The sequence below is a fragment of the Paenibacillus sp. FSL W8-1187 genome (assembly GCF_037965485.1).
In the GTDB taxonomy this organism is placed as follows: domain Bacteria; phylum Bacillota; class Bacilli; order Paenibacillales; family Paenibacillaceae; genus Paenibacillus_O; species Paenibacillus_O pasadenensis.
The window spans coordinates 179,679-282,500 of sequence record NZ_CP150181.1 but is presented as its reverse complement, the minus strand read 5'-3'; the positions used below and the strand labels follow the sequence as shown (position 1 = coordinate 282,500).

The following is a 102,822-nucleotide window of genomic DNA, read 5'->3' as shown; positions in this document are numbered from 1 at the left end:
CATAGCGCTTCTGCGCCGCCTCGATCGCGAAGACGGCATAATCGATCTGATCTTGGCCGGTCGCCTGCTCGAAATGATACTGCGCGTTCACCCAGTCCCGATGCGCCTCCCGGATCTCGTCAAGCAGCCTGTCCAAGCTGATCTCCGCCGGCTGCTCGGACTCGACGCTCAGCGCCAGAGCCTCGACTCGCCTGCCTTGAAATAGCCTCGCACCCATTCCGCACCTACCCCTTTCGGCTTGTCCTCGCCGCCTGCTTGCCTGCCTGTATTCATTCTATAAACGGGATTCGCCGTTTAGAACGCCGCAGAGGCGATTCGACGGCCGCTCGCGGGACAGCAGGGCCGAAAGCAAAAAGCGACCGGCCGGAAGACCGGCCGATCGCTCTCATTCAAAAACTCAAAGCTCGCGCCGTCCTTCCAGCGCCTTGGACAGCGTCACCTCGTCCGCATACTCCAGATCCCCGCCCACCGGCAAGCCGTGCGCGATGCGGGTGACCTTGATGCCGAACGGCCGAACGAGCCGCGACAGGTACATCGCCGTCGCCTCTCCCTCGATATTAGGATTGGTCGCCAGAATCAGCTCCTGCACCCGCTCGTCCTCCAGGCGCCGCAGCAGCTCCGCGATCCGGATCTCCTCCGGTCCGATGCCTTCGATCGGCGAGATCGCTCCCTGCAGGACGTGGTAGTGGCCGTTGAACTCCTTGGTCCGCTCCATGGCGACGAGATCCCGTGACTCCTGCACGACGCAGATCGAGGAAGGGTCTCGGGACTTGTCCTGGCAAATGCGGCAAGGATCCGTATCGGTAATGTTGCAGCAGATCGAGCAGAAGTGAAGATTGCGCTTGACGCTGACGAGCGCCTTGGCGAAATCGATCACATCGTCTTCCTTCATCTTGAGCACATGGAAGGCCAGCCTCGCGGCCGTCTTGGGACCGATGCCCGGAAGCCGGGTAAAGGAATCGATGAGCTTCGCGATCGGTTCGGGATAATACAAAAGCCCAGCTCCTTCCATAAAAATCGGTACGGCCCCCCGCGAATCGGGAGGCCGTACCGCCACCGCGCGCATCTCGCGCGGCCCAGGGGGCGCCTTATGAGGCGCCTAGGCGTTGATCGGGACTAGAACAGGCCCGGAATCTTCATGCCGCCGGTGAACTTGCTCATGTCCTTGTTGGCGAGCTCGTCGGCTTTGGTGATCGCATCGTTGACCGCGGTCAGAACGAGATCCTGCAGCATCTCGACATCGTCCGGATCGACCGCTTCCGGCTTGATCGCGATGCTGACGAGCTTCTTGTGTCCATTGACGACCGCAGTCACGACGCCGCCTCCGGCCGTGCCTTCGACCTGCTTCGTCTCGAGCTCCTCCTGCGCCTTCATCATCTGCTCCTGCATCTTCTTCACTTGCTTCATCATTTGGTTCATGTTGTTCATATCGGTCACCTCTATTCCGGAATTGGACTTGCACGTACGGATCTGGCTTCTCCCTCTGGAGTTCGCGGCTCGGGCGTCTTACTCCTTCTTGAGCTCAACCAGGTCCTCGCCGAACATCTTGAACGCTTCCTCCACCCATTCCGGCCGTGCCGGAGGGGCGATCGGATCATCATGGGAGAGCTCGAACGGCTCGGCTCCGCTCTCCGCAGCCGGCTCCGAAGCCGCCTGCTGCCAATCCTTCTGCATGACGGTCGCCAGCTGCAGCGGCTTGCCGAACGCCTCCTGCAGCACGCGCTCGATCAGCTCGCGGTTGGCCTGCTTCTCCGTCGTCTCGCGGTGGATCGTATTTTTGAACGCGATGAGCGCCGTGTCGCCCGCCCAGGAGACCGGCTCGCCGTCGACGAGCCAGGCGTGGACGGTGACGCGCGCATCCTTGACGCGCGCGAGCACTTCCGCCCACTTGGCGCGCAGCTGGGCGGTGTCGGGGCTGCCCGCGGCGGAGACGAAGGGGTCGAGCTTGACGGTCCGGAGGCTGCCTCCGGACCGCGGGCCGAACCCGTTGCCGCCGCGGGCGGGTGCGCCGCGCGGCGGCGCGGCGGCGGCCGGAGCCGCCGCGGCTGCGGCGCCTCCGCTGCGCTGAAGCTGCTCGAGCTTGCGCTCGAGCTGGTCGATCCGCTGCTGCAGCGCGGCGACTTCATGGCCGGAGGCGCCGGGGGCCGCTGCCCCCCGCCGCTCCGCCACAGGCTGCGCTCCCGCGGCGGGAGCTCCGCTCTCCGGCAGGGTGCAGATCTTGAGCAGCGCGACCTCGAACAGCGTCTGCGGGTGGGCGGCGTGGCGCATTTCGTTTTGGTAGCGGTTGAGCTCGTCGATCATGCGGAAGATGCGCTCCGCGCTGAACCCCTCCGCCATGTCGCGGAAGACGGCGGGATCGGCGAGCCGCCCCATGCCCTGGGCGCTGTCCGGTGCGAGCTTGAGCACGAGCAGGTCGCGGAAGTAGTAGATCAGGTTCTCGAGGCACTTGTCCGGGCTCTTGCCGGCCTGCATGAGGCCCTCGACGAGCGGCAACACCGCCGCCGCGTCGGAGTCGCGCACCGCGACGGCGATGCCCGCGAACTGGCGGGCGGCGAGGCCGCCGGTGACGTCGACCGCGCCCTCGAGCGTGATCTTCTCCGCGCCGAAGGCGGCCGCCTGCTCCAGCAGGCTGATCGCGTCGCGCATGCCGCCGTCCGACAGGCGGGCGATGTAGTCGAGCGCCTCCGGCTCGGCCTCGATGCCCTCCTCCTGCGTGATCTCGCGCAGCCGCTCGATCTGCTCCTCCAGCGACACCTGGCGGAAGTCGAAGCGCTGGCAGCGCGAGACGATCGTCGCCGGCAGCTTGTGCGGCTCGGTCGTCGCGAGGATGAAGATGACATGGCTCGGCGGCTCCTCGAGCGTCTTCAGAAGCGCGTTGAACGCTTCCGTCGTGAGCATGTGGACCTCGTCGATGATATAGACCTTGTAGCGCACCTCGGACGGCGCGTAGCGCACGCTGTCGCGGATCTCCCGAATCTCGTCGATGCCCCGGTTGGAGGCGGCGTCGATCTCCACGACGTCCATCACCGTGCCGGAGGTAATGCCTCGGCAGGCCGCGCATTCGTTGCAGGGCTCGGGCGCAGGTCCGCGCTCGCAGTTGACGGCTTTGGCGAAAACTTTGGCCGCCGTCGTCTTGCCCGTTCCCCTCGGCCCGTTGAACAAGTAAGCATGCGCGATGCGCTGCTCGCGGATCGCGTTCTGCAGCGTCTGCCGAATATGCTGTTGTCCCACCATGTCCTGGAACGTCTGCGGACGCCAGGCACGGTACAAGGCGATATGAGTCAAAGGTCGGCTTCCTTTCGCGCCGCCGGATGGCGGCCGTTATCGTTCTTCCATTATACATGACCGGGCGGCCGGGCAAAAGGGAAACGCTCTCTGCCGAAGGAATCCGCAAAAGGCGCGGCAAGGACGGAAGGCGGGCCGGCAGATGAGCGCGCGAGCAATGGAAAACAGGCTGCGGGGCTCGGCTCCCGGCTCGCGGTCCTACGACTCCATCGCCAGCGTGATCTGTCCCTGGACGGCATGAAAAAACGCCGGGCGACGTCTGGAATCAGACAATCGCCCGGCGTGCGGGATTGATCGAGTAGAACCGTGCACCTGCCCTCGATCCATGCGTCCCAGCCGGCACTCCTGCTCCCAGCTCGGGCCAGGCGTCCCTCCGGCACATGAACGGACTTGCTTACGGCTGCTTCCTTCCGGACCTGACCGGGTTCACAAGCGTCCATTGCGGAGGACCCGTCCGTCAACACTGTTCCTAGGCGCCAAACGCTGCAACGCATAACCTACGGCAGGAATTCAACCTCGCTATAGCGGATTGCGAGTTACAGGGCACCGCTACCTCCCCGTCTAGCACGGCAGGGTTTCAGTATAGCCGATTTGCGGGGCTTGCGCAACCGGACGAGATGAGCCTGAAACGCGCGGCGCCGAGCCGAAAGAGCGAGCGGCCAGCCGCTGCGGAGCTTGCGCTGCGGCGAAGGGGCTTCTGCGGCGGCGGAGCCGCCGTTACGGCGCCAGCTCCGTCACGACATCGTAGCGAGGCATGTTGTAGGCGAGCTGGGACTGGACGCGGGCGCGCATCTCCTCGCGCTGAGCGGAGTTCATGCCGGGGCGCGGCTTCACATAGGCGCGCATCGTCGCGCCGTCGATGACGAGCCGGACGGAGCCGACGCCCTTGACCTCCTTCGCCTTCTGCTCGGCGAAGTTCGCGTCCTGCTGGATGTTCTGCGCATGCGGCGTATTGATAAGATGCGGATTCGTATTGGTCAGGCCGAGCTGGCCGTCGCGGCCGTAGCTCTTGCCTTTCATGGAGTTCGGGCTGCCTCCGCAGCCGGACAGCAAGGCGGCGCCAAGCAGAAGGGCGCCGGCGGACAGCGCGATGCGGCGGGCAAGCGGACGGATCGTAACCATGTGGTGCATGCAAAAAACCTCCCTTTGGCCATAGGATGGCGAAGGGAGGTTTTTCTATACTGCCAATGGCTGGCAGCTGAAGTCGATTAGATGCCGTATTTCTTTTTGAAACGGTCTACGCGGCCGCCGGCGTCCAGGAACTTCTGCTTGCCCGTGAAGAACGGGTGGCAAGCGGAGCAGATCTCCACGCGCAGGTTCGGTTTTACGGAACCGGTCTCGAACGTGTTGCCGCAAGCGCAAGTAGCCGTTGTCACGTGGTATTTCGGATGAATAGCCTCTTTCATCGTCTTTCACCTCTTTTGCCCTGAGCTTCATGCGAGCCCAGAGTTATCGCAATACTTGAATACTATATCATGCATGCCCGTACCGCGCAATGCCCTTCGGCCGCTCTCAGCGGCGGCGGGCCAGCTCGGCCGGAGGCACATGCGTGTACGAGCCGATGACGACATCCGGCAGCTCCTCGCGGAAGATTTCCAGCATCTGCTTCATGCCGTAAATCTCTCCGCGCGCCTTGGGGATGAGGTTCAGGTAGCTCTCCGGGTCGATGTTGAGGTTGCGCATCTGGATGAGCCGCAGGCCGGTCCGGCGCACGAACTCGATCATCGCCTCCATCTCCTCCTCGCGGTCAGTGACGCCCGGGAAGATGAGGTAGTTGATGGACGTGTAGACGCCTTGGTCGGCGGCGTAGCGGAGCGATCTCTCGACATTTTTCAGCGTGTAGGCCCGAGGCTTGTAGTAGGCGTTGTAATGGTCGTCGAGCGCGCTGATCGTGCTGACGCGCATCAGATCGAGGCCCGAGTCGACGATTGCCCGCATGAAGTCGGTCAGGCCGGCGTTGGTGTTGATGTTGATGTAGCCCATCGAGGTCTGCTCGCGCACGCGGCGGATCGCCTCGACGATGATCTTGACCTGCGTAGACGGCTCGCCCTCGCAGCCCTGCCCGAAGCTGATGATCGACTCCGGCGTGCGCAGCTGCTCCAGCATGATCTGCACGACCTCGTCGACGGTCGGCTTGAAGTTCATGCGCGTCTGCGGAGCCGGGAACGCGCTGTCCTCCGGCTGCTCGGAGATGCAGCCGAAGCAGCCGGCGTTGCAGGAATAGGAGACGGGAACCGCTCCTTCCCAGCGCTGCAGGAACGTATTGGAAGCGGTCAGGCATTCGTAGCCGAGCGCGCAATGGGACAGATGCTCGTACAGCCGGTTGTCCGGATACTTGGCCAGCAGCTCCTCCACCTTGACGTTCAGCTCGGTCCGGTCGCAGTTCAGCGGGTTCCATCGCTCGGGATCGTCGCACTGCTCGGCGGCGGCCCAGAAGCGGCCGTCCTTCCAGACGACGGCGGTATAGCCGAACAGCGGCAGCACGGCCGTCTTGTCCGACTTGGCGTAGCCCGGCAGCGCGAGGCGGGTGAAGCCCTGCGGCAGCAGCGCCCCGACCGCCTGATACGGCCCCGGCAGCAGCTCCATCTTGCCGCTCGGGCCGATGCCGATCGGACGCGTGCCCGGCAGCCCCACCAGCGTGGCGCCCTCCGGCAGAGGAATCAGCTCCTCCTCCATCAGCTCGATGACGATGTCCCCGCCGCGGCCGAGGCCGGTCCAGTCGGGATGGTCGAACAATTGGCCTTGTTCGTCGGCATATACAAGATTCATGATGTCCTCCTAAAGTCTGTGCGAAGCGCCGGCGGTCATTCGGCCGGCGGCGTATCGGTCGGCGCGGCTTTGGCGCGCGTCGTGCGGCGGGCCGGCGCGGCCGGCTTGTCGCCGGCCGCCGGTGCGGCTGCGCTCGCGGCGGATGCGGCGCGCGTGCGCTTCGCCGGCGCGGCTTCGGCCGCCGGCGCATCGGGAGCGGCCGCGGCTGCGGCGGCCGCCTTGCTGCCGCGCGGCGAGCGCGGCGCGGCGCTGGCGCCGGCATCCGCGGCGGCTGCGCGCGTGCGCTTCGCCGGCGCGGCCGGCGCCTCCGCCGCTGCGCCGGCATCCGGCGCGGCGGCGGCGACGCGCCGCCGCCGTACGCGCCGAGGCGGCGCGCACGCGCGGCTGCGGCGCTGCGGCAGCCGGCTCGGCCGCCGCCGGCGTGCCGGCGCTGGCCGCGACGCGCGGCGCCTCCGCCGCAGGCGCTGCCTGCGGCGCGGCTGCGCTCGCCCGCGGCTGCGCGGCAGCCGGCTCCGCCGCGGCGTTGCCGGCCTCGGCGGCACGCGCCGCCGGGCGCTCGCCGCCTGCCGGCTGCTCCGGCTGCGGAGCGGCGCCTGCGCCCGGACGCTGCGCCGGGCTGTACCCGCCCGCGCGCGCGCCGGCTGCCGATGCGGCCGGACGAGCGCCGGGCGCGCCCGGACGCGATGCTGCGCCCGGACGAGCGCCCGTGCCGCTGCGGCCCGCGTAGGAGCCGCCGGCGGAAGCGCTCGGCCGCGATGCGCCGTAGCTGCCGGTCTCGCCCCGGCTGGCGTAGCCGCTCTCGGAGCGGGCCGAGCTGCCGGAGAAGCCGCCGGCGGAAGGGCTGGCCGCGCCATTGCCGCCGCCAGCAGCCGTTCCGCCGCTCCCGGAAGCGTAGCTGCGGTAGCCTTGTCCCGTCGCGCCATGGTTGCGGTAAGCGGACGTGTTGGAAACGATCGGGCTGCCGCCGGCCGGCGTGCCCGGAGCTTGTCCGCCGGAGCCGCTGCCGGAGCTGCTGCCGCCTGCGGAAGACTGGCTCGGCCGTTGGCCGTTCTTGGACTCCAGCGTCGTCAGGAATTCCGCGTTCGTCTTGGACTCGCCGAGCTTCTTGAGGAAGTTGTCGACGAACTCCATCGAGTCGTTCATGTTCTTGCGGATGACCCAGATCTTGTCCAGCTCCTCCTTGCTCAGCAGCAGATCCTCGCGGCGCGTGCCGGAGCGGCGGATGTCGAGAGCCGGGAAGATCCGGCGCTCGGCGAGCTTGCGGTCCAGGTGCAGCTCCATGTTGCCGGTCCCTTTGAACTCCTCGTAGATGATGTCGTCCATGCGCGAGCCGGTGTCGATCAGCGCCGTGGCGAGGATCGTCAGGCTGCCGCCCTCCTCGATGTTGCGCGCCGAGCCGAAGAAGCGCTTCGGCCGGTGGAACGCCGCCGGATCGATGCCGCCGCTGAGCGTCCGCCCGGACGGCGGAATGACGAGGTTGTAGGCGCGCGCCAGGCGGGTGATGCTGTCGAGCAGGATGACGACATCCTTTTTATGCTCGACCATGCGCAGCGCCCGCTCCAGCACGAGCTCGGCCACCTTGATATGGTTTTCCGGCAGCTCGTCGAACGTCGACGCCACGACCTCGCCCCGCACGGAGCGCTGCATGTCGGTCACTTCCTCCGGACGCTCGTCGATGAGCAGCACGAACAGCTCGATCTCCGGGTTGTTCTCGGAGATGCTGTTGGCGATCTCCTTGAGCAGCAGCGTCTTGCCCGCCTTCGGCGGCGCGACGATCAGCCCCCGCTGGCCGAGGCCGACGGGCGCGAGCAGATCCATGATGCGGGCCGACAAGCGATGCGGGGTCGTTTCCAGGACGAGCTTCTTTTGCGGGAAAAGGGGGGTCAGCGCCGGGAAATGCAGGCGGTCGGCTGCCGTTTCCGGACTCATGCCGTTGACGGCGTTCACTTGCAGCAAGCCGAAATAACGTTCGTTTTCTTTTGGAGGACGGCATTTGCCGGAGACGAGGTCGCCGCTGCGCAGGTCGAACCGGCGGATCTGGGACGACGAGATGTAGATGTCCTCGTTGCTCGGCAAATAGTTGATCGGACGGAGGAAGCCGAAGCCTTCCGGCAGGATGTCCAACACGCCCTGCATGAACAGCAGCCCTCCGCGCTCCGCCTGCGCCCGCAGGACGGCGAAGACCAGCTCTTTCTTCTTCATCTGGTTGAAGCTCGGCACCTCGAACTGCTTGGCGAGCTTGTACAGATCATTCAATGACATTGCTTCCAGATCGGCGATCTGAAATTCGCTCATGATCTCACCACTTTATTCAGTTTTCGCACCTTAATCTTTACCTCATGTCGGGACGATCCGAATCTATGACTTCGATTCTCTTATTGTGTCCGGGCGGGCTTCGCCCTAACCTTCGAATCAGGATGGCAGAGGAATCGCATTAGCTCTAGGAAGGTCTGGAAGAGGGCTTGAAGGCGGGTGCAGGGGAAAAGAAAGCGCCCTGGCCCGCGGGAGCGGGCCAGTCGACGTCTGGATAGAGATAGGCAAGCCGAAGGCAGGCGCGGCTCGCGGCCGCCGCCTCGGGCGGTTCAAGCAAAAGGCCTCATCCGCAGCCGGTGCCGGCGCGGATAGAGGGCAGGCGGCTTACTCCTGCTCCCGCCATACGTCGGCGCCGAGCCGCCGCAGGTTCTCGACCAAATTGTCGTAGCCGCGGTCGATATACTCGACGCCGGTAATTTCGGTGACGCCCTCGGGCACGGTCAGGCCGGCGACGACAAGCGCCGCTCCGGCGCGCAGATCGGCGGCGCGCACCTTGGCCGCGTTGAGCGGGCCGCCCTCGATGATCGCCGAGCGCCCCTCCACGCGGATGCCCGCGCCCATGCGCACGAGCTCCGGCACATGCTTGAACCGGTTGCTGTAGACGTAATCCGTCAGGATGCTGACGCCGGAAGCTTGCGTGAGCAGGCTCGTCATCGGCGACTGCAGGTCTGTCGCGAAGCCGGGATAGACGAGCGCCCGCACGTCGATCGGCTCATAGGCCGGCGCGCCGACGATGCGGATGGATTCGTCCATCTCGATCACCTGCACGCCCATCTCCACGAGCTTGGCGCTCATCGCTTCCATATGCTTGGGGATGACGCCGTCGATGACGACGTCGCCGCGGGTCGCGGCGGCCGCGATCATGTAGGTCCCAGCCTGGATGCGGTCCGGGATGATGGAGTGGCGGCAGCCGTGCATCGCCTCCACGCCCTCGATCCGGATCGTCTCCGTGCCGGCGCCCTTGATGCGGGCTCCCATGGCGTTGAGCAGCGTCGCTACATCTATGATTTCAGGCTCCTTGGCCGCGTTCTCGATCGTCGTGACGCCCTTGGCCCTGGAGGCGGCCAGCATGATGTTGATCGTCGCTCCGACGCTGACGACGTCCAGGTAGATCTTGGCGCCGCGCAGCTCGCGGGCGAAGATGCGGATCGAGCCGTGCTCGTTGGACACTTCCGCGCCGAGCGCCTCGAAGCCCTTGATATGCTGGTCGATCGGACGAGGCTCGAAGTTGCATCCGCCGGGCAGGCCGATGACCGCTTCGCCGAAGCGGCCGAGCAGCGCTCCCATCAGATAATAGGAAGCCCGCAGCAGCTTCACCTTGCCGTCCGGCATCGGCGCCGACCGCAGGCGGGAAGGATCGATCCGCATCGTGTCGCCGCTCCAGGACACGCCGGCCCCGAGCTGCTCCAGGATCTCCCCGTACACCGCCACGTCGCTCAGCTGCGGCAGGTTGTCCAGAACGACTTCAGATTCCGCCAGAATGGCGGCAGGCAGCAGCGCGACCGCGCTGTTCTTGGCACCGCTGATCTGCACCGTGCCTCGCAGCGGACGTCCGCCGCGAACCATTAGTTTCTCCATTAATGCTGTATCCTCCCCGGGAAGAAGCAGGCCGCGCCGCGCGGCTGGCGCGCGACGCCCTGCAGCTGAAAACAACGCAGCGCGCGCCGGCAATGCAGCTGCAAGGGCGCGCGCTCATCGTTTGTGGTTGGTTCAGTCCAATGAAGCGGGTCATTCTGGGCTATTATATCATACTTGTCCGGGCATAAAAACAGGCCCTGCTGCTCAGGACCCGATCGCGTATTTGCTGTTGTTCTCGTCGTCGCGGCGCAGCTGCATGTTGACCGCGAGCCTCATCTCGTCGATGTCGAACGGCTTGGTGAAGTGCATGACCGCGCCGAGATCGGTCGCTTCCTTGATCATGTCCAGCTCGCCGTAAGCCGTCATCATGATCACCTTGATGCTGCGGTCGATCGTCTTGACATGCTTGAGGATCTCCAGTCCGTCCATGCCGGGAATCTTCATGTCCAGCAGGACCAGATCCGGACTTTCGTTGCGGACGATCTCCAGGGCCAGCTTGCCGTTGGAAGCCTGAAAGGTCGTATATCCCTCGCTCGTAAATACCTCCATTAGCAGCACGCGGATTCCGTTCTGGTCATCCACGATGAGTACCTTCTTCTTGTCCAACTTCTCTACCTCCCGTTAGGTTCTCTCTTCGACAGATCTAGCTGCTCTATGTGTCGGATCGTTGGCGTCTGCGGCGATGAGACGGTAAGGCAACGGCTTTCGGATTTTGCCCACCCCCTATATTCGCCCTGCCCCTTCTATCTCCTTCTCTAAATTGGAAAAAAGCCGCCAGCATCGCGAAAGGCGATGCCAGACGGCCAAATAAGAGGGAGCCGGGCTCCTGCGCCGACTACTCGGACAGCTGGAGGGAGGCGTTGACGAAGCCGCGGAACAGCGCCTGCGGGCGGTTCGGGCGAGAGGTGAATTCCGGATGGAACTGGACGGCCAGGAACCACGGGTGCTCCGGCAGCTCGACCATTTCGACGAGGCGTCCGTCCGGCGAGGTGCCGGAGATGCGCAGGCCTGCCTGCTCCACTTGCTCGCGGTACTCGTTGTTGAACTCATACCGGTGACGATGGCGCTCGTAGACGAGCTCGTCGTCGTACTCGCGCGCGGCGAGCGAGCCTTCGGCCAGCTTGCACGGATAGAGGCCAAGGCGCATCGTGCCGCCGAGATCCTCGATATCCTTTTGCTCCGGCAGCAGGTCGATGACCGGATACGGCGTCGTCGGGTTGATCTCGGAGCTGTTGGCCCCGGTCAGGCCGAGCACGTTGCGCGCATACTCGATGACCGCTACCTGCATGCCGAGGCAAATGCCGAAGAACGGCGTGCGGCTCTCGCGGGCGTAGCGGATCGCCGCCACCTTGCCCTCGATGCCGCGGTCGCCGAAGCCGCCCGGCACGAGGATGCCGTTCACGCCGGCGAGCGTCTCGGCCGCGTTGGCGTCGGAGAGCTCCTCGGCGTCGACCCAGCGGATGCTCACTTCGGAGTCGGCCTCGATGCCCGCATGAGCGAGCGACTCGACGATGCTGAGGTAGGCGTCATGCAGCGCCACGTACTTGCCGACGATGGCGATCTCGGTCTTGCGCTTCAGGTTCTTGACGCGGTCGACCAGCTTCGTCCACTCGGCCATGTCGGCTTGCGGAGCCTGCAGCTTGAGATGGTCGACGACGTACTGGTCGAGGCCCTGCTCCTGGAGCATGAGCGGCACCTCGTACAGCGTGGACGCGTCGCGGCATTCGACGACGGCGTTCGGATCGATGTCGCAGAACAGCGCCAGCTTGTTTTTCAGGTCCTCGGAGATCGCTTTCTCGGTCCGGCAGACGATGACGTTCGGCTGGATGCCGATGCTGCGCAGCTCCTTGACGCTATGCTGGGTCGGCTTGGTCTTCACCTCGCCGGCGGCCTTGATGTACGGGATCAGCGTCACATGCACGTACATGACGTTGTCGCGGCCGATGTCGCTCTTGATCTGGCGGATCGCCTCGAGGAACGGCAGGCTCTCGATGTCGCCGACCGTGCCGCCGATCTCCGTGATGACGACGTCGGAGCCGGCTTCGCGGCCGGCGCGGAAGACGCGTTCCTTGATCTCGTTCGTAATATGCGGGATGACCTGGACCGTGCCGCCGAGGTATTCGCCGCGGCGCTCCTTGGTGATGACGGACGAATAGATCTTGCCGGTCGTCACATTGCTGTTTTTGGACAGGTTGATGTCGATGAAGCGCTCATAGTGGCCGAGGTCGAGATCCGTCTCCGCCCCGTCGTCCGTGACAAAAACTTCTCCGTGCTGGTACGGGCTCATCGTCCCCGGATCCACGTTGATGTACGGATCGAACTTCTGGATCGTAACCTTCAGGCCGCGGTTCTTGAGCAGCCTGCCGAGCGAAGCCGCGGTGATGCCTTTGCCGAGAGACGACACCACACCGCCCGTTACAAAGATATATTTCGTCACTGTTGAATACCCTCCATGCTCCTATGGTTAGTTAAAGGTTGCCCAGGCCGGCCCTGAAACATGGCGCGGACCCCATATAAAAACAAAAAAAGTGTCACCCATATAAAGGGGGCACTTTCTACGATCACCCATGCAAATATGCAGGCAGAACGCTCCGCTGCTTCCTGTCGGAATCGGCGCGAAGCAGCCTTGAGCTGATGATGGTTTCACTAAAAGCTTCAAAAAGCCCATGCAATAGTTTATCTCACCGCAATCCGCCCTGTCAAGGACAAGCCGGACCTTTGCGAAAGGCGCCTCGAATGGAAAAAGGCCCCGAAAACGGGGCCTCGAAGCGGCCCGCCGCCAGCCGGCGGGAGCCGAAGATACTTTACTTGCCGCCTTGCTCTTCGTCGGAGTCCTCGTCCTCGAAGTCTTCCTCGTCCTCGTCGTCGGATTCCTCGGCCTCGGCGTCGTCCTCGTCGATCGTCTCGTCGACCGCTTCGGCGTCGTCCTCTTCGCTCTCGTCGAACTCGCGGTCCTCGTCGAACAGGTCGAAGTCCTCCTCGCTCTCGGCGTAGGTGTCTTCCTCCTCCGCCTCGAACGGCTCCTCGTCCTCGAGATCGTCATCGTCGTTGATGATGCGCGGACGCTTGGCGTTCGTGATTGGATCCTCGTTCTTCTCGACCGGATACCAGCGCTTCAGGCCCCAGGTGTTGGAGCCGACGCAGGCGAAGCGGCCGTCGATGTTGATCTCCGTGTAGACCTGGGCGATGACGTTGTTGACTTCCTCTTCCGTCAGGCCGCGGTACTTGGCGATCTCTTTCATCAAGTCGCGATAATAGTAGGGCGTATTGGCCGCTTTCAGCACTTCGAAGGCCAGATCGACCATCGGCATCTCGCGCAGCCGCTCCGCATCGAATTTTTGGGACAGGTTCGTGCTCATCTAATCCAGACACATCCTCTCGGATAATCGTACGCAGCTCATTACGGTTCCATCTTGTCCACAGTCAACCTTTAGTAAAACCTATTTGCCTCAAAAAATCAAGGCGCTTCCTCGAGCGGCTTGTCCGCTTCCAAAAGGGACGCGCGGCCTCATAAAGGAAGAACGAAGGGCTCCCCCTTCGCTCCTGACTGTATCCTTCCGCCTGGAGCGCCTTTCCGAAAAGGAGCGGCGGATTCCCGGCTGCAAGAGTCCGACGACTCTTACTTGCATTGTATGAAGAGCGGAGGGCGATTGACACGAGCCGCGGCCCAAATTGCCGCAAAACGGGCCGATGGCTCTATCGGGCGGAGGGCGGCCCCTCATACACTATCCAAGCATTGTCCGTCAGGAGGGACTTCATCTTGGATCATCTGCTCCGCTGGCTGCGCGACCTCCCCGCCTCCGCCGGCTCTCCGGCAAAACGGCTCATGCTTACCTTCCGCCATCCCGACGACTACCGGGTCTTCCTGCATGCGTGCGGCGAAGCCCTTCTTCCGTCTGAACGGCTCGTTCCCTTGCCCCTCGTCCAGGCGGTCAGCGTGGCGCTGCCCGCCCGGCAGCCGCTTCCCCCTCCGACCGCCGGCGTCATGGCCGAGGAGGACCGCCGGATTACGATGAAAGCGTCCGGCCTGCCCAAGACGATGCCCGAAAAGGGCCTGCCCTGGGGCGTGCAGCAGATCCGCGCCCCGCTCGCCTGGAACCGGACGACGGGCCACCGGATCAAGATCGGCGTCATCGACACCGGCGTCGACCACAGCCATCCCGATCTCAAAGCCTCGCTCGGCCGCGGCATCAACCTGATCGACCGCGGCCAGCTGCCCCATGACGACAACGGGCACGGCACCCATATCGCGGGCACGATCGCCGCGGCCAACCAGCCGGGCGGCATGATCGGCGTCGCCCCGCGCTCCATCGTCTATCCCGTCAAGGCGTTCGACCAGAACGGCAGCGCCTATGTGTCGGACATCATCCTCGGCATCGAGTGGTGCGTCCGCAGCGGCATGAACATCATCAACATGAGCTTCGGCATGAAGTCGCGCAGCAAGTCGCTGCACAACGCCGTCATCAACGCGACGAACGCCGGCGTCGTCATCATCGCTTCCTCGGGCAACGACGGCCGCCGACGCTCGGTCGACTACCCGGCCCGCTATCCGCAGACGATCTCGGTCGGCGCGACGAACCGGCTGCGCCGCATCGCGGCGTTCAGCAACCGCGGCCCCTACATCGACATCTATGCCCCGGGCGACCGGATCCATTCGGCCTGGCTGAAGGGCAAATACCACGAGATGAGCGGCACGTCGATGGCCACCTCGCATGTGAGCGGCGCGGTGGCGCTGCTGCTGGCCCATCAGCCCGGGCTCGATCCGGGCGAGATCCGCGCGATCCTCAAGCGCTCGATGGTGCCGCTTCGCGGAGCGAAGGAAGGGCGCACCCCGGGCGAGCTCGACGTCCTGAAAATGATGAAAGCCGCCGAGGCCTGATGGCTTCGGCGGCTTTCCTTTTGGCGGGGAAGAAACGCTAGCGGCTACATGCGCTCCGGCGCGGATACGCCGATGAGGCGCAGCGCGCTGGCGATGACGGCGCGGACGGCGGCCAGCAGGGCGAGGCGCGCCTGCGTCTGCGCCGCATCCTCGGTGATGGCGCGCTCCGCGCGATAGTAGCTGTGCAGCTGCGAGGCCAGCTCGTACACATAGCGCACGAGGCGATGCGGCGCATGCTGCTCGGCCGCCTGGCGGATCTCCTGCGGATATTCGGCGAGCTTGAGCAGCAGGTCGTATTCATGCTCGCTCGTCAGGCGCGAGAGCTCGACCTGCTCCAGCGGCAGCCGGCTGACGCCCTGCTCCTCGGCCTGGCGCAGGATGCTGCAGATGCGCGCGTGGGCGTACTGCACGTAGTAGACCGGGTTCTCGTTGGAGGTGGAGACGGCCAGGTCCATGTCGAAGTCCAGATGCGAGTCCATGCTGCGCATCGTGAAGAAGTAGCGGATCGCATCGACGCCGACTTCGTCCATCAGATCCTCCATCGTGACGGCTTTGCCGGTGCGCTTGGACATCTTGACCTTCTCGCCGTTCTGGAACAGGCTGACCATCTGGGCGATCAGCACGACAAGCTTGTCCGGATCGTTGCCGAGCGCCTCCATGGCGGCCTTCATGCGCGGGATGTAGCCGTGATGGTCCGCGCCCCAGATGTTGATCATCGTATCGTAGCCGCGGCCGTACTTGTCGCGGTGATAGGCGATGTCCGGCGTCAGGTACGTATAGGAGCCGTCGTTCTTGATGAGGACGCGGTTCTTGTCGTCGCCGTAGGCGGTCGTGTTCAGCCACGTCGCGCCTTCTTCCTCGTACACCTGGCCCTTCTCGCGCAGCGCGTCGAGCGCCTGGACGACGAGTCCCTTTTCGTAAAGGGACGTCTCGCTGTACCACAGGTCGAACGGCACGCGGAAGCGCTCGAGGTCGCGCTTGATCTTGCCGAGCTCGCGCTCGAGGCCGTACGCCTTGAAGAACGCGAAGCGCTCTTCGTCCGTCAGCGAGAGCAGGCCGTCGCCTTTCTCCGCGGCCAGCTCCTTGGCGAAGCCGACGATGTCCTCGCCGTGGTAGCCGTCCTCCGGCAGCTCCGCCTGCTGGCCGAGCTGCTGGCGGTAGCGCGCCTCGATCGACCTCGCGAGGTTGTTCACCTGCGCGCCGGCGTCGTTGATGTAGTACTCGCGCGTCACTTCGTTGCCCGCGAAGTCGAGCACGTTGCACAGCGCGTCGCCGACGGCCGCGCCGCGGGCATGGCCCAGGTGCAGGCTGCCGGTCGGGTTGGCGCTGACGAACTCGACCTCCACGCGCTTGCCGGTGGCTGCGCCGCGTCCGTAATTCTCGCCGGCGGCCTCGACCTGGCCGACGACCGGATACAGATACGCGCGGTCCAGGCGGAAGTTGATGAAGCCCGGGCCGGCGATTTCCGCCGACAGGATGGACGCCTTGCCTTTGTCCAGATGCTCCAGGATCGCCTCGGCGATCTGGCGCGGGTTTTTGCGGGCGAGCTTGGTCAGCTGCATCGCGGCGTTCGTCGCGAGGTCGCCGTGCGACTTGTCGCGGGGCACCTCCAGCACGAATACCGGCAGCTCCTCGCGGGGCGCCAGGCCGGCGGCGACGACGGCATCGGCGATGCCCTCGCGGATGGCGGTATAGACTTGCTCCAGCACGTTCTGACTCATGGTTGATTAGCCTCCTGTATCGTAAGCCGCAGTTGGAAGCGGCCGCTTGACTCGTCTTCGATGCGCAGCCGGTACGTCCACGACAGCGTCAGCGGCAGCAGCCCCTCGCCGGGGGAAGATGCCGCCAGCTCCTCGGTCTCGGTGACGAGCGGGAACGACAGATGCGGCGACGCATAGCGCCCGCCGCGAGACTGCCCGGCCGCGAACGTCTGGTCGGACTCCAGACCGCCGCGCCGCGTGAGCGTCAGCTCCTCGCCGTTCCAGCGAAGCGTCGTGCGCACGACGCCGTGCAGCTCGTCCCGCTCCTCGTACCGCAGGTAAAGGGAACGCCCCTTGGGGATGAGCTCGCCGCGATGGCGCGCGGCGGGCTCGCGCTTGCCGTCCTGCATGCTGCTGACGGCGATGTCGACGGCAAGCCTGGCGGGACTAGGCCGGGCGACCGGCCCCCCCTCGGCAGAGCCGCCGGCCCGGCCGGCCGATCCAGCGGGGCCGGCGCTGTCCGCGGGGCGATCCGGCTTGGCGGGGGCTCGATCGTTCCGTTCCATGGCGTTCTCCTCCTTTGGCGCTTCCTGTCGATTGTTCCTATTTACTATATACATGGCGGGCGAAAGTTTCAATGATTGTCCGCCGCGAAAGCTCCAGCGGGCCGGCCGCTCCTCGGGCAGCCGGCCAGCGGGCCGGCCGCTCGCCGCGCGCGGCGAAGCAGCAATTCTCGAAAGGGCGCCGCTAGGGGAGGAAACCCGGCAAGAGGCGACATGGCCAAGCCCGAATAACCGGCTCGACCAGGGAACTTTGAGTTCCCTCGTGCGTCCGATTCGCGCCTGTTGGCTCGACCAGGGAAGTTTGAGTTCCCTCATGCGTCTGAATCGCGCTCGTCGGCTCGATCAGGGAACTTTGAGTTCCCTCATGCGTCTGAATCGCGCTCGTCGGCTCGACCAGGGAACTTTGAGTTCCCTCATGCGTCCGATTCGCGCTCGTTGGCTCGACCAGGGAACTTTAAGTTCCCTCATTCGTCCGATTCGCGCTCGTTGGCTCGGCCAGGGAAGTTTGAGTTCCCTCGTGCGTCTGAATCGCGCTCGCTGGCTCGATCAGGGAACTTTGAGTCCCCTCATGTGTCCGTATCGCGCTCGTGGCCCGATCAGGGCGCGCCTGGCTCCCTCGTTCGTACTCCCCTCCCGGCAAGGCCATGCAGCGCCGTGCGCGACTTGACGAACGAATGCCAAAAAGCCGCCCTAGCTGCAAAGACAGCAAGGCGGCTTGGAGGGCAGCCTCCTGGGAGGCTGGCTGCCGGAGGGCAGCCTCCTCGGGAAGGCTAGCTCCCGGCGGGAATCCGCAAGTACGGCTTCAGCCCCTCCCACACCTGCAGCCGGTCCTCCAGCGTGCGCATCGCCGGAGTCGGCACGGGGCTCGTCGACGGCATCCGCAGCAGATCGAGGCCCGCCAGAGCCGGATGGTCCTTGAAATGCTTCACATAGATCGAATGCGACTTCGTGCCGTTGAAGGCGAGCGCCCGCAGCGTCGGATGCGCCTCGACCAGTCCCGGCAGATCGTTCGGCTCCGCGTCGCGGATGTTCATGTCGAGGCTGCCCGGCCGGACGCATGAGCCGATCATGTCCCACATGCCGACGCCGATGCGGGCGGCGTAGCGGACGCGCTCCTCGTACGTCTCGTCCGGCTCGCGGCCGGACAGGGCGTACAGGATGCGCCATAGAAAATTGCGGTCGTTCGCATAGTAGCGCTGCGCCTGCAGCGACTTGACGCCGGGCATGCTGCCCAGCACGAGCACGGTCGCCCCCGGCTCGATGAGCGGCGGGAACGAGTAGACTTTGGTCGGCTCCGACAAGCGGATCCCTCCTCGGGACGGCAAGTCGAGACGGGCCGGCGCCAGCTCTACATCTGGCCGTTCTTGCCCCGGAAGGCCGGCGGCGTGCCGTCGAGCTTCTCGATCTTGCCGCAGATTTCGTGATGCCACTCCGTATCGTCGGTCATCGACGCCAGCAGCGACATATTGTACAGATTGGCCAGACGCCGGCAATGCGAGGCGTTCACCGCCAGGCAATGCTCGAAGTCCGCTTGCTCCTCGTCCGTCAGCGCGCGGCGCTCGCGGATCGTCCACAGCTCCGCCAGATGCTCATGAATCGGCAGCAGTCCCATGTTTCAAGCACCTCCTTGGATTCTATCAGCCAGTATGGCCAAAGAAGAAGAGGTTCAAGCAGCCGGCGCCGCCGAAAGCGAAAAATCCCCGCCCTTCCAAAGGAAGCGGCGGGGAACGAAAAAGCCCTTTACTTGATGAAGCCGAGCAGCATCTCGCGAATGACCTTGGAAGCGACGATCTGCGTCTGCTCCGTCGGGTCGTAGGCCGGCGCGACCTCCACGAGATCGCAGCCGACGACGTTCACGCCGGAGCGCGCGATCGCGTGCACCGCTTCGAGCAGCTCCTTGCTCGTGATGCCGCCCGCCTCGGCAGTGCCGGTGCCCGGCGCGGCCGACGGATCCAGCACGTCGATGTCGATCGTCAGATAGACCGGACGTCCTTCCAGCTCCGGCAGCGCCTTCTTGAGCGGCTCAAGCACCTCGAACGGGTGGAAGTTGATGTTCTCGCGGGCGAACTGCCACTCCTCGCGGGAGCCGGAGCGGATGCCGAACTGGTAGACGTTCTGGCCGCCGATCAGGCCGGCCGCCTTGCGCAGCGGCGTCGAGTGGGACAGCGGCTCGCCTTCGTACGATTCGCGCAGGTCCGCGTGGGCGTCGAAGTGGATGATCGCGAGGTCCGGGTACTTCTTGTAGACCTCCTGGAAGATCGGCCAGCTGACGAGATGCTCGCCGCCGATGCCGACCGGCATCTTGCCGTCCGCCAGCACGCCGGCGACGAACTCGCCGATGATGTCGAGCGAGCGGGCCGCGTTGCCGAACGGCAGCAGCAGGTCGCCGGCGTCGAAGTACTCGATGTCCTCGAGGCTGCGGTCGAGGTACGGGCTGTACTCCTCGAGGCCGATCGACACCTCGCGGACGCGGGCCGGGCCGAAGCGGGAGCCGGGACGGAAGCTCACGGTGAAGTCCATCGGCATGCCGTAGATGACGGCGCGCGACGCTTCATAGTTCTCGGAGCTCAGGATGAAGACGTTGCCGGAGTATTTCTGGTCGATTTTCATTTATTTCACCAGATCCTCGACGAACTTCGGCAGCACGAACGCGGCCTTGTGCAGGCGCGGCGTGTAGTACTTCGTCTCGCGCTCCGGAATCGCCGTCTCGTCGACCGCGAGCGGATCATGCTGCTTGGAGCCCATCGTGAACGTCCAGAGGCCGGACGGATACGTCGGCACGTTGGCCCAGAACACGCGCACGACCGGGAACACTTCCTTGACGTCGCGGTTGACGCTCTGGATGAGGTCGGCCTTGAACCAAGGGTTGTCCGTCTGCGCCACGAACAGGCCGTCTTCCTTGAGCGCCTCGTAGATGCCCTGGTAGAAGCCGCGCGTGAACAGGTTGGCCGCCGGGCCGACCGGCTCGGTGGAGTCGACCATGATGACGTCGTATTCGTTCTTGTGGTCGTGGATATGCATGAAGCCGTCGTTCACATGCACCTCGACGCGCGCGTCGTCCAGGCCGGATGCGATGTTCGGCAGATACTTCTTGGAGTATTCGATGACCTTGCCGTCGATGTCGACGAGCACGACGCGCTTGACCTTCTCATGCTTGAGGATCTCGCGCACGACGCCGCCGTCTCCGCCGCCGACGACGAGCACCTGCTCCGGGTTCGGATGCGTGTTGAGCGCCGGGTGGGCGACCATCTCATGATAGACAAACTCGTCCTTGTCGGTCGTCATGACCATGCCGTCGAGCACGAGCATCGTGCCGAACTCCTCCGTCTCGATCATGGCGAGCTGCTGGAAGTCCGTCTGCTCGTGGACGTAGGTTTCCTTTACTTTGGCGGTGATGCCGTACGACTCGGTCTGTTTCTCGGTATACCACAATTCCATGGTAAGAGTCCCTTCTTTCTTCTTCAGGTTTGGGGACGGGAAACCCGTCCATCGGAAGACCGCCCCGGCCTGCCGGCTGGCCCAAGCGGCACGCTCCTTCGTCCTCGGACGAAGGCGTGCGCGGCGGAGCGGCCAGAATCTATATCGGATACCAGATATATTCAGGCGCGAGAACTCGAAGCGCAGGGATGCCCCCGAAGGCTCTTACGCATACATTTCTCCCATTCGAAAGACTGCGGCAAAAGCATATCCTGCCGAATCAGCCCCCTTAAGGTCGACGGTTCAACCTGTATTATAGTCAAAAGCCCCCCTCAATACAAACCCTTTCCGCATGGCTTTACAGCGGTTTTAAAGAGCGGAACGCCCCTCTCGCCGGGCTCGTATATTCCCGCCTCCCGATATCCATACTATGGAAAACCATGTCGAATCCTCGGGAGGAACCGCTCGTGACCAAACGTCCCGCCTGGCGCCGGAAAAAGAAGGCCGAAAGCTCGCCAAAGGCCGGCCGGCCGCCTCTCGCCGAAGGCCGCTCCGGCCATCGCTCGCGCAGCCCGCTGCGCTGGCTGGCGCTGCTCGCCGGCACCGGCTTCTCGCTCGCGCTGCTGCTGCTCGCGGCCGTGCTGCTGACGCTGCGCCTGCAGTCGCTGCCCGTCTCGTCCGCGTCGGAGGTGACGCAGATCTACGACGCCTCCGGCAATCTGCTCGACTCCTTCCACGCCGGACAGACGCGGGAAAGCGTGCCCCTCTCCCGCATCTCTCCCGATCTGGTCGAGGCGACGATCGCCATCGAGGACCGCCGCTTCTACAGCCACGGCGGCTTCGACCTGCGCGGCATGGCCCGCGCCGCGCTCGTCAACCTCGAGAGCGGCCGCGCCCGCCAAGGGGCGAGCACGATCACGCAGCAGCTCGCCCGCAACCTCTATCTCACCCATGAGCGCACGTGGAAGCGCAAGCTCAAGGAAGCGGCGTACACCGCCCAGCTGGAGATGAACCTGTCCAAGGAGCAGATCCTCGGCCAGTATTTCAACCAGATCTACTACGGGCACGGCGCGTACGGCATCGAGCGGGCGTCCAAGATGTACTACGGCAAGCACGCTTCCGAGCTGACGCTGGCGGAGGCCGCGATGCTCGCCGGCGTGCCGAAGGGGCCGAAATACTACTCGCCCTATCTGAACGAAGCGAACGCCTACCGCCGGCAGAAGCTCGTGCTCGCCGCGATGGTCGAGACCGGCGCGATCACCGCCGAGCAGGCGGCTGCCGCCCGCGCGGAAAAGCTGGAGCTGAAGCCGCTGCAGCCGGCCGGCAGCGGGGGCGGCGCGCCGTACTTCCGCGACTATGTGCGGCAGACGGCAGTCGACCAGCTCGGCCTCGACGAAGGGCTGATCAGCGAGGGCGGCGCGCGCATCTATACGACGCTCGATCCGGCCATGCAGCAAGCGGCGGAAGCCGCCGTCAAGGACGGGCTGCCCGCCAGCTCGCAGCAGCAGGCGGCGCTCGTCGCGATCGAGCCGTCGACCGGCTACATCCGCGCGATGGTCGGCGGCCGCGACTACCGCACCGGTCCGTTCAACCGGGCGCTGTCGCGCCGCCAGCCCGGCTCGTCGTTCAAGCCGATCCTGTACCTGGCCGCTCTCCAGAACGGGCTGACCCCGGTGACGCCGTTCACGAGCGCGCCGACGATCTTCAGCTACGACGGCGGCCGCAAGACGTACGCGCCGCACAACTACCATGACCGCTACGCCGGCGGCGACATCACGATGCGCGAGGCGATCGCGAGCTCCGACAACACGTACGCGGTCAACACGATCCTGCGCATCGGCGCCGACAAGGTCGTCTCCGTCGCCCGGCAGCTCGGGCTTGCCGGCGACATGCAGCCGCTGCCCTCGCTCGCGCTCGGCACGTACCCGGCGAGCCCGCTGGAGATGGCATCGGCGTTCGGCGCGCTTGCCGCGGGAGGCGTGCGCGCCGAGCCGACGGCGATCCTGCGCGTCGAGGACAGCAAGGGCGAGGTGCTGTACCGCGCCGAGCCGCGCTTGTCGAGGGTGTCCGACCCCGCTCATGCGTACGTGCTCACCAGCCTGATGGAGAGCGTATTCGAGACCGGCGGCACCGGCAGCCGCGTCTCCGCGATGATCCGCCGTCCGGTCGCCGGCAAGACCGGCACGACGGCCGACGACGCCTGGCTCGTCGGCTATACGCCCGACCTGGCCGCAGCCGTCTGGACCGGCTATGACAAGGGCCGCAGCCTGACGGCATCGGAAGCCCACCGCGCGGCGCCGATTTTCGCCTCCTTCACCGAGAACGCGCTGAGAGGCCGGCCCGCGCGGCCGTTCCAAGTGCCGGACGGCGTCGTCAGCGTCGCCGTCGATCCGGCGAGCGGCCTGCGCTACGGCCCCGGCTGCTCCGGCTGGCGGATGGAGCTGTTCGTCGCCGGCACAGAGCCGGTCGGCGCCTGCGACGGCAGCTCGGCCTCCGGCGCAGAGGCCGCCGCGGACTCCGATGCCGCCGATCCGGCCGCCAAGCCGGCCCGGGCGGACCAGGAGCGCGGCTGGCTCGGCGGCCTCTCCCGCTGGTGGCGCAAGCGCTAGGGCGTGCTTGCAATCTCCGAAGGAAGCAGATAGGCCCGAATTTTTGATCCCTGGGAGGAACGTAGACGAAGGCGTACCGGGAGTACGTCGAGTCTGCGTGACGAAGCAGGGGGCAAAAAGGCGGCGATAGATGCCCCTGAGCGGGTTTGCAAACACGCCCTAGCTTCATCGGCCGGGCCTCGGGCCTGCCGCCTGGTGCCGAAGCGGGTGATTAACCCCGATGCGTCGAGTATAATGAAGAAGCAAGGATGGGAAATGTTGACGATAGACTCGAAAAGAAGGCAGGTGTCGATTCATGAAAGACCTCTTGAACAAAGCATTCTCGCTGGGGCTCGGCCTCGCCGCTTCGACGAAGGAGCAGGCGGAGAAGCTGGCGCAGGAGCTGTCGGCCCGAAGCGACATGAGCAAGGCCGACTCGCAGCAGTTTGTCAGCAGCATGATCTCGCGCGGACAGGAAGCCCGCAGCGGCTTGGAGACGTTCATCCGCGAGCGGGTCAAGGACGTCACGGATGAGCTGGAGCTCGTTCATCGCAGCGAGCTGGCGCGGCTCGAGGCTCGCGTCGCGGAGCTGGAAGCGCGGCTCGGCGCCGCCTCTGGCCATGCGCCGTCCGCGCCCGCGGGCGATGCGCCGGCGGCGCTTCCCCATGGAGCGGCCGGCGAAGACGGCGCCTATGAGGGGACCGGCAAGGCCGGCCCCGACGTGCCGCCGGCCGTCCAGCCGTCCGCAGACGCAGGCGCCGGCCCGGAGCCGGGCGGAGAGCCGGACGGCCACGGCCGATGACGGCCATCCGCCGGCTGCGCCATCTGCAGCGCTATCGCGAGATCGCGCTCGCCTTTGCCCGCAACGGCTTCGGCTATTTCGTCCGGGAGCTCGGCCTCACCCGGCTCATCCCGCATTGGCGCAGCGTCGAGAGCCAGCATCATCAGCCTACCCGCACGACCGGAGAACGCCTCCGGTCTTTTTTGCAGGAGCTCGGCCCGACGTTCGTCAAGATGGGCCAGATCGCCAGCACCCGGCATGACATGTTTCCGCCGGACATCATCGAGGAGCTGCAGCGGCTGCAGGACAAGGTGCCTCCGTTTCCGTTCGAGGAAGTCCGCCGCGTCGTCGAGGAGGAGCTCGGCTCGCCGCTGGATTCCGTCTATCGCAGCTTCGAGCCGGAGCCCGTAGCCGCCGCCTCGATCGGGCAGGTGCACCGCGCACGACTGCGCTCCGGCGAGGAGGTCGCCGTCAAGGTGCAGCGCCCCGGCATCCTTAAGACGGTCGAGACCGACCTCGACATCCTGCGCCATCTCGCGCGGATGGCCGAGCACCGGCTGCAGTGGGCGCGGCAGTACGGCGCCTCCGAGCTCGTCGAGGAGCTGGCCGCCTCGCTCGGCGCGGAGCTCGACTACACGCACGAAGGCCGCAGCTCCGAGCGGATCGCCGCGCACTTCGAGGGCCGCAAGGACATCCGCATCCCGCGCATCTGGTGGGATCTGAGCAGCCGCCGCGTGCTGACGATGGAATTCATCCCCGGCATCCAGCTCCATGACGCCGCCGCGCTCGAGCAGGCGGGCTTCGACCGCACCGAGATCGCCGAGGCGGTATGCCGCGTCATTCTGGAGCAGGTGTTCCTGTCCGGGCATTTCCACGCCGATCCGCATCCCGGCAACGTGCTCATCCTCCCGGCGGCGGAAGGCAAGCGGACCGGACCTCGGTCCGCCTCCGCCGCGGAGGGCGGAGCGGACGATTCGGACCCGAGACCGCGGCCGGTCATCGGGCTGCTCGACTTCGGCATGACCGGACGGCTGACCCCGGGCATGAAGGAGCATTTTGCCTCGCTCATCATCGCCCTGCGCCGCCAGAGCACCGACGGCGTCATCCAGGCGATCGAGGCGATGGGGCTCATCCCGGAGAGCGCCGACTGGCAGGAGCTGCGGCGCGACGTGGACCGGCTGCGGGAAAAGTATTACCTGATCTCCTTCGCCGACATCAGTCTCGGCGAAGCGGTCACCGACCTGTTCCAGGTGTCGTACCGCCACCGCATCCGCATGCCCGCCGACTTCATGCTGCTCGGCAAGACGCTGCTGACGCTCGAAGGCGTCATCTCCTCGCTCGATCCCGACTTCAGCGTCGTCACCGTAGCCGAGCCGTTCGGCAAAAAGCTGCTGCTCGACCGGCTGAAGCCGGCCCGCCTCGCCGAGGCGGCCGCCGGCTACGCCGCGGAATACGTCGACCTGCTGGGCGAGCTTCCCTCGCGCCTGCGCAGCCTCGGACGATTCGTCGCGCGCGGCAAGCTGCCGCTCGAGCTGTCGGTGAAGGACGTCGACCGCATGATGAAAAAGCTGGACCGCATCAGCGGACGGCTCAGCTTCAGCATCGTGCTGCTCAGCTTCAGCATCATCATGGCCGGACTCGTCGTCGGCTCCTCGATCGGCCGCCAGCCGGGCCTGCTCTCGCGCTTCCCGGTGCTGGAGATCGGCTTCACGATCGCCGCCGTCATGTTCCTTTATATGCTCGTCTCGATTTTCCGATCCGGTCGAAAATGAATCGGCCCGGCCTCCCCCACCGCGCGGGATGCCGGGCTTTTCCATGCTCCGCCCTGCCGGATCGCTCCGGCAGGATTTTTTTGCTTCCCGTCCGTCATCTCCGGGGCGACGCCGCCATCAGCTTCTTCAGCATGCCGCCGAACCGCTTGGCGTACGCCTCCTTGGAAAATGTCGCCCGGATATGCGCCTGGCCGCGCTCGCGCATCCGCTCCCGCCGCTGCCGGTCGTTCATCAGCTCCAGCGCCTTGCGGACCGCGATGTCGACCTGACCGACCGGGTACAGCATGCCGGTGGCCTCCGGCTGCACGAAGCGGCGGATGCCGTCCGAATCGCTGGACAGCACCGGGCAGCGGCACAGCATCGCCTCGGCGACCGCGTAGCCGAAGCCCTCGAGATGGGACGTCGAGCAGAGCAGGCCGCCCGAATCCCCGATCAGGCTCAAATAATCGGCCATCTGCCCGTGCGGCACGTTGGAATGGCGGATGAGCCGCTCCGCATAAGGCGAGGAGGCGAGCCAGAGCTCGAACGCCTCCTGCTCCAGCGGCTCGAACAGCGTCGCGTCGCCGAACATCCACAAATAAATCGACGGATTCGCCGCCAGCAGCCGCTCGCCGATGGCGATGAACTCCCGCCAGTTCTTGTTGGCGGTAATCCGTCCGATCCAGCCGACGATCGGGTACGGCTTGGGCGGATAGGCGACATAGCCGAAGCCGGACGTGTCGAGCGGATTGTCGAAGCAGAACTGCGGCACATCGGGCAGATGCTGCTTCATCAAGGCGACGAGATGATCCGTGCGGGGGAACAGCAGCCCGTCGGCATGGCGGCGGATGTGCCCGCTGAACTCCGCCATCACCGCCCGCGCCTCCTCGATCCGCCCGAGTCCCTGCACTTCGAAGACGATGCGGCCGCGGTACCCGGCCTCTCGAATATGCTCCATCGTCCAGATGTCCGTGCAGACGACGATGGCGTCGTAGCCTCCGGCGAGGACATGCTGCCCGATCGCCGCGGGATCGGACAGGATATGGACGGGCAGGTCGGTGATGTTCTTCCTCCCTTCCCCGCCGCTCGTATAGAGCAGATGCACCTCATGCCCCGCCTCCGTCAGCGCCTGGCCGCGAATCCGGTTCAACGTCTCCATGCCTCCGCTCGGGTTGAAAAACGTGAACAGCAGCTTCACGGCGGCCCCTCCGTTCCGAGAATCGCGCCGAGCAGGCGGACGAGGCCGTCCGTGCGGAACAGCTCGTGGAACAGGTTCGGCTTGCCCGGCGGCTCGGCCGCATCCGTGCCGCGCCGGATCGAGATCGGCGCCGGCGCAGGGCCGTCTCCGTAGAACCAGGACAGCTCGCCCGGCTTGCCGTTCGCATCCGCGTAGTCGATCAGCTGCTGGAGATCGACCACCTCGCGGAACCGGCCCGGACCGAGCACCAGCACATAAGGCGTCGTCACATGCTGCGCCGCGTACAGAATCGCGGGCGACACCCCCATGCCGGGACACCATTTGAAGCTCGTCGTCGGGTGGGAGATGGCGCCGAGCGCCGACGTCGGCTGCTGAGACTCGGACAGATCGAGCACGATGCAGCTGTAGTTGCTGAACGACTGCTCGTAAAGATCCTCCAGCACCTCGATCTCGTTGTCCAAAGCAAGCCCGAGCGGGAACAGCACGGTCAGCTGGGCCGGAATTCCCCGCCGCAGCCGGGCCTGGTGGCGGACGAGATGATAGGCATAGCGCCATCGCCGATGCTCCTGCGGGCCGCGCAGCTGGGCGGAGATGCTGTGCGCCGAGTCGACCCGGTAGTCCATCAGCTCCACCGGCAGATGCTTCATGCGGCAGGTCTCGCTCAGGCGGAGCCAGTAGTCGTAATCCTCGACTGGCTGCATGCCGTAGCCGGCGATCTGGCGGGCGTACTGCGCTTTGTACATGAACGAGACGCCGACCATGGAATAATCGAGCAGCCGCTCCTCCGGCTGGGCCTGATAGACGCGCAGCGCCGCCAGCTCGGCCTCCGAGCGCAGCTGCCGCCCCTCGTCGTCGATGCTGCGGAACGAGCTGAAGACGAGGCCGAGCTCCGGCGGGCCTTGGACGAGCGCCGAGCGCAGCACGCCGACATAGTCGGGGCCGTACACATTGTCCGTCGAGACCCAGGTCAGGTACAGGATCGCCGGATCGGCGAGCAGCGCCTCGAAGCCCGTATTCAATGCGGCTGCGACGCCTCTGTTGTCCGGATAGGCGATGATCTCCGCCCGCGGATCTCCCGCCGTCAGCTCCTGGACGAGCGGCTCCATCTCCGGCGCTCCGTCGATGACGAGCACGAAGCGGAAGCCGCGATGCGTCTGCGCGAGCACCGACTGTACGGCCGCCGTCAGGAACTCTCTTTTCTGCCTGTAGACCGGCATGACGATTCCAACATCGGTCAATGCTGTCCCTCCTCGCCCGAATTGCCTTCCCTTCTTGCCTCTCCTTCTTTCATCTATATGTAAGGCGCCTCTGCTTGATGAAGAGGCGCCCCGGCCTTTCAGCTGCTGTAGCCGGTAAAGTTGAAGCTTTCCGGTCCGACGCGCAGGATGCCCGCCACGCTGGAGGTGACGAAGACCGAATAGGGAGCGGACGATGCGTTCGGCGCTCCGGAATCGGAGCCGGTGAAGCTGATCGCGCGCGGACCGACCTCCGTCGCGAGCAGATCCTGATCCAGCGTGTAGACGACGGTGCCGACGAACGGAGTCAGCCCGCGAATGACGTAGAACGAGATGACCGCATCGGCGGCAGCGGTCGGCTGCTGGACCGTGACGGTGCCTGAAAACTCCACTACCGTACCGCCCGCCGTTCCAAGAGACAGATCGAGCGTCTGCTGGGCGACCAGCTGCAGGGAGCCTCCCGATGCAAGCGGAATCGAGATCGAGCTGCCGTAGCTCGCATTCTGCGAGGCTTTGGCATCAAGCCATTGAGACATGAGAATCCCTCCTCGTGCGGTTGATGCCGTAGTATATGCCGGACAAGCGGGGCGGCAACGGACAAGCGCCGAGGGACCGAGGGGCGCTCCGCCTCTGCCGTGAAGCGCCTCTCGGTCCGCACGGCATAGAAACGCACCTGATCCTCGTAGGAACGCATCTTCAAGGCTCGTCCATGGCTGGCTTAAAATGACAGCAGGACCGGCCGGAACGGTCCGGAGGGAGGCGAAGACAGACAAGGCGGGGCATGACCGGAAATGATGAAAGCGTTTTATATCATTGAAGCACTCCAATTGAACGAGGAGGTACATGATGTCCACGAACCTTCAAGCGAAACGAAAGGCTCCGGTTCGAAATCGCTATGTCTCCTGGCTGCTCGCGTGCATGGTGCTGCTCTCGCAGCTGTCGCTGGCGCCTGCGCCGGCGGATGCCGCGGGAGGCCCGAACCTTGCGCTCGGCAAGGCGGCGACCGCGAGCGGCTACGCCGACGTCTACGGCGCCGGCAACGTCAACGACGGCAATGCGGGCACGTACTGGGAGAGCGTCAACAACGCCTTTCCGCAATGGATCCAGATCGACCTCGGAGCGAGCGCCAGCATCGACCAGATCGTGCTGAAGCTGCCGTCCGGCTGGGAAACGCGCTCGCAGACGCTGTCCGTGCAGGGCAGCGCGAACGGCAGCACGTTCTCGACGCTCGTCGGCTCGGCGAGCTATACGTTCAATCCGACCGGCGGCAACGCCGTGACGATCGGATTCTCGGCCGCCTCGGCGCGTTATGTCCGCCTTAGCTTCACCGCCAATACGGGCTGGCCGGCGGGCCAGCTGTCGGAATTCGAGATCTACGGCGCTTCCGCGCCGACTCCGACTCCGACTCCGACCGCGACGCCGACGGCCACGCCAACCGTGACGCCGACTCCGACTCCAACCGCGACGCCGACTCCGACTCCGACGGCCACGCCGACGGCAACGCCTACCCCGACCCCGACGGCGCCTCCGACGGGGAGCAACGTCGCGCTGAACAAGCCGATCACGGCCTCGTCCGTCGTCCATACGTTCGTCGCGACGAACGCCAATGACGGCAGCGCGACGACGTACTGGGAAGGCGGCGGCAATCCAAGCCAGCTGACCGTCGATCTCGGCACGAACCACAGCCTGAGCTCGATCGTCCTGAAGCTTGACCCGTCGAGCGCGTGGGGCACGCGCACGCAGACGATTCAGGTGCTGGGCAATACGCAGGCCAGCTCCTCGTTCACGAGCCTCGTCTCCTCCCAGTCCTACACGTTCAACCCCGCCACCGGCAACAAGATCACGATTCCGGTGACGGCGACGGCCAAGCAGGTGCAGCTGAACATCACCGCCAACTCCGGCGCTCCGGCCGGCCAAGTGGCGGAGTTCGAAGTGTACGGCATGCCGGCGGCCAATCCCGACCTGAAGGTGACGGGCATGTCCTGGACGCCGTCCTCGCCGGTCGAGAACAACGCCATCACGCTGAGCGCCACGGTGCAGAACAGCGGCACGCTCGCCTCCGGCGCGACGACGGTCGCTTTCCTGCTCGGGACCGAGCAGGTCGGCACCGCCGCGGTCGGCGCGCTTGCAGCCGGCGCATCGACGACCGTCTCGCTGAACATCGGCGCCCGCAACGCCGGCACGTACGCGCCCGGCGCCAACGTCGATCCGAACAATACGGTCGTCGAGCAGAACGAGTCGAACAACAGCTACACGCACTCCTCCTCCCTCGTCGTCGCGCCGGTGACGAGCTCCGACCTGATCGCCACGACGTCGTGGACGCCGGGCAATCCGAGCGCGGGCAACACCGTCACCTTCTCCGTCAACCTGAAGAACCAGGGCAACGCGGCCTCCGCCGCAGGCGCCCATCCGATTACGGTCGTGCTGAAAAACGCCGCCGGAGCGACCGTGCAGACGTGGAACGCGTCCTACACCGGCTCGCTCGCCGCCGGCGCTTCCGCGAACGTCACGGCCGGCACCTGGACCGCCGTCAACGGCAGCTACAGCGTCACGACGACCGTAGCGGCCGACGGCAACGAGGTCGCGGTCAAGCAGCAGAACAATACGAGCACCTCCAGCCTCTATTCCGGCCGCGGCGCCAACATGCCGTTCACGATCCTCGAGGCCGAGGCGGCGGGCAACGCCACGAACGGCACGCGCCTGGCGCCGAACTTCAAGCCCGGCGACTATGCCGGCGAAGCGTCGGGACGCTCTGCCGTCCAGCTGGATGCCAGCGGCGAATACGTCGAGTTCACGCTGACCTCGCCGGCCAACGCCTTCGTGCTGCGTAGCTCCGTCGCCGAAAGCACGAGCGGCACGATCACGCTGTACGCGAACGGCGTCTCCAAGGGCAAGTTCAACGTCACGTCCAAGTTCTCGCATGTGTACGCCACGCCGAGCACGCTCGGACGGCTCGGCTATGACAACGCGCCGGGCTCCGGCCTGACCGCCTACTGGCTGTACGAGGACGCGCAGCTGCTGCTCGACACCGTCTACCCGGCGGGAACGAAGATCAAGATCCAGAAGGATGCCGGCGACGTGCCGTGGATCTACGTGGACATGCTCGAGACGGAGCAGGTCGCTCCGGCCGCCTCCAACCCCGATCCGAGCAAGTACGTGCAGGTGTCCGCCTCCAGGTCGATCGAGCAGGCGCTGAACGAGTTCCGCCAGGACGCGACCAAGAAGGGCATCTTCATCCCGGCAGGCCAGTGGGAGCTCGGCAGCAAGATCTATCTGTACGGACGCGCGACGGAAATTATCGGCGCCGGCCCATGGCACACGAAGCTCGTCGCTCCGGCTTCCCAGACCAACACGGATATCGGCTTCAACATCAGCTCGACGGCCAACGGCTCGACGATCCGCGACCTGTCGGCATGGGGCAACTACGTCTACCGCACCGACGGCCCGGGCAAGTTCATCGACGGCAACGGCATGCAGAACGTGACCGTCCAGAACATCTGGGTCGAGCATTTCATCTGCCTGTACTGGGGCGTGAACTCCTCGAACAACACGTTCAAGGACAACCGGATCAAAAACACGTTCGCCGACGGCATCAACATGACGAACGGCTCGTCGTACAACGTCATCGACAACAACTACTCCCGCGGAGCGGGCGACGACGCGTTCGCGCTGTTCAGCGCCGTCGACGCCGGCGGCTCCTACAACGTCGGCAACAAGTACAGTAACCTGACCGCGACCTGCGTGCGCCGCGCCGCCGCGTTCGCCGTGTACGGCGGCTCGGACAACCTGTACCAGAACCTGTACGGCGCGGACACGCTCACCTATCCGGGCCTGACGATCAGCAGCCTGAGCTTCGGCTACAACACGCTCGGCTTCGGCGACAAGGATACGGTCATCGACGGCGTCACGCTCGACCGCACCGGCGGCGACTTCTGGACGAGCGTCGGCGCGGACGACAAGATCAACGACTACCAGAACTTCGGCGCCATCTGGTTCTTCGGCGGCGACCGCACGTTCAAGAACATCCTCGTGAAAAACGTCGACATCAACAACCCGGTCTACTTCGGCCTGATGTTCCAGTCCAAGTCTCCGGAAAATCTGCCGATGCAGAACGTTCGCGTCGAAAACGTCACGATCAACAACCCGTCCCGCTACGGCATCAAGCTCGTCGCCAGCGCGGAGCAGGGCCAAGGGCCGGTCTACGGCCAAGCCAGCTTCACCAACGTGAAGGTGAACAACCCGGGCGTGCAGGCCATCTACGGCGAGAGCAAGAGCCCGAGCTTCACCGTGACGCGCGTAAGCGGCAACAACTGGTAGGGTAGAACAAGAAGAGGCTGCCTCGACTCCCGCAAGCGGAGTCGAGGCAGCCCCTTTTTCATGTCGTGGTCCTATGCCGGGCGTACGGGCACGGCTGCTTCGACGTCGGCCGGCACAGGCAAACCATCCGCTGGCCTGCACCGGTCGTCAGCTCAGCCCCGGCGGCTTGCAGCCGCTCGCCTCACTGCGCTCCGGCGTAGTAGGAACGCAGCGCGTCGGCGATGCCGAGCGGGTTGCGCCGCAAATCCTTGGCGCTGAAGAACAGCTCGCCCGTCACGGAGCCGGCCAGCTGGTTGTAGTCGAGCTGGCGGACGATCTCCGACGACGACTGCCAGCCGGCCTCGGTCGTGCCGAGCTTGTACGGCGAGTGGCCGATGTACAGGTCGACGCCGGTGCCGCGCACCGTGCGCTGCCACCAGTCCGCCACCTTGCCGTACGGCACGGTCGGGTGGGCGAAGCTCCAGTAGATCTGCGGCGCGACGTAGTCGAGCCAGCCTTTCTGCACCCACAGGCGGACGTCGGCGTACATGCTGTCGTAGGCGGTCACGCCCGCCTTCGTCTCGGAGCCGGATGGATCGGTCGACTGGTTGCGCCAGACGCCGAACGGGCTGATGCCGAATCGGATCGAGGGCTTCGCCGCGTGGACCGCCCGGTCGAGCTGCTCGACAAAGGCGTTGATGTTGCCGCGCCGCCAGTCGCCCTTGGACAGGAGCGTACCGGCGCTGTACAGCTTGTACGTTCCTTCGTCGTCGAACGCCGAGCCGGACGGGTAGAAGTAGTCGTCCAGATGGATTCCGTCCACGTCATATCGCGCCGCCACCTCCACGATCGCGTCGATGACCGCCTGGCGCGCCGCCGGGATGCCCGGGTTGACGTACAGCTTGCCGCCGGAGTTCACGATCCACTCCGGATGCTGGCGCACGATGCTGCCCGCATCGAGCTGGGCCGGATCGGCCGTGCTGGCCGCGCGGAACGGATTGAACCAGGCATGCAGCTCCATCCCGCGCCGGTGCGCCTCGTCGATCATGAACGCCAGCGGATCGTAGTCCGCCTTGAGCCCCTGCTTGCCGGTGAGGAACGCGGACCACGGGCTGAGCAGCGTCGGATACAAGGCGTCGCCCGCCGGACGCACCTGCACGAACGCCGCGTTCATGCCCATCGCCTGCAGCTCGTCGAGCAGCGCCGTGAACTCAAGCTTCTGCTTGGCGCTGTCGTTGCTCTTGGCGGAGGCGGCGCTCGGCCAGTCGAGGTTGTAGACGGTCGACACCCATGTCCCGCGCAGCTTGGCCGGGGCGCCCGGGCCCGGCACGACCTGGCCGGGGGTCGGCGACGGCGTCGCGCTCGGGACGGGATTCGTTCCCGGCGTCGCGCTCGGCGCCGGCGTGGCGCTCGGATTCGGACTGGGGCTCGGCGTGGCGCCCGGGCCCGGCGTCGTGCCGGGGGTCGCTCCAGGCTCGCCGCCGGGCGAGGTCAGCTTGACGGTCCGGTCGGCGCTGCTCCAGGCGACGCCGAGCCCGAGCTGCTCGCCGACGAAGCGCAGCGGCACCATCGTGCGGCTCTGCTTCATCTGCACGGAAGCGTCCAGCTTCACGCGGGCTCCGTTCACGGTCGCGTAGCTTTGTCCCATGACGAGCGAAATTTCGCTGCCGGACATCGCGATGTCCGCCCGGCGCTCCTTGGCCGACCAGCTTACGGATGCGCCGAGCCCTTCGCTGACGACGCGCAGCGGCACCATCGTCACGTCCGCCTTGGGTACGATATAAGGAGGCGCCTCCGAGACAAGCGCCTGCCCGTCCAGGTACAGCCGGATCTGCGCCGCCGCTTCGGCCTGGCCGGGCACGGCCGCCGCGCCCGTTCCGAGCAGAGCCGCCAGCGACAGCGCGAGCCGCCTGCGGGCGGCGCCGGACGTCCGGTCCGGTTTCCTTGCTTGCTTCACATTCTCATTCCTTCCCCGATAGCATGCTGAATCTTGCGTCATGGCAACGCTTAGTTAGACGCCGTCTCCGAAGAGGAAGTTGCTGGATAAGCCCCGATAGACGCGAGCGGAAGAGAAACCGCTTAATTTCGCAAGAAGATGCGGAAAGGCGGCGCCTGATGCCGAAGAAGGCGGAATCCGCCCGATTTCTGATCTTTTCATAATATTCTGATTATTTAATCAATTGTAAAGATGAGCTATAATGAAGGCACTCCTCACAGGAAGGGGATAGTCCATTGGAGACGGTAAGCGAAGCATGTCCCCGGCTGGAAGGCAACACATTCCGGTCGGTGAAGCTGGCTCCCCGTGCAGGGCCGAGCGGACATGCGGGTACAGAAGTTGAAATCTGTTGCGCACACGAACCTGTGGTACATTCTGTATGGAGGAAACGAAATCTGAGACGGAAGCAAGCGTTAGGCTACGCAAGCTGCTGGGAATGGAGTGTCAGTGTCTAATTGAATAGGAACCGGTTTTGCAGGAGATAGGGCTTCTGGTTGTCAGCCGACAAGCAGAGGCCCTATTAGCGTTTTCAGGGCCTTCCGGGAAGGGTATACTGAGGGCACGAAAAGGAGGCTCTCCGCATGCCGCTGCACATTCTCGACCGTCTCAACCATCCTCTCTGGCCCGCCGCGCGGGCCATCTACGAACGCTCCTTCCCGCCTCACGGGCGCAAGCCGGAGGCGCTGCTGCGCCGCATGCTGGAGCGCGGCCAGGCGTATGTGTTCGTGCTGGCAAACGAGGACTCGCAGGCGCGCCTTCACCCGGCAGCCGCGATGGCGCTAGCCGGCCCGGGCGGGAGCGGGCTTATCGTCGACTACCTCGCCGTCGACCCGGCGCTGCGCGGGCAGGGACTCGGCAGCCGTCTGCTGGACGAGCTGGAGCGCTGGGCGCTGGAGCGGACGACCGCGAGCGCGCTCGTCATCGAGACGGAGGCCGGAGCAGGCAAAGAGAACGAGGGTCGACGCGTATTTTGGGAGCGAGCCGGCTTTGTTGCCCCGGACGGGTATGTGCATCGCTACATCTGGGTGCCGGAGCCGTATGCGGCGATGTACCGGCCGCTGCCCGGACGCGAAGGCGGCCTGCTGCCTCCTCCCAGCGGCAGGCAGCTGTTCCGCTGGATCGAGGGATTTCATGCTCGGGCCTACCGCGGGTTCCGCGAGGAGGAGTAGACGGGGCTTTAGCCGGCGGGCTGGGCAGCCGAGCTGGGCAAGTCGAGTCGGGGCAGCCGAGTCGGGGCATTTCGGCTGGGCCGTCGGGCTGGGGCAGTCGGGCTGGGGCAGTCGGGCTGGGGCAGTCCGGCTGGGGCCGTCGGGCTGGGGCAGTCCGGCTGGGACGGTCCGGCTGGGGCCGTCGGGCTGGGGCAGTCGGGCTGCTCAGAGGCCTCGGCAAAGAGCCGCTCTTTGGCCTGGAGCGGGACCTCGCCGGCAGGCTTGTCAGGCATCCGCTTCACCGTGAATTCTAACGACGCGTCATCTCGTTAGACGCCATAAAATAGACCTACGAAAAACGTAACGACTCCTCAACTTGTTAAAATCGAATTCGGGCCCAGAATCAGAGCGAAATAGACCTGACTTGGCGTCTAACGAGCTGATTCGTCGCAAGAAATCGCGAAACCCTCTCAAACCTCTTCTTACGATCTGATTCGTCGTTAGGCAAACTCATGCTTGACGCCGCCCCTACCCGGAATGAAAGCTAGCAGCCGTCTAATCTCGTTTCAGCTGACCTGCTCCAGCGAGCTTGCAGCCGCCAGCCGGATGGTCCTGACCACGCATGCCGTTGGCCAGGCGGTCCAGATTGGCCCTGAGCCCCTGTCGCCCGCCTTCTGGCACGACAACAAAAAGAGGCTGACCGGAGACATCCACCTCGGTGGACGTTCCGGCCAGCCTCTTTGCATGCGGTGCAGCAGCGCCATGCTCGACACTGGCGGGCAATCCGTCAGCTGCCAGCTGCTCAGGCAGCGCAAGCTGAGCCGCAGCTCCCGAGCTTGCGTTGCATCGGCGGCACTTGCGATACATCAGCAACGCCCGCGCTTGCGTGGCATCGGCAGCACTTGCGATACATCAGCAACGCCCGCGCTCCGCGCTTGCGTTGCATCCGCAGCGCCTGCCGCTTCCCCTGGCTTCGCCGCTCTACCCGTTATCCCGGCTCCCGCCGGTCATGCCGCTCCATCATCCGGCCGCCGGCCGGTCGCCCTGGTCCGTCAGCCGACGCGCCTCCGGCCGGTCCTGCTACTCCGCCAGATGATCCTTGAGCGCCTGCGGCGAATGCTCCCACCACTCGGCGTTGTGCGAGATCAGCAGCTCGCGCAGCACGGCCTTCTCCTCGGGAGACAGCTCGTCCAGCACGAAGCGGCGCTTGATTGCATAGTCGAGGTTGTTGACATGCTGGGCGAGAATCTTCCAGCCGCGGCGCGCCTCGGTGTCGACGAGCATCGGACAGGCGGTCGCTCCCGCATAGAAAGAGCCCTCCTCGTCGCGGTCGACCGCGACCCAGACGATCCACACCGGACGGCCGTTCGGCACGTTCGCCTTGTCGGGGCTGAACTTGATCCCCTTCTCCACCTTGCTCTTGGCGTGCATCGCGCCGTTGTCGATGTAAGCCTCTCCGCCGTCGATGATGACGGAGGAGACGCGGCTGAGGTCGATCGTGCCCGCGCCGAAGCCGCGATGCTCCTTGTTGCTGACGACGTTCAGCGACAGCGAGCGCTTGCCCTTGGCCGGCTGCGCGTCCGCGGCCGGCGTTCCTTGCGCGCCGTCCGGACGGCCTGCTCCGGCATCGCCCTCCGCAGACGCCGCTTCCGCCGCGCCCTCCGGACGCTTCGCTTCCTTATTCTCTTCCATGCCCCGCTCCCTTCCATGACTTTCCGTGTCCAAAGACAAGCCATCTATGGTCCGAGCCCCCGCCCGCACGCCGCTCCCGGCGTACAAGCAGGGGCTTGTATTCGATATTTTTCATTTTAGCTAATAATCCGGCAAAAGCAAACATATAGATGGCTTACAAGCTTGTCAACGGGAGGGAACCGGTTCATGACCTGTCGCCGATCATACAAACCTTTTCTGCATGCAGCCCTGCTGCTCGCCCTCTTGCCGCTGCCGTGGGCCGGAACGGGACTGGCCTACGCGGAGCCTGCCGCCGGACAGGCCGCCACGCCCGCAGTCGAAGCCTCCCCGGCTCCCGCCCCCGTGACGCAGCCGCTGTCCCAGCGCGTCACGGACTACCAGATCCAGGTCAAGCTGAGCGGCAAGACGCTGACCGGCACCGAGACCGTCACGTGGAAAAATCCCGGCAAGAAGACCGTGTCGGACATGTACCTTCATCTGTATCCGAACGCCTTTCTGTCGGACGAGACGACGTTCATGAAGGAGTCGGGCGGACGGCTCCGCGAGGACAAGGCGACCGAGGCGAGCCGCGGCTACATGCGGCTGGAGTCGCTCAAGACCGAGGACGGCGCGAGCCTGATGCCGCGCGTGCACTTCGTCCAGCCGGACGACGGCAACGAGAGCGACTACACGCTGGCCAAGCTCAAGCTCCCGCAGCCGGTCGCGCCCGGCGAGGAAGTGACGCTGCACATCGGCTTCAGCGTCGGCCTGCCGGAGGTGTTCGCGCGCATGGGCTACTCCGGCAGCTTCGTCATGGCCGGCCAGTGGTTCCCGAAGATCGCCGCCTACAACACCGCGTCCGGCTCGCGCCCCGAGGGCTGGAACGCCCATCAGTACCACGGCAACTCCGAGTTCTACAGCGACTTCGGCCTCTACTCGGTCAAGATCGACGTGCCGGCCGGCTACAAGGTGGCGGCGACCGGCGTGCAGACGAAGCCCGCCGAGGCGTCCAAGGACGGCCAGACGTTCACGTTCTACGCCGAGGACGTGCATGACTTCGCCTGGTCGGCCTCGCCGGACTTCCTCTACAGCGAGGAGGCGTTCTCCGCGCCGGGCGTGCCCGGCGTGCGCATCAAGCTTTACCTCGACCCGCTCCACAAGAAGCTGGCCGAGCGCTACATGCATGCGGCCAAGTCGGCTCTCGCCAAGTACTCGCAGTGGTACGGCGCCTATCCCTACAGCACGCTGTCGATCGTCGTCCCTCCCACGGCCGCGAACGGTGCCGGGGGCATGGAGTATCCGACGCTCGTGACCGCCTTCGGCGCCGATACGGACAATCCCGGCTACAGCCTCGAGCGCACCGTCGTGCATGAGATCGGGCATCAGTACTGGTACGGCATGGTCGCGTCCAATGAATTCGAGGAAGCCTGGCTCGACGAGGGCTTCACCTCCTACTCGGAGGACAAGATCATGGAAAGCGAGTACGGCGTCGAGCCGCGCACCGCGCTGGAGGCGAGCTACGTCACCGATCCCGCTCCGCTCAAGCTGCTGTCCTGGTCGTACGGCTCCCATGGCCGCTACGCCGACAACGTCTACAGCCGGGCGAAGCTCGTGCTGACCGGCATCGAGCAGCGGACGGGACCGACGATGATGAACAAGATCCTGCGGACGTATTTCAACCAGTACAAATTCAAGCATCCGACGACGGCCGACTTCAAGCGGGTCGTGGAGCAGGTGACCAAGGACAGCTGGGACGACTACTTCAGCCAGTTCGTCTATGGCGGCCAGACGGCCGACTACGCGGTCGACTCGATCCGCGTCTCCCCGCTGGAAAGCGGCGGCGGCAAGCCCGGCTACGAGTCGCAGGTCGTCATCCGCCGCCTCGACGGCGTATACGGCCCGGTGAACATCCGCTTCCGCTTCGCCGACGGACGGACGATCGAGCGCATGTGGGACGGCGTGGAGGCCGACACGAGCTTCAAGCTGACCTCCTCCTCCCCGCTGCTGTGGGCGGCGGTCGATCCGGATCGGCTCAACGTGCTGGACAACCGGCAGATCAACAACTTCCTGCGCGCCGAGGCGCCGGCGGACCAGCGGGTGCGGATCAGCCTCGGCATCGTCAAGGCGCTGGAATGGCTCGCAGGAGCGTTCGCCTGGTGAGGGCGGCGGAAGAAAGGAGCGTGATCCCGTGTCCACCTATCTCAAGCAAGGCTGGGGGCTGACTGTCAAGCATCTGCCGATCGCCGCCTTCCTGTTCCTGTACCGGCTGCTGTGGGGCTTCTTCCTGTACCGGCTCGTCGACTCCGTCGTGCGCCCGCTCGTGCAGCGCTATCCCGGGGCGGACGGAGCCGCCACCGGCGCAGACGCGATCTTCTGGGCGGAGTCGCAGTTCCGGCTGCTCAAGACGGATCTGGCCCATCCGTATCTGTGGCTGCTGGGCGGACTGCTGCTCGCCCGCCTGCTGCTCGGTCCGCTGCTGAGCGCCGGACTCGCCTACTCCGTGCGGCATGCCGCGGAATCCGGAGCCGAAGGAGGCACGCGCTTCCTCGAGGGCATCCGCGTCTGCTGGAAGCCGTTCATCCTGCTCGCTGCCGCCGAGCTGACGCTCGCGCTCGCTCCGGCCGTCTGGCTTGCGCGGGAGGGCTTCCAACGCTTCCAGCACTACAGCTCGCTGCCGCAGCTGGCCGCGGACGCGCTGCCCTGGGCCGGAGCGTGGCTGCTCTGGATCGGACTGCTCCATGTGCTGATCCTCAGCCTGCAGTTCGGCGCGGCAAGCGGCCTGGGCGCAGGGGCGAGCTTCCGCCAGGCGCTGCGCCGCCTGCTGCCGCTGGCAGGCGTCAGCCTCGTCCTGCTGCTGCTGTCGGGCCTGCTGCAAGCCGGCGTCAGCGCTGGGGCGATGGCCTGGGCCGGCCTTGCCGCCATCGTCATCCAGCAAGGGTATCATTTCGTCCGCACGCTGATCGACGTCTGGATCCTCTCCGCGCAGTACAGCTGCTGGTCCGACAAGCCAGATGCCGGAGGACGTCAGGTTAGTTGACAAATCCGAATGTCCATCCTATAATTGTGTAAATTCTCTGACAATTTTGTCTTGTTTTTCGGACCCGAATGCGGTGTATATAACATCCAGGCCGGCCGCGCAGCGCCGCCCCGGCACCGCCCCGCGAACACCAAACCTTCATCTGCCGATGATCGTACGATCATCATCCGCAGCTTTAATGGAGCATAGAAGCCATCGAATGCAGGACATGCTAGAGGAGAGTTTCATTTTAGAGAGAGAGGAAAGATTGACCATGACCGAAAAAATCTACGCCTACTACGAGCAGCTGCATCAAGCGACCGGCGATCTGCTGGACCGCGCCGGCGCCTACCGGAACGCGCAGGAGCTGGAAGCCCTGCAGAGCGAGCACGCCCGCCTGCGCCCGGAAGGGCTCGACCTCAGCGAGGCCGCGCTGACCCGCCTGATGGGCATGCGCACGAAGCTGCTCACGTTGATGGAAAACTCGCTGTACACGGCCTGATCCCCCGATTCGGATCGCTCCGGCGCGAACGACGCGCCGACCGCAAAAGCGCCCCTCGCGAGGGGCGCTTTTTTTCGATGCGGCAGAGCCGAAGCGGCCCGCCGGCAGAGGCGTCGATTCGACTCCAGCCCCCGAAGCAAGCGCTGTCATTTGTCTCTTTCAACATGAGAATTATGAGAAAATGTCGGGAAAGGGAGGAAAATAGCTTAAAGAAAAGAATACCACTTCCAGAAGCAGTTCAAACATGCCGAGTTCCATGACTATGGAAACGGGGGAACCATCTCAGGGTGAATTGATTTCGCCCTCCTCGCCGCAAGGCAGGAAGGCCGAGAAATCATAGGGAACCTTCAACCGAACCCCACAGCTAACCTCGTAGGCTCTGGAAGGAGCACTTCAGCTTTGAAGAAGAAAGCCGCAGCAATCGCACTCGGACTTGCCCTGCTGTTCTCGGCAGGCGCGCAAAGCGCATCGGCAGGATCCAAAATGGACGGCGTCATCAGCGACGTCATCGGCACGCCGTACAAGTCGGCGGGCACCACCTCGAAAGGCTTCGACTGCTCGGGCTTCACGTCCTACGTGTTCAAGCAGTTCAAGATCACGCTCCCCCACTCGTCCGCGGCTCAATCGGCCATGGGCAAGAAGGTCGCCAAAGACGACCTGAAGGCGGGAGATCTCGTGTTCTTCAATACGAGCGGCAAGGGCGTCTCCCATGTGGGCGTCTACGTCGGCGACGGCAAGTTCGCTCACGCTTCCTCAAGCCGAGGCGTGACGATCAGCGAGCTGAGCGAGTCCTACTACGCCAAGCGCTATATGTCCGCCCGCCGCGTCATGGACGAAAAGACGTTCGAGAAGTACGCGGACGACGCTGCCGACCAGCCGGACGGCGGTCCGGACGTCGATTAAAAGCCTTTCGAAGTCGGACGAGCAGACCGCAGCAAGCCTCCCCTCGGAGCGCCTGCTGCGGTTTGTTTGCATTCCGGCAGGGTAGTACGGAAAGAGCATGATCGGCCGCGGCCGATCCAAGGAGGCAAGGACATGTATCTGTTCATCCACCGCAAGGATCTCCGAGCGGGCGATCTGCGCGCGTTCGACTACGCCGCCAGCCTTGGCATGCCGGGCATCCATGCGCTGATCCTCGACCCGGCGCAGCTCGGGGACGGCCGCGCCGAGTCCCATCCCGGACGGCATTTCCTGCGGGCGGCCGGTCTGCTGCTGCGGGATTATGCGGCGCAAGGAGCCGAGCTGCAGCTGCTGCACGGCAATCCCGCCCTCGTGCTGGACGAGCTGCTCGAGCGGGAGCCGATCCGCGAGGTCGTCGTCACCGCCGACCATACGCCTTATGCGCGGCGGCGGGACGAGCGGCTCGCCGCCGTCTGCCGCAGCCGGGGCGTGCGCTGGACGGCGCTGGAGGACGTGCCGCTCGCCGATCTGGACGCATTCCAGGAGCAGACGGGAAGAAAAGAGCCGTACCGCGTGTTCACGCCGTTCTACCGGGCGTGGAACGGTTATGTCCGCTCGCGGCTCGCGCCGCCTCCGGCCGTCGCTGCCGGCGGCCTGCCGATCGCCCGGCTCTCCGGCGGCGGCAGCTGGAGCGTGCCGGGCGAGCTGGCCGGCCTGCTCGCGGCCCCCGTGCCGGAGGACGAGCGGCCCGAGCGGCAGCTGGAGCGGTTCCTCGGCGGCAGCCTGCAGGCGTACGAGGAGCTGCGCGACCGCTACGCGCTGGATGCCGGGAGCGGCCTCTCGCGCTGGCTGAACGTCGGCGCGCTGTCGGCCCGGCGCGCCTACGGCCTCGCCCTGGATGCCGCCCGGACCGAGGACGGGCGCGAGCCGCTTGCCTTCGGCGGAGCGGCCGACTGGCGGGCGGACGCCGCGGGCCAGCTCGAGCTGGCGCTGCCGGGCAGCGGCGAAGGCCCGGGCTCCGCGCCGCGCGATCCGTCGGCCGCGGCGGCGCGCTCCGGCGCGGAGAGCTGGATCCGCCAGCTCGCCTGGCGGGAGTTCTACCTGTACCAGGCGCGGTTCGACGCGGACTTTTTCCGCTATGAGGAGCAGGTCGACCTGTCCGGCCTGACGGAGCGGCATGCGGAGGCATGGCGGCAAGGCCGCACCGGCATCCCGCTCATCGACGCGGCGATGACGCAGCTGCGGACGACCGGCGAGCTGCCGAACCGGCTGCGCATGATCGCGGCGATGTTCCTGTGCAAAAACCTGCTGGCGCCGTTCACGGCGGGAGAGCGATGGTTCCGCGAGCAGCTGCTCGACTACGACGCTACGCTGAACCGCGGCGGCTGGCTGTGGAGCAGCTCGCTCGGCTTCGACGCCGCTCCGTACTTCCGCATCATGAATCCGGTCGTCCAGTCCAAGCGCTGGGATCCGGACGGCGCCTACATCCGGCGCTGGCTGCCCGAGCGGGCCGGATGGTCCGCCGCCGCCGTGCACGAGCCTTCGCCGCAGGCGGTCGTCGACCTCAAGGCGTCGCGCGCCCGCGCCATCGAGACGTACAAGCGGCTGCTCGCGAAGCCTTCCCGCCCGCTCGATCGTCTTCATTAGAACACATAGACAAGGCGCAACCAAGACTACGCCAGCGAAGGAGACGCACATGGGAATGCCTCGACCGACACCAGCCCCCGCCCGGGCAGACGCCCGCGCCGCCGTCCGGCGCAAGCCGCGACGCAAGCGGAGCCCGCTGGGCGGGCTGCTCATCGTCGCCGGACTGGCCGCCGGGACGCTCGCCCTGCTCAAGCTGGAGCTGCCGCGGGCGTTCGACAAGATCGTGCCGCAAGGCCTGTACCGCGACGTGCCGCCCGTCGCCGGCCTGCATCCCGAGGTTCGGGCGGCGAGCGAGCGGCTCACCGCCCAGGCGAAGGCCGCCGGCATCGCCGTCGTGTTCACTGACGGCTTCCGCAGCGAGGCCGAGCAGGACGAGATCTACGCCCAGGGACGGGATCGCGAGGGCCGCATCGTCACCCATGCCAAGGGCGGCGAGTCGTTCCACAACTACGGGCTCGCGATCGACTTCGCCCTGAAGGACCGCTCCGGCGACATCATCTGGGACATGGAGTACGACGGCAACAAGAACGGCCGGGCCGACTGGCTCGAGGTCGCCGACATGGCCAAGCGGCTCGGCTTCAGCTGGGGCGGCGACTGGGAAGGCTTCAAGGACAACCCTCATCTGCAGATGGATTTCGGCTACTCGATCCGCGAGCTGCAGCTCGGCAACCGTCCGGACGGCTCGCTGCTCGCGGACGGCACGGCGAGCGGCCCGCCAGAGAAGGCGGAATAATTTACAAATAAACTATTTGCCGATAAACAACCCCGCATAAAGCCCTCTTAAGATAACGGATGAGCACTCGTTCATACCTAATTCTCTTGGGAGGGTTTTTTGAGATGAGAAAATCAAGCAAGACGAGCCGCATCCTGCTCGGGGCGATGCTGGCCGCCGCGACGGCCGTCGGCGGAGCCGGACTCGCCGAGCTCGGCCCGCAGCCCGCCGCGGCCGCGGAAGCTGCGGAGACGGCGAATGCCGCCCCGTCCATCTACATCGCCCCGATCCACCAGGCCAAGTTCCTCGCTGGCGCGAAGTTCGATTTTCGCGTCGAGCTGAACGACTGGACGGGCGACGCCTCGACCGTCCGCATCACGATCAACGGCAAGAGCCCCGAAGCCGTCTTCGGCAAAAAGCTCGAGCTGACCTCCACCGCCAAGAGCCGCGAATTCACCGTCCGCGACGTCTCCTTCCCCAAGGCCGGCCCTGTCTCCGTCTCCGTCCAGGCCGGCAGCCTGAAGCGCACCGTGCAGTATGAAGTCGTGAATACGGAGCAGGCCGGCCGCAAGGCGAAAAACGTCATCCTGTTCGTCGGCGACGGCATGGCCCAGCCGAGCATCACGATCGCCCGCGTCATGTCCAAGGGACTGACCGAGGGCAAGTACAACGGCCTGCTTGAGCTGGACAAGCTGGAGCAGCGCGCCGTCGTGACGACGTCGGGCATGGACTCCCTCGTCACCGACTCCGCCAACAGCGCGAGCGCCTACAACACCGGCCATAAATCGGCGGTGAACGCGCTCGGCATCTACCCCGACAATACGGAGAACTCGCTCGACGATCCGAAGGTCGAGACGCTGGCCGAGATGCTCAAGCGCTCGCGCGGCATGTCCGTCGGCATCGTGACGACGTCCGAGATCGAGGACGCCACGCCGGCCGCGGTCGTCTCCCATACGCGCCGCCGCGCCGACAAGGCCGAGATCGCCGACATGATGCTGCAGCTGCAGCCGGAGGTCGTGATGGGCGGAGGCTCGGCGTACTTCCTGCCGAAGTCCGTGCCGGGCTCCAAGCGCAAGGACGAGAAGGACCTGATCGGCGGCTTTGAAAAGGCGGGCTATACGTTCGTCGAGAGCGCGGCCGGCCTGAAAAGCTCCGGCACGCCGGACAAGCTGCTCGGCCTGTTCCATACCGGCGACATGAATGTGTACTACGACCGCTCCACGGGCAACGCGGCGGCGCTCAAGTCGTTCACCGACCAGCCGACGCTCTGGGACATGACGAAAAAGGCGATCGACGTGCTGAAGAAGAACGACAACGGCTTCTTCCTCGTCGTCGAGGGCGCGAGCATCGACAAGCAGCTGCACACGATGGACTGGGAGCGCTCCGCCTACGACACGATCGAGATGGACAAGGCGATCGGCCTCGCCCGCGCTTATGCCGACGCCAGCGGCGACACGCTCGTCGTGGCGACGGCCGACCATGCCCACTCCACGAGCATCGCCGGCACGTACTGGGAAGGCGACGGCAAGACCGGCCGCGAGGCGGTGCGCACGTACGAGCAGTCGAAGTTCCCGACGTACGTCGATGCCGACAAGGACGGCTTCCCGGACTCGCCGGACGTGGACCGCAAGCTGGCCGTCGTCTTCGGCGCGACGCCGGACTACTATGAGGACTACAAGTTCAGCGCCGTGCCGCAGGCTCCGGCCGTGCTGTCGGGCGACGCCTACATCGCCAATCCCGGCACGCTCGCCGATCCGAAGGCCGAGGACAAGGACAAGTATCTGCACACCGGCACGCTGCCGAAGTCCGAGGGCACCGAGGTGCATTCGGCCGACGACGTTCCGCTGATGGCGCATGGTCCCGGAGCGGAGTACTTCAAGGGCACGCTCGACAATACCGACGTATTCTTCGGCATGGCCCAGGCGCTCGGGCTGCGCCTCGACGGCAGCAAGCTCGACGCCAAGCAGAACTGGATCGAGCTGGACGGGTTCCTGCGCTCGCTCGGCGGCAGCCGCACGTACGATGCCAAAACGGCCGTCTCGACCGTCAAGGCCGGCGGAACGACGCTCGTGCTCTATCACGGAAAAGGCATCGCCAAAAAGGGCAGCCAGACGGTTCCCCTGAAGTTCAAGACCGAGAACGGCAAATTGATCGTCTCCAGCGACTCGCTGCTGGCTTCCCTCAGCCGATGAGGAGCCGCAGCGCAGTGCTTGGCGCCTGCAGCCTCGTGCCGCGCCGCGCCTCCGCCATCGTGGCGGGGCTCGCGGCGGCCGGGCTGCTGCTGGGCGGCTGCGGAGCCCCGGCTCTCCCTCTAGAGGGAGAGCCGATGGCCGTTGCCGGGGCGCAGCCGGGCGCAGCCGGCGAGCCGCAGGCTGCGGCGGCGCAGAGCGGAGACGGCTCGCTCGCGGCGGGCGGCGAGGTGCGCGGCAGCGAGGCGCGCGGCGGCGCGAACGGCTCTGAGGCGGCAGCGGCGCCGGCAGCGGCCGGAGCGGCAGCGGCGAGCAGCGAAGCGGCTGGAGCGGGCGGCGAGGCGGCCGCGAGCGGCTCCTCCGCAGACGCTTCGCCGAATGGCGGAGCCTCGGCGCCGGGCGCCTCGGCGAAGCCGGCGGCCAGCGCTTCGCCGGACGCTCCGTCCGCCGCGAGCGCCGCTCCTGCGGGCACGGCGTCGAAGCCGTCGCCGCACGCCGCCGCGAGTGGCGCGCCGGCTGCCGCTCCCGCCTCGGCGGGAGCGGCTTCCGCTTCGCCCGCAGCCCCTTCCTCCGTCCCGTCTTTCGCTCCGTCGCAGGCTCCGGCCATGTCCGCCTCGCCGACTGCAAGCCCGCTGCGGACCGCTGCTCCTTCTCCTGCCGTCAAGCCAACGGTTCGGCAGAGCCTGGACGGCCCGGCGACGATCCGCTTCTCCGAGCTGTACGGCAAGGAGAGCGTGCGCGGCCTCGCCTTCTCCGACAAGCTCAAGGAGCTGGACGGCATGAAGGTGGAAATGACCGGCTACATGGCTCCTCCGCTGACGGCGACCGTCCGCTTTTTCGTCCTCACCCGCATCCCGCTGGCCGTCTGTCCGTTCTGCTCCTCGGATGCGGACTGGCCGTCGGACATCGTCGTCATCCAGCTGCCCGAGGGCAAGGAGCTGACTCCGACCGAGCATCAGGTGAAGGTGACCGGGACACTCAGCATCGGCTCGCAGACCGACGAGGAGACCGGCTTCGTCAGCCTAATCCGCATCGTCGCCGACAAGACGGAGGTGCTGTCATGACGCTGCTTCGCCTGGAGAATGTCGTCAAGCGCTACCGCGCTCCGGACGGAACGGAGCTGACCGTGCTGGAGGTGCCCTGGTGGGAGCTCGATCGAGGCGAGCGCGTGGCGCTCGTCGGTCCGAGCGGGTCCGGCAAGAGCACGCTGCTCCATCTGCTGTGCGGCATCGTCCGTCCGAGCTCCGGCTCGATCACGCTGCTCGGCGAGCGGCTGGAGACGATGAAGGAAAGCGCGCTCGACCGCCTGCGCGCCTCCCAGGTCGGCTATGTCCACCAAAGCTTTCAGCTGCTGCCCGGCTTCACCGCGCTGGAGAACGTGCTTGCCGCGGCCGCCTTCGGCAGCTCCCTGAGCAAGCGGCGGCAGCGCGAGCGCGCGGCCGAGCTGCTCGAGCGGGCCGGTCTCGGCGACCGCCTGGACCATCTGCCCCGCCAGCTCAGCCAGGGCCAGCAGCAGCGCGTCGCGATCGCCCGCGCGCTCGTCAACGAGCCGGCGCTGCTGCTGGCGGACGAGCCGACGGCGAGCCTCGATCCCGAGACGGCGGCCCGCGTCATGGAGCTGCTGATCGGCTCGGCCGCCGCTTCCGGAGCGGCGCTGCTGCTGTGCACGCACGATCCGGAGATGGCCGCGCGCATGGAGCGGTCCGTATCCATCAAGGAGCTGGCGGCGCGGCCCGCCGCCGTTCGGCTCGCCTGACGGACTCTGGTGCGCGGAGCCGCTGCAGACCGCGATCTGGCCCGCATGGAGCGTCTGGAGACCGCGCGCCGTTCGCTGCGCTCCGTCCTCGCCTGCGCGGTTCGCCGGAAGGACAGGACAGCGACATGCGGCCCCTTCCGGCCTCCACGCATCGCCTCATCCTTTCGACCGCATAAGGAGGTCCGATCGACATGTCCCTCTTCTCCATGGCCTGGCGCGGCCTGATGGCCCGCCGGGCGCAGACGCTGATTACCGCCGCCGTCGTCATGATCGGCCTGTCGGTGACGCTCGCCGTGCTCCTGCTCTCCAGCGGAGCGCGGCAAGGCATCGAGCGGGCGAGCGAGCCGTTCGGGCTGCTCATCGGCTCCAAGGGCAGCGCCAACCAGCTCGTATTCAATACGATTTTCCTCATGGACAAACCGCTGGCCAACCTGAGCTATGCCTACTACGAACGTCTCGCCGCCGATCCCGAGATTCGGACGGCCGTGCCGTTCGCGCTCGGCGACCAGTACCGGGGCCGCAGGCTCGTCGGCACGACGCCGGCCTTTTTCGGCCTGAGCGCCCGGCCGGCCGATCCGCCTTATTTCAAGCTGCGCGAGGGCCGGCTGTTCGACCAGCCGTTCGAGGCGGTCGTCGGCGCGGAAGTCGCCGCCCGCGACGGCTTGCGCATCGGCGACACGTTCGTGTCGGAGCATGGCGTCGCGGCATCGGCCGAACCGGACGAGCACGGCGAGCATCCGTATACGGTCGTCGGCATCCTGGAGCGGCTGCACGCCCCGTCCGATCAGGGCATCTACGTGAGCATGGAAAGCTATTGGCAAAGCCATGATCATGGCGCGGACGAGGCGGCGGCAGGCGGCGAGGCTCATGTGGTCGAGAATGCCGTTGGCGGCGGCGAGGCCCATGCGGACGAGTCGCCGGAAGACGAGGCGGCTCACGGCGTGACAGCGATCCTCGTCAAGCCGAACAGCTACATCGGCCTGATGAAGCTGTACCAGCAGACGAACGCCGGCGAGGAAGCGCAGGCCGTCCTGCCCGGCCAGACGCTCGCCATGCTGTTCGACATGATGGGCAGCGGGGAGCAGGCGCTGCGCGGCATCGGCTGGGTGCTGCTCGGCATGGCCGGCCTGACCGTATGCCTCTCGCTGTACAGCTCGGCGGTCGAGCGCAGGCGCAGCGTCGCTATCCTGCGCTCGCTCGGAGCCGGGCGGCGGCAGGTGATGGCCATCGTGCTGCTCGAATCCGCGCTCATGACCGGGCTCGGCTGCGCGCTCGGCGTGCTCGGCGCCTACGGGCTCGCTGCCGCGCTGGCCGGCTACGCCCGCTCTCACGTATCCATCGCTTTACCCTTGGGCTTCGACTGGTCCTCGATCGGCCTCGCGGCGCTCGTACTCGCCGCCGGCATCGTATCCGGCCTCGCTCCCGCCATCGGAGCTTACCGGACCGAGACGGCCCGCCACCTGAGTCCATCCTGACCGCCAAGCGAAAGCCCGCGAGCAAGGGCGTTTTTGTCCTTGCTCGCGGGCTTTCGCACGGGCTGGCGCTCCGGCCGCTGCCAGCTCGGACCTGCTGCTCCGCCAATGCCCGCCACCGTCGTCCTGGCGCGGGCTTTTCGGCCGCATTGCAGCGGCTTTTCGTCTCGGAGCCTTGCGGCCGCTTCCTTTCCCTTCCGCTGACAACGCTCGTCCCCCCGTGCTACACTGGACGGACGATCACGACAGCAGGGAGAGAAGCGAATTGAAGCTCGTATCATGGAACGTCAACGGCCTGCGAGCCTGCGTGAAAAAAGGCTTCGCCGACTACTTCGAGGCGATGGACGCCGACGTCTTCTGCGTGCAGGAGACGAAGCTGCAAGAGGGGCAGATCGAGCTGGAGCACGGCGAGGGCTACCATCTGTTCTGGAATTATGCCGCGCGCAAGGGCTACTCCGGCACGGCGGTCTGGACGCGCAAGCTGCCGCTGTCCGTGCGGTACGGGCTGGAGGACGACTTCGAGGAGGAAGGACGCATCCTGACGCTGGAGTTCGACGGCTGGTACCTCGTCAACGTCTACACGCCCAACTCGCGGCGCGATCTGTCGCGGCTGCCCTACCGGCTGGAATGGGAAGCCCGCATGCTGGCATATCTCAAAGGACTGGACGCCGTCAAGCCGGTCATCCTGTGCGGCGATCTGAACGTCGCCCACCAGGACATCGACCTCAAGAACGCCAAGCCGAACCGCGGCAACTCGGGCTTCACCGACGAGGAGCGGGGCTGCACGAGCGCCTTGCTGGAGAGCGGCTTCACGGACACGTTCCGCCATCTGCATCCGGACCGGACGGACGCCTATACCTGGTGGTCGTTCATGCCCAAGGTGCGGGAGCGGAACATCGGCTGGCGCATCGACTATTTCCTCGTATCGGACCGGCTGCGCCCGCTGCTCGCCGCTGCGGAGATCGACAGCGCGGTGCTCGGCAGCGACCATTGCCCGGTCGTGCTGGAGCTGACGGAGGAGCCGGCCGCAGGTTGAGGCTGAGCCATGAGCGATCGGATGGCTCCGGAGACGGAGCCTTGCGGCCGCGGCCGGCCGCTGGGCGCCGCTCTACCCGAGCTGCTCGGTTTTTCCGCGCAACTCCGTCCGTTCGGCCTTCCCCTCACCCGAGCTGCTCGGTTTTTCCGCGCAACTCCGACCGTTCCGCCTTCCACTATCCCGACTTGCTCGGTTTTTCCGCGCAACTCCGACCGTTCCGCCTTCCCCTCACCCGACTTGCTCGGTTTTTCCGCGCAACTCCGACCGTTCCGCCTTCCACTATCCCGACTTGCTCGGTTTTTCCGCGCAACTCCGTCCGTTCGGCCTTCCCCTCTCCCGACTTGCTCGGTTTTCCGGCCTGCTCGGCGCCATGCGAAAAGGACCGGCCTCTCCGCCATTCAGCGGAAGGGCCGGTCCTTTTCAGGCCGGGCTCGCAGCTCTCCGTAACTTTAGAGGAGATGCCGCGGAGAGGACGAGCCGTTCGCTCCATGCTTGGAGTCCGTCGCCGTGGCGGAATCCGCCGAGTCGGCTGCGCCTGCAGCGTCGGCGCCGTCCGTTGAAGCCGAGCCATCCGCCGGCTCATCGCCTGCTTCGGCGTCGGCCGGATCGGCGCCGGCCTCCGCGTCAACCGGCCGCTCGGGACGCGGAGGGCGCGGCTTGACCGGCTTGGCGGCCTCGACGTCGTAGTAGGCCTTCAGCTCGGCGGCTTTTTTGACGTTGTCCATGTCCACCTTCGCCTTCGCCAGCTTATCGGCCACCAGCTCCCACGTCGGGGCGGTCTTCTGGACGACGAGGCCGCGAATGGCGTTTTTGACCATGCGGCGCTCCTTGGCGTTGGAATAGGTGTCCTTGTAGCGGCGGACGTCGCTCTCCGGCAGGATCTCGGGGAAGACGCGGCGGAAAATCTCCGCCGTCATGCGCGCGTCGTCGAGCGCTCGGTGCGCCGAGCCCTCGGCCGGAATGCCCAGCTCCTCGAGCGCCTTTTCCACGCTGACGTCGTTGGTCAGTCCGCGCGTGCGCAGATAGATCTTGAGCAGATCGTAGTAGTCCGCCTGGAGCCAGTATGCGTCGTCGAGCTTGTGCATCCTCGTGTCGAGCACGATCCGCTTCAGGTCCTCGCCGCCCCAGGTGACGAACGTGCAGGCCTCGCTGCGGTCCAGCCAGTGCAGGAACGCCCGGATGACGGGCACGAAGCCCTTGGCCGCGTCGATGTCCTCCTGGGGGATGCCGGTCTTCTCGCGGATGAAGCTGTTGAGCTTGGCAAAATAAACCGGGCGGATCAAGGAGCTGAATTCGTCGACCTGACGGAGCGAGCTGTCGAGCCGCACCGCCCCGATCTCGATGACCTCCATCGGCTTGTCGCTCGCGAACTTTCTCCCGTTGAACTCGATATCGAGAATGATGTAATCCATCGTAACCCTCCAACAATTAGGTTCCTCCATCATACACGAAAGCGGTACCCGAATGACAGCGGCGGACGCCGCAGACGCTTGCGCGGACGGCCGGACCGGCGACGGCGTCCGCAGGCGCCGCCCGCTGAGTAGGCTTGCCGGGCGGGACGATCTGCTTTACACTAGACTGATAACGATTCTCAATGAAAAGGAGAGACCGCCATGATCCGCTCCACCCTGCCGTCCGATCCGCCGCGCGCCGCGCTGCCGCCGATCGACATCGGAGCCTGGACGATCCGGCTGCGGGACGCGGCCGTGCTGCAGGTCGGGCCCGACCTCCCGGGGCTGACGCAGCAGCTGCTCCGTCAGCCCGCGCTGCTCGTGCTGCTCAGCGGCGAGATCCGGCTGGAGCGGGGCGCCGACTCCAGCCGGATGGGCAGCGGCATCGTGTACCTGTGCCCGCCGGAGAGCACGTTCGCGCTCGCCGCCGACGGCGACAGCCGCGGTTCGGCGGCGCTGCTGCGGATCGAGCTGCATGAGCCGGACGCGGCCGTTCCGGGACAGCTGCGTCCGGTCGATGCCGCGACGGTCGCCGCCGCGATGCCGCGCGAGGTGCGGCTGCCCGCCGCGGCCCAGCTCCAGGATCGCTGCCGCGCGATCTGCGCCGGATTCGGCGGGGAGCGGCCGCTCGGCCGCTTGCGCGCGCAAGCCGACGCGCTCCAGCTGCTGCTGGAGGCGCTCGAGGAGTCCGATCCGGCGGCGGACGAGCCGCTTGAGCCGGTGCGGGCCTACATGGAGGAGCATATGCGCGAGCCGCTGTCGCTGGAGCTGCTCGCCGAGCTGGCCGGCTGCAGCCCGAAGCATTTTGCCGCGCGCTTCAAGAAGGCATACGGCAGCACGCCTCATGAGCATCTGACCCAGCTGCGCCTGGCCAAGGCGAAGCAGCTCATGCTCCGCTCGGAGAGCCGGCTGAAGGATGTCGCCCATGCGGTCGGCTACGAGGACGAGTTCTATTTCAGCCGCTTGTTCAAAAAAGCGCACGGCGTCTCCCCCACCCGCTACATGGAGCAGCGGCGGCAGCGGATCGCGGCCTACGGCAACGCGTCGGCGCTCGGCTATCTGCTGCCGCTCGGCGCGCTGCCGCATGCGGCGCCGATGCATCCAAAATGGATGCGCTACTACCTCGAGCGCTGGGGAACCGACGTGCCGCAGCATCTGAGCTACGGCTTGACGGAGCCGCAGGTGCAGGAGGACCTGGAGCAGCTGGAGCGCCTGCAGCCGGAGCTGACCGTATGCTCGTGCGAGCTGGAAGAGGACGTGCTGCGGCGACTCGCGGCGATCGGGCCGATCGCCCGGCTGCCGGAGGAGCAGCCGGACAGCTGGAGAGGCGGCCTGGCCGACATCGGCCGGCGGCTCGGGCTCGAGGCCGAAGCGGAGCGCTGGACCGCCGCCTTTGACCGGCGCATCATGGCGGCGCGCTCGGCGATCGAGGGAGGCCCGGCGCCTTCCGTGCTGCTCGCGCGCGTGCTGAAGGGCCGGCTGTATCCGCATGGCTCCGAGGGGCTGATGGACTTCGTGCATCGGGAGCTCGGCGTGCGGCGTCCGGCCGCGTCCTGGGAGCATCGCGACGGCGGGACGCCGCTGCCGCTGGAGCGGCTGCGCGATTCCGACATCGACCAGATCTGGCTGCTCGTCTGCCAGGAGTCGGAGACGCTGGAGCATTGGGGGCGGTTCAGCCAGTCCCCGGACTGGCTCGGACTGCCCGCCGTCCGTTCCGGCGGACTGCGGATGCTGGCCTCGAGCCCTTGGCGCGAGTATTCGCCGATCGCGCTCGACCGCATCCGCGAGGAGACGCTCGCCCTGCTTGGCCGCCAGACGTAGGCCGGCAGCCGCCGGCGCCGCCATTTCCGCCTCTCCAAGGCCGTCCGCTCCGCCGTCTTCGCTTCTCCGAGGCCGTCCGCTCCGCCGTTTTCCGCTCTGCCAAGCGCTTTCGGAGCATTCCGTTCCCGATTGTCCATGCTTTTTCGTCCCTTTGTCTATGGAGGCGAGGAAGACGATCTTTTAAGATAATGAAAGTGAAATTGAGAATCATTATCATAGAAGGTCCATTTCGAAGGGAGTCTGGTTTCACCATGAAAAAAGTTCTGCTCGCCGCCCTGCTGCTGCTTGCGATCGGAGCGCTCGCCGCCTGCGGCAGCTCCGAATCCAATACCGGAGGCTCCGCCTCCAGCCCGTCCCCGTCGGCCGCACCGTCGGCCTCGCCGTCCGCCGAGCCGAGCGCTTCTCCCGAAGCCTCCGGCACGAAAACCGTCACCTACCTCGGCGAGTCGTACGAGCTGCCCGCCTCCACCGAGCGCATCGTCATCACCGGCGCCGTCGAGGCGATGGAGGACTCCATCCTGCTCGACCTGCACCCGGTCGGCGCGATCAGCTTTTCCGGCGCCTTCCCTCCGCTGTTCGCCTCCATCACGGACAAGGCCGAAGCGGTCGGAGAGAAGACGGAGCCGAACTTCGAGAAGATCCTGTCGCTCAAGCCGGACGTCATCCTCGCCTCGACGAAGTTCGATCCGGCCGTCGTCGAGAAGCTGAAGCAGATCGCCACGGTCATCCCGTACTCCCATGTCTCGACCCACTGGGAGGACAACCTCAAGCTGCTCGGCGAGCTGAGCGGCAAGCAGGCGGAAGCGGCCGCCCAGGCCGACGCCTTCAAGGCCGACCTCGAGGCCGCCAAGACGAAGCTCGGCGACAAGCTGAGCGGCCAGAGCGCCGCCATCGTCCGCATCCGCCAAGGCGAAGTGTACGTCTACGGCAAGGATCTGTTCTTCAACCCGGTGCTGTACGACGACCTCGGCTTCCAGCTGCCGGAGGCGATCGCCGCGGCGAAGAAGCAGGAGGTGCTGTCGATCGAGAAGCTGGCCGAGATGAATCCCGACGTGCTGTTCGTGCAGTTCTCCGAGGACGAGAACGGCAAGGCGACGACGGCTCTCGACGAGCTGCAGAAGAACCCGATCTTCCAAAGCCTCGACGCCGTGAAAAACGGCAGCATGCACGTCAACCTCGTGGACCCGCTGGCCCAGGGCGGCACCGCCTACAGCAAAGTCCAGTTCCTCAAGGCCTTCCTGGAAAAGGCCGGCTCCTGACCTGCCCATGAAGCGTTCCCGAATGCTGCCGGCGGCCATCCTCCTGATGGCTCCGGCAGCTGCTTTGCTTCTTGTCGTCTTCTCGGCGCTGTACGGGGCCAAATCGATCGGCGCGGCAGATGTGTGGGCCGCAGTGACGCGCTTCGATCCCGGCAACGTGGACCATCAGATCATCCGCCACTCGCGGCTGCCGCGCGGCCTCGGGGCGCTGCTCGTCGGCGCCTTCCTCGCCGTCTCCGGCGCGCTCATGCAGGGCATCACGCGCAATCCGCTCGCCTCCCCCTCGCTGCTGGGCGTGGCGGACGGCTCCGTGCTCGCCGTGACGATGGCGATGGTGTTCCTTCCCGATCTGAGCGGGACCGGCCTCGTTTTCGTCTCGATGGCGGGCTCCGCGCTCGGGGCGGCGATCGTGTTCGGCATCGCCTCGCTCGTGCCCGGCGGCAGCTCCCCGGTGAAGCTGGCCATCCTCGGCGCGCTGGCCGGCATGTTCCTCGGCGGCGTCGCCGACGCCCTCGCCATGTATTTCCGCATCCCGCAAAAGATCAGCTTCTGGTACAACGCGCGGCTGCATCAGATGGACCCCGAGCTCGTGCAGCTGGCGCTGCCGTTCGCCGTCGTCGGCCTCGCGCTGGCGCTGCTGCTCGCGCGTCCCGTATCGGCGCTCGCCCTCGGCGAGGAGACCGGCGCCAGCCTCGGCCAGAACGTGCGCCGGGTCAAGCTGCTCTCCATGCTCGCCGTCGTGCTGCTCACCGGCACGGCGGTCGCGATCGCCGGCAAGATCGCCTTCATCGGCCTCATCATCCCGCATATCGCGCGCTTCATCGGCGGCAGCGACTACCGCTGGATCATCCCGCTGTCGGCCGTGCTCGGAGCGCTGTTCCTGACGTTCTGCGACCTGCTCTCGCGCTTCATGAACGCGCCGTTCGAGACGCCGATCGGCATCGTCACCGCGCTGTTCGGCGTGCCGTTCTTCCTCTATCTGATCCGGCGAAAGGGGGCGTCCAGCCATGCCTGAGTCCAGCCAGCGGCATCCAGACGAAGGCAACTCCGGCGGCGAGCGCGGCCGCCGGACAGCCTCGCCCCCGCTTGCGGCTGAGCCCGCAGCCGGGTCCGGCTCGCGCCGCGCCTTTGGGCTCGCCCTCGCCGGAGCGGCCGCCGCGATCATGCTGATCGCCCTGCTCGGCGTGACGACGGGCGAGTTCGCGCTGTCCGTGCCGGATGCGCTGCGCACGCTGCTCGGCGGCGCGGCCGATGCCGACGAGCGGCTCGTCGTATTCGGCTTCCGCCTGCCGCGCATCGTGCTCGCCGCGCTCGTCGGCGTGTCGCTCGGAGCGGCCGGAGCCGCCATGCAAAGCCTGACGCGCAACGGACTCGCCGATCCCGGCATCCTCGGCATCAACGCCGGAGCCAGCCTCGCCGTCGTGCTGTTCATGCTCGCGCTGCGGGACATCGTCCAGCTGGAGGGCCTCGCCGCCGTCATGACGATGCCGCTGTACGGCACGGCCGGCGGACTCGCCGCCGGCGCGATCATCTTCGCCCTGGCCCGCTCGCGCGGCAGCCTCGATCCGCAGAAGCTGCTGCTCGTCGGCATCGCCGTCACCTCCGGCTTCGGCGCGGCGACGCTCTACATCTCGCTCAAGATGAACCCGCAGGACTTCGAGCGGGCGGCCGTCTGGCTGTCCGGCAGCCTCAACTCGGCCAACTGGCTGTATGTGCTCGCCGTGCTGCCGTGGGTGCTGCTCCTGCTGCCGGCGCTGTGGGCCAAATCCCGCATGCTCGACCTGATGCGCCTGAGCGACGACACGCTGAGCGGACTCGGCGTCGCCCTGAAGCGGGAGCGCCGCACGCTGCTGCTGCTGAGCGCCGGCCTCGTCGCGGCCAGCGTCGCGGTGAGCGGCAGCATCGGCTTCGTCGGCCTGATCGCGCCGCATATGGCGGCGCGCCTGGCAGGCCTGTCGCATCGGCGCCTCCTGCCGCTGAGCGCCTTGCTCGGCGCGGCGCTCGTCATGGCCGGCGACTATGCCGGCCGCACCGCCTTCTCGCCCTCGGAGCTGCCTGCGGGCATCGTCATCTCGATCATCGGAGCGCCTTATTTCGTCTGGCTGCTGATCCGCCAGAAGACGGCGCGCTAAAAAGGAGACCGTCCATGAAATTCGAATCGATTCCCGCCGGCGGCCGCATGCTGTCCGTCTACCTGCCGCCGTCCTACGCCAGCGGCGGCAGCCGGCGGTATCCCGTCCTCTACGTGCAGGACGACGCCGAGCTGATGGAGCATAGCGTCAACTTCATCGACTCGCTCTACGCCTCCGGCGAGCTGCCGGAGCTGATCGTCGCCGGCGTGCCGTCCGCATGCCGCAACGACGACTACACGCCATGGCCGGCGGAGGCCGTCGCTCCCGGCCGGCCCGGCTTCGGCGGCGCGGGGCGCGCCTACGTCGACGAGCTCGCGGGCCGCATCAAGCCCGCGCTCGACGCGCAGCTGCGCACGATGCCGGAGCCGGAGCATACCGGCATCGGCGGCGGCTCGCTGGGCGGGCTGATTGCCCTGCTTGCCGCTTACTGGCGGCCCGACGCCTTCGGCGCGGCCGCCGCGATCTCCCCCTCGCTCTGGTACGAGGGGGCGCTCGACTACATCCGGCGCGAGCCTGCGCCGGATGCGAGGCTGCGGCTGTACCTGTCGGTCGGCACCGCCGAGGGCAGCCTCAAGACGAACCGCCAGCGCGGCATGGCCGCCTCCGTGCCGGAGGCGGCCCGCATCCTGCTGGCGAAGGGCTTCCCGGCGCAGCGGCTGCGCCTGGAGCTGGAGCCGGGCGGCACGCATGATGCCATGTTCATGGCGCTGCGCTTCCCGGCCGCGCTCCGCTTCCTGTTCGGCGGCGGAGCGGCGGAGCCGGGCGGTCCGGTACGGCACGCCGAGGCGGAAGCGGCGGAGCCAGGCGGTCCGGCACGGCACGCCGAGGCGGAAGCGGCGGAGCCAGGCGGTCCGGCACGGCACGCCGAGGCGGAAGCGGCGGAGCCAGCCGGTCCGGCACGGCACGCCGAGGCGGAAGCGGCTGCATCCCGCGCCGCGCTGGCCGGATCGGCCGCTGCAGCTCAGAGCGCCTCGGCCATCGCCGCCGCATCCGATCTTCCGGCAGCGGCCTCGCAGACGGACGGGCAGACGACAGCGCAGACGACAGCGCAGACGGCCGCGCTGCCGTCCCGCTACTCCGTGCCGGGCACGGAATGCTTCCCTCTGACGAGCCGAGCCGGCCTGGAGTACCGCATTTTCGTGCATGTGCCGGTCAAGCCCGCCCCTCCCTCCGGGTATCCGCTGCTGTGCGCCGTCGACGGCAACTCCGTCTTTGGCTCGCTCGCGGAGGCGATGCGGCTGCAGACCCGCCATCCGAAAGGGCTGCCGCCCGGCATCGTCGTCGGCATCGGGTATCCGACCGACGAGCCGTTCGCGACCGAGCGGCGCTTCGTCGATCTGACGACTCCCGCCGAGATGGAGGGGCTTCGCCCCGACGGCTCGTCCTGGCCCGCGAACGGCGGAGCCGAGGCGTTCCTCGACTTCCTGCAGGCGGAGCTGCTGCCGGAGCTGGAGCGGCGCTATCCGATTGATCCGCGGCGCCGGACGCTGTCCGGCCACTCGCTCGGCGGCTTTTTCTCGCTCTATGCGCTCATCCGCCGTCCGGGGCTGTTCCGTTCGCATGTCGCCGGCAGCCCGTCGCTCTGGTGGAACGAGCGCATGCTGCTGAAGCTGCTCCCCGAGCTGGAGGCCCGCCTGCAGTCGGGCGGCTCGGCGGCGCTGATGCTCGCCATCGGCGGCGAGGAGAAGGGCTCGATGCTGCAGGACACGCGCGAGCTGCGGCGGCGCCTGCTGCCTCTGGCCGAGTCCGGCCGCCTGCGGCTGACTTACGCGGAGTTCGAGGACGAAGGCCATGTGAGCGTGCTGCATCCGCTCCTCAGTCCGATGCTGCGCTTCGCTTTCTTGGACAAATGAGCCGCAGAGGCCAGCCGGCAGCTGCCGGCTGGCCTCTCCTTCGCTTCGCCGGCCAGTTCCGCCCCTCGCCTGCCGCCATTCGTCTCCCGACTGCCCGTCCCGCTTATGCCGCCGTCCGGCTTGCATGACAAGCGGCTTTTCCTGTGCGCGAAGGGCTGCTGACGACGAATCAGATCGTTAGAAGCCCCGAATGGGGCAGCTCCAACATCTAACGACGCGTGAGGAGCTTAGCCTTGCAAAACGGCCGAAAAACCGTGCGGAAAGAGGCTAAAGGCTGTTCTAAGCCTCTGACACGTCGTTAGATTTTGGGAGACGCGAAAAAAGCGGTTCTAAGCGTCTGAGGAGTCGTTAGCATCGGATGGAGGGGCAGACGTCTCGCGGAACAGCAGGAAAACGGCTTCTGCAGAAGCCGTGAACCGACCCGGGGAGGATCGAGAACGGGCTGGAGAGCCGTCGACTGGCCATTCCCGACAAAGGCTTCCCACAGGTTGACCATGGACAGAGCACTAGCAGCCTATCCGCTCTAATCCTAGGCATTCGTAGAAAGCTTCTCTGGCTGCGGCGCTTCCTAGTGCCATTTTCACCACTAGCGAGCGCGCTTCCCTGGCCTCCACAGATGAAGAGTCGACGATGTACTAGAGCCTAGGAATTTTCCCTTCTTTCGCTCTCCAGCCCCATTCTCCGCACGTTGCACGCCTTCAAGGGACCCTTTCCGCCTCTACGTTCTCGTTCTTCGTCGGACAATCCTGTCCATGCAACTGGGGCAATGGCGTGCATACCCAAGCGCATCCATTCTGTCTAAAATGAATTGAGAATGATTTTCAATTAATGCTTTCGCTGCAAATGGGGGATGTCTTTGCTTCAAACACGGCTTCAACAAATAAGGCGGCTTCGAGGAGCCAGCGCTGCCGTCGTCAAAGGCGCTTCCGCTCGTAACGGCGCTTTCGTCCGCAAAGGCGCTTTCGCTCGCAATGCCACCTCCGCTGTCAAAGGCGCGATCGCTCGCAATGCCACTTCCGCTGTCAAAGGCGCTTTCGCTCGCAAAGGCGCTTTTGCCGCGCTGCTCGCGATCGCGCTGCTGCTCGGCGGCTGCGCGGCGGGCGCAGGTACGCCGTCCGGCTCCGGCAGAGCGGAGGGCGGCGAAGCTGCCGCTGCCGAGGCGGCCAAGGCCGCTGCCGCTGCCGAAGCGGACGGAGCCGGCCCGGACGCGGCGGGCTGGGCCGGCATCGAGCCGCTGCCGGCCGCCGACGCCGCCGAGGGGCTGCAGCTCAGCCGCGACGCGGTCAAGCAGCTTAAGCAGGCGGCCGAAGCCGGCGACGAGGCGGCATGGCGCGAGCTGGCCGTCCGCCTCGCCGGACTTTGGCTGACGCTCGAGCCCGACTTGAAGAAGCTGGACGAGGCCAAGGCCGAAGCGGCCCAAGCCGACATCGGCCGGCTGCTCCAGCCGGATCCGGCGGCGCCGGAAAGCCCCGTCGACGTGTCGTACCGCCTCTATCAGACGTACCGCGACCTGCAGGAGAAGCTGCAGGGACCGGCGGCTTAAGCCGGTCTTGTGCAGCGCGCCCTCTCCGGCTCTCGCTCCGGAGCCGGACCCTAGCCCAGGCGCAAGCGCCTAAGCCTTCAGCAGGGCCTTTGCCCCGCGTTCGTCCCGTGCTTGCCCCGCGCTCGCCACGCGCCTGCGCCACGCTCGCCACACGCTTGCGTACGCTCGCCACGCGCTTGCGCCACGCTCGCCACACGCTTGTGTGTACGATCGCCACGCACTTGCGGGACGCTCGTTCCACGCCTGCGCAACGGCTTCGCCGAGTCCGCATCTGCGCTTCGCCCGGATGCTGCTCTGCCGCCCATTCTCAAGCACCGCCCATTCCACTCGCAGAAAGGTGATCTCCTACCCATGACTCTCGCTCGCAACCGATTCCTCGCCCTCCTCCTGAGCCTCGCTCTCGCGCTCGGGCTGCTCCCGGCCGCAGCCGCCGCAGCGGCTCCAGTCGTCGCGGTCAAGATCAACGGCAGCGCCGCCAGCTTCGGCTCCGTCAAGCCGTCGATCATCGACGGACGCGTCTATTTGCCCGCCGCCGCTTTTGCCGTCAAGCTGAACGCGACGTACCAGGTCGACGCCAAGACGAAGAAGTGGATCGTCAAGCGCGGCACGCGCACGCTCGGCTTCACCCCCGGCAGCGTCAAGGCGACGCTGAACGGCAAAGCCTACACGCTGGCCGCCGTGCCGGTGACGAAGGGCAAGGACGTGCTCGTGCCAGCCGCTTCCCTGTCCGACGCGCTCGGCGTCTGGACGTCGTGGAACGGCTCCGCCAAGACGCTGTCCGTCCTGACGCAGAAGACCGTCAAGCACGCCATGGGCTCCACGACGCTGAAAAGCGTGCCGCAGCGCGTCGTCGTCCTGTTCAACGGCATGGTCGACACGAGCGTCCTGCTCGGCGTGAAGCCGGTCGGCGCCGTCGAGTCGTACCTGCAGCAGCCTTTCTACGAGTACCTGCGTCCAAGCCTGATCGGCGTAAAAGACCTCGGCGACGAGACGCAGCCCAACCTCGAGGCGATCGCCGCCCTCAAGCCGGACCTCATCATCGGCTCCAAGCTGCGCCACGAGAAGATCGACGGCCAGCTGAACAAGATCGCGCCGACCGTCATGACCGAGGATGTCTTCAGCTGGCAGGACAACCTGAAGTTCGCCGCCGACGTGCTGAACAAGCAGGCCAAGGCCGACGCCTTCCTCGCCAAGTGGGCCTCCCGCACCGCCGACTTCAAGAAGCGGATGGGCGCCGACATCGGCAGCACCGAAGTGACCGTCATGCGCATCAACTACAACGGCACGGCGCGCTTCTACCTGGAAGGCTTCGCCTCCAACATCCTGCGCGACCTCGGCTTCAAATTCCCGAAAGCCCAGACCGACGTGACGAAGGACATCTTCAACATTCCGTCCAAGGAGCAGACGCCGCTGCTCGACGCCGACTACATCTTCGACTTCACGGTCGATTGGGACGGAGACGGCGCGATCTACAAGACGCAGAAGGAATGGATCGACAACGCGCTCTGGTCGAACCTGCGCGCCGTCAAGAACAAGAAGTACTACAAGGTCAACGCCGTCAACTGGAACCTCTCCGGCGGTCCGCTCGCGGCCGACAAGATGCTCGACGACCTGTACTTCTACTTCAACATCGACTAGCCTAGCCTCCGGATCAAAAAAAGCCCCGCTTGCCGCGAGCCCGTCCGAAATCGGGCATCGCGGCAAACCGGAGCCCAATGCCGTCCCGCCTCGCGCCGATTCGCGCGGGGCGGGATTTTCCGCGCCATGCGGACGCCGCCCGGACCGATCCCGGCCGGCCCCGCCGCGCGAGACGGCCGCCCGTCCTGATCGGCGCGGCCCCAGAACAGGAGCGATCCCTCACGATGAATTCCACCGGACTGCCCGGCGCCGCGCTCAAGGCCGCCGGGCTGGCAGCCGGCGCGGCGCTGCTGCTGCTCGCCTTCGCCGCCAACATCATGCTCGGCTATACCCGCGTCAGCCTCGACGATGCCTGGGCAGCCGTGACGCGCTACGACGAGACGTCCATGAGCCAGGCCGTCATCCGCCTCACCCGGCTGCCGCGCGCGCTCATCGCCGCGGCCGTCGGCGCAAGCCTCGCCGTGGCCGGCGTCATCATGCAGGCGATCACGCGCAACCCGCTCGCCTCGCCGTCCATTCTCGGCATCAATTCCGGCGCCGCGCTCGCCGTCGTCTTCGCCCTCACCGTGCTCCGCATCGAGAGCCAGACCGGGCTCGCCTGGGCGGCCTTCGGCGGCGCGGCCGCCGCCGCGGCGCTCGTCTACGGGCTGAGCGCCCTCGGCAGCGACAGCCTGTCGCCGCTGCGCATCGTGCTCGCCGGTGCGGCGATGAGCGCGCTGTTCGCCTCCGGCACGCAAGGGCTGCTCGTCCGCAACCAAGCCTCGCTGCAGGACGTGCTGTTCTGGCTCAGCGGCTCCATCGCCGGGCGGCCGCTCGGCATCCTGGCCGCCGTCGCCCCTTATATGCTCGCCAGCATGCTGGCCGCATGGCTGCTGGCGCGCCATCTCAACCTGCTCGCCGCCGGCGAGGAGACGGCCAAGGGCCTCGGCCTGCGCGTCCCGCTCGTCAAGCTCGCGGGCGGCGCCGCGATCGTGCTGCTCGCAGGCGGCTCCGTCGCCGTCGCCGGGCCGATCGGCTTCATCGGCCTCGTCATTCCGGTCGTCGCCCGCTTCTTTTCCGGCCTGGACCACCGCTGGATGGTGCCGTACAGCATGCTGCTCGGCGCGGTGCTGCTGCTGGTCGCCGACGTCGCCGCCCGCTACCTGATCATGCCGCGCGAGCTGCCGGTCGGCGTGCTCACCGCGGCCGTCGGCGCGCCGTTCTTCCTCTATATCGCCCGCAAAAGGAGGCGCATCGCATGAGCCGCCGCAACCGCGTCCGCAAAAGCGCCTGGACATGGCCGCTGCTGCTCGGCGGAGCGCTGCTGCTCTCCGGCTTCGCCTATCTGCTGCTCGGGGAGACGTACATCCGTCCCTCCCTCATGCTGCAGGCTCTAGGCGGCGCGGCAGCCGCCGAGCATGTCGTCATCGTGCGCGAGTTCCGCCTCCCGCGCCTCGTCGTCGGCGCTCTGGCCGGCGCGGCGCTCTCCGTTGCCGGCACGCTGCTGCAGGGCGTGTTCCGCAATCCGCTGGCCGCGCCCGACCTCGTCGGCATCACCGGCGGCGCGGCTGCCGCGGCGGCCGCCTTCCTGACGTTCCGCCCGGCGGAGGTCAGCATCCATTGGCTGCCGGCGGCCGCGATGGCGGGAGCGGCGCTGCTCGCCGCGATCGTCTACGCCGCCGCCTGGAGGAGCGGCGTCGAGCCGGGGCGCCTCATTCTCGTCGGCATCGGCATCGGCGCGCTGTCGTCCGCCTTTACGAGCACGATCCTGCTGCTGAGCTCCGCCTATACCGCCACCGACGCGTACATCTGGCTTAGCGGCACCGTCTACGGCACGTCGTGGCAGCATGTGCTGACGCTGCTCCCGTGGACCGTCCTGTTCCTGCTGCTCGCCCTGCGCAGCGTCCGCACGCTGAACGTGCTCATGCTGTCCGACGAGTCGGCCGCCGGCGTCGGCAGCCATGTCGAGCGCAGCCGCAGGGGACTGATCGCGATCAGCGTCGGCCTGGCGGGCTCGGCGGTGGCAATCGGCGGCTCGATCGGCTTCGTCGGCCTCATCGGCCCGCATCTGGCCCGTCAGCTCGTCGGCCCGTCCGCCTCGCGGCTGCTGCCGACGGCGGCGCTCTGCGGCAGCCTCATCGTCGTGCTCGCCGATCTCGTCGCGCGCACCGCCTTCCTGCCCTACGACGTGCCCGTCGGCGTCTTCACCTCCGCGGTCGGCGCGCCGTTCTTCCTATATCTGCTGTATCGCAACCGGCGGACCGGCCGATGATTCCGCTCCAAAAAAAGGGACGAAGCGAGTTGTCGCTTCGTCCCTTGCCCGTCGGTTCTTCCGCTGCGCCCCGCCCTCAAAGAGGGCGGTCGTCCCGCTCCAGATCGACGACCAGATGCGGGCATCTCCGCTGCAGCTCCTCGACGAAGCGCTCCCTGTCGCGCGGCGCGATCGGGTACCGGTCGTACGGCCCCGCCGCCAGCTCGAGCCGCCGCAGGGCAAAGAGTCCGATCGGCCAAGCTGATGCAGGCTGGAGATGCAGCAGCTTGCGATAAGGAAGACGCTTGACGATCGGTCCGATCTGGAGCACCAGCTCGTCCTCCTCCAGACGATAGGACGTGCCGAGCCAGATCCAGGCGAGCAGCCCTGCGGTCAGCAGCACGGCGGTCGCCACGGCCTTGGAAGCCGGGCCTCCGCCCTCGGTCCAGCCGATCCAGCCTCCGAGCAGCAGCAGCGCGATCGCCAGCCAGCTCGCGCAGGCCGGGCCGAGCTCTCTTTTTGGCATAAATTTCATCGAACTTCCCTTCCGCTCCTTATCCGTAAAATATTACCATAACCAGATTTCGATTGTACCATAGGACCGAGAGCAGCGGGCAAAGATCTTTTTGAAAAACTTTCTCAAAAGGACTTGATAACAATAATCATTATTGAGTATAGTAAGGAAAGCGAAACGAAAAAGACAGCCGCTGGCACGGCTGCCTGATGAAGAAGATGGTATCGGGTTATTTCGCTTCAAAGGTTTTGCAGTCGGTTTCTTCGGAGTTGCTCGCTTGTCCACGGTTGCTGGTCACATAAATGGACGATGCGTTGCATTTGTTGCCGGAAGCCCAGTTTTTGCAGCTATCCACTTCGCACAGTACGTCTTTAGCCATGAGGTTCACCTCCTGTAGCGTGGATGGCCGTTCCCTTGCATCGATTCAAGCTCGTCCGGAATTGGATTCCGCGCGGGCTTTTCCTCGTTCCAATGGACCGGTGTCCCTTCCATCATAGTCCAACTCGCGGCATCGCGCAAGGCCGCTTCGTTTCCCGCGTCAAAAAAAGCCGAAGCCCTCCCGGGGCTTCGGCTTTTTTTGGCGGGCGCGGAGGCAGCCGGGGCCGGCCAGCCGCTCCAGCGGCCGTTGACGAGCGTGAGCCTGGTGCCGCCGCGCAAAGCGCCGCTTAGGAGGACAGGAACGGATACACGAGCCTGCGGATCTGATAGATCGGAAAATCGAGCACGACGGTCGTGCCCTTCCCCGGCTCGCTCTCGAACCGGATCTGGCTGCCGTGGGCGTCCATGATGCGCTTGACGATCGCGAGGCCGAGGCCGCTCCCGCCTTTTTTGGTCGTGTGGAAAAGCTCCCCGAAGGCGCGCCAGCTGATCCTCGCCCATGCCTTCGCCGGTGTCGGCGATCTCGATGCGCTGGCGGCCGTTCCCGGCGCGCAGCCGGACCGCGATGAAGCCGCCCTGCGGCATCGCCTCGGCGGCGTTGCGGAGTACGTTCAGCAGCACCTGCTTGATCTGGTTGCGGTCGCCGTAGACGAGCTCGGCTCCGCCATAGTCCCTTTTGATCCGGATGCCTTCCTGGTTGAACTGGAACTCCATCATCTGCAATGTCTCCTCGACGATCGCGTCGGCCGGCTCCGGCCGGAGCTGCGGCGCCTTTTGCTGGCCGAGCGCCATGAAGTCGGTGACGATCAGCCCGATCCGGTCCAGCTCGCTCAGGATCAGCTCGTAGTGCTCGCGCTTGATCCGGTCGGCGGTGAACTGCAGCATGCCGCGGATGACCGTCAGCGGATTGCGGATCTCATGGGCGATGCCGACCGCGATCTGTCCGGCGAGCACCAGCTTCTCGGAGCCGTGCAGCATGTCGTCGGCGCGCTTGGCGTCGGTCATGTCGCGCAGCATCGCGACGATGAACAGCAGCCGTCCATCCTCCTCGGTCACCGGCAGGAAGTCGCCCATGTAGTGCCGTTGGCCATCCTTGCTTTTCTCCTTGATCGCGCAGGCGAGGACGGGCTCGGTCCCCTGCTGCACGATCATCTCGCGAAGGGAGGGGCCGATGATCGGCAGCTCCTCGCAGCGATCCCCCTCGGCCGGGCGCTCCAGCTCCATCAGCTCCACGCTGCGGGCGTTCATCGAGACGATGCTGCCCGCAGCGTCCACCAGCACGACGCCGTAGTACGGCGTCTGCAGCAGCGCCTGGGTCAGGATCGCCTGGCGGGCGTTCTGGCGCCGCAGCTCCAGCTCCCGCTCCATCGAGGCGGTCATCGAGCGGAGCAGCGCCATCAGATGGGGATGCACGCTGTCCGCCTGCAGCATGAAGCTGATGCCGCCCCACGGACGCTCGGGATGCTCGCGCAGGTACAGCGGCGCGCTCAGGCAGGCGGTGTCATGGAGCGGCTCGTGGTAATGGTCTGTCCCGACGAGCTGTGCCGGACGTCCGGTCTCCATGCAGGCGGCGATGGAGCTTGGCCCCATGTCGCGCGTATAGCCGACTCCCGGGAGGATGCCGTATTTGCAGCCGAGCAGCTCCTCCATCGACTCGTTGCCGCAAAAGCCGAGCAGATGCCCCTCCGAGTCGTTGACCGCGATCAGAATCGGGTCGTCGGGAGCCGACTCCAGCAGCTCCTCGGTGAGGGACCGGCATATATCGAGCAGCTCCGCGTAGCGCTCCTGCTGCTCCCGCAGCCGCTGCGGCGAGTAGCGCTGGCGGAACTGCGGCATGACGGAAGGGTCCATGCCGGCGTCCCGGCAAGAGCGCTTCCATTGTTCAAGGGTATTCATCGCATTCTCCTGTAGCGGCGGAGCAGCCGCCCCGCCGATTCATCTTCAATACGATAACCATATCACATTTTATCGCTTCCACGGAGATAAATTAATCGCCATTGCCGTACGAGAGCAAACGCTTGCTCAGCAGCGGCGCAGCCGGGATTCGAGGGCATGGAGAAGGATCCCGGGAGCGGGAGGGCGGGCGGAAAAGCGCGCAAAGAAAAAAGCCCGGCACGAAGCCGGGCTAGGACGTGTTGGCAAACCCGCTCAGGGGCATCTATCACCGCTTTTTGCCCCCTGCTTGGTCACGCAGGCTCGATGTACCCCCGGTACGCCTTCGCCTCCGTTCCTCGCAGGGACCAAAAATTCGGCCCTATCGGCTTCCTTCAGAGGTTGCAAACACGCCCTTGGGGCTGGAAGGCGAGCGACGGTCCGGACCGCGCTCCGGGGCGGCATGCCCCGGACCTCGCCGCGGATGGCGTCAAGGCAGCGCGAGCTTGCCCATGACCGCGGCGCGGGAAGCTCCCGTCACGGAGGGAAGGCTGTTCGGGATGCCGAGCAGGAAATGGTAGCCGAGCAGCGCGAACAGCACCGCTTCCTTGGCGTCGCCCGGGATGCCGAGCTCGCCGGAGTCGATGACGCGCTGCTCCGGCAGCCGCTCCGCGAGCATGCGCATGAGCGTGCGGTTGCGCGCGCCGCCGCCGCTGACGATGACCTCGTCGATGCGGACTTGCGGCAGGACGAAGCGGCGCAGGGCGCCTTCGATCGAGCGCGCGGTCAGCGCGGTCGCCGTCGCGGCTGCATCGGCCTTGGACAGTCCGAGCGATGCGGCGCGGGCCAGCAGCTCGGCGGCATAGTCGGAGCCGAACAGCTCGCGGCCGGTCGACTTGGGCGGCGGCTGGAGGAAGTACGGATGCGCCAGCAGCTCGGCGAGCAGTCCTTCATGCGGCGCGCCTTGAGCCGCCAGCGCTCCGTCCGCGTCGTAGGCGAGGCGGCCGTCCGTCAGCCGCTGCACGACCCGGTCGATGACCATGTTGCCCGGTCCGGTGTCGAAGCCGGCGACGTCGTCCGGACCGGCTCCGGCCGGCAGCACGGTGCAGTTGCCGATGCCGCCGATGTTCTGCAGCAGGCGCCCGCGCTGGGGATGGCGCAGCAGCACGAGATCGCCGTACGGCACGAGCGGCGCTCCTTGGCCGCCGAGGGCCATGTCGGCCGGGCGGAAGTCGCCGACCGCCGGCACGCCGGCGCGGGCGGCCAGGACGGACAGGTCGCCCAGCTGCAGCGTGGACGGCGCCAGGAACGGCGAGCCGGCCGGCGGCTCCGGCATATGCCAGACGGTCTGGCCGTGGGAGCTGACGAAGTCGATGTCGGCCATCGCGAGCCCGGCCTCGTCTGCGGCGGCGCGCGCCGCTTCCGCGAAGCGGCCGCCGAGCCAGGCGTTCATGCCGCACAGGTCCTGCACGTCGGCCGCTCCCGGCTCGCACAGCCGCCGCAGCGCCTCGCGCAGCGGCTCGTCGTACGGCTGCGTATGGAAATGCAGCAGCTGCGCGGTCGTATCCAGCCCCTCGCCCTCGAAGCGGACGACCGCCGCGTCCACGCCGTCGAGCGACGTGCCGGACATGAGGCCGACGGCGAGCGCGTAAGGCCTGCGGGGGCGCCAGCTCAGCATGGCGCTCCCTCCCCGCCGCCTGCGGCTGCGGGCAAGGCGCGGCGCGCGAGCAGCACCGCGCCGCTCGCCGCATCGCGGCTCGCCGCCGTCAGGCGCAGCTGCGGCAGCCGCTCGGCGAGCCGCTCCGCGAAGGCGTCCCGCACCGGCGCGCAGCGCAGCAGCACGCTGCCGAGCGGCGCCAGCTCGCCGCGACCGAGCCCGAGGCGGACCGCGACCGCTTCGGCGAGCTCGGCGAGCGCGCCGGCCGCGCGGCGGGCGATGCCGAGCGCCGCCGCGTCGCCCGCCTCGCAGGCGGGCTGCAGCAGCGGCGCGAGCGCGGCGACGGAGCTTTTGGGACGCGCGGGGTCGTACACCCAGCGCACGAGCTCCGGCAGGCTGCCCGGCTCCAGGCCGAGCTGGCGGAACACGGGCTCGGCCAGCGCCGTCGGCCGCGAGCGCCCGTCGGCGGCGCGCACGATCGCGGCGAGCATGTCGCGGCCGATCGCGTAGCCGCTGCCCTCGTCGTCGATCAGATGGCCGAAGCCGCCGGCGCGATGCGTCTCTCCGGCCTCGCTCCGGCCATAGGCGATCGAGCCCGTCCCGGCGATCAGCGCGATGCCGGGACGGCCCTCCAGCGCGCCGGCGAGCGCCGTCTCCTGATCGCCGGCAAGCGTCAGCTCGCCGCGGAACGCCAGCGCCGCCAGCGCTCCGGTCAGGCGCTCCCGCGCCTGCGGGTTGCTGATGCCGGCCGCGCCGACGGCGAGCGAGACGCAGCCCGCGAGCGGCAGTCCGCGGCGTCCCAGCTCGCGCGCCGCCTCCGCGAGCGCCTCCTCGGCCGCGCCTGCGCGCTCGCCGTTGATGTTGAGCGCTCCGACCTCGAAGCGCGCCAGCTCCGTTCCGGCCGCATCCTCCGCGCATACGGTCGTGCGCGTGCCGCCGCCGTCCAGCCCCAGCCAGTAGTCCATGTCTGCCCCTCCCTCTCCGCCGCCCGGCGCGCCGCGCCGGGGCGAAAGCTCCGTTCTAATACAGGTGGTACGCCGCCTTGCGCGCGGCGAACGCCTCGCTGTCCGCGGCGAACCGCTCCAGCAGCGCGTCTGCATCCGCGGCGCTCTGCATGCCGCGGTACAGGTCGCCGCCGGCCAGCAGGTCGATGAACGGCCGGCCGCCCTCGCGGTACGGAGCGAGGAACTCCGCCTCCGGGAACATCGAACGCACGGCGAGCAGCAGCCGCACGCCGACCTCGAGCGGACGCACCGCGTCCGTGTCCGTCACATGCACCTGCACGCCGCGGCACAGCGTGCCGGCATGCTTGGACGAGCTCGGCTGGAAGTAGGACGGCCGGAACCGGACGCCCGGCAGCCGCAGCGCGTTCATCTCGGCCGCGAGCCGCTCGGCGTCGACGAACGGCGCGCCGATCTGCTCGAACGGCGCGGCCGTGCCGCGTCCCTCGGACAGGTTCGTGCCCTCGAACAGGCAGGTGCCCGGATAGAGCAGCGCCGTCTCCCAGCGCGGGATGTTCAGCGAAGGCGCGATCCACGGGCGGCCGAGCGCCGGGAAGCGCGCTTCGCGGGACCAGCCGCGGCAGCTCACGACGTACAGCTCCGCGCCCCAGCCCTGCTCGGCGTTGGCCATGACGGCCAGCTCGCCGGCCGTCAGGCCGTAGCGCACCGGCAGCGGATAATCGCCGACGAAGGAGCTGTAGGCCCGGTCGAGCAGCCCGCCCTCGAGCGTGACGCCGTCGAGCGGATTCGGCCGGTCGAGCACGACGAACGGAAGGCCCGCCGCCGCGCAGTCCTGCATCGCGTACAGCATCGTGTAGACGTAGGTGTAATACCGCGTGCCGATGTCCTGGATATCATAGACCAGCACGTCAATCTTCTCCAGCATGTCCGGCGTCATCCGCTTGGAGTCCTTGCGGTACAGGCTGTATACCGGCACGCCCGTCCGCTCGTCGATGTAGGTGTCGACCAGCCCCCCGGCGGCGATGTCGCCGCGCACGCCGTGCTCCGGCGAGAACATCGCCGCGAGCCCGAAGCGCTCCTGCAGCACGTCGATCGTCGACCGCCACTCGGCGTCGATGCCGGTCGGGCCGGTAATGAGCCCGATCCGCCGTCCTTGCAGCACCGGAGCGGCCTCGCCGATCCGGTCGATCCCGAATTCAATCGCCATGAGCTACAGCTCCTGCTGGCGCAGGCGCATCGTTTCCGCCGGAATCATGAACGTCTCCGCATACAGGCCGCGCATCTCGCAGCCGCGCACGCGCGCCAGGCTCTGGTAATAGTCCATGTAGGCGAACGACTTGCTGCCGGTGACGAACCAGTGCGTGGACAGCGCCTCGATCCACAGGTCGAACGCCTGCTGGTCGAAGCCGACATAGACGTACGGCACGTAGCCGACCGCGTCCTCCCAGTTCTCGCCGTAGTACAGCTTGCCCGCGAAATGCGCCGGACGCTCGCGCTCCATCGCCTTGAGCCCCGCGAAGAAGCGGGCGTCGTTCACGATGCGATGCGTCGTCGCATGGTCCTTGTGCATGCTGTTGCAGTGATGCGTGATGATGATGTCCGGCTTGATCTCGCGGATGACGTCGCAGACGCGCAGGCGGATCGCCTCGTCATCCGGTATTTCGCCGTCCGGAATTTCGAACACGCGCGCCTCGCCGCCGAGCATGCCCGCGAACGTATGCGCCTCGCGCACCTTCTGCTCGCGGTATTCGTGCACGTCCTGTCCCTCGGGCACGCCGCGCTCCCCGGCCGTCAGCGCCAGCGTCGCGATCTTGTCTCCCTTGAGATAATGGCTGGCCAGCACGCCTCCGGCGACCAGCTCCACGTCGCCGACATGCGCTCCGATGCCCAGTATCGTCAGCTGCTTTCTTTCGCTCATGATCCGATCCCTTCCTTTCTCATGACGGCGAATGTTTTCGCCGTCTTGAATCCGGCTTTGTCGTAGATGCGCAGAGCAGGGTTCTCGCTCCCGGTAAACAGCGTCATGTAGTCGGTGCCGATCGATCGGAACGCCTCGCAGAGCGAGAAGAACAGCAGGCTGCCGAGCCCGTGCCCCTCATGCTCCGGATGGACGCCGATGCCGGCAAAATAGCCGCGGCCGCTCGGCTCGCGCACGACCGGACCGGCGAAGCCGACGAGCCGGCTGCCGTAGACGGCCGCGACGACCGGCACGCCGCGCGCGGCGCAGTCCGCAATCTCGCGCTGCCAGAGCGGATTGCCGAGCGCGTCCAGCAGCTCCTCCAGCCCCGTGTGGCGGGTCGGACCGAGCCTCTCGACGGCATAGCCTTCGGCGGCGGCGCGCGATCTTTTCAGCAGGATGGACTCCGGCACCTCGAAGTGCGCGAGATCCAGGTGCATCCCGTGCTGCAGCGAGCGCTCGGCGTAGCCGGCCTCCAGCAGCAGCCGGTGCAGCGCGCCGCCCGCCGGCGCTCCCGGCGCATTGTTGTGCTCGTGGCCGGGCGTGCCCGGCACGAGCCACGGCAGCCGCATCGGGTTGAAGAACAGCACGTCGGCCTGCGTCTTGCCCAGCTCGGCGAAGCGCCGCTCCAGACGGGACAGCAGCTCCCGCCGCAGTCTGTCCGCCTCGGCCTCGCCGAGCGCGGCGTCCGCCAGCACGCAGGTGATGTAGCCGGCCTGCGCGCCGAGCGGCAGCTCGTCGCCCGTGCAGCCGATCGCCAGCCCCCGCAGCTCGCCGCCAGCCTCGGCGACGAACGCGGTACCCGGGTCGAACTGCGGATGCTCCGCGATCAGCGCCGCGAACCCGGCTTCATCCAGCGGCTTGTAGCCGTCGCGGACGGCTTCCCGGTTCCAGAGCGCGAGCGCGCCCCGGCGGTCTTCCTCGTTCCAGTTGCGGATCGTCATGATGGTTCCCTCCTGCCGGCGCGGCCGGTCGGGCCGGCGATGCGCCAGCTGCATCAAGCGGAAGGGCGGCCCGCAGGGGGCCGCCCTCTGCGACATCGGCTCAGCCTTTGACCGCGCCGACGGTCACGCCTTCCAGGAAATACTTTTGCAGGCTGAAGAACAGGATGAACATCGGCAGCGCCGATACGGTCGCTCCCGCCATCATCGGCGCGAAGTAGGTCGTGTTGGCGAAGCGGAAGTTCTTGAGGCCGACCTGGATCGTCTGCATGTCCATCGTGTTCGTGACGAGGAACGGCCAGAAGAAGGTGTTCCACGACTCCATGAAGGTGAGGATCGCCATGACCGCCATGACCGTCTTGGACAGCGGCATGACGATGCGCGTCAAAATCTGGAACTGGCTGCAGCCCTCGACCTTGGCGCTCTCCAGAATCTCCTTGGGGATGGAGCTCATGAACTGCTTCGCCAGGAAGATGTTGTACACCGTGACCAGGCTCGGCGCGATCAGCGCCCGATACGTATTGGAGATGTCGAAGACGTTCACGATCAGGATGTAGAGCGGCACCTGAGTCACCTGATACGGAATCATCATGGCGCCGAGCAGGATGGCGAACAGCACCTTGCTGCCCCGGAAGGAAATCTTGGCGAACGCGTAGCCCGCCATCGTGGCGAACACGACGTTGGACACCATCGTCACGGTCGCGACGAGCAGGGAGTTGGCGAGCCAGCGGTACGAGTACTCGCTGTAGTTGAAGAAGAACTTATAGGACTCCAGCGAGAACTTTTCCGGCCAGATCGAGTAGCTGACCGCGCCCGCCTCGATCGGATCTCCGAAGGAGGAGATGATCATGAAGTAGATCGGAAACAGCGTCGCCAGCGCGAACAGCAGAAGGAGGATGATGATGACCGCATTGCGGGCGCTCTTCAGGAGAGAGTTGCCTAAGTGATTGTTGTATAAGCCCATGTCCTGGCCTCCTTCCGCTTAATATTCCACGTCCTTGCCCAGGAACTTGAACTGGACGAAGGCCATGATGGCGATGACGAGCGCGAGCACGAGCGATTGCGCGGCGGCGTCGCCGAATTCGAAGTACTTGAACGCCGTGTCGAAGATGAGCAGGCCGACCATCGTCGTGCTGTGGTCCGGTCCGCCGCCGGTCATCAGGTAGGCGTTCTGGAACACCTGGAACGACCCGATGACGCCGGTGACGAGCAGGAACAGCGTCGTCGGCTTGAGGCACGGGATGACGATATGCCACATCTTCTGCAGGAACGAAGCTCCGTCGATGTCGGCGGCCTCGTAATAGCTGTTGTCGATGCCCAGCAGGGCGGCGACGTAGATGATGATGCTGGTTCCGTGGCTGGACAGCCAGCTCATGAGCACGAGCGAGAACATCGAGGTGGAGCTGGAGCCGAGCCAGTTCTGGCTGGGGATGCCGAATGCGCCGAGCAGCTGGTTGAGGATGCCGCCCTGCATCGGATCGAAGATCCACAGCCAGACGACGGACAGCGCGACGCCGGAGGCGACCGCCGGCAGGTAGTAGATGGCCTTGAAGCTGGTCTGCATCCATTTGCGCAGCGGCATGATGAGGATCGCCACGCCGAAGCTGAGCAGCAGCGCCACCGGAACGGTGAGCAAGGTGTAGATGACGGTGTTGCCCATCGCTTTCCAGAACAGCGCGCTCTTGAAGACGTTCTCGTAATTCTCGAATCCGACATAGGTGGAGCCGAGCGGCTGATAATTCTGGAAGCTGATGATGAAGGCGCTGATGACGGGATAAGCCGTGAACATGGCGTAGACGACGAGGGCGACGGCGATGAAGGCGTACGCCCACCCGCCATCCCCGCGGTTCAGCCGGTTACGGGTTTTGATGGTCGAAGCTTCTCGTGCCATGATGCAGGACTCCTTTCCGCTTCCGCTGATCGGGCATGGGGGACTTTGAAGCAGGTCCGATAAAAGAGATCGGATAGCCGCGGGGGGCGGCTATCCGAGGCAGGAAATCAGTCTTGTACGACTCCGTCCGCGCCGAACGTATCGATCGCGGCTTTCTTCACGTCCTCGTACATTTTTTCCGGCGTCGTCTCGCCTGCAAGCAGCGATTGCAGCTTCGGCACGATGACTTCCGTCTCCAGCTTGATCGCCTTGGCCGCGAGCTCGGCCGGGATGTCCGGACGGGCCGGCGCCGCCGTGGAGAGCAGATGCTCGACCGCAGCCTTGTTGTAGTCGCTCTGCTTGCTCTCGATGCTCTTCATCGCTTCGCGGGAGCTCTTCGTGATCGGCGCGGAGAACAGCTCGCTGTTCGTCGTCGCGGCGACTTGGCCGCTGGCCAGGAAGTAGGCGGCCTTGGCGACGTTGGCCTTATGCTCGGCCGTCGGCTCCTTCTTGCCGCGGAACGTGACGTAGCCGTCGACGATCGCGTTGGCGACCGCAGGCTGGCCGGCGAAGGAAGGCACCGGCAGCACGACGTAATCCGTCTTGATGCTGTCCTTGACGGCGCTGCCGTCGTTGGCGTCGAGCTTCTCGTTGTTGAGGCGCGAGGAGTTCTCGAACACCGCCATGCCCTTGCCCGTAATCATCGTCTGGCCGGTCAGGAACATGTTCCAGCGCTTGCCGGCGTCGATGGAGCTGAGCTCCTTGGGCATCGAGCCGTCGTCGATCATCTGGCGGATGTTCGTGAGCAGCGTCAGGTAGTTCTTGCTCGTGTAGGCGTACTTCAGATCCTTGTCGAAGGCGGCCGGCATGCCGGCGTTCTTGACGAGGATGCCGAGGTAGTCCTTGGAGGTGACGCCGGCGGTGGCGAAGACGAAGCCGTAGCGCTTGGTCGTATCGCCTTCCTTCACGACGCCCTTCTTGATCGCCTCGCGGAACTCGTCGAACGTCCAGCCGCTCTGCTGGATCTTCTTCCAGTCGATGCCGGCTTCCTCCAGGAACGGCTTGTTGCCGCCGATCGCATGGACCTCCATGTAGGCCGGGAAGCCGAACAGGCCTTCGCCGTTGTACATATATTTAAGCGGACCTTCGTCGAAGTCGGCGATCATCTCCGGCGTGACGACGTCCTTGATGTCCATCACCATGCCCATCGGGACGTACTTGGCGATGCCCTCCGAGCCCATGAAGGCGATGTCCGGCGGGCTGCCGGCGTTGACCTGGGTATCGAGCTTCTGGGTCATGTCCTCCCAGCTGGCCGGCTCGATCTTGAGCGTGAGGTTCGGATACTGCTTGTTGAATTCCGTTTCCATCTGCTTGAAGTTGGCCTGGAAGTTCGCCGATACCGGCGGCAGCAGCGCCGTAATCGTATCCTTCGCCGCCGCGGCGCCTTCTCCTCCCGTGTTGCCGGCCGCGTTGCCAGCCGGCTCGTTGCCGTTGTTGGAGCCGCAGGCGCCGAGCACGCCGGCCGCGACGGTGAGAGCGAGTACACTTGCCGCCAATCTTGATCTTTTTGTCATGGTTCAAGATCCTCCCTTTTTAAATAGACAAGTTCGTATATGGGAATCGCATGACGCAGTCGCCGGCTTCGTTCAGCCCGCTCCGGCGCAGATGCGGATTGCCTCCTTGAGATTGCCGGAGCTGTGCTGCAGCGCCTGGCGCGCTTCCTCGGGCTCGAGGCCGGTCTGAAGCATCATGATGGCGAGCTTGGTGTCCTTCGACGCCCGCTCGAGCGCGTCCGCCGCCTGGGCCTCGCTCGCGCCGGTCGCCCGGACGATGATGCGCAGCGAGCGGTCGTGCAGCTTCTTGTTGCTCGCCTTGAGGTCGACCATGAGGTTGTTGTACGTCTTGCCGAGCTTCACCATCGTGCATGTGCTGAGCATGTTAAGCACGAGCTTCTGGGCGGTGCCCGCCTTGAGCCGGGTCGAGCCCGCGATCACTTCATTACCGACGACCGGAGCGATGCAAATGTCGCAGACTTCGGCGACTTTCGTGTTTTTATTGTTCACGAGGCCGATCGCCGCCGCTCCGATCTCCTGCGCCCGCCGCAGCGCCTCGATGACAAACGCCGCACTGCCGCTGGCGGAGATGCCGACGACCGCGTCGCGGCGGGTGACGCCGATCCGGTCGATCAGCGCGCGGCCCTCGTCGCCGTCGTCCTCGCAGCCCTCGACCGCCGTCCGCAGCGCGACGTCTCCGCCGGCGATATGGCCCTGGACGAGGGCCGGGTCCGTGCCGAAGGTCGGCGGACACTCGGAGGCGTCCAGCACGCCGAGCCTGCCGGATGTGCCGGCTCCGATGTAATATAATCTGCCACCCTGCGCAAGAGCGGCATGTATGGCGTCGACCGCTTCCATAATGCGCGGAATCTCCGCCTCGACCGCCTCGGGCACCTTCGAGTCCTCCCGGTTGAGCAGCCGCAGCATCTCCTCGGTCGAGCACTCGTCGATCGACATCGAATCGGGATTGATCCCTTCCGTAGTCAGGCCGGCAAGGTATTCGTTCATTTTCATTCCCCTAACCTGCGATCATCTGGAAGCGGTTACCTCAAGCCTCCGTCCGATCTTGATAAACTTCGTATGACGTACCCCAATCGTATCGAAACGCTCCGAATTGGTCAATAGTTTTTGAAATTTATTTTTATAATGGAACTTAATGTTGGAGTTTTAATACAGAATTTTGTCAAAACGAAAGGGTTTGTGGGAGTTAAGTTAACATAGTTCATCCCGGCTGTCAGTCGCTGTCGGAACGCCAATTTCAGGGAAGCGGTTGCGGCTTAGGCCGGGAAGCGGTTGCAGGATCGGCCGAGGAAAATCCTGCCTCAGGGCGCATGGAGAGGATGCTCCGAGGGCGATCGTTTTATGCGTTTAGGGGGATGGGAGGCGGGGACGGGGACGGAAGCTCGGGGGCGGAACCTTGGATTCGGATGTTCGCTGACGCCGCTCCAGGGACGGAACCTCGGGGACGGATGTTCGCCGACGCCGCTCCAGGGACGGAACCTCCTTCCGATTCCGCTGAAGCCCAGATTCCTCTGATCTCCTTTTCCGAAACGGAAGGAATCCGGCCTTCAAGGGAACCGCTGCCGCTTCTCCAAGAGGTTTCCGTCCCCTCCGCTCCCTGCCTCACGCCTACCTCGAAGGTCAGTTACTCGATTACTTAAACCCTGCCTCACGCCTACCTCGTATCCCAGTAACTCGATTTTTTCGACTTAACCCCTGCCTCACGCGTATCTCGAAGCCGAGTTACTCGGGTTTTCCGCGTATCTCCCCCATCCGAACGCACATCCGACCCGAGTTACTCGGTTTTTCCGCGTATCTCTCCCATCCGGACGTACATCCGACCCAAGTTACTCGGTTTTTCCGCGTATCTCCCCTATCCGGACGCACATCCAACCCGTGTTACTCGATTTTTCCGCGTTTCTCCCTCATCCGGACGCACATTCGCCCCGAGTTACTCGGTTTTTCCGCGTAACTCCGCCGTTCGGGCATTCGTTCGAGCCGAGTTGCTCATTGTCCTGAGTGCTGCAACCCGGTTTTGTCGGGTTGCAGCACCTCGAACACGCTGGACCGACTCTGCAACCCGATTTTTCCGGGTTGCAGCACCTCGAATACGCTGGACCGACTCTGCAACCCGATTTTGTCGGGTTGCAGCACCTCGAACACGCTGGACCGACTCTGCAACCCGATTTTGTCGGGTTGCGGCACCTCGAACACGCTGGGCCGACTCTGCAACCCGATTTTGTCGGGTTGCGGCACCTCGAACACGCTGGACCGACTCTGCAACCCGATTTTGTCGGGTTGCAGCACCTCGAACACGCTGGACCGACTCTGCAACCCGATTTTTCCGGGCCGCAGCAAGCCGGAGAGCCGACAAAAAAGCATCCGCCGGTCCATACGGCGGATGCTCAAGGGAAGGCCATGCCCGGACAGCTCGCCGGACATGGCGGCGCCAGGCCCCAGCGCCGCTAGCGGCGGCGGCGCTTGCTGGCGATGATGTTGCGGCTGCGGGTCAAGTAATGCTTGACCTCCTGATAGTCGGCGCTCGCCACGCCGGTGAACAGCATGTCCACCACCGTCAGCATGGCGATGCGCGAGCCCATCGCGCCGCTGCGGATCGTCACCTCCGGCGTCGAGATGCTGAGCAGCAGGTCGGCCCGCTCGGACAGCTCGCTTTTGCCGTATTTGGTGATGGCGATCGTGCGCGCTCCCGTCTTGGACACGATGTCGAGCGCGTCGAGGATCTCCTCGGTGCCGCCGGAGTTGGAGATGAAGATCGCCGCGTCCTTGTCGGAGACGAGCGTCGCCGCCGTGAGCTGGCTGTGCCCGTCCAGATAGGCGTGGCAGTTCTTGTTGATGCGCGTGAACTTCTGCTCGGCATCGAGGCAGATGAGTCCGGAAGCCCCGATCCCGAACAGGAAGATGCGGCTGCAGGTGCGAAGAACCTGCACCGCCTGGTCGACGGCGTCGCGGTCGATCAGGCTCAGCGTATCTTCGATGGAGCGTATATTGTTGCGTGCCGTGTTGGAAATGATCGTCTGCAGGTCATCTCCCGGCTGGATGTCCGTGTACTGTCCGCTGTCCGGCTCTTCCTTGCCGCCCATCGCCGCCGAGATGCTGACGATGAAGCTGCGGTAGCCGTTGTAGCCCATCGTCTTGCAGAAGCGCAGCACCGAGGCGTCGCTCGTGCGGCTGCCCATGGCAAGGTTCTTGATGGAGAGATGCGGAATCTCTTCCTTGTTTTCCAGAATGTATTCGGCGACTCGCCGTTCGACAGGAGTGAGACTGTCCTTGCGTTCCCGGATCTTGATCAATACGTTGTCGTTGATAGCCATAAGCCGCCTCCTGCCGTTGATCTGATACAGCGCCATAATCGTATACGCTAGAACCGGGAATTACAAGAGCGGCAGAGGGGGAAAAACCGAGGAAAACGCCGATTTGCTCAGGAAAATCGCCGTCATTCGTCCATAAAATTATATTTTGATTTTTTATTATTTTTTGAAATATTAATTTAACTTTACGCTCGACACCCTCGCCTCCTGTGCTACAATAGCGTCACAGAGCGAGGAATCAGAGCGGCTTCGCCGCCAGAGGGAAAGGGATGGATAAAGGATGAAGATCGCGATCATCGGAGCAGGCAGCACCTATACCCCGGAGCTGATGGAGGGCATCATCAAGCGCAGCGGCTCGCTGCCGGTCCGGGAGCTGGCGTTGATGGACATCGACGCGCGCAAGCTCGACATCGTCGGCGACCTGAGCGCGCGCATGGCCGCGGCGGCCGGCATGGACTGCCGCGTCGTCAAGACGCAGGAGCTCGACGAGGCGCTGAGCGGAGCGGACTTCGTGTTGGGCCAGATCCGCGTCGGCAAGCTGCCGGCGCGCGTGCTCGACGAGCAGATCCCGCTGAAATACGGGATGATCGGCCAGGAAACCTGCGGCATCGGCGGCTTTTTCAAGGCGATGCGGACGATCCCGGTCATGCTGGACATCGCGCGGAGGATGGAGACGCTTTGTCCGGACGCTTGGCTGATCAACTTTTCCAACCCGGCGGGCATCCTCACGGAAGCGATCCTGAACCACAGCAAGATCAAGATGCTCGGCCTGTGCAACGTGCCCTACAACATGACCAAGAGCATCCGCTCCAAGATGGAGCTGCCCGAGGCGCGCCTCACCTACGTCGGCCTCAACCATCTGAGCTGGATCACCGGCATCGAGCAGGACGGCCGCGACTACCTGCAGGACGCGCTCGCCCAGGGGCTGAACAGCGAGACGATGAAGAACATCCCCTCGTCGGGCTTCAGCCAGGAGCTGGTGCAGACGATCGGAGCGATCCCTTCTTCCTATCTCGAGTATTACTACTTCAAGAACAAGAAGCTCGACCTGCTGAAAAAAGCCGAGCAGTCGCGCGGCCAGCGCTGCATGGAGATCGAGGAGGAGCTGCTGGGCCTGTATGAGGACGCCAAGCTCCACACCAAGCCGGAGCTGCTCGCCTCGCGCGGCGGCGCCAACTACTCCGAGGTGGCGATCAGCCTCGTCGACGCCATCTGGAACGACAAGCAGGAGGAGCATGTCGTCAACCTGCTGAACCAAGGCGCGCTCGACTTCATGGAGGATACGGACGCGGTGGAGATCACGGCGGTCATCGGCAAGGACGGCGCCAAGCCGATCCCGGTGCGCGGCCTCGACAACGCCCATATCCGCGATTACATGCGCATGGTCAAGGCGTACGAGCGCGAGACGGTCGCGGCGGCGGTGGGCGGCAGCGAAGAAGCGGCGATGCGCGCGCTGCTCATGAACCCGCTCGTCGGCGACTACGATGCGGCCCGCGCCTGCTTCGACGAGCTGAAGGAAGCGCATCGGGACTATCTGCCGCAATTCCGCTCGTAAGCGGGCGGCGAAAGGAGCATCGGCCATGAATGGAACTCCTTCGTACGTGCTCGGCGTCGACGGCGGCAACACCAAGACCGACTATTATCTGTACGATCTCGACGGACGGAGGCTCGGCTCGCTCCGCACGGGCACCTGCAGCCATGAGCAGTTCAAGGACGGCTACGCCGGAGCGAAAAGAGCGCTCGCCGAGCAGGCCGGAGAGCTGCTCGGCCGCCATGGCCTGGAGCCGGGCGATCTCGCCGCGGCGGCATTCGGCCTGGCGGGAGCCGACATCCCCTCCCAGAAGCGGGAGCTGGACCGCGTCATCCGCGAGCTCGGCTACGGCCGCTTCGAGATGGACAACGACAGCTTCCTCGGCATCAAGGCCGGCAGCCCGTCCGGCGCGGGCGTCTGCTCGATCAACGGCACCGGCGCCTGCACGGGCGGCATCGACCCGTCGGGCCGGCGGCTACAGGTCGGCGGCGTCGGCAGCGAGCTGTCCGGCGACGAGTCCGGCGGCGCCTACCTGGCCCGCCGCGCGGTGCGCCTCGCCTACGACGAGCTGTACCGCGTCGGCGCGCCTACCGCGCTGACCGCCCCGGCGCTGCGCCTGCTCGGCGCGGCCGGACCGGAGGAGCTGCTGGAGCGGGCGCTGGAGGCGATGCTCTCGCGCTCCCTGCCGGCGACGGAGCTGGCGACGCTGCTGCTGGAGGCGGCCGCGGCGGGCGACGGCCCGGCGCTCTCGGCCGTGCGGCATTCGGCGCGGCAGATGGCGATGTCGACGGCCGGCTGCGTGCGCGGCCTCGACTTCGGGAGCGGCCCGGTCGACGTCGTGCTGGCCGGCTCGGTATGGGTGAAGGCGGCGCCGCCTATCCTGCGCGAGCTGTACATGGAGACGGCGCGCGAGCTGCTGCCGCAGACGGAGCTGCGCTTCCGGCTGCTGGAGGAGCCGCCGGCGGCGGGCGCGGTGCTGTGGGCGCTGGAGCTGGCCCACGGCCGGCCCGCTTCCGAGGCGCTGCGCGCGCGCGTGCTCGCAGGGATGCGGACTTGATGGCGCGCTCAGCCCGCGCCTGACGGGCCGAGCGCGGTGCGGCGGCGGCGAGACCGATCCGACGGCGCGCGTCTCTGACGGGCGCGGCACGGCACGGCGGAGGAGCCGCCGGCGGCGGGCCCGGAAGCCCGCGCCTGACGGGCCGAGCGCGGTGCGGCGGCGAGACCGATCCGACGGCGCGCCCAGGCCGCGATTGACGGGCCGAGCGCGGCACGCCAGCTGCGGGGCGCTCAAGCGCCAGGCCCCGAAAGAAGCTGCGAAAGAGGCTGCAAGTCCGATCCGGTTCAGCGGATCGCTTGCAGCCTCTTTTTTTGCCCCCGAATGCGTCCTCCCTGCCGGGCAGGGCGAGGAGCCGTCCACGCGGATCGGCCGGACGCCCTCATCCGCCGCTGCGCGCCGCTTCGATCTGCGCGCGGTGATGCTCGTCGTGCTCCAGGAATTCTTCGAGGATAAGAGCCAGCGAGTAAGGCCGCCCTGTGTGCGGATCCCGCTGAGCGCCGTTCACGAGCAGCGGACGCTCCAGCACGGCGGGATCAAGCTCCCGCAGCCTGCGGCACAGCTCGCGCCTCGTGGCGGCCAGCTCGCAGAGCAGCCGCTCCCGCGCCACGCCGGAGTTGGCGTATTGGTAAGCGAGGGCATTGAACGGGTCGAACGCCGGAAAATGGATGCCGCGTCCCGCCTCGACCTCTGTCAGCACCGTCTCCAGCAGATAGCGGTCCCAGTTCTGCAAATGGGAGATCACCTCCGCGATCGACGCCTTGCCCGGCCGCATCGGCCGGAACCAGTCGAAATCGTCCAGTCCGGCCAGGCTGCCCGCCCAGTCGGCCAGCGACTCGCTGCGCTCGATCGTCTCCCGCGCCCCGCTCAATAGCCCATCTCCTTGAGCAGGCCGGACAGCACCTGCAGCCGCTCGCCGATCAGCTCGCCGTCGTCGCTCAGCGCCTGGCTGAACAGCCGGATGTCCTCGTCGATGCGCTCGTTGTCCGTGCATACCGAGACGGTCATCGCGTCCCCCTGCAGGCCGATGCGGTCCAGCACCGGCTGCTCGGGATCGTAGAGGCCCTCATAGCGGTACGCTTCGCGGAAGTGGACCATGCCGCTCGCGACGAGGATCGCCAGATCGAGCACGCGATGCAGCGGCAGCTCCTCGGACTGGCGCGACCATTTGCCGCCCGTATGGCGCCATACTTTGGCCGAAATGTCGACCTTGCCGCGGTCGTTCCACTGCGCGAGGCCGAGCGACAGGCCCTTCGCTTCGGAGTCGGGCGCGTAGCGGCCGTCGACCTGGCTGTAGTTTTCGGAGACGAGCACCGGCTTGTGCTTCAGCGTCGTCGGGATTTTCATGTTCATCGCGAAGGCCTCCCGGGGGAATGGATGTGGACGGCAAGGTTTTGATGAGTGAATTTCAAATTTCAATTTAGTAATTTACTAAATTATAAACGTTCGCTCTTACTATAGACTGCCGGAACGCCGATGTCAAACTCAGGCTTCGTCACCATCTATTCCCGAAGGAGACCCTGTCGATGAATGAACCGATGCTGCGCTTGAACCCCGATGAAGCCCTCGCCAAAAAGACGGCGGGCTCTTCCGGCGTTTCTGGCGTTTCTGGCGCTTCTGGCGCTTCCGGCGCTTCCGCGCCCCCGCCCGGCCGCGCTTTCCCTCGCACCTCCGCCAAAAGCGACTGGCGCCGCCTCGCGTTCTGGATGCGGACAGCCGCCTGCGCCACGCTGGCCTTCGGCCTGTTCCAATGCGTCGTCGGCATGATGAACTTCGGCCTCGGCACGCTCGCCGGTCTGCTGGAGGTCGCTGCCGCCGTCTGGATGCTGCGCATCGCCGCGCAGGCGATGCGGATCGAGCAGTCCGCCGAATCGCCGGCCGAAGTGCGCCAGCTGTCGCGGCTGCTGATCGGTTACTTCCGGCTGCAGCTGCTGTTCACGGTGGCATTCGGCTTTGCCGTCGCGATGCTTGTCCTGACCGTCATCCAGTTCCTCACGGACTGGGACTGGGCCATCCATCTCGTCCAGCAAGGCCGCCAGGCCGACCGATGGATCGCGCGGCTCGAGCGCTGGTGGCGCGTCGTGGCGGGCTGGTTCGAGTAGCGCGATCCTCTTGCAGAATGCCTCTGTTCATGCTAAAAAAGGAGGAATCTCGATTGACGCCCTCCCATTCGGATGGGGAAGGCGGAAGGAGCTGCTCGGTTGGAAATGAGGTTATTTTCGGCGCCGCTTATGTCATGCCCGGGCTCGCCTTCTTCTTCATGCTCGCGATCCTGCAGCTGTTCGCCAAGGAGAAGTCCGATGGGCTGGAAATCGTGGCGTCCCTGCTGTTCGGCGCGATGATGTGGATCTTCTCCATGTCGATCTATATCGCCGCGGGCTGAGCCCTCGGAACGAAAAAGAGCATCGCTCCGGCTAACGCCGGGGCGATGCTCTTTTGGATGCAGGCATGCCTGCCTCATGGACCTTTCGTTCGGACAGCCGCATGCGGTGGAGAACGATGGGATGATCGCACGAACTGCATTTATGCGGCCGGCCGCATCGCCTAGGAAGCCTAACGATACGGAGAAGCGCTATTTCAGCTTATTCGCCTGTTCTGGAATTCTAACGATACTCTCGCGCTCTATTGCTCCCGAATAGGAGGAAAAACACCGAACTAGCGGCCCATAGCGTCGCTCCGTATCGTTAAAAATCCATTTCAGCGGAATTGAGCGAAATAGCGCTTTGTCGTATCGTTAGCGCTTCGACGGCGCCCAAGCCAAAAGCGACGCGCTTCGTCCGACACTCGACGTTCGACGCACCCCCGACGCAGCGGGCTTGCGCCAAGTCGCCGCCCGCGCTCCCTGCGGCACCGCTGCCCCGGCGCGTGCCACCCGCGCGCCCGCTAATGCCGGTTGCGCGGATCGAGCGCGTCGCGCAGGGCGTCGCCGACGAAGTTGACGGCCAGCACGGTGACGATGATCGCCACGCCCGGCGGCACCCACAGCCAAGGCTGCGAGGTGAGCACGGTCAGCGACTGGGCGCTCGCCAGCATGTTGCCCCAGCTCGCGTCCGGCGGCTGCACGCCGAGCCCGAGGAAGCTGAGCGCGGCCTCGTCGAGGATCGCGCCGGCGACGCCGCTCGTCGCGTAGATCAGGATCGGCGCGACGGTGTTCGGCAGGATGTGGCGCAGCAGGATGCGCGTGCGGCTGAGGCCGAGCGCGACCGCCGCGGTCACGTAGTCCGCCTGCTTGATCGCCAGCACGTTGCCGCGCACGAGGCGGGCGACCGCCGGCCAGCCGAGCAGGCCGAGGATGAGGATGATGTTCGTCAGCCCCGGACCGACCAGGCTCGCCACGACGAGGATGAGCATCAGGTACGGGAACGCCATGAAGATGTCGGTGACGCGCATGATGACGTTGTCGATCCAGCCGCCGGCGTAGCCGGCGATCAGGCCGAGCAGCGTGCCGATCGCCGCCGCGATCGCCATCGCGCCGAGGCCGGCGGCAAGCGAGACGCGGGCCGCGTAGATGAGCCGGCTCAGCATGTCGCGGCCGATCGGGTCGGTGCCGAGCCAATGCCGCAGCGACGGCCCCTCGCCGAACGAGTCGGTGACGGCGTTCGGGTCGTACGGCGCGATCAGCGGCGCCAGCAGCGCCGCGAGCGCCATGACGCCGAGCGCGATCGCGCCGGCGACGCCGAGCTTGTGGCGCTGAAAGCGCTGGAGGAACATCCGGCCCGGTACGGCGCCGATCTCCGCCGCCGGCCCCGCGGAGCCGGGACCTTCTTGCCCCGGCCCCGCTCCCGGCAACCGCGACGCGTCCCGGTACGGCCCTAGAGGTCCCGATGCGGCCGCCTCAAGCCCCCCCGGTCCCGGCTCCGGCTTTGCCGGCCCGCTCTGACCGCGCCCCGCTCCCGACAACACCGGACCTGCCGTTCCCGGCATCGCCGGTCCCCGGCCCCGGCCTACGGAGAAATACCTTCGGAACAGATTCATGCCGCCCCCTCCCCCTCGTAGCTCGTGCGGACGCGGGGATCGACAGCCGCATAGATGAAGTCGGTCGCCAGATTGACGGCGATGACGGATACGGCGGCCACCAGGTTCAAGCCCATGAGCGTGGAATAGTCGCGGCTCATGATCGACGACAGCGTCAGCTGCCCGATGCCCGGCCAGGCGAATACCTGCTCGACGACGACTGCGCCGCCGAGCAGCACGGACATCTCCAGCCCGATGACGGTGACGATCGGGATGAGCGCGTTGCGCATGGCGTGGCGGCCGACGACGAGCGTCTCGCGCACGCCTTTGGCGCGGGCGGTGCGGAGGTAGTCATGGCCGAGAATCTCCAGCATGCTCGAGCGGACGTAGCGGATGCACCGCCCTGCGACAGCCGCCGCCAGGACGAGCGCCGGCAGGATCAGATGCCGGAGACGATCGACGAAGCCGCCGGAGCCGCCAAGCTCCGTCATGCCGCCCGAAGGCAGCCACTGCAGCTGGATGGCGAACAGATAGATGAGGCCGAGGCCCAGGAAGAACCCGGGCACGGACAGGCCCAGAAAGGACCCGGTCGAAGCGAGATAGTCGAGCTTGGAATATTGCCGCGTCGCGCTCAGCACGCCGAGCGGCACCGCGACGAGCAAGCCGAGCGCGAGCGCCGTGCCCATGAGCAGCAGCGTCGGCCCCATGCGGTCGAATATCACCCGCGTCACCGGCTCGTAGGTGATGAGCGAGTAGCCGAGATCGCCGTGCAGCAAGAGATTTTTCAGCCACAGGCCGTACTGGACGTAGGCCGGCTCGTTCAGCCCGAGCGCCAGCCGCCGGGCTTCCGCCGCCGCGGCCGGCAGCTTGGGGCTGACCAGCATGTCCACCGGATTGCCGGGAGCCATGCGCATGATGATGAAGTTGATGACCGTGACGCCCAGCAGCACGGGCACGGCGGTCAGCAGCCGCCGCAGCACATAAGTCAGCAATGCCTGCACCTCGAATCGTTAACGCCCGCTCGCGTTTACTTCACGTCCCATTCGTATACGTTGATGAACATGCCGAAGTCCTTCGGCTCCGCTCCCGATACTCGCTCGCTCACCGCGCCAAGCGCCTTGGTCGCATAGATCGCCGGCATCGGCACGTCCTGCGCGATGATCTTCTGCAGGTCGCTGTAGGACTGCTTGATCTTCGCCTCGTCGGTCTCGGCGGCGATCGCGTCCAGCAGCTTCTCCGCCTCGGCGTTCTTGTAGCCGCTCGGATTGCCTTCCTTGAGGAAATAGGCGATGTCCGGCAGCGGGTTGATCGGCGTCAGCGACACCGTGAGGATGCCGAGGTCATAGTCCATCTTGACGAGATTGTCGATCAGCGTCGCCAGATCCATCATCTGGATCTTCGTCTGCACGCCGGCGGCGCGCAGGTTCTCGGCGACGATGTTGGCCGCCTGCTCGAGCGTGGCGTCGCCCGACAGGACGTACAGCCGCAGCGTCTTGGCGCTGTCCCAGCCGGACTCGGCGAGCAGCGACTTGGCCTTTTCGGGATCGTAGGCGGCTGGCTGCACGCTCTCGTCGCGGTACGGGCTATAGCTGGTGAAGTAGCTGTCCACGACCTCGCCCGCGCCATGCAGCAGCTTGTCGACGATCTGCTGGCGGTTCATCGCGTAGCTGATCGCCTGGCGCTGCTTCGCGTCCGGCACGACGGCTTCGTTGATGTACATGAACTGCGTCGCCAGCGGAGCCGCCTCGACCGTGCGGATGCCCTGCAGCCCCTTGACCTTCTCGTAGTCGCCGACCGGGATGACGCCCGCCGACGGGATGTTCATGTCGATCTCGCCGCTCTGCAGCTGGGCGGTGACGGCGTTGCCCTGCAGCACCTTGAAGTTCAGCGAGTCCAGCTTCGGAGCGCCCTTGAAGTAAGCGTCGTTCGCCTCCAGGCGCACGAACTGGTCGCGGTTGTATTCGGCCAGCTTGAACGGACCGCTCGTCACGTCCGGCTTCTGCATGAAGTCGCTCTTGGCCAGCTCCTCCGGCGCGATGTCCGCAAGCGCGGACTGCGGGAGCGTGAGCAGGTTCTTGCCGATCGTATCCTGGAAAATGCTCAGCGTCGTCGGCGCCTTGACCGTCACCGTCAGCGTGCGCTCGTCCACCTTCTTGACGCCGCTGATCGCGCTCTGGCCCTCCGGCAGGAAGCCGGCGTCGTCCAATCCCTCGATGATCGCGAACAGGTAGGCCAGATTGGAGGCGACCTTCGGGTTCGTCATCAGGCCGAGCGTGAAGATGACGTCGTCCGCCGTCACCGGCTTGCCGTCGGTCCAGGCCGCTTTTTCGTTCAGCTTGATCGTGAACGTCTTGTTGTCGCTCGTCTCGATCGAGTCCGCCAGCATCGGCTTGTACTGCAGGTCGGAGTCCAGATCGACCAGCGGCGGGAACAGCAGGCTCGCGACATAGGTCGAGACGAGTCCGACCGGCGCCAGCGGGTTGATGTTGCTCGGCGCGTAGGTGACGCCTACCGTCACCGACTTGGCGCCACCGGCAGCAGGAGCCTCTGCGGACGGCTCATTGGCCGGCGCATTCGCGTTCGAGCAGGCCGATACGAGCGCGAGGCTGGCGGACAGCACCAGCGCAAGCGCCCCTTTTCCGATTCGTTTCATGTGGATGTCGACTCTCCTTCATCATTCTAATTCCGATTGAACAACTTTGATTTTATTCAGTATCCGGTTTTCTTGGACATCTTGTCAATAGAAGATAGCGAAAATTGTCGAATCCTCTTTATTTTTGGATTATATTGTCGAAACCATCCGAGCGGGAAGAAAAATCTCCCTGCTCCCGAGCGCAGGGAAGGACCGGAAGGCTGCGCGCAGCCTTCCGGTCCTTCCCGCGGCCCTCAGGCGGGCTCGGCGTTTTCAGCTCAGGCGAGCCGCTCCGACGGACTCGGCGTTTTCAGCTCAGGCGAGCCGCTCCGACGGACTCGGCGTTTCAGCTCAGGCGGCCCGCTCAGGCGGACTCGGCGTTATCAGCTCAGGCGAGCCGCTCCGACGGGCTCAGCATTTCAGCTCAGGCGAGCCGCCCCGGAGCTCACGCCCGCTCGCTTTTCCAGAGCACGTTTTTCTCCCCCGCGCGGATTTCCAGCGGCAGCCGGTTGGAGCGCGGAGGCAGCGGACAGTTGAAGGCGGGCGAAAACGCGCACGGAGGCAGGAAAGCGCGGTTGAAGTCGAGCTTCACCGGCTGGCCGTGCTCAAGCGGTCCGTCCACCAGCAGCATCCGTCCCGGTCCGTACGTCTCGGGTCCGCTCGTGCGGTCGGCGAACGTCACGATGAGCGCGTCTCCCGAGCGGAACGGCACGAGGCGGAACGTCTCCCCGTCCCTCTCCGCGACAATCTCGCCCGGCGATCCGTGCCGGCGCGTGCGGCCGTCCCGGTCTCCCTGGTGCAGGAATTCGGCCGTGCCGTCCGCGGCCGCCTCGAACCTGCCCGTCCATACGGACGCCTCGTCCTCGGGGTAGACGTCGATGCCGCCAAAGCGGGCGAGCCGCTCGGCCTGCGGATCCCACACCGCGAGCAGATGAGGCGATCCCGGCTGCGAGGTCGCGGCGGCGGCCCTTCCGTCAGGGAAATGGAGCGCCGCTCCATCCTCTTCCAGACGAATGACGCCGGCGGCCGCAGCGCCTTCCAGCCGCGCTCCGTCCTCGGGCGCGAGCTCCGCCGTCAGCCCGCCATCGGCCGGCGACCAGACGCCGGGCAGTCCTTCGATGCGCGCCGGCTCCGCCAGCTCATGCAGCGCGACCAGCGACAGGTCGCCCCGCGGGCCGGCCGCGGAATCGAGCCTCCATTGCCGCCAGGCCCGCAAATCCATCGCGCCCCTCATGGCTGCTCCGCGGCAGCCGCCGGCGCTTCCAGGCCGAGGAACCGCCTCAGCTCCGCCAGGAACGCCTCGTGCTCCTCGATGAACGGCATATGCCCGCTGCGCTCGAACACGGCCAGCTCCGAGCCAGGGATGAGCCGATGCATCTCCTCCGCCTGCGACAGCGGCGTGATCCAGTCGTAGCGCGCGCCGACGATGAGCGTCGGCATCGCGAAGCCCGGCAGGGCGGCGCGCACGTCGTACTGCGGGATGAAATGCTTGAATGTATAGTTGGCGACCTCCATCGAGCCGATCGGGCGGTTGCCGGTCTCGCGCATCACCTGCTCGTCGCGCACATGGAAGTAGAGGTCGTAGTTGACGTCCCACCAACGGATCAGATGCGCCTCGTCCTCGATCCGTCCCTCGAACAGCTCGGGAATGACGGCCAGCTGCTCCGGCGTGGCGATGCGGGAGGCGAACTCCAGCGCCGCCGGGTAGAACTCCCGGCTCGGCGCCGTGCAGATGAGCAGCAGCTTGTCCAGCGAGTCCGGGTAGCGCGCCGCGAACACCTGCGCCACCATGCCGCCGAAGGAGTGGCCGAGCAGATGGATGCGCCCGAAGCCCAGATAGCGCCGCAGCTCCTCGATATCGTCCGCCAGCTGCTCCAGCGTGCAGGTCGCCGGATCGACGCGCTCCGACTGGCCGTTGCACCGCTGGTCCAGGTAGACGATCTGCAGCCCGTCGGCCAGCGGCGTCAGCCACGGCTTGAAGTCGGAGTGGTCGCTCCCCGGTCCGCCGTGGATGGCGAACAGAGCCGGGCGGGCTTCCATGCGCTCCCCGACCGGCACGTAGCCGGAGCCCTCGATATCGAAATAAAGCCTCGTTCCGTTGATTGTCGCAAACATCTTGTCGCTTCACGATCCTTCTGCGTTATGGCTTGTGCCTCAGCCCCGGCTGAAGCAATATTCATAAATTATGTCGAATAAACACGAACCAAGTCAACTGAATCGGACGTCATCCCTAATTTTCCATATGCGCGCCCTCCAGAGCGAGCGGCCTCGCGAGCAGGATGGACGAAAAAATCCGCCCGGACCCAAGGCCCGGACGGATCAAAACCGGCTATTCCTCCTCGTGCACGACCCGCACCGCGGCCGTCGCCCGCAGCGTCGGACCGTTGTCGGAGGAGGCGATCGCCTCGCTCACGATGAGCCCCTCCGGCGCGTCATCCGGGATGCGGTACGGCAGCCGCAGCGTCTGGTCCGCCCCGATCTCGAACGACTCCGTCGTCAGCCGCAGGCCGAACAGCGGCAGCTGCAGCACGCCGTTCACGAACGGCACGTTGCCCGTGTTGGCGATGCGGACCGTGAAGACGACGGTGCCTCCGGGAGCGGCGACCTGCGGCGAGACGGATTCCGTCAGGAGCGCGTCGTTCCGGATCGCCGCCACGATCGGCACGAGCACCTGGCGGAGCGCGGTCTCATTGGAGAACGCCGTGGCGAAGCTGTCGAACACCGTTCCGCCGCGCGTCCTCGCCGGCGGCGTGAACGGTACCGTGAACGTGCGGCTGTCTCCCGGCGGCAGCACCGGAATGACGGCGGCGAACTCGGTCAGCGACTCCAGCACGCGCACCCCGGTCAGCGTTTGGCTGGAAATGTTGCGGACCGTGATCTCGATGAGCGTGCTTCCCCGGTACGGCACGGGATTGGGCGCGGCCCGGCTCGTCAGCTCCAGCAGGAAATCCGGCAAGGCGACGAGCACGGACAGCGAATCGGTCACCGGCTGCAGCTGCGCGGGCACCTCCGGAGCGGTCGCCGTCACCGTATTGACGAGCACCGTGCCCTGCCGTGTGCCCGGCGGCACCGTATAGATGAAGCTCGTCACCGCCGTCTGGCCCGGCGCCAGCGCCGGAATCGCCTGCGAATAGCCCGCCAGCGAATCCGCGACGACGATCGACGTCGCCGGACTCGGTCCGGTATTGGTGACTTCGGCGGTGAACAGGATCGGCTCTCCCGGACCGGCGACGAGCCGGTCGGACAGCTTGCGGATCGCCAGCGTCGTCTGCTGCGGCGGATCCGTCTGGACGACGGTCTGGTATGCCGCCAGCTGAGCCGGCGTCTGATCCGACGAGACGGTCAGCACGTTGTCGATGACGCTGCCGTTCGCCGCGCCCGCAGGCACGGTGATGCCGACCGTGCGGATGACGGACGCCCCGGGCGCAAGGCTCGGGACTGTCTCGGCAAAGCTCGCGGCCGGATCGGACAGCAGCACGTTCGTCTGCGTCAGCGACGTCGTATTGACGACCGTCAGCGTATAGGCGATGACATCGCCCGGAGCAGCGACGGTCCGATCCCCCGATTTGGCGATCGCAAGGCCCGCCGCCACGATGTCGACGAGCGTCGACGCTTCGGCCGGATCGGCTCCAGCCGCCGTCGCCTCCGCCAGGTTGAGCACCCTCGAGCCGAGCGGCGTCCCGACCGGAATGACATACGGCGCCTCCACCTCGACGATCTCATCCACGGCGAGCGAAGGAATCGTCTCGTCCAGGCCGGTCAGCCGATCGACGAGGCGGACCGGACCGAGCGGCACGTTGCCGAGATTGCCGACCTGGATGCGGAACACGACCGGCTGCCCCGGAGCGGCCGCGGCCGGCGAGACCGACTTGACGAGGCCGATCGCCCGCACCGCAATGACTTCGGCGGACGATTCGGCCGGCAGCGGGCTCGGCGTCTGGTCCGACGTGACGAACGCCGTGTTCATGTAGACGCCGGGCGGCGTGTTGAGCGGCACGAAATAGGTTGTCGACACCTCGCGCGCCTCTCCGGGGCGGAGGATGGGGATCGTCTCGTCGAGCAGCGTCTGGCTGTCGACGACGCGCACGTTCGTCAGCTCGACGTTGCCGAAGTTCGTGACTGTGACGACATATGTCAGCGTCTGTCCGGGACGGGCGACGTTCGGCGTTGTCGTCTTGACCGCGCTCAGCTGCGCGGCGGCCAGGATCGTCAGCGAGACGCCGACGAGCTGGGGACTCAGATTGTCGCCCTGGATGCGCGCCAGGTTCGTCAGGAAGCCGGGCGGCGTCAGCGGCGGGATGACGTACGGCCAGTTCAGCACGAACTCCTCGCCTGCGACGATGCGGTTGATGCGCTGCTCCAGGCCGAGCAGCGGATCGGTCAGCGTCAGGTTGACGAAGTCGACGTTGCCGAGGTTGCGCGCCCGGATCGTGAAGATGACCGTGTCGCCCGGCGAAGCCTGCGCGCGGTCGACCGACTTGGTGAACAGCAGCGAGGGCGCCTCGGAGACGAGCACGTCGTAGCTCGCCGTCTTGGGAGCGAGATCCTGCGGCTGGACGGTCGCCGTATTGGTCAGTACGCCGGGCGGAGCCTGCGCCGGAATCGTGTACGTTCCCGCGACGGCCTCGCTCTGGCCCGGATCGAGCTGCGGCAGCGTCGTGCTGATGCCGATCAGCGGGTCGTTTACGGCGATGTTCGTGATCGGGTAATTCCCCGTATTGGTCACGACGATGGAGAACTGCACCGTATCGCCCGGCGAAGCCTCGTTGCGGTCGCCCGTCTTGACGACGTCGAACGTCAGCAGGCCGAGGGCGGTAATGACGACGCGCCCGTCGCCTGCCTGCACGCCGGCCGTCGTCTCCGCATCGTAAGCGGTGCCGAGAAAAGAGGAACCGCCGCCTGCGGAGCCGTCGTTGCCGTTGCCCGCACCGCTGGCGCCGCCGCCATAAAAGCCGCCGCCTCCCCCTCCGCCGCCTTCAAAGCGATTCCCCGTGCCGCTGCCGCCTTGGCCGAGGACTCCCGGCGTACCGCTGTTGCTCCCTCCGACTCCTCCCGCTCCGCCGGCCGTCTGCGTGCCGCCCTTGCCCGGCGCGACTGTATCGTCGCCCGTGCCGGAAGCGCCCTGCAGGCCGCCTCCGGCAGCTCCCCGAAAGCCCTGCGTAGGACTGGTCAAGGTTCCGACGCCGCCTCCCCCTCCGGCGCCGATCAGGATGCGGTTCGCCAGCGTGCTCCCGCCTTGCCGCACGTCGCTGGCTCCTCCGCCCCCGCCGCCCGAGGCGGAATTGTCGAAGCCGGGTCCGCCGTTCCCGCCGCCGTTGAAGCCTCCCGCCGTCGCCGGCCCGTTCAGCCGGCCGTCCTCGCCTTTTCCGCCGACAGCCACGACGAGCGGCTCGCCGGGCGTCACCCGAAACGTGCCGGCGGCGTAGCCACCATTTCCGCCGATGCCCTGCGTCGTGGCCGTCCCGCCCTGCGCGCCCCAGCATTCGATCCGAATCACGCCTACGTCGCCCGGCACGTTCCATGTCTGCTGCGCTCCTGTGAAGTTAAATACGAACTGCTCTCCGATCGCCGTCATTCGCGCCCATCCCCCCTTGTCCCGGCCGCTCGCGGGCCGAACATCTTCCTATGCGTATGATGAAGGCGGGTTGGCCTAGTACGGCAGTCGGGGAATCGCGCGCCTCGGCGTCAGCGGCCGGCTCACTTGATCCGGAACGTCCTCGCGCCGAGACGGCTTACGAGCCCTAGCGCCGCCGCGGCATACAGCGCCAGCAGCAGGGCGGAGCCGGCCGCCAGCGCCGGCAGCTCCGGCCGCAGCAGCAGCACGAGCCAGCAGCCCGCCGAGAGCGCCATGTTGACGAAGTGGAACAGCGGGTTTTTGGCGTCCAGCTCGGTCGAATACGGCTGGAGCAAATAGTAGAGCGCCAGATGATGGACCGAGAACAGCAGCGCCAGCGACAGCACGAGCGCCCAGAGCAGCAGTAGCTCTTCGAGCGGCAAGGCGGCTCCCGCGACGGCCGCGGCGGCCGTCAGCGCGGCGGCCGCGGCCGCTCCCGTCAGCAGGTTCATGGCGGCCAGGCGGACCAGGCGCAGGCGGAAATGCTTGGGCGCCGCAGCCCGGTAAAAGGCGTACCGCATCAGCGGCATGTCGCAGTTGTAGAACAGCGCCCGGCAGATCCGCTCTCCGACGGAGAGCAGGTACAGGCCGAACGGCAGGTACACGGCCAGCGAGGCCGGGTCCCATGAGCCGGGCTGCGGACGCAGCACGGCCAGCACGGCGCAGCCGGCCGCTCCCGCTCCCGCCACGATGGCGAGCCGCACCAGGAGGGGACGGCGGACGAGCCGGCGATGCCGGGAAAAGAACAGCGCGTTCAGATAAGCATAGCCGCTCGAGCCCGAGGCGCTGCCGCCCCGATCCGGTCCAGGCTCGCCGAGATCGTCCTGCTTGACGGCCACATCCGCCTTTTTCGCTTCCGCCATCATCCGCCCGAGATCGAGCAGCGGATCGTCCCGGCGGGTCGCCGCCTCGACCGCCTCGCGGTAGCGGGGATAGCGGGCGAGCCGCCAGACTGCGGCTGCGCCGAGCAAGGCGATGAGCGCGGCCAGGAGCGCCGCAGGCAGGGCAGGCAGCCGCAGGTCCGGCGCCAGGCCGAGCAGCGGCGGGCCATAGGCGAGAGCGAGTCCGACGAGGATCGACGCCCAGATGAGGCCGTTCTTTTTGATCAGCACGATCCCGGTCCGCTCGAACAGCAGCAGATGCCCGTACTCGGCCGCGAGCCGCCACATCGTGATCGACAGCGCCAGCAGCGCCCCGCCGAGCATGGAGCCGCCGACGAGCGGGAGCAGGACGGCGAGCGCGATCAGGAACGACAGGAAAAAGACGACGTATCGGTACGTCAGCGTCGCCTTCATGTAGAGCTCTCCGGGAATCCGCATCAGCTTGACCGCGACGAACTTGTCCCGCTTCGGCTCGAGCACCCGCGCGTTCCACAAGCAGGCGGTGAAGAAGCTGAGCGGCAGCAGGATCGCCAGCGCGGACGGCAGCAGATCCGCCGCATGCCCGGCCTCCCGCATCCAAAGCGCAGGGAGCACGACGCAGAGGCCGACATAGATCAGCTTGTTCGCGACCGCCCACAGCAGCTCCAGCACGATCGCCGCCCAGGAGGCGGCGCGCTTCCAGCCGCGCCGGGCATAGAGCGATTCGGGCACGCGGGAGCCGATCCACGGCAGCCGCCGCATGTAATAGACGAGGCGGTTGGCGAACGAAGCGACCTGGATGGCCCGCAGCAGCCGGTAGACGCTACTCATCGGCCGGTCCGTCCTGCAGCAGCTCTACGACCTGCCGCTCGAACTCCGGACTGCGCAGCAGCTCGGACTGCACGGAGGACAGCGAGCCTTGGTTCAGCACGACGAGCTCGTCGCACAGGTCGGTAGCCAGCTGCAGGATATGGGTGGAGAAGATGAGGATATGATCCTGCTTCATCTCCCGCAGCATCTGCTTCATCTCCAGCGCCACGATGACGTCGAAGGAGGTGAGCGGCTCGTCGAGCAGGATGACCGGAGGCTTGGCGATGAAGAAGAGCAGCATCTGCACCTTGTTCTTCATCCCATGCGAATAGCCCTTGATGAGGCGATGCCGGTCCTGGCCGTCGAAGCGCATCCGGTCGAACCAGGCATCGATGTCCACGCCTTCCGTCCGCCGGTCCGGATTCGCTTCGAGGTAAAACTTCACGAACTCGTACCCGGTCAGAAACTCGGGCAGGATCGGCAGCGAGTAGACGTAGCCGACATCCGTCTCGCGCAGCTCCCGCCTGCCGCCGTCCTCTTCCTCCAGATACGCTTTCCCGCCGTCCGTCTTCAGCTCGCGGCTGAGGCTGTTGAACAGCGTCGTCTTGCCGGCCCCGTTCCGTCCGAGCAGGCCGTAGATCTTGCCTTTCTCGAACGAGTACGATACTTCCCGCAGCACCGGCTTGCCGTCGAACGTCTTGCTGATCCGCTCCAGAATGAGCTTCACGTCGATCCCTCCTTCAAGGTTCTGATCGTCTGCATACGCAAGAGCGGCGCCCGGCGATGCAGAAAACGAGGCCGGAAACGGAAACAGCCGCACTCCCCTGCAGGGGAGTGCGGCTGTTGAACGCGCTCGGCTTAAAGCTTAGCTTACTCCGGGAACTCGGCCGGCACCGGCTTCGCCTCGTCCTGCTTGCCGGTTTTGCGGCCCGACAGGAACCAGCCGCCTACGGCGACGGCGACGAGCACGCCGTAGAAGATGAGCTTCCAGCCGGTCGACTCGGCAAAGTCATGCGGGATGACATGCAGCGAAGGATGCGCCAGCGTGTGAACCGCCAGCTTGACGCCGACCCAGCCGACGATGACGAAGGCCGCGATCTCGAGCGAAGGCCGCGCCTCCAGCAGCTTCACGAAGGCATTGGCCGCGAAGCGCATGATCAGCAGGCCGATGAATCCGCCCAGGAAGATGACGGCGAAGTGGCCTCCGTCCATGCCGCCGATTTGCGGCAGCGGCGTCTCCGGCAAGGCGACGGCGAGCGCGACGGCAGCGAGGATCGAGTCGACCGCGAAGGCGATGTCCGCCAGCTCGACCTTGATGACGGTGCCCCAGAAGCCGGATTTTTTCGGCTCGGCGGCCGTATGCGGCTCGACTTCCTGCTTCGCTCTCTTGACGATCACCTTGCGGTAGATGTGGTTGGCGGCGATGAACAGCAGATAGAGCGCGCCGATCGCCTGCACCTGCCAGACGTCGACCAGGAACGAGATGATGAACAGCGACGCGAAGCGGAACACGAACGCCCCCGCCAAGCCGTAGAACAAAGCCTTCTTCCTTTGCTGTTCCGGCAGATGCTTGACCATGATGGCCAGCACGAGCGCGTTGTCCGCCGCGAGCAGGCCCTCCAGCGCGATCAGGACGAGCAGCACCCATCCGTACTCCATCAGCAATGCGAAATCCATGTCCTTTCCTCCTTTGAATGAAATCGGATGTGCCCGGAAGAATGCAAAAAGACCCTTGCCGATGAGGAAACAGCCTCATGGACAAAGGTCTCACCAACAGCGCCGAATTATGCGGCGCTGCCAATAAAGCCGGAGAGCTCGCGCTCTCGGATTGACGACTTTACTGTACCAGTTACTCCCCTTCGGAGTCTTATGCGATTAGGCCGAGCGTTGCAATCAGAACGGTATACGCGCGCTTGCAGAGCTTGGTTTCACTTCTTGCGAAAAAAAAGATTCTCTTCTTTCTACCCGCGGTCCGGGACGCCTAAACCGGGGGGCGTCACCTCTGTCTGGGCGGGCGCATACGCTAGGCTATGCCCAGAAAACGGAGGTCATGCCCATGCATCCGTACGACTCCGCGCCAACGCCGGCACCGACGCGCGTGTACCACTGCGAGTCCGACCATCATGAAACGCTGCTCGGCGTCAAGCAGCGCCTGCAGGCGCTGTGCGCAGAGCACGCCTACCGCCTCGTCAAGGTCGAGACGATGGACGGCGACGTCTACGAGGGGAAGATCGTGCTGTGCGACCGCAGCATCATGTTCCTGCAGCTGTCGAACGAAGGCCTCAGCCGCGCGTTCCTGCCCGGCCCGCCGAATCCGTACTTCTACAACAACGTCATCCTGCCGCTCGTCCTGTTCGACCTGCTGGCCATCACGCTGATCTAAAGGAGGAAGTTGCATGGCGCTATTGTTTCCCCCCAACCAGCCGGGCGGCCTCGGCGGCCTGTTCCCGGGCACGCCGGGTCCGCCTCCATTCCCCGGAGGCGGAGGCGGCTTCCCTGGACCGCCTCCCGGACCGGGTCCAGGCGGCTTCCCCGGTGCTGGCGGAGGCTTCCCGGGACCTGGCGGAATGCCGGGCGGGCCGGGCGGCGGACCGCAGCCGCCGTCCTCGCCGCCGCCGCAGGCGATTCCGATCAAGCCGCTGACGGCGGGAGCGCTGGCGATCGACCCCGGCGCCATCTCCGGCTGCGTGCTGCGCTACACCTACGTCTGGCCGTCGAACGGCCCCGGCTTCTGGTTCTATCCGGTGTTCGTCGGCCGCACCTCGGTGTCCGGCTTCCGCTGGAACGGCCTGTTCTGGATGTTCTCCGGCCTCGACCTGAGCCGCATCGACTCGTTCAGCTGCTATTGACCGAGGCAGCCCTGCCTTTCGCAAAAGCCCCCGTCTGCCGGCGCTCGCCGGCGACGGGGGCTTTTGCCGCCGTCCGAAAAGAGAGCGCCGAAATTGCGGCCGCATCGGGCGCCCGTTCAAAAGGAGAGAAGGCGGGGTCATTCCTGCCGCCCCTCTTTTTCGTGAGCCGAGTCAAGCAGGCTCTGCAAGCATGCGATCCCCCGCATCTGCTCGACGAGCACCCCGTCCAGGTAATGAAGGGACTGAAGCGCAATTTCCTTGGCCTGCGCCGCGTCATGGTTGTCGAGCTCGGACAGGACCTTGCGAACGACATCCAGGGAATAGACGACTCGTTGAACCGTGCGGATGACGAGCAGCTTGCGGATGTCCGAGGGGCGATAGATGCGGAACCCGTTGTCGGGCCGGCGCTCGGGCCGAATCAGTCCTTCCTTCTCCCAATGCCGAATGGCGGAAGCGGATACCTTCGCTTCCTCGGCGGCTTCTCCGATCGTATACGAGCTTTTACCGCCGCGCAGGGACGGTTCATGCAGCGCTTGGAGATCAAGCATCTCCACCGTTCTTTGGACCGTTTCCTTCTCCGCATGGAGGCGGACTTGGGCCTCGTTGAGCAGCCACAGGACATCCAGCTTCTTTCCCTGCTGGACGAGCGGCATGATGCGCCGGACCAGCTCCATGCCGAATCCGGGAATCAACGCGCGGATGCATTGAAAATAGGCTTCATGTTCCCGGGTGTAGACGCGATACCCGCTTGCCGATCTCTCGATCCGAGGGACGAGCCCCCAGGCTTCGTAATGCCGCAGCGCGCTCGTGCTGATATTCAGGCTCCGGGCGATGTCGATTCCTCTCATCCCGCCTCCTCCTCCCCCTATCATGGAAGGTTCAAGCATATGACGGCTTTACAGTCGTTTTTCCAGGCAGCACCGGATTTAAACCCGACCTACCTTAGCATTTGCACCAATAGTATACGATGGAAGTACATTCTCTTCAAAGGAAGGTGCCGATCCCCATGAACAAGATCATCCCCATTTTGCCTTGCCCGTCTCTGAAGGATCAAATTTCCTTTTACGAAAAGCTGGGCTTCACCCTGGCCTACATCTCCCCTCGTCCCCATTCCTACGCGGTGCTCCGGCTCGGATCGCTCGAGCTGCACTTTTATGGAAGCAAGAAGACGGTCCCGAGCGAAAATCCTCAGATGTGCTATGTACAAGTCGATGAAGTCGATCTCGTCTATGAGCAGTTCACAAGCTCGATAAAAATGGCCTTGGGCAAAATTCCTCGAACCGGCGTCCCTAGAATTTCCAAAATGAAGCACTTGAAGGAGGATCGGCGGTTCATGATGACGGATATGGGGGGAAACACGCTCTTCATCGGGACGCCGAACGAGGAGCTGCACGAATCTCCCGCCTTTTTCCGGAACCTTGCCAGCGATGAGCATGCCCACTCCTTCGGCATCCTTTACGATTTGATGTATTCCAAGGAGGATGTCTCCTCCGCCTCTGCCATGCTGCAGAAGTTTTTTCCGTCAGATCTGACGTCGATGGAGGTCGAGGAGCTCGATCTGGCCAAGCTGTTGCTGGTGGCGATGGATATCCAGCTGCACCAGCACCAAGCTGCAGATCCGCGGCTCGGCGACAAGCTCGACGAGCTGATCGCCGCTCATGGAACCGATTCGGCAGATTGGAACCGGATCTCCCGGCAGCGGTCCATCCTGGACGAGAAGTAAGGCCCGCTGCTGATTCCTCCCCCGCCCGTTCGGGTACAATGAGGGCAAACCGTCTTCTCCTGCCTGTCCGGCGGAGCGGACTAGGAGGAGATCGATTTGCTGACGACCCTGCATCGAAAAGGACTCGGGACGGCCGCCGCCGTCCTGCTGCTTTGCGGCTGCGCCCCGTCCGAGCAGCTGCGGCAGGACGGAGGAGCCGCGCCGCCTGCCAGCTCGTCCGGAGCCATACCTTCCGCCGCGCCGCCCTCGGAGGCGGCGGAAAGCGCGGATCGCTTTCCCTATGAGCCGACCGTCCTCGCAGAAGGATTGGACCTGCCGTGGGAGATCGCCCTTGCTCCGGACGGCCGCATCTTCTTCACCGAGCGCCCGGGAGCGCTGCGGGTCATCGAGGATGGCCGGCTCCGCGAGGAGCCGCTGCTGGAGGTCGAAGGTCCGGATGGAGGAGAAGGCGGCTTGCTCGGCCTCGCTCTTGATCCGGCTTTTGCCGACAACGGCTACGCCTACGCCTACCACTCCTACGAAGAGCAGGGCCGCATCCTGAACCGCGTGCTGCGCCTGCGCATCGAAGGCGGCAAGGCGGCCATCGACCAGGTGCTGCTCGATTCGATTCCGGGAGCGGTCAATCATAACGGCGGCCGGCTGCGCTTCGGCCCGGACGGCATGCTGTACGCGACGACCGGCGACGCGTCCGAGCCGGAGCTGGCGCAGGATCCGGACAGCCTGGCCGGCAAGATCCTCCGGCTGCAGCCGGACGGGTCGGTTCCGGCGGACAACCCTTTTCCCGGATCGCCGGTCTACAGCCTCGGCCACCGCAACCCGCAGGGCCTCGCCTGGCATCCAGAGAGCGGCGAGCTGTACAGCTCCGAGCACGGCCAATCGGCGCATGACGAGATCAACCGCATCCGCCCCGGCGCCAACTACGGCTGGCCGGACGTGGAGGGCGACGAGAGCGGCGAGGCCGCAGACGGCCAGCCGCTGCAGGTTCCGGCCGCGCATAGCGGCGACGAGACGTGGGCTCCGTCGGGCATGGCCTTCCTGACAGACGGGCCGTGGAAGGGCCGGCTGCTCGTCTCCGCGCTGCGGGGAGAGCGGCTGCTGCAGGCTTCCCTTGCGGCGGACGGAAGCGTATCGTCGATCGAGCCTTTCTTCGAAGGAGAGTGGGGCCGGCTGCGCTCGATCGTCGAAGCCCCGGACGGCACGCTGTACGTGCTGACGAGCAACCGGTCGCGCGGCAACCCGGCGGACAACGACGACCGGATCGTCGCGCTCGTTCCGCAGCCGTCGCCATCGCCGTGACGATCGCTACAAGGCGCCAGCGCGCGCTTGGAGCATGCCCTTCGCGATTCCATTCGCCGCCTCGCTTTGCGAGGCGGTTTTTGCGCTTGCCCTCAGGAGGACGGCGAGATGCGCTTGCCTCCGGCGGAGCGCGCCCGCCAGGCCCTCGCCCGGCGCAGCAGCGGCGCGCGGCAGCGCGTCCACAGCAGACGGAAGAGGAGGTAGAGCAGCAGCGCGCCGAGGACGCTGTTCAGCAGGGCGCCGGTCAGGAAGTCCAGCCCGGCCCCGCCGAGCTCGCCCAGGCTCTCGACCGTTTCGTCGTAGCGGAGCTCCTCTGCCGGATCGGCGAGAATGTCCCGAACCTCCGGGTCGGCGGGCTGGCGCAGCCCTCTGCGCACGGCATGTCCCACGGCATAATTGACGTAGAACAGAATCGGCCATAACAGCGTGCCGAAAAGGACGGCGAACATGCCGGCCGCCATATTGCCGCGGCACAGCCGCAGCAGCGCCAGCGCCAGCAGCACGTCCGCGCCGAAGGTCGGGAACCAGCAGGGCAGGAACCCCAGCGCGAAGCCGAGCGCGACGCGATGGGAGCCTTGCCGCTGCCGAAGCAGGCGAAGCGTCTGGTAGACCAATCCTCTCTTGAGCGCCGCAAGCTTCATTCGATCCCCTCCCTTGCTTCGAAATCTCGCCCCATCTTACCAAAAGCAGGCCAAGCGAAGCCAGCCGCAAGCGGCGAATGGTTGCGCACCGGCTACGGCTGGGAGCGCGTACTCTCTTTTCTTCTAGAATAATTTCCCTTATTCTGTCTCAAATGACCATCTCCGATTGTCATATCGGGTAGAACCGACTTCAGGATAAGAGGTGCTGCATGGAATCCGAACCGAACCTAGCGTCATGGGAACAACTCGTCAAGCTGCATCACCATGCACCGGGGTTCCGCCAACCAAGGCGCTTTCTACTCCCTGGTCGGGTCGATGCCCCGGAGTTTCGCCAACCAAGGCACTTTCGACTCCCTGGTCGGGTCGATGCACCGGGTTTCCGCCAACCAAGGCAATTTTAACTCCCTGGTCGGGTCGATACGCCCGAGTTTCGCCAACCAAGGCACTTTCGACTCCCTGGTCGGGTCGATGCCCCGGAGTTTCGCCAACCAAGGCACTTT

84 protein-coding genes, 1 other RNA gene, 1 pseudogene and 1 riboswitch (1 of these 87 cut by a window edge) are annotated in these 102,822 nt (G+C 66.0%); of the genes and pseudogenes, 34 read left to right on the top strand and 52 right to left on the bottom strand.

Annotated elements, in window-relative coordinates; genetic code table 11:
• From NYE40_RS01300 to rpoE, 13 genes and pseudogenes are all read right to left on the bottom strand, one after another.
• Window positions 1-217: the 5' portion of a YaaL family protein gene (locus NYE40_RS01300; protein ID WP_052333636.1), read on the bottom strand. 74 nt of this gene lie to the left of the window's left edge; the window shows 217 of its 291 coding nt (coding positions 1-217); it begins with the start codon at window positions 215-217; its stop codon lies off the left edge, out of view.
• Between the two features lie 180 nt (window positions 218-397).
• Window positions 398-994, bottom strand: coding sequence for a recombination mediator RecR (gene recR / locus NYE40_RS01295; protein ID WP_028600628.1), 597 nt, complete (start codon window positions 992-994; stop codon window positions 398-400).
• 122 nt (window positions 995-1,116) lie between these two features.
• Window positions 1,117-1,428, bottom strand: coding sequence for a YbaB/EbfC family nucleoid-associated protein (locus tag NYE40_RS01290; protein WP_028600629.1), 312 nt, complete (start codon window positions 1,426-1,428; stop codon window positions 1,117-1,119).
• Between the two features lie 78 nt (window positions 1,429-1,506).
• Window positions 1,507-3,285 (bottom strand): DNA polymerase III subunit gamma/tau, encoded by a 1,779-nt coding sequence (gene dnaX / locus NYE40_RS01285; protein WP_339279202.1) that lies wholly within the window; start codon window positions 3,283-3,285, stop codon window positions 1,507-1,509.
• Between the two features lie 304 nt (window positions 3,286-3,589).
• An RNA gene (gene ffs / locus NYE40_RS01280) (signal recognition particle sRNA large type) lies at window positions 3,590-3,855 on the bottom strand.
• A 147-nt stretch (window positions 3,856-4,002) separates the two neighbouring features.
• Window positions 4,003-4,416: a hypothetical protein gene (locus NYE40_RS01275; RefSeq protein ID WP_146000482.1), complete on the bottom strand. Its 414-nt coding sequence runs from the start codon at window positions 4,414-4,416 to the stop codon at window positions 4,003-4,005.
• 77 nt (window positions 4,417-4,493) lie between these two features.
• On the bottom strand, window positions 4,494-4,691 hold the full coding sequence (gene rpmE / locus NYE40_RS01270) for a 50S ribosomal protein L31 (RefSeq protein WP_021882051.1): 198 nt from the start codon (window positions 4,689-4,691) through the stop codon (window positions 4,494-4,496).
• Between the two features lie 106 nt (window positions 4,692-4,797).
• On the bottom strand, window positions 4,798-6,054 hold the full coding sequence (locus tag NYE40_RS01265; protein WP_101808352.1) for a radical SAM protein: 1,257 nt from the start codon (window positions 6,052-6,054) through the stop codon (window positions 4,798-4,800).
• A 1,056-nt stretch (window positions 6,055-7,110) separates the two neighbouring features.
• Window positions 7,111-8,349, bottom strand: a pseudogene (gene rho / locus NYE40_RS01260) (transcription termination factor Rho); the annotation flags it as partial.
• A 342-nt stretch (window positions 8,350-8,691) separates the two neighbouring features.
• A complete protein-coding gene (locus tag NYE40_RS01255) occupies window positions 8,692-9,945 on the bottom strand; it encodes a UDP-N-acetylglucosamine 1-carboxyvinyltransferase (RefSeq protein ID WP_028600633.1) in 1,254 nt (417 codons plus the stop codon).
• A gap of 204 nt (window positions 9,946-10,149) precedes the next feature.
• The gene (locus NYE40_RS01250) at window positions 10,150-10,551 is read right to left on the bottom strand and encodes a response regulator (protein WP_028600634.1); all 402 of its coding nucleotides are present in this window, start codon (window positions 10,549-10,551) and stop codon (window positions 10,150-10,152) included.
• 229 nt (window positions 10,552-10,780) lie between these two features.
• Window positions 10,781-12,382, bottom strand: coding sequence for a CTP synthase (locus NYE40_RS01245; protein WP_028600635.1), 1,602 nt, complete (start codon window positions 12,380-12,382; stop codon window positions 10,781-10,783).
• Between the two features lie 367 nt (window positions 12,383-12,749).
• Window positions 12,750-13,304 carry a DNA-directed RNA polymerase subunit delta gene (gene rpoE / locus NYE40_RS01240; protein WP_101808351.1) on the bottom strand — a complete coding sequence of 185 codons (555 nt, stop codon included), beginning with the start codon at window positions 13,302-13,304 and terminating at the stop codon, window positions 12,750-12,752.
• A 410-nt stretch (window positions 13,305-13,714) separates the two neighbouring features.
• On the opposite strand from rpoE, the gene NYE40_RS01235 reads away from it, so the two are divergent.
• A complete protein-coding gene (locus tag NYE40_RS01235; protein ID WP_028600637.1) occupies window positions 13,715-14,824 on the top strand; it encodes a S8 family peptidase in 1,110 nt (369 codons plus the stop codon).
• Window positions 14,825-14,868: 44 nt separating this feature from the next.
• Here the strand turns inward: NYE40_RS01235 and argS are convergent, their stop codons facing one another.
• The 6 genes from argS to speE form a co-directional block, all read right to left on the bottom strand.
• The gene (argS, locus tag NYE40_RS01230; protein ID WP_339279201.1) at window positions 14,869-16,545 is read right to left on the bottom strand and encodes an arginine--tRNA ligase; all 1,677 of its coding nucleotides are present in this window, start codon (window positions 16,543-16,545) and stop codon (window positions 14,869-14,871) included.
• A complete protein-coding gene (locus NYE40_RS01225; RefSeq protein ID WP_180968422.1) occupies window positions 16,542-17,090 on the bottom strand; it encodes a DUF1934 domain-containing protein in 549 nt (182 codons plus the stop codon). The genes argS and NYE40_RS01225 overlap by 4 nt, the downstream gene beginning before the upstream one ends.
• A 767-nt stretch (window positions 17,091-17,857) precedes the next feature.
• A complete protein-coding gene (locus NYE40_RS01220; protein ID WP_101808348.1) occupies window positions 17,858-18,388 on the bottom strand; it encodes a DNA-deoxyinosine glycosylase in 531 nt (176 codons plus the stop codon).
• A gap of 47 nt (window positions 18,389-18,435) precedes the next feature.
• The gene (locus tag NYE40_RS01215) at window positions 18,436-18,699 is read right to left on the bottom strand and encodes a hypothetical protein (RefSeq protein WP_180968421.1); all 264 of its coding nucleotides are present in this window, start codon (window positions 18,697-18,699) and stop codon (window positions 18,436-18,438) included.
• Window positions 18,700-18,827: 128 nt separating this feature from the next.
• Window positions 18,828-19,697, bottom strand: a complete 870-nt coding sequence (gene speB, locus NYE40_RS01210) for an agmatinase (RefSeq protein ID WP_028600641.1) — start codon at window positions 19,695-19,697, stop codon at window positions 18,828-18,830.
• Window positions 19,698-20,525, bottom strand: a complete 828-nt coding sequence (speE, locus tag NYE40_RS01205; protein ID WP_028600642.1) for a polyamine aminopropyltransferase — start codon at window positions 20,523-20,525, stop codon at window positions 19,698-19,700.
• A 446-nt stretch (window positions 20,526-20,971) separates the two neighbouring features.
• On the opposite strand from speE, the gene NYE40_RS01200 reads away from it, so the two are divergent.
• From NYE40_RS01200 to NYE40_RS01190, 3 genes are all read left to right on the top strand, one after another.
• Window positions 20,972-23,113, top strand: coding sequence for a PBP1A family penicillin-binding protein (locus tag NYE40_RS01200; RefSeq protein ID WP_339279200.1), 2,142 nt, complete (start codon window positions 20,972-20,974; stop codon window positions 23,111-23,113).
• Window positions 23,114-23,408: 295 nt separating this feature from the next.
• Window positions 23,409-23,894, top strand: a complete 486-nt coding sequence (locus NYE40_RS01195; RefSeq protein ID WP_101808346.1) for a hypothetical protein — start codon at window positions 23,409-23,411, stop codon at window positions 23,892-23,894.
• Window positions 23,891-25,645, top strand: coding sequence for an AarF/ABC1/UbiB kinase family protein (locus NYE40_RS01190; RefSeq protein WP_101808345.1), 1,755 nt, complete (start codon window positions 23,891-23,893; stop codon window positions 25,643-25,645). The genes NYE40_RS01195 and NYE40_RS01190 overlap by 4 nt, the downstream gene beginning before the upstream one ends.
• A 94-nt stretch (window positions 25,646-25,739) precedes the next feature.
• On the opposite strand, the gene NYE40_RS01185 is transcribed toward NYE40_RS01190, so the two are convergent.
• The 3 genes from NYE40_RS01185 to NYE40_RS01175 form a co-directional block, all read right to left on the bottom strand.
• A complete protein-coding gene (locus NYE40_RS01185) occupies window positions 25,740-26,822 on the bottom strand; it encodes a glycosyltransferase family 4 protein (protein ID WP_101808344.1) in 1,083 nt (360 codons plus the stop codon).
• Window positions 26,819-28,060, bottom strand: a complete 1,242-nt coding sequence (locus NYE40_RS01180) for a glycosyltransferase (protein ID WP_028600646.1) — start codon at window positions 28,058-28,060, stop codon at window positions 26,819-26,821. The genes NYE40_RS01185 and NYE40_RS01180 overlap by 4 nt, the downstream gene beginning before the upstream one ends.
• 98 nt (window positions 28,061-28,158) lie before the next feature.
• Window positions 28,159-28,593, bottom strand: coding sequence for a hypothetical protein (locus NYE40_RS01175; RefSeq protein WP_101808343.1), 435 nt, complete (start codon window positions 28,591-28,593; stop codon window positions 28,159-28,161).
• A 307-nt stretch (window positions 28,594-28,900) separates the two neighbouring features.
• On the opposite strand from NYE40_RS01175, the gene NYE40_RS01170 reads away from it, so the two are divergent.
• Complete coding sequence (locus NYE40_RS01170; protein ID WP_339279199.1) at window positions 28,901-32,374, top strand: discoidin domain-containing protein; 3,474 nt, start codon at window positions 28,901-28,903, stop codon at window positions 32,372-32,374.
• A 181-nt stretch (window positions 32,375-32,555) separates the two neighbouring features.
• On the opposite strand, the gene NYE40_RS01165 is transcribed toward NYE40_RS01170, so the two are convergent.
• A complete protein-coding gene (locus NYE40_RS01165; protein ID WP_244912750.1) occupies window positions 32,556-34,310 on the bottom strand; it encodes a family 10 glycosylhydrolase in 1,755 nt (584 codons plus the stop codon).
• Window positions 34,311-34,930: 620 nt separating this feature from the next.
• Here NYE40_RS01165 and NYE40_RS01160 point away from each other — a divergent pair.
• The gene (locus NYE40_RS01160; protein ID WP_339279198.1) at window positions 34,931-35,518 is read left to right on the top strand and encodes a GNAT family N-acetyltransferase; all 588 of its coding nucleotides are present in this window, start codon (window positions 34,931-34,933) and stop codon (window positions 35,516-35,518) included.
• Between the two features lie 1,059 nt (window positions 35,519-36,577).
• On the opposite strand, the gene NYE40_RS01155 is transcribed toward NYE40_RS01160, so the two are convergent.
• Window positions 36,578-37,189, bottom strand: coding sequence for a YwhD family protein (locus NYE40_RS01155; RefSeq protein WP_101808339.1), 612 nt, complete (start codon window positions 37,187-37,189; stop codon window positions 36,578-36,580).
• A 186-nt stretch (window positions 37,190-37,375) separates the two neighbouring features.
• Here NYE40_RS01155 and NYE40_RS01150 point away from each other — a divergent pair, with 186 nt between their 5' ends.
• From NYE40_RS01150 to NYE40_RS01100, 11 genes are all read left to right on the top strand, one after another.
• Window positions 37,376-39,328 (top strand): M1 family metallopeptidase, encoded by a 1,953-nt coding sequence (locus tag NYE40_RS01150; protein WP_101808338.1) that lies wholly within the window; start codon window positions 37,376-37,378, stop codon window positions 39,326-39,328.
• A gap of 28 nt (window positions 39,329-39,356) precedes the next feature.
• Complete coding sequence (locus tag NYE40_RS01145) at window positions 39,357-40,205, top strand: hypothetical protein (RefSeq protein ID WP_101808337.1); 849 nt, start codon at window positions 39,357-39,359, stop codon at window positions 40,203-40,205.
• Window positions 40,206-40,458: 253 nt separating this feature from the next.
• Window positions 40,459-40,686, top strand: a complete 228-nt coding sequence (locus tag NYE40_RS01140; protein ID WP_028600652.1) for a hypothetical protein — start codon at window positions 40,459-40,461, stop codon at window positions 40,684-40,686.
• 235 nt (window positions 40,687-40,921) lie between these two features.
• Window positions 40,922-41,080, top strand: a riboswitch (cyclic di-AMP (ydaO/yuaA leader).
• Between the two features lie 5 nt (window positions 41,081-41,085).
• Window positions 41,086-41,589, top strand: coding sequence for a C40 family peptidase (locus NYE40_RS01135; RefSeq protein WP_101808336.1), 504 nt, complete (start codon window positions 41,086-41,088; stop codon window positions 41,587-41,589).
• Window positions 41,590-41,721: 132 nt separating this feature from the next.
• Window positions 41,722-43,233: a deoxyribodipyrimidine photo-lyase gene (locus tag NYE40_RS01130; RefSeq protein WP_244912749.1), complete on the top strand. Its 1,512-nt coding sequence runs from the start codon at window positions 41,722-41,724 to the stop codon at window positions 43,231-43,233.
• 49 nt (window positions 43,234-43,282) lie between these two features.
• Window positions 43,283-43,966, top strand: coding sequence for a M15 family metallopeptidase (locus NYE40_RS01125; protein ID WP_339279197.1), 684 nt, complete (start codon window positions 43,283-43,285; stop codon window positions 43,964-43,966).
• A 104-nt stretch (window positions 43,967-44,070) separates the two neighbouring features.
• Window positions 44,071-46,137 carry an alkaline phosphatase gene (locus tag NYE40_RS01120; RefSeq protein WP_101808334.1) on the top strand — a complete coding sequence of 689 codons (2,067 nt, stop codon included), beginning with the start codon at window positions 44,071-44,073 and terminating at the stop codon, window positions 46,135-46,137.
• 14 nt (window positions 46,138-46,151) lie between these two features.
• Window positions 46,152-47,198 carry a hypothetical protein gene (locus NYE40_RS01115; RefSeq protein WP_101808333.1) on the top strand — a complete coding sequence of 349 codons (1,047 nt, stop codon included), beginning with the start codon at window positions 46,152-46,154 and terminating at the stop codon, window positions 47,196-47,198.
• The gene (locus tag NYE40_RS01110; RefSeq protein WP_174817718.1) at window positions 47,195-47,890 is read left to right on the top strand and encodes an ABC transporter ATP-binding protein; all 696 of its coding nucleotides are present in this window, start codon (window positions 47,195-47,197) and stop codon (window positions 47,888-47,890) included. The genes NYE40_RS01115 and NYE40_RS01110 overlap by 4 nt, the downstream gene beginning before the upstream one ends.
• 191 nt (window positions 47,891-48,081) lie before the next feature.
• Window positions 48,082-49,365: an ABC transporter permease gene (locus NYE40_RS01105; RefSeq protein WP_028600658.1), complete on the top strand. Its 1,284-nt coding sequence runs from the start codon at window positions 48,082-48,084 to the stop codon at window positions 49,363-49,365.
• Between the two features lie 262 nt (window positions 49,366-49,627).
• Window positions 49,628-50,398 carry an exodeoxyribonuclease III gene (locus NYE40_RS01100; RefSeq protein ID WP_028600659.1) on the top strand — a complete coding sequence of 257 codons (771 nt, stop codon included), beginning with the start codon at window positions 49,628-49,630 and terminating at the stop codon, window positions 50,396-50,398.
• Between the two features lie 449 nt (window positions 50,399-50,847).
• Here NYE40_RS01100 and NYE40_RS01095 read toward each other — a convergent pair whose 3' ends face one another.
• Entirely contained in the window at window positions 50,848-51,810 is a 963-nt protein-coding gene (locus NYE40_RS01095) for a 3'-5' exonuclease (RefSeq protein WP_084137595.1), read from the bottom strand.
• 201 nt (window positions 51,811-52,011) lie between these two features.
• Here NYE40_RS01095 and NYE40_RS01090 point away from each other — a divergent pair, with 201 nt between their 5' ends.
• From NYE40_RS01090 to NYE40_RS01050, 9 genes are all read left to right on the top strand, one after another.
• The gene (locus NYE40_RS01090; protein WP_153782558.1) at window positions 52,012-53,670 is read left to right on the top strand and encodes an AraC family transcriptional regulator; all 1,659 of its coding nucleotides are present in this window, start codon (window positions 52,012-52,014) and stop codon (window positions 53,668-53,670) included.
• A gap of 251 nt (window positions 53,671-53,921) precedes the next feature.
• A complete protein-coding gene (locus tag NYE40_RS01085) occupies window positions 53,922-54,929 on the top strand; it encodes an ABC transporter substrate-binding protein (protein WP_028600661.1) in 1,008 nt (335 codons plus the stop codon).
• 7 nt (window positions 54,930-54,936) lie between these two features.
• Window positions 54,937-55,944 carry an iron ABC transporter permease gene (locus tag NYE40_RS01080; RefSeq protein ID WP_153782557.1) on the top strand — a complete coding sequence of 336 codons (1,008 nt, stop codon included), beginning with the start codon at window positions 54,937-54,939 and terminating at the stop codon, window positions 55,942-55,944.
• Entirely contained in the window at window positions 55,937-57,061 is a 1,125-nt protein-coding gene (locus NYE40_RS01075; protein ID WP_084137596.1) for an iron ABC transporter permease, read from the top strand. The genes NYE40_RS01080 and NYE40_RS01075 overlap by 8 nt, the downstream gene beginning before the upstream one ends.
• A 14-nt stretch (window positions 57,062-57,075) precedes the next feature.
• A complete protein-coding gene (locus NYE40_RS01070) occupies window positions 57,076-58,914 on the top strand; it encodes an alpha/beta hydrolase-fold protein (protein ID WP_101808331.1) in 1,839 nt (612 codons plus the stop codon).
• Between the two features lie 856 nt (window positions 58,915-59,770).
• On the top strand, window positions 59,771-60,457 hold the full coding sequence (locus tag NYE40_RS01065) for a hypothetical protein (RefSeq protein WP_339279196.1): 687 nt from the start codon (window positions 59,771-59,773) through the stop codon (window positions 60,455-60,457).
• Between the two features lie 351 nt (window positions 60,458-60,808).
• Window positions 60,809-62,095 carry an ABC transporter substrate-binding protein gene (locus NYE40_RS01060; RefSeq protein WP_052333644.1) on the top strand — a complete coding sequence of 429 codons (1,287 nt, stop codon included), beginning with the start codon at window positions 60,809-60,811 and terminating at the stop codon, window positions 62,093-62,095.
• A 224-nt stretch (window positions 62,096-62,319) separates the two neighbouring features.
• Window positions 62,320-63,336 (top strand): iron ABC transporter permease, encoded by a 1,017-nt coding sequence (locus tag NYE40_RS01055; protein WP_028600664.1) that lies wholly within the window; start codon window positions 62,320-62,322, stop codon window positions 63,334-63,336.
• Window positions 63,333-64,346 (top strand): iron ABC transporter permease, encoded by a 1,014-nt coding sequence (locus NYE40_RS01050; protein ID WP_028600665.1) that lies wholly within the window; start codon window positions 63,333-63,335, stop codon window positions 64,344-64,346. Before NYE40_RS01055 ends, NYE40_RS01050 begins: the two co-directional genes overlap by 4 nt.
• A 76-nt stretch (window positions 64,347-64,422) precedes the next feature.
• Here NYE40_RS01050 and NYE40_RS01045 read toward each other — a convergent pair whose 3' ends face one another.
• The 14 genes from NYE40_RS01045 to NYE40_RS00980 all read right to left on the bottom strand — a co-directional run bounded on the left by NYE40_RS01045 (window position 64,423) and on the right by NYE40_RS00980 (window position 79,361).
• Window positions 64,423-64,860 (bottom strand): PH domain-containing protein, encoded by a 438-nt coding sequence (locus NYE40_RS01045; RefSeq protein WP_028600666.1) that lies wholly within the window; start codon window positions 64,858-64,860, stop codon window positions 64,423-64,425.
• A gap of 208 nt (window positions 64,861-65,068) precedes the next feature.
• Window positions 65,069-65,218: a DUF1540 domain-containing protein gene (locus NYE40_RS01040; protein WP_084137598.1), complete on the bottom strand. Its 150-nt coding sequence runs from the start codon at window positions 65,216-65,218 to the stop codon at window positions 65,069-65,071.
• Between the two features lie 5 nt (window positions 65,219-65,223).
• Window positions 65,224-67,113 carry a histidine kinase dimerization/phospho-acceptor domain-containing protein gene (locus tag NYE40_RS01035; protein WP_339279195.1) on the bottom strand — a complete coding sequence of 630 codons (1,890 nt, stop codon included), beginning with the start codon at window positions 67,111-67,113 and terminating at the stop codon, window positions 65,224-65,226.
• A gap of 466 nt (window positions 67,114-67,579) precedes the next feature.
• Window positions 67,580-68,767: an anhydro-N-acetylmuramic acid kinase gene (locus NYE40_RS01030; RefSeq protein ID WP_339279194.1), complete on the bottom strand. Its 1,188-nt coding sequence runs from the start codon at window positions 68,765-68,767 to the stop codon at window positions 67,580-67,582.
• Window positions 68,761-69,711, bottom strand: a complete 951-nt coding sequence (locus tag NYE40_RS01025) for a BadF/BadG/BcrA/BcrD ATPase family protein (RefSeq protein ID WP_052333646.1) — start codon at window positions 69,709-69,711, stop codon at window positions 68,761-68,763. Before NYE40_RS01025 ends, NYE40_RS01030 begins: the two co-directional genes overlap by 7 nt.
• 55 nt (window positions 69,712-69,766) lie before the next feature.
• Complete coding sequence (locus NYE40_RS01020) at window positions 69,767-70,915, bottom strand: DUF1343 domain-containing protein (protein ID WP_339279193.1); 1,149 nt, start codon at window positions 70,913-70,915, stop codon at window positions 69,767-69,769.
• A 3-nt stretch (window positions 70,916-70,918) separates the two neighbouring features.
• On the bottom strand, window positions 70,919-71,626 hold the full coding sequence (locus tag NYE40_RS01015; protein WP_028600669.1) for a PIG-L family deacetylase: 708 nt from the start codon (window positions 71,624-71,626) through the stop codon (window positions 70,919-70,921).
• Window positions 71,623-72,609: a GNAT family N-acetyltransferase gene (locus NYE40_RS01010; RefSeq protein ID WP_339279192.1), complete on the bottom strand. Its 987-nt coding sequence runs from the start codon at window positions 72,607-72,609 to the stop codon at window positions 71,623-71,625. The genes NYE40_RS01015 and NYE40_RS01010 overlap by 4 nt, the downstream gene beginning before the upstream one ends.
• A gap of 100 nt (window positions 72,610-72,709) precedes the next feature.
• Window positions 72,710-73,570, bottom strand: coding sequence for a carbohydrate ABC transporter permease (locus NYE40_RS01005; protein ID WP_028600671.1), 861 nt, complete (start codon window positions 73,568-73,570; stop codon window positions 72,710-72,712).
• 18 nt (window positions 73,571-73,588) lie between these two features.
• Window positions 73,589-74,497, bottom strand: a complete 909-nt coding sequence (locus tag NYE40_RS01000) for a sugar ABC transporter permease (protein WP_028600672.1) — start codon at window positions 74,495-74,497, stop codon at window positions 73,589-73,591.
• Window positions 74,498-74,604: 107 nt separating this feature from the next.
• Window positions 74,605-76,050 (bottom strand): extracellular solute-binding protein, encoded by a 1,446-nt coding sequence (locus NYE40_RS00995; RefSeq protein WP_339279191.1) that lies wholly within the window; start codon window positions 76,048-76,050, stop codon window positions 74,605-74,607.
• 72 nt (window positions 76,051-76,122) lie between these two features.
• Window positions 76,123-77,037, bottom strand: a complete 915-nt coding sequence (gene murQ, locus NYE40_RS00990) for an N-acetylmuramic acid 6-phosphate etherase (protein ID WP_028600674.1) — start codon at window positions 77,035-77,037, stop codon at window positions 76,123-76,125.
• Window positions 77,038-78,036: 999 nt separating this feature from the next.
• Complete coding sequence (locus NYE40_RS00985; RefSeq protein ID WP_339279190.1) at window positions 78,037-78,471, bottom strand: hypothetical protein; 435 nt, start codon at window positions 78,469-78,471, stop codon at window positions 78,037-78,039.
• 23 nt (window positions 78,472-78,494) lie between these two features.
• On the bottom strand, window positions 78,495-79,361 hold the full coding sequence (locus NYE40_RS00980; protein ID WP_028600676.1) for a MurR/RpiR family transcriptional regulator: 867 nt from the start codon (window positions 79,359-79,361) through the stop codon (window positions 78,495-78,497).
• Between the two features lie 277 nt (window positions 79,362-79,638).
• Here NYE40_RS00980 and NYE40_RS00975 point away from each other — a divergent pair, with 277 nt between their 5' ends.
• Both NYE40_RS00975 and NYE40_RS00970 read left to right on the top strand, forming a co-directional pair.
• Window positions 79,639-80,913: a 6-phospho-beta-glucosidase gene (locus NYE40_RS00975; RefSeq protein WP_339279189.1), complete on the top strand. Its 1,275-nt coding sequence runs from the start codon at window positions 79,639-79,641 to the stop codon at window positions 80,911-80,913.
• Window positions 80,914-80,938: 25 nt separating this feature from the next.
• The gene (locus tag NYE40_RS00970) at window positions 80,939-81,946 is read left to right on the top strand and encodes a BadF/BadG/BcrA/BcrD ATPase family protein (RefSeq protein ID WP_339279188.1); all 1,008 of its coding nucleotides are present in this window, start codon (window positions 80,939-80,941) and stop codon (window positions 81,944-81,946) included.
• Window positions 81,947-82,325: 379 nt separating this feature from the next.
• On the opposite strand, the gene NYE40_RS00965 is transcribed toward NYE40_RS00970, so the two are convergent.
• Window positions 82,326-82,814 carry a DinB family protein gene (locus NYE40_RS00965; RefSeq protein ID WP_052333653.1) on the bottom strand — a complete coding sequence of 163 codons (489 nt, stop codon included), beginning with the start codon at window positions 82,812-82,814 and terminating at the stop codon, window positions 82,326-82,328.
• Entirely contained in the window at window positions 82,811-83,290 is a 480-nt protein-coding gene (locus NYE40_RS00960) for a DUF6530 family protein (RefSeq protein ID WP_028600680.1), read from the bottom strand. Before NYE40_RS00960 ends, NYE40_RS00965 begins: the two co-directional genes overlap by 4 nt.
• A 179-nt stretch (window positions 83,291-83,469) precedes the next feature.
• Between NYE40_RS00960 and NYE40_RS00955 the strand changes: the two genes are divergently transcribed.
• Both NYE40_RS00955 and NYE40_RS00950 read left to right on the top strand, forming a co-directional pair.
• Window positions 83,470-84,045: a hypothetical protein gene (locus tag NYE40_RS00955; RefSeq protein WP_339279187.1), complete on the top strand. Its 576-nt coding sequence runs from the start codon at window positions 83,470-83,472 to the stop codon at window positions 84,043-84,045.
• 53 nt (window positions 84,046-84,098) lie between these two features.
• Window positions 84,099-84,326: a hypothetical protein gene (locus NYE40_RS00950; RefSeq protein WP_339279186.1), complete on the top strand. Its 228-nt coding sequence runs from the start codon at window positions 84,099-84,101 to the stop codon at window positions 84,324-84,326.
• Window positions 84,327-84,826: 500 nt separating this feature from the next.
• Here the strand turns inward: NYE40_RS00950 and opp4C are convergent, their stop codons facing one another.
• The 9 genes from opp4C to NYE40_RS00905 form a co-directional block, all read right to left on the bottom strand.
• Window positions 84,827-85,918: an oligopeptide ABC transporter permease gene (gene opp4C, locus NYE40_RS00945; protein ID WP_240479077.1), complete on the bottom strand. Its 1,092-nt coding sequence runs from the start codon at window positions 85,916-85,918 to the stop codon at window positions 84,827-84,829.
• Complete coding sequence (locus NYE40_RS00940) at window positions 85,915-86,889, bottom strand: ABC transporter permease (RefSeq protein WP_028600684.1); 975 nt, start codon at window positions 86,887-86,889, stop codon at window positions 85,915-85,917. The genes opp4C and NYE40_RS00940 overlap by 4 nt, the downstream gene beginning before the upstream one ends.
• A 35-nt stretch (window positions 86,890-86,924) precedes the next feature.
• On the bottom strand, window positions 86,925-88,550 hold the full coding sequence (locus tag NYE40_RS00935; protein WP_028600685.1) for an ABC transporter substrate-binding protein: 1,626 nt from the start codon (window positions 88,548-88,550) through the stop codon (window positions 86,925-86,927).
• Between the two features lie 424 nt (window positions 88,551-88,974).
• Window positions 88,975-89,751, bottom strand: coding sequence for a DUF1684 domain-containing protein (locus NYE40_RS00930; RefSeq protein WP_164820124.1), 777 nt, complete (start codon window positions 89,749-89,751; stop codon window positions 88,975-88,977).
• Between the two features lie 8 nt (window positions 89,752-89,759).
• Entirely contained in the window at window positions 89,760-90,644 is an 885-nt protein-coding gene (locus NYE40_RS00925) for an alpha/beta fold hydrolase (RefSeq protein WP_028600686.1), read from the bottom strand.
• A 214-nt stretch (window positions 90,645-90,858) separates the two neighbouring features.
• A complete protein-coding gene (locus NYE40_RS00920) occupies window positions 90,859-94,104 on the bottom strand; it encodes a glycine-rich protein (RefSeq protein WP_028600687.1) in 3,246 nt (1,081 codons plus the stop codon).
• A gap of 122 nt (window positions 94,105-94,226) precedes the next feature.
• Window positions 94,227-95,834, bottom strand: a complete 1,608-nt coding sequence (locus NYE40_RS00915; protein ID WP_028600688.1) for a hypothetical protein — start codon at window positions 95,832-95,834, stop codon at window positions 94,227-94,229.
• Entirely contained in the window at window positions 95,827-96,540 is a 714-nt protein-coding gene (locus NYE40_RS00910; RefSeq protein ID WP_028600689.1) for an ABC transporter ATP-binding protein, read from the bottom strand. The genes NYE40_RS00915 and NYE40_RS00910 overlap by 8 nt, the downstream gene beginning before the upstream one ends.
• A 143-nt stretch (window positions 96,541-96,683) precedes the next feature.
• A complete protein-coding gene (locus NYE40_RS00905) occupies window positions 96,684-97,490 on the bottom strand; it encodes a TerC family protein (RefSeq protein WP_028600690.1) in 807 nt (268 codons plus the stop codon).
• A gap of 379 nt (window positions 97,491-97,869) precedes the next feature.
• On the opposite strand from NYE40_RS00905, the gene NYE40_RS00900 reads away from it, so the two are divergent.
• Together NYE40_RS00900 and NYE40_RS00895 are read left to right on the top strand one after the other, a co-directional pair.
• The gene (locus tag NYE40_RS00900; RefSeq protein ID WP_052333655.1) at window positions 97,870-98,196 is read left to right on the top strand and encodes a hypothetical protein; all 327 of its coding nucleotides are present in this window, start codon (window positions 97,870-97,872) and stop codon (window positions 98,194-98,196) included.
• Between the two features lie 13 nt (window positions 98,197-98,209).
• The gene (locus NYE40_RS00895; protein ID WP_028600692.1) at window positions 98,210-98,662 is read left to right on the top strand and encodes a hypothetical protein; all 453 of its coding nucleotides are present in this window, start codon (window positions 98,210-98,212) and stop codon (window positions 98,660-98,662) included.
• Window positions 98,663-98,799: 137 nt separating this feature from the next.
• On the opposite strand, the gene NYE40_RS00890 is transcribed toward NYE40_RS00895, so the two are convergent.
• Window positions 98,800-99,510 (bottom strand): MerR family transcriptional regulator, encoded by a 711-nt coding sequence (locus tag NYE40_RS00890; protein ID WP_028600693.1) that lies wholly within the window; start codon window positions 99,508-99,510, stop codon window positions 98,800-98,802.
• A 158-nt stretch (window positions 99,511-99,668) separates the two neighbouring features.
• On the opposite strand from NYE40_RS00890, the gene NYE40_RS00885 reads away from it, so the two are divergent.
• Both NYE40_RS00885 and NYE40_RS00880 read left to right on the top strand, forming a co-directional pair.
• Window positions 99,669-100,385, top strand: a complete 717-nt coding sequence (locus NYE40_RS00885) for a hypothetical protein (protein WP_052333656.1) — start codon at window positions 99,669-99,671, stop codon at window positions 100,383-100,385.
• Between the two features lie 96 nt (window positions 100,386-100,481).
• A complete protein-coding gene (locus NYE40_RS00880; protein ID WP_240479078.1) occupies window positions 100,482-101,681 on the top strand; it encodes a PQQ-dependent sugar dehydrogenase in 1,200 nt (399 codons plus the stop codon).
• A 92-nt stretch (window positions 101,682-101,773) separates the two neighbouring features.
• Here NYE40_RS00880 and NYE40_RS00875 read toward each other — a convergent pair whose 3' ends face one another.
• Window positions 101,774-102,322: a DUF2062 domain-containing protein gene (locus tag NYE40_RS00875; RefSeq protein ID WP_052333657.1), complete on the bottom strand. Its 549-nt coding sequence runs from the start codon at window positions 102,320-102,322 to the stop codon at window positions 101,774-101,776.
• Between the last annotated feature and the right edge of the window lie 500 nt (window positions 102,323-102,822).

Excerpts from the sequence above, each read along its gene's own strand:
- NYE40_RS01290 (WP_028600629.1), bottom strand. The coding sequence starts at position 1,428 with ATGAACAACATGAACCAAATGATGAAGCAAGTGAAGAAGATGCAGGAG.
- NYE40_RS01275 (WP_146000482.1), bottom strand. The coding sequence starts at position 4,416 with ATGCACCACATGGTTACGATCCGTCCGCTTGCCCGCCGCATCGCGCTG.
- rpmE (WP_021882051.1), bottom strand. The coding sequence starts at position 4,691 with ATGAAAGAGGCTATTCATCCGAAATACCACGTGACAACGGCTACTTGC.
- NYE40_RS01265 (WP_101808352.1), bottom strand. The coding sequence starts at position 6,054 with ATGAATCTTGTATATGCCGACGAACAAGGCCAATTGTTCGACCATCCC.
- NYE40_RS01255 (WP_028600633.1), bottom strand. The coding sequence starts at position 9,945 with ATGGAGAAACTAATGGTTCGCGGCGGACGTCCGCTGCGAGGCACGGTG.
- rpoE (WP_101808351.1), bottom strand. The coding sequence starts at position 13,304 with ATGAGCACGAACCTGTCCCAAAAATTCGATGCGGAGCGGCTGCGCGAG.
- argS (WP_339279201.1), bottom strand. The coding sequence starts at position 16,545 with ATGAGTCAGAACGTGCTGGAGCAAGTCTATACCGCCATCCGCGAGGGC.
- NYE40_RS01225 (WP_180968422.1), bottom strand. The coding sequence starts at position 17,090 with ATGGAACGGAACGATCGAGCCCCCGCCAAGCCGGATCGCCCCGCGGAC.
- NYE40_RS01215 (WP_180968421.1), bottom strand. The coding sequence starts at position 18,699 with ATGGGACTGCTGCCGATTCATGAGCATCTGGCGGAGCTGTGGACGATC.
- speB (WP_028600641.1), bottom strand. The coding sequence starts at position 19,697 with ATGAAAATCGACCAGAAATACTCCGGCAACGTCTTCATCCTGAGCTCC.
- speE (WP_028600642.1), bottom strand. The coding sequence starts at position 20,525 with ATGGAATTGTGGTATACCGAGAAACAGACCGAGTCGTACGGCATCACC.
- NYE40_RS01195 (WP_101808346.1), top strand. The coding sequence starts at position 23,409 with ATGAAAGACCTCTTGAACAAAGCATTCTCGCTGGGGCTCGGCCTCGCC.
- NYE40_RS01190 (WP_101808345.1), top strand. The coding sequence starts at position 23,891 with ATGACGGCCATCCGCCGGCTGCGCCATCTGCAGCGCTATCGCGAGATC.
- NYE40_RS01175 (WP_101808343.1), bottom strand. The coding sequence starts at position 28,593 with ATGTCTCAATGGCTTGATGCCAAAGCCTCGCAGAATGCGAGCTACGGC.
- NYE40_RS01170 (WP_339279199.1), top strand. The coding sequence starts at position 28,901 with ATGATGTCCACGAACCTTCAAGCGAAACGAAAGGCTCCGGTTCGAAAT.
- NYE40_RS01160 (WP_339279198.1), top strand. The coding sequence starts at position 34,931 with ATGCCGCTGCACATTCTCGACCGTCTCAACCATCCTCTCTGGCCCGCC.
- NYE40_RS01155 (WP_101808339.1), bottom strand. The coding sequence starts at position 37,189 with ATGGAAGAGAATAAGGAAGCGAAGCGTCCGGAGGGCGCGGCGGAAGCG.
- NYE40_RS01150 (WP_101808338.1), top strand. The coding sequence starts at position 37,376 with ATGACCTGTCGCCGATCATACAAACCTTTTCTGCATGCAGCCCTGCTG.
- NYE40_RS01140 (WP_028600652.1), top strand. The coding sequence starts at position 40,459 with ATGACCGAAAAAATCTACGCCTACTACGAGCAGCTGCATCAAGCGACC.
- NYE40_RS01130 (WP_244912749.1), top strand. The coding sequence starts at position 41,722 with ATGTATCTGTTCATCCACCGCAAGGATCTCCGAGCGGGCGATCTGCGC.
- NYE40_RS01125 (WP_339279197.1), top strand. The coding sequence starts at position 43,283 with ATGGGAATGCCTCGACCGACACCAGCCCCCGCCCGGGCAGACGCCCGC.
- NYE40_RS01120 (WP_101808334.1), top strand. The coding sequence starts at position 44,071 with ATGAGAAAATCAAGCAAGACGAGCCGCATCCTGCTCGGGGCGATGCTG.
- NYE40_RS01110 (WP_174817718.1), top strand. The coding sequence starts at position 47,195 with ATGACGCTGCTTCGCCTGGAGAATGTCGTCAAGCGCTACCGCGCTCCG.
- NYE40_RS01105 (WP_028600658.1), top strand. The coding sequence starts at position 48,082 with ATGTCCCTCTTCTCCATGGCCTGGCGCGGCCTGATGGCCCGCCGGGCG.
- NYE40_RS01095 (WP_084137595.1), bottom strand. The coding sequence starts at position 51,810 with ATGGATTACATCATTCTCGATATCGAGTTCAACGGGAGAAAGTTCGCG.
- NYE40_RS01090 (WP_153782558.1), top strand. The coding sequence starts at position 52,012 with ATGATCCGCTCCACCCTGCCGTCCGATCCGCCGCGCGCCGCGCTGCCG.
- NYE40_RS01085 (WP_028600661.1), top strand. The coding sequence starts at position 53,922 with ATGAAAAAAGTTCTGCTCGCCGCCCTGCTGCTGCTTGCGATCGGAGCG.
- NYE40_RS01080 (WP_153782557.1), top strand. The coding sequence starts at position 54,937 with ATGAAGCGTTCCCGAATGCTGCCGGCGGCCATCCTCCTGATGGCTCCG.
- NYE40_RS01075 (WP_084137596.1), top strand. The coding sequence starts at position 55,937 with ATGCCTGAGTCCAGCCAGCGGCATCCAGACGAAGGCAACTCCGGCGGC.
- NYE40_RS01070 (WP_101808331.1), top strand. The coding sequence starts at position 57,076 with ATGAAATTCGAATCGATTCCCGCCGGCGGCCGCATGCTGTCCGTCTAC.
- NYE40_RS01060 (WP_052333644.1), top strand. The coding sequence starts at position 60,809 with ATGACTCTCGCTCGCAACCGATTCCTCGCCCTCCTCCTGAGCCTCGCT.
- NYE40_RS01055 (WP_028600664.1), top strand. The coding sequence starts at position 62,320 with ATGAATTCCACCGGACTGCCCGGCGCCGCGCTCAAGGCCGCCGGGCTG.
- NYE40_RS01050 (WP_028600665.1), top strand. The coding sequence starts at position 63,333 with ATGAGCCGCCGCAACCGCGTCCGCAAAAGCGCCTGGACATGGCCGCTG.
- NYE40_RS01045 (WP_028600666.1), bottom strand. The coding sequence starts at position 64,860 with ATGAAATTTATGCCAAAAAGAGAGCTCGGCCCGGCCTGCGCGAGCTGG.
- NYE40_RS01040 (WP_084137598.1), bottom strand. The coding sequence starts at position 65,218 with ATGGCTAAAGACGTACTGTGCGAAGTGGATAGCTGCAAAAACTGGGCT.
- NYE40_RS01035 (WP_339279195.1), bottom strand. The coding sequence starts at position 67,113 with ATGAATACCCTTGAACAATGGAAGCGCTCTTGCCGGGACGCCGGCATG.
- NYE40_RS01030 (WP_339279194.1), bottom strand. The coding sequence starts at position 68,767 with ATGCTGAGCTGGCGCCCCCGCAGGCCTTACGCGCTCGCCGTCGGCCTC.
- NYE40_RS01025 (WP_052333646.1), bottom strand. The coding sequence starts at position 69,711 with ATGGACTACTGGCTGGGGCTGGACGGCGGCGGCACGCGCACGACCGTA.
- NYE40_RS01020 (WP_339279193.1), bottom strand. The coding sequence starts at position 70,915 with ATGGCGATTGAATTCGGGATCGACCGGATCGGCGAGGCCGCTCCGGTG.
- NYE40_RS01015 (WP_028600669.1), bottom strand. The coding sequence starts at position 71,626 with ATGAGCGAAAGAAAGCAGCTGACGATACTGGGCATCGGAGCGCATGTC.
- NYE40_RS01010 (WP_339279192.1), bottom strand. The coding sequence starts at position 72,609 with ATGACGATCCGCAACTGGAACGAGGAAGACCGCCGGGGCGCGCTCGCG.
- NYE40_RS01005 (WP_028600671.1), bottom strand. The coding sequence starts at position 73,570 with ATGGGCTTATACAACAATCACTTAGGCAACTCTCTCCTGAAGAGCGCC.
- NYE40_RS01000 (WP_028600672.1), bottom strand. The coding sequence starts at position 74,497 with ATGGCACGAGAAGCTTCGACCATCAAAACCCGTAACCGGCTGAACCGC.
- NYE40_RS00995 (WP_339279191.1), bottom strand. The coding sequence starts at position 76,050 with ATGACAAAAAGATCAAGATTGGCGGCAAGTGTACTCGCTCTCACCGTC.
- murQ (WP_028600674.1), bottom strand. The coding sequence starts at position 77,037 with ATGAACGAATACCTTGCCGGCCTGACTACGGAAGGGATCAATCCCGAT.
- NYE40_RS00985 (WP_339279190.1), bottom strand. The coding sequence starts at position 78,471 with ATGTCCGGCGAGCTGTCCGGGCATGGCCTTCCCTTGAGCATCCGCCGT.
- NYE40_RS00980 (WP_028600676.1), bottom strand. The coding sequence starts at position 79,361 with ATGGCTATCAACGACAACGTATTGATCAAGATCCGGGAACGCAAGGAC.
- NYE40_RS00975 (WP_339279189.1), top strand. The coding sequence starts at position 79,639 with ATGAAGATCGCGATCATCGGAGCAGGCAGCACCTATACCCCGGAGCTG.
- NYE40_RS00970 (WP_339279188.1), top strand. The coding sequence starts at position 80,939 with ATGAATGGAACTCCTTCGTACGTGCTCGGCGTCGACGGCGGCAACACC.
- NYE40_RS00960 (WP_028600680.1), bottom strand. The coding sequence starts at position 83,290 with ATGAAAATCCCGACGACGCTGAAGCACAAGCCGGTGCTCGTCTCCGAA.
- NYE40_RS00955 (WP_339279187.1), top strand. The coding sequence starts at position 83,470 with ATGAATGAACCGATGCTGCGCTTGAACCCCGATGAAGCCCTCGCCAAA.
- opp4C (WP_240479077.1), bottom strand. The coding sequence starts at position 85,918 with ATGAATCTGTTCCGAAGGTATTTCTCCGTAGGCCGGGGCCGGGGACCG.
- NYE40_RS00935 (WP_028600685.1), bottom strand. The coding sequence starts at position 88,550 with ATGAAACGAATCGGAAAAGGGGCGCTTGCGCTGGTGCTGTCCGCCAGC.
- NYE40_RS00930 (WP_164820124.1), bottom strand. The coding sequence starts at position 89,751 with ATGGATTTGCGGGCCTGGCGGCAATGGAGGCTCGATTCCGCGGCCGGC.
- NYE40_RS00925 (WP_028600686.1), bottom strand. The coding sequence starts at position 90,644 with ATGTTTGCGACAATCAACGGAACGAGGCTTTATTTCGATATCGAGGGC.
- NYE40_RS00920 (WP_028600687.1), bottom strand. The coding sequence starts at position 94,104 with ATGACGGCGATCGGAGAGCAGTTCGTATTTAACTTCACAGGAGCGCAG.
- NYE40_RS00915 (WP_028600688.1), bottom strand. The coding sequence starts at position 95,834 with ATGAGTAGCGTCTACCGGCTGCTGCGGGCCATCCAGGTCGCTTCGTTC.
- NYE40_RS00905 (WP_028600690.1), bottom strand. The coding sequence starts at position 97,490 with ATGGATTTCGCATTGCTGATGGAGTACGGATGGGTGCTGCTCGTCCTG.
- NYE40_RS00900 (WP_052333655.1), top strand. The coding sequence starts at position 97,870 with ATGCATCCGTACGACTCCGCGCCAACGCCGGCACCGACGCGCGTGTAC.
- NYE40_RS00895 (WP_028600692.1), top strand. The coding sequence starts at position 98,210 with ATGGCGCTATTGTTTCCCCCCAACCAGCCGGGCGGCCTCGGCGGCCTG.
- NYE40_RS00890 (WP_028600693.1), bottom strand. The coding sequence starts at position 99,510 with ATGAGAGGAATCGACATCGCCCGGAGCCTGAATATCAGCACGAGCGCG.
- NYE40_RS00885 (WP_052333656.1), top strand. The coding sequence starts at position 99,669 with ATGAACAAGATCATCCCCATTTTGCCTTGCCCGTCTCTGAAGGATCAA.
- NYE40_RS00875 (WP_052333657.1), bottom strand. The coding sequence starts at position 102,322 with ATGAAGCTTGCGGCGCTCAAGAGAGGATTGGTCTACCAGACGCTTCGC.